The sequence below is a fragment of the Paenibacillus paludis genome (genome assembly GCF_042610515.1).
GTDB lineage: Bacteria > Bacillota > Bacilli > Paenibacillales > Paenibacillaceae > Paenibacillus_AQ.
Window position 1 is genome coordinate 633,324 of record NZ_JBGJZP010000001.1, and the last position, 115,343, is coordinate 748,666.

Genomic DNA, 115,343 nt, shown 5'->3' on the forward strand with positions numbered 1-115,343 from the left:
ATATTGACTGTATACATCTGCTTTGCCATGTCTGCGGATAATCTTGTCTGGACGATTTAAGATATCATAGGTGTAGTTTATGGTATACAGCTTGTGATTCTCAGTGTCTGCATCCAGTACACCATATGCTCTCGGGTCCACTTCCTGAATTTTATTTCCCAGCAGATCATAACTGTAAGTGGTAATTTGGCCTACCTTACCAGGAAATTGTACATTTTTGAGATTTTCCAAGTTTGGCAATTTCACGGCATCAACGATACTATTTTCGTCTAGCCAAGCTATTTTCTTGACTACACGATTCTGAGAGTCATATTCATACTGCTCCACATCGCTAAGATTAGAATCCCTTAATTTGTCCTTGAGAATCAAATTCCCATTTAAATCATATTGGTTAGTAGTACTTGATCCACTGTTGTCTGATACGTTCTTTAGTAAACTGTTATCATAGTAGCTATAAGTAGTTTCCTGCTTAACCGAGTCATCTCTGGAACCCGTTATGATTTTACTCAACAGATTTCCCATAGAATCATAGGTATAGCGCTCAACAGCATAAACAATATTTTTACTGTCATCAAGTTCAAGCGGCGTTTTTTTCTCAGTCATCCTGTTCAGTACATCGTAACTGAATAGGGTCAGACTCCCCCGCTTGTCTTTTACAGAAATTAGATTTCCATTAGGATCATATTTGTTCTCTATGGTGTTACCATATGGATCTTTTACCATTTTCTCTTTACCAAGTGCATTATATGCATATAAGGTTAAAGCACCAAGCGGGTTCGACTCTGTTAGCTTACGGCCCAGCTTATCATAGGTGAACTGAAACACACCGCCATCAGGATAAGTGATTTTGGCGGTGGTTCCATCCGGATTCACTACATAAGCGGTAATGTTGCCCCGTTCATCCGTTTGTTTTACCAACTGATTCAGTACATTATACTGATACAACTTAGCATTACCCGCTGCATTAGTTTCCTTCGTTAGATTACCCAGACCATCATATAAGTAGGACTTACCTTTGGAATTCTCTATGTTGCCGGTATATCTCAATCCATCTACCACTTTAGAGATTTGACCCATGGCATTATATTGAATACACTCCAACCCGGCGTCTTCTGGGGATAGCTTGGAAGTTCGACGGTTCATCGTATCATAGGTATAAGAGATGCCCTTCATTTTGGAACTCTGCTCCGCACTCTCTAGCTCACGTTTGTATTGATTAGGGGAAATTTCCTTAACCAAATTTCCTTTCTTATCATAAATATAGAGGCTAATCGCCCGATCATCTTCTCCAGAGGGACTATCTTTGCTTTGTAAGCGATTCAAAACATCATATGTGTATCGTGTGTCACTCCCTTTCGCATTTGTTTCCAATACTAAATTATTATTGTTGTCATACTGATAAGTTATTGTCCCTTGCATAGCATCAGTCTTTGAGAGAGGACGCTTGTCATAATCATAAACAACCAGTGTCTTATTACCTTTAGGATCCGTGACCGTTTCAACTTGATCATTCTTAGAATATGAATAGGTGGTTCTTGCTTGCAACCGGTCAACATATTCATTATCAAATACAGCACCCGCCAGATACCCTGAGCTAATATCAGAGGTCTTGATAAGCAATGCCGTGTTCATAAGTCTGGATCTGGAATCATACTCGTTCCGTGTGATATCGTAGTTACCGTCACTAACCTTTTGATAAGAAGTTATCACATTGCCCGCGCGATCATACTCTTGCTTGATCTCTTTGCCAAAAGGACCTGAAACTTGTACCAGTCGCCCGGCTTGGTCGTAACGCTGATCCACACGATCACCTGCACTAGACTCAGTTACAGCACCACCAGTTTTGCTGACTTTGTATAAGAAGGTTTCTTTGGCCACTATACTAGCCGTCTCATCGTATTCCACACGTGTTAGTTTATAAATGGAGTTGGAATCATCAGTACCAATATAGGTCTTTTCCGAGACTTGATTGCCTGCCCTATCATAGGAGTAATAAATCGAACTTCCGTCCTTGTTGATTCGTTCCAGCAACTCACCCTTAGAAGAATAGAGATAAGACTCACGGGTGCCGTCAGGGTATTCAATTAAATAAGGTTTATCAAAAATGTCATTGTATGTTTTAGTAACAGCCCCCGCTTGATCTCTGTTTAAAATCATCCATTTACCTGTAAGATCATACTCTGTTGAAGTTACAGTTCCATCAGGATAGGTGATTTGCTTCAATCGGCCGCCAAAATCATAGTCATACAAACTCTTATGTCCAAGTCCATCCGTTTCACTCAATACATTTCCTGAAGCATCGTAAGTAAGTCTCTTAGTGAAGTTACTGGTTCCAAGCTGCTGATTTTGGTACATGGTTTGCGCAGTAATCAGCTCAATTGGCTTATCAAGAACATTATACCGATACAACGTCCCTATAGATTTTTCAGGCTGAGCAACATTGTAACCTTTTCCGTCACTCTGCTTGACTACATTATTTCTGCCATCATATTCCCTATAATCAATGACCTCTCTCTGCGTTCCATTAAAAGCAATGGTCTTGATCAGACGGTTCAGACCATCATATTCTTTCTCAGTACCCGGTGCTTGCTCGAAGGGAGTGGTACTATATCTAGGATCCACAACTTTTAATACGTTCCCCATGCTATCGTATTGATAGCGTGTCTTATTCCCAAGTGGATCAACTACCTCTGTTTTGTAGCCTAAGCCATCATAAGAATAGGTCGTCGTGCGCTCCGTACCTGCAACGACTGTTGTCTCTGAAGTTAGGTTGCCTACTTTATCATATTGGAAGCGGCTTACCTTTTGGCCATGAGTATTGAATGGCTTATTAGATGAAACCACCAAATTCCTATAATTATATTCATTCGTCTCTGTATCATATCCGGAACCATTAAACTGCTGCTTCTTTAAGAGGTTCCCGACAAGATCATAATCATATCTGGTTTCATATGAACCTCTCTGAGCCAGTGAACCATCCGCCAATTTCTCCTTGGCTGAACCTGCTTCAACCGTTGTGCGTCCTGCAAAGTCATACTCAAAAGACCGCACAACCAGCTTTGTACCTGCAGAATCACCATATTCTGTAATTTTCACCTTGTTTCCATTAGCATCGTAGTCAAAATGTGTATGGGTGCTGGTTGCTGAGTCTAGCTTGGAATATTGATCCGTAACTCTGTTAAGAGAGTCATAGACATAGGATACATTGGAAGAATCCTGGTTCTTTCCATTCAGATGAGCACCTTTGGTAGTTTTGACTGGATTATGGGCAGTATCATAGTCATTGAGATTATAATAATAATCCGATGAACCAGATTGGTAGATTTTTTGAACAGTATTCCTTCCAATTTCATCATAAGTCAATTCCGTAATCTTTCCGTTCGGAGCCTTTTCAAGGACTGTCTGTCCCAATACGTTATATACGAACTCCGTAGTATTTCCCTCAGCATCCGTTTGACTGATCTTTTTACCTTGTAGATCATATGTGTATGAGGTTGTTTGTTTCCGTTCGTTCGTCTGGCTCAGGGTGTTACCAACATAATCATACGTAGTCGTAGAAGCGTAATAATTCTTACGATCTGACGTAATTTCTTTTTTAATCAATTGACTTAGAATATCGTAATGAAAACGCTGCGTGTATCCTTCCTCATTGGTGATAGTAAGCAATAATGGCGTCTTCGCATCAGCACCGATCTGATACTCAACTTTCATCGTCCCCTTAGCTGTCTTATCATTCTCATAGTACGACTTCTCAATAATACGCTGCTGACTATCATAACTAAAACGCGCACTATGACCATTGGCATCTATCTGTTTGGTTATATTGCCAAATGAGTCGTACTCCATACTTGTAAGTATTCTCCACATTCCTTTATCCCACACTTTGGAGAACAGCTGATTCCCTTGAATATCGTATTCATACAAAAACTTAAACTTGTTTCCATCTATTCTCTGAATTTTAAAGTTTGAGAAGGAACTGGTTTGGTATTGATATTCATTTAGTGTTTTATCCGGTTTTATTTCTTTAATCACTCGGTTTAAAACGTCATATTCATAGGAAGTTGTATTCCCTTTGGGATCAGTTTTGGTTAAGAGATTACCTGATTGGAAATCATAGGCGAAAGTCTGGGCATAAGTCCCTCCCTGATTCTTCTGGTATTCTTTAGTAAGGTAGGCTCCTTTGGTATTAAACCCATTCGAATCTATGCCGTATTCATAATAAGTTATGAAGTCCTGTTTGCTGTCATGGGCAGTTTTACGTGTAAGATTGCCATAATTGTCATACGCGTATTCCGTAATAATCCACGGATTGGCAGCATCGTTGTTGGATTTACTTTCTTTTGTGACATTGCCTTTGTCATCCAATGTGTAGTTAATTTGAGCCGTTGTATCCTGATTTAGCTTCCAGGTTTTCTGGGTTAGGATATGAAATTTATTAATATCATAGGTGTACAACACGGTATGCTCATTGTTTACCGGGTAGCCCTTGCTATCCCGCTCGGCAATCGGCCCCGTATAACTGGTCATATCGCCGTATTCATCATACCGGAAATTTTCTATTTTATGGACAGGTTCACCCGCAGCTTGTCCATTGGCAACCTGATACTGCAAGATTTCCTGTTTCTTGACCAGCTTCAGCTCATCATGCTCATTTGTGATGGTCTCTTTGTGATCTTTTCCTTCTTTTTCAGTTAAAATAAGCTCTTGATTACCATTATAGGTGAAACGTGTACTGCTGTTATTTGCGTCTTTGATTTGAGTGTAATATCTGTATGTATCCTTAAGGTAGGTTTTATCATCTTGCTTATAGTCGGGGTACCCATAGCCATCTGCTTCATTCGTATATGTATAAGTCTTCTTGCTATAGATATCGGTGATCAGCTTGTCCACAAAGCTTGTTTTAGAAGCATCGAACCCCTTCTTAACCAGATCATTACTCTCAAAAATTTTTCTGTACTGCATGCTGCCTTCATTCAGCCGTTTCTTGTATGTGTTATAAACATAGCTTTTGGCTTTATTAGTTTTGACCTCATCCACCAGTACAAGATTCTCATAACGGGTATAGGCTGAATAATTATCTTTATTAAAATATGTAAAACCCAGATCGGGTTGTTCATACCAAAACATATATTTAGGCTTTGTATCTGTGTCATATACTCTTTGCAGCCTTGTGCGCAATACATGTTTGGAATCACTGACCAGAGCCGCAGATTTGTCGTAGACAATACTTTTATCTCCCGGAAGATGGAGGACAACCTGGAATCTACCTTTTAGATCGCCAGAATCGGTGTTATTCGGACTTTGCGATGCTTTATAATAATTGTTAATTCCAACAGGAGAGTCATTACTAATGGGACCTACCGTATAATTAGGGTCCTCGAGATATTCGATTGTCGTTACACGACCCACTGAGTCTGTGATTTTGGAAATTAATTTTTTGGTAATGGAATCACCATCGATTTCATATTTCAAAGTATTGTATTCAAAATTGATAGTATTACCATACCGATCTACTATCCCCAAAATACGGCCATCTTCTGAAAAATATGTATTTTTCCCATCTTTACCAGTCATCTTATACTTTGAAGTCCCATCCGCTTGACCATTTTGATAAGTCGTTGCTTCCCGGACAACAACATCTTTTACAGTTTGACCCTCTGGTAAATAAACGTACGCCCCCTCCAGATTCGCAGACTTAAGCCGATACACATCTCCACTATCTGTATGCAAAAACTTATGACTAGAGCCATCTGAATTCACCTTAACCTCAATACTCGGGAACGAAAAACGCATACCAATCCCTAAGTTATACCTGTCTTCATAAAATGAAGAGGTTCTTGAATTGGAGAAAGATTTATCTACCCAAGCACCGTCAACATAATTCACTTCCATCTCTTGCACATTAGCTGCTTCATTTTTGTAGATGCGTTTGAATTCAAGATCTAATCCATTTCTCCCTGGCAGAACATAATCAGTCTGAGTTATAGTCAGCGAGCCACTCTGAGGGCTTATTTCATCTACAGTCTCATTCGTTCTCAAATATGCAGGTGAGAGCATTGTATTATATTTTTGTTTTGGCCCAACCAGATTATTCAGTTGTTCCTGCAAGGTTTCGGCACTAGCTATTGGTACAAAAAACATCATTAAGAAAAAAGAAACTAACGATATCCGAATAAATACTTTCACAAAGCTACCCCCATCTGCCGTTCAAATTATTCTCCGTACTTTTTCATATAGCTCTGAGCCATAATCAACTCTTCTGAAATACCTTGCTCCATTTTAGAAATTACAACTTTAGGGGACTCTCCAAGCTTTTGTGCTAAAACAAAGGCTTGGGTCACTTGCTGCTCGGAAAGTTTGCCATGCTGAATGTACTTATTCATTTCTTCTTCAGCTAACTGAACTCTGGGTAATGAGTTTCCACTATGTAAAACGCTCTCTTGCGCGAAGATGCTGCTCCATTGCCCGTTTTTCAGCTTTTCGCTTAACAAATCACCAAACGGCTTGCCCGTTACAAAGGATAGCCTATCAGCAATCATGATATCGTCTGGTGTAGCCCCTTGAATTTGCATTAAAATCTCAAGCTCATCAGAATTAAAAGATCTTGGAACAAAATCCGGGTGCTTATCATGATATTGTATAAAGAGATCTTCCCAACTTTCCCCGGAACCTTTGGCCTTAAGCATGTTATTCAAATCATCTATGGTTCCAAAATTTTGATATAAGAAGTCGTAGGCAATTGAAACATCAGCACGACTATAGCCGCTTGCAACCAACTGTTCGATTTGTTTCCGATATGCCTCCTGGACGTTGAACTCCTTAAGAAACTGTTCAAATGTGCTCCGGACTACTTCGGATTGCATGCCCGCATTACTCATTCCAACACTATCTTCAACCCCCTCCTTAGAAGGAGAGGCAACTTTTGCGTAGGCAAAAACCCCTGCCTGAAATACAAATACCAGAATTATTATAAGAGCTGTACCTTGAATGATTCGTCGTTTGTTCATTCTTCTTAACTCCTCTATCTGTAGTTAGGATTAATAGCCTGAATTTCTTGCCGTATAGCTTCACCTGGGTTTTGCGGTATTACGTCTTGCACAGTTGGCGGATTAATATCAGGAAGCGGGGAATCTTTTTTCTCGTCAGAAGGAGTTGCCGTTTCAGAGTTTCCCCCTCTGGCTTCACTGGTCACCTCTTCCTTGCCTTGCTGTAATTGGTCCAGCATTGCCTTCTCAAGAATTTCCATAGTTACGATTTCGTTCTCTTTTAATGTAATGGTTTTTTGTTCCTTTTTTTCCTGATACGATTTCTTATCCGTGATGTAATCCTGCAGATCCAGCTCAATTTGAAGGGAAAGTAAATACTCATTCATTACTGCTTCCATCGAACCAAAATCCTGCTGTAAGGTAAGAATTAACTTAACAGACTGTACCTCACTAAATTGATCATTAATTTTGACGAACGCTGATTGCAATTCCGCTTCAGCCAACTGGGTATTTCCCGCCAGTACTGTCGGGCTCTCAACTGTAGTAACAGTATTGTCTATCACTTCCTTCAACTGCTGCATGATTCTCTCGGTCAACAGTTTGGCCTCCATAATTTCATCATCCTGGAAGCCCTTCTGCCGAAGTTCATTAAGCACTTCCTCACCTAATCCGGCCTCATGAAGCAGATTTGAACGATTTATCTTATCTTCCTTATTGTTTGCCGGAGGCGGATTTTTTAATGTCTCAGTGATCTCTCTCCATGAAGAGCCTGAATTCTTCATCTCCATAATTTGATTTACAGCCACTCCGGTAAGATTAGAAAGATCCGCAGCGGTCTGTTCATCTTGTTGCTCAGAAGACATTTCTACAGCCGAATCTTGGTTCCACTTGGGGAAGGTAACAATGGCAGCTTCGGCCAGTAAGGCTACTACGATTGCAATGGATATATATTTATACTTGCGATTGTGAATCATCCTGATTCTCCTTCAAAATCTTTTAATCTGCCACAACTTTAATGTGTGTTTCACCCGTTATCTTCGATTTAAATGTCAGTGTAGTGACTTCTCCCGACCATGAGGTTCCCGGAACAATATTCTGATCTACAGAGAGAGTGATTTTTCCAGCCGTATATGTTGCAGTCAAATTTGAACCTGCAATTCTTCCATTGGAGAGATCTTTGGCTGGGGTAAAATCATATAAGTCTATTAACTCAAGTTCATTCGGATCATAAGTCACTACGAATTCCAGTTCACTGAAATCTTGTACATTTTGTGCTAGTAAAGTAAGGCTACTCTCCTCGTTCTTTTTCACTTTAAGAGTGTAATCCGGACTAGTAGTACTCTTCTGAAGCGAAGGGCTCCATGCAGTAACCCCTGTAGCATTCTTGGCCCTTACCCTATAATTATGAGCAGTTCCTGAGAGAAGTTTATCGTGCAGATAGGTTGTATTATTACTAACATCTATAGTTTTTCCATCGATTTCAAGCTGGTAACTATTAGCCCCCTCCATCTTCTGCCAATGCAATTCAATGGATGTGTCTTTAGCAAACCCATCTATCTTTGATGGGGAATCTGGCAGATCGGGAAGTGTAGATAGGGCTAACACTGCAACCCAGTCCCCACGTTCATTTCCCTGCTTCACTCGAATTTTATAAAGATGGTACTCTTCAGCATGAAGTCCGACATGGTTATAAATTGTATTTGAGGCGTTATCGAGCAATTTTCCATCCACTTCAATTTCATACCGCGCGTCCTGCGCAACCGTATCCCACGAGAGGGTAATCGATTTATTCGTTACTACAGCGACAATATTAGTTAAGGCTTCAGTATTAACTCCCGTCGGCATTGTAGTCATTGTTATAGGTTTGGACCATTCACTGTTCCCGCTAATATTCTTAGCCCTAATTCTATAGGTATGTAGGGAATTTGCCGTAAGCTGGTCATGCACAAATATATTCTCCACTACGTTGGTCACGACCCCATTATCAATCTCTATGTCATAACTATCTGTATGAGGAACGGTGTACCACGATGCTGTTATCTGACTCTCATCCGATGTCGTCATTATGTTTGTTGGAACATCAGGTATCTCAGGATGGGTGGTTACATCAAGAGGCGAGCTCCACGCGCTTTTTCCTCCAATATTGATAGCGCGAATTCTGTAGGTATGCCCGCTGAGTGCATCTAACCCATCATGGGTGTAACTGGTCAAATTTTTATTGTCCATAATTAGCCCATCCACTTCAATTTCATAACCACTGGCTCGCTCCATCTCATTCCATTTCACAGTTACAGTATGTATATCCTGCACTGCGGATATTTTAGTAGGTACCTCTGGTGGATTAGGCCATGTCTTCTGATGAACTGGAAGACTCCATTCACTTACGCCTCCTGAGTTTCCAGCTCTCACACGATAAGTATGCTCTGTCGATGGTTCCAAACCTTTATGTATAAAGGTATTACTGTTTCCATTGTTAATCACGATTCCATCCGCTTCCACCTCATAACGTACAGCCTTTGGAACCAAATCCCAGGTTAGCGTGATGAATTTTTGAGTTAGTGATGTAAGTAAACCAACGGGAACAGCAGGCGGTTCAGACAATGTCAGCTTGGTAAACGGTTGACTCCAACTACTTGTGCCCCCTGAATTAATGACCCTAACTCTATAAGCATGTTGAGTATTAGGTGACAATCCGTTTTGAGTATAGGTATTAGAAGTTCCATTATTAATAATCATGCCATCTGCCTCTACTTCATAACTTAACGCATGGGCTGACGGAGGCCAGACAATTTTAATCCATTGCTGTGAAGCTTCTGCGGTAATACCTTTAGGTGCTGCAGCTAATGTGGTCCCACTTACAGAAGCTCCAAAACCTGTCTCTATCCCTTCATTATTTCTCGACTTAGTTTTGAAGGAGTAGGTTGTGTTTTCGTTTAAACCATTAAGAATAACCGTCTTATTGGCTGGAGTAAACCATACAGGTGAAGAGGCAAGACCCCCGGATGAAGTAACATAAGAAGAACCCGTTTGAATTAAATATTGGGTCGGAGAAGAGTTCTGATCATGCAGCAACAATTTGAGAGAGGTTTCACCATTTGACTGAATGGACAATGACGGTACCTGAGCTTTCGTGTAGACATTTTGCCCATGAACCGCGATATTCCCCACTTTGTCTCTGGCTTCAAATTTGGTGTAGATTAAAGCATTGGAATTCAATCCTGAAGCTGAGAAACTGGGAGCCGTTGTCCATCCGCTGGACTGGTTCCCAATAGTATACCGGTATGGAGCGGCATCTAGCCCTGAAATGGAGTCTGTAGCTGTTCCCGATAATTGAACTTGTGAGTCTGAGGCTGTAATATTTACGTTCCCTACAGAAGGAGGTGATTTATCTACAAGGACAGTGATTGAATTCTGGGTATTGGCCTTTCCGTCACTGGCTGTAAATCGGATGGTATGACTTCCTTCGGATAGAGTAGATACATTCAAAGGACTAAAAGATACTGTTTGTGCAGTTGCTGTATTTGTTACCTTTTTGGTCTCCCTGGCTTCTGTCTCCGAATCTATAAAATACTTAAGTTCAAGCCGGTCCCCATTTGAATCTGTTGCATTAACCACAGGAATAAATAAAGAACTGCCACTAAGTTGTTGTCCATTAGGTGTTGGGATAGTTATCGAGGGGGTTGCATTGGATACTAAATCCTTACCTAGATATTCATAGACCTCATTCCTCCATCCGTTGTAAAATTGGTTGGGAACGTGATGAGAATCTCCCGCAACTACAAGCAGATTGATTTGGGTTGGGAGGTCACCGTCGAGTCTCCCTCCTTGTTCTGTTATGAAATCACCCGAGGTGGTGGTAAATGTGTTGATCGTATTTACCTGGTTCAGGTTTTCGACAAGTCTATGCGTGTGATAAGTTGAATCGGAACTTGTGTTTGAATTACTCATAGAAACATAGAGACTTAAGTATCTAGTCCGCTGGTAGCTATCCCAAAATGTTTGAGAGCCTGAGGTCAATACTGCCACATTATCCAATACTATCTCGTAGGAAATCTTTCTTGACGACAAATCAAAGCGTATATTTTTGAGCGTAAATCCTGGCATGTCCAAAGTTATTTCCGCAATATTCCCCATGCTAGGCTCCCAGTCAGCCGTTTTTCTGAAACCGTCAAAATGAATATCTGCAAAGTTAACAATATTAGATTCGCCTGCTGCCTTGACATGTGAATTTCCTGGGTATGATTGCAGAAAAATCATTATAAAAACACAGAAAACTGAAGTCCATTTTTTCAACATATATCTCATAAATTCTCTCCTACCGTTAAAAGGCTTAATATATCTGGGTTTGTGAATCTACTCTATGCTATATGTAACCTCGGTAAATTCATTAGTACGGGCAGAGAAAATACAAGTGTTTATAGCAGCTTTATCGCTGGTTTGAATGCTATAGACAATTTTCCCAGGTTCAAAACTAATCACATTTATTGTTGTTCCTTTAATTATTCCGGTCTTAAGGTCTGGATCGGGAGTTTCTGCACGAAGATCAAACACCTCAAGATCATTGGCATTGTAGGTTACTGTAACTTTCCGCTCCGTCTTACCATTCTTCTGCGGGATTACCATTACAAAATTAAACTGAGTATCTTTTTCCGGTTTAATCGTTAGTGCTGGGGTAGTGACTTTCTTTAATTTGTCTGACCATGCACTAATCCCCTCTGTGTTCTTAGCCCGGACTTGATAAACATGCATCGTATTTGGCTCTAACCCGCTGTGTTTATACTCCGTATTATGAAAGCCTGAAACTAACTGCCCATCTATTTCCAGATCGTAACCGGATACTCCATTCACTGAATCCCATGAAAGCTGGATCGAGTTAACAGTGACTGTAGCCCGCAGGTTCTTGGGCACTTCTGGTGCAGTAACACCTGTAACAATAGTAGTCCACTCACTCCAATCGCTCACAACCTGAGTGGTTTTTGCACGTATACGATATGTGTGCTTCGTATTTGACAGCAACCCTTTATGTGCGAATGTAACCTTGCTGCCATTATCAATAATTTCACCATCAGCTTCTACCTCATAGCCTGTTGCCCCGGTAACTGAATCCCAGGATAACAAAATCTGATTGCTCTGGCTTTCAACCTTAACATTTCCAGGAATACCGAGCACTGTTGATATTGTCAGAGGATTGCTCCATTCTCCCAGGGAGTCTCCATACTTGGCTCTGACTCGATATGTATGCCAAGAATAGGGTTCTAGTCCTGTATGCTTATAAGAAACTGAATCTCCATTATTCAGAATTTCGCCGTCAAGCAGGATATCATATCCGGTCGCACCCTCTACCTTATCCCAGGTAAGATCAATACTTGTGTTTCTAGGCACAGCCCGCAAGTTTAATGGCTTACCGAAGGTAGTCGTTGCTGACACTAACCCGCTCCATTCCCCTGCCCCTCCCGCATTTATTGCTCTGACCCGGTATTTGTGGGTAGAAAAAGGATGAAGATTTTTGTGTAGGTAAATGTTATCGTCACACGCATGAACACTTGTACCATCCACTTCAATCTCGTAACTCACAGCACCTATAACCAGGTCCCATGTTATTGTGATTTCAGCACTTGTTGTTGAAGCCCGCACATTATTAGGAACTCCCGCATGCGTCGAATAGACAATAGCTTTAGTCCAAGCCCCCAGCGCATTTTCATTTTTCGCCCGTACTTTATAGGTGTGTTCTGAATTCAGATTTAGTTGTGAATGAATAAATTTCGTATTCAATTCATTATCTAGAATGTCTCCATCCACTTCTATGTCATATCCGGCCGCCCCGGAAACTTTATCCCATGATACATAAATAGAGTTCCCCTGTACTTCTGCTGTAAGATTCTGAGGAACTTCAGGAGTAGTGTAAATTGTGATTTTATCGCTCCATTCACTGACTCCGTTGTCATTTTTGGCTCTCACACGGTAATCATGTTTACTGTTAGACTTCAGGCTGTTATGCAAATATGAATTATCTGTAATGTTGCTGCTTATTACTCCATCTAATTCCAAGTCATAGGCAACTGCTCCTGATACAGCATCCCAATGCAAATTAATTGACTCATCGTCCGCAATACCATGCAGCTTGGACGGTACCCCAACAACAGTAGATTTAGTGATAATTTCACTCCATCCCCCTGATCCACTGCTATTCACAGCTCGGATGCGGAAGATCTTAGGCATGTTGGGATTTAAATCATTTTCCTGATAAGTTGTAACGTTCCCTATGTTATTTATGCTGTTATTAACCTCAATTTCATAACTGGTCGCTCCAACAATTTGTTCCCAATCCAGAGTAATTGTATGACTTGTTGAAGTCATATGGATATTTCGAGGAATAGCCGGTAAGGTCCAATATGGCGCTGTCATTGACCACTCACCTTTAATGTCTCCGCTATTTGCCCGAATACGATAGAAATGTTCAGTTCCAGGATTAAGTTTGTCCTCTGAAAAATTAGATTCACCGGTTAATGCGGTAACATTCTTATCAAATTCAACCTCGTACCCATCCGCATTAAACAGGGGAGGCCATTTCAGAGTAATAGCTGTGTCTGTCGCGCTCGCAATTATGGAAGGTATAGCAAAAGGCCTTAAAGATATTGAAGGAACGACTTCCCGAATCTGTTGCTGACTTTCCCATAATAATTTTGCCTGAGGATTCCCCAGATCATTGGCATACTCCATCTTCAGATCATATTTTTTCCCGGCTTCAAGCTGAATATTTCCTTGTTCAACATGCTGTTTCGTTGTCCAAGCATCTATAAGGAGCTGATCATCGATCCAAAGTCTAACTCCACCGGTGGTAGTGACTGAAAAAGTGTATTGATCCGAGTAGTTAGGCTGAATCTGGCCTGTCCACCTCACCGAAAAATTCTGATCAGCTATTCCAGATACACCTAAGACTGGTTGCCCTGACAAAGCAATCGAATCATCAATCTTCACGATTCTTTTACCAGTAAAGTTATTACTGCTGAAATATTCCGCCTTAAGACCAGAAAGAACATATTTTAATAGCGTACGTCCTTCTATTTCGTTCCCTGTATGTATAATGGGTCTTTGATTGGATATAACATTGCCGCCTACTGCGAATACCCCTCCTGTATTAATGCTCAAATGATTATTTACACTGACATTGTCCCGAACGAAAAGGTCTCCTCTGGTTACATTTAGTTCAGCTTTTGAATTATTAGAAACAATCTCCCCTACAGACATTTCCTCATCTATATTCATAGTTACATAAGTGTTAATATTCATGTTGCCTTCAACTAGTATCCGTTTTGCTTCAAGACCCAGTGATCCATTGTTGTAGGTCAAAGAACCTGCCAGCAGCTCATTATCCACATGTACATTTGAATTATTGTTTAAATGAACAGTACCTTTTACCCATAGGTTTCCAAGGTTTGACTCCTTCTTAGGATTAATAACATTGATATTCAACTGTGCATTGGCATTTAACCCGCCTCGGAGAATTAAAGATCCATACACGGTTATATTTAGATTTTGGTTAGAGTTAATACCGTCTGCTATTAAAATAACAGGCTGTTCCTCGCTCCCAAAGGTAACACTTGATTCTAAATTCAGCTGTCCTGTAGTCACAATTGCGGGCTTCTTGCCTATTGAACGGATAGATTCCTGGATAGCCATAACATCAGCAGATCCTGTTGGGACTGCACTCTGAGTGTACTTTTGTATATCTTGTTCAATGGCTTCAGCTTGTTCTCTGATATGTTTGGAAATTTCCCCTTGCAGCCCGTTTATATGTATAAATGGAGGAGCGTTATGTACATTAGTTATGCTTCCGGACAGAAGAACCTTGTTTCCTTCAACTTTATTGGGTTCGAAGGGAAGACTGATTTGAGGCGGTACGAGCGTGGGTGTAAATATGTTCACCAATGAAATTTCTAAACGGTTCAAAGCAGTTTCAATTCCAGGCCCATTAATTTGACTTAATGTAAGTCTCCCATCTTCTACAGCAACCTTTTTCTTGATTGTTCTGTGCTGACCGGCTTCGAGCGATAATCCTTCCATAATCACCTTGCCTTCAACTGCGAGGGCATTGTTACTGCCGTAAACACTATCACCTACCGTTACTGAAACTTCATAGGTACCGTTATCTAGCCCGATTTCCCACTTCCCGTCAGGATGAATACGAGTCAAAGTATTTAAGCCGGAATTATCGTAGGTATTCCTTGAGACTGTAGTATCGGTATGGTCAATGTTCCAGCCATAAGAGTAATTATTTTTCGAACTAAAAACATCCCCAGAATCCGTGAGTCCCTTCTCTCGTACAGGAGCTTTTGGGGGCTGAAATTGAATCTGGATCGAATCTCCCTGGGCAGATATCTTCATCTCTGAGATTCCAAAAAAAGGCGCCACAAATTGAGTCAAAATAATAAAACATAATAATTTACTTACAAAACTCATCCTTCTAGTCATAAAGACCCTCCGCTCAAAAAATAAAATTCTGATATGTATAAAAATAGGCGCAAAAAAACCACTAAAAGAAGCGGCCCGGCTACCATTCATAGGACTAACTGATACTGTCCTGTGAATAAGGCCCGTGGCTTTGCGTCCCTGACTTTCGTACAGGTTTGCCTTTATAGTTCTAATGGTTAGTTCAAGAGAATCAAGATTTCTTTAACTATTCTTACAATGTGTATTCTGCATGGCAATAATAACCTATAATTGAATCAGTTAATATTGTTTTTTTTGTGAACATTAAATCATTCAAAATTGTTAAATTTTAATAGACGCCACTCTAGATAACGTAGAGCTTCCCTCCGCCAGCTCACCTCCGTGAAACTCCTTTCAATAAGTATTGATTTCGATGTGTTCTATAGAGATTCCAAACTATCCTAGGGGTAAAAAACCGCATCGTTAAGTAACCTTGCCATGGCGACGTAGCATTCAATATCCATTAACCTGAATTATTCACAGCTTAACCTATATTCCATGGAAACGGCAGTAGAATCAAGAGATTTGACGTTTGAAGAGTCTCACCCAATAGGTGAAAAAACAGATGGAAAAAGAGCCTGATCTTTGGTAATGTTAATGGCGTCGAAACCGCAACATTTCCCTTAGGAGGCTCTTCCATGACTAGTTTACAAGAATACAAGATGAATTCCAACCCCGTGATGAAAGTGAATTTTAAGGGCGGCGATCTCACATCCGATGCCGGGTTACTTTTATACAAGTCTTTCGATCACAAGCTGGGCTTGAGCCAAACGATCAAAGAGCAGCTTGTTGTCCATGACAACGTGGTCCACCGGGATCATCCCAACGCCGATGTGGTCATCCAAAAGCTTTATCAACACGTGAGCGGTTATCATCCTGATGACCATGCTGATGATTTGCATGCGGAGCCGCTGTTCACTTCCATCTTCGAAAAAGAACGGCTTGCTTCTCAGCCCACATTATCCCGTTTTCATGCCAAATCGGACACGGCTACCATCGAATCTCTCGAAATCATTACGGAAACCCTGCAGTCCCGAGTCTAACAAGGCTTTCATCCATTGTTTTGCTTTGACGGATTGACAGGCGATTGCCTGAAAGTACAGCTGCGTCCCGGTAATGTATATGTCTCGTGATGTGGTATCTTTTATGAAGCCGCTGTTTTACCGCTATGAAGCCTTAGCGCCAGGCGCTTTCATACACCTTCGGGAGGATAGTGGTTTTTCCGTCCCGGAATTGTATGAGCTAATTGAAGCCCAGAAGAAACACTACGTCATTCGCCTGAAAGCCAACGCCCGACTTCAAGCGCTGGCACAGGCCATCGCCAACGAAAAGCTGGATGGGACTTGCCTGGGTCAACGCCAAGTGGTTGTGGCCGAGGTCCTTTATCAAGCCAAAAGCTGGAGCCGGGAGCGTCGTGTCGTGATTCACATGGAAAAGCCAGCAGATGAGCTCTTGTTCCATTTCATCTACATCGTCACAAACCTGGAGTTAGAGCCGGAGGATATCCGGCGGGTGTACCGCAACCGCGGGCGGATGGAGAACTTTATTAAAGAAGCGAAGAACGGCTTTGCCTGCTCTAAAATGAGCAGCACGAACTTCCAAGCCAATGAGGTCAAACTGCAGATCTCGATGTTAGCATACAATTTCAATAACTGGTTTCGCCGTCTTTGTTTGCCGGAGAGCATGCAACCAAACCGGATGGAAACGGTTCGCAGCTGTCTGGTAAAAATAGCGGCCAGGCTAGTTCGTTCCGGAAGATATTGGATTTGGAAGCTGTGCAGCTCCTGTGTGTACAAGGACGCGTTCAAACAAACGCTAGAAAATATAGGTCGGATTCCACAGCTGGAATGAAGGTAGACAGAGCCTTTAAAAATCAAAAAAAGAGGCGCTAGACCCATTAGAGATTTCCTTGGCTTTTGAAAACCATAATTATGCATATTTATAATTATATAACAATTTATGCATGCGACCTTTCTTACGATCAATGAAAGGCTCAATTCGAATACATTACGTTTTAATTTATGCTTAATTATACATATTTACCAGTTTGGCTTTTGGGCTGTGAATATTTCAGGTTTACGTAATATTTGCCTGTGCCTGCCGGTTTCAGATAAGCCGCTTTCCAGGCATTCCATTTGGTTTTTACCGAGTTGTCCATACTTGTCTGTGTGACATGGTTAGGCTTGATTGTGCCGCTCGTATAAGTCGTATGCTGAGGGAAAGGTTTGTTTACAGCAGCAAATGCGGAACCAGCCGGCAGGATAAGTAGCGCCAGACAGAGTAACAAGAAGCTTTTCCAGCCAAGTTTATGCTTGCCTCGTCTTTTCATAAATGATTCACTCCTCAATAGTAGAATAAGAATCAATTGCGAAAATTAACCGGCGAAACCAGAGCTCCCCCCTCTCAAATGGATCAATGAAACTTTCCGGCAGCAGCAGTGAAAGTTAAAGCGTTTTAACTTTCACAACAAAAAAGATAATTCAGTTTCCTGAATTCGTCATGAAAGTAAGAACATCTTTAATATATTATCCCTGTTATTTTCTGTCAATCAGTATTGTGTCTTGGATACCGAAATCAAAAAGCTGCCCCCATCCGCAGATTGCCTGCAGGGGACAGCTCGTCCATCACATTCTATTTAAAAAGCCTCTTCTACTCGATATCCTGTTGCATATGCTCAGCGATCAGCTGCTGCTTGCGGTCCCACACCTGCTCGCTGAGATTCACGCGGTACACCTCAGGATTGAGTATGCGCAGATACTCAGGCCAGAACAGGTCGAGCTGCTCCTGATGGTAGCGGCGGATCTCATCCAGCTCCGGTAATTTATAAACCTGGAAACCATTGACGTAGATTGGCTCCAGCATCGGCAGCGCCTCGTAACGGTCCACATGCTTCTTCATATAGGGATGCAGCGGATTAAACAGCTTCAGCCGGGCACCGCTGCGCGGGCCAGTTTCTTCAGGGAAGCTGATATAATCGGCCAGCGCCTTACCATTGGTGCCGACAATCCGGAACACTTCCTTCTTGCCCGGCGTTGATACTTTTTCGGGGTTGGAGGAGATTTTGATCGTCGGTACCATTTCACCGGAAGGGGACTCAATCTCCACCAGCTTGTACACTCCGCCGAGAGAAGGCTGATCGGATGCCGTAATCAGCTGTGTTCCCACACCCCAGGTATCTATGGCAGCTCCCTGCGCCTTCAAGTTCATGATCGTGTTCTCATCGAGATCATTGGAAGCGACGATCTTGACATACTGCAGTCCGGCTTCATCGAGCATCTTGCGTGCCTGGCGTGACAAATAGGCCAAGTCTCCGCTGTCGAGCCGGATGCCGTTCATACGTTTACCCTCTGCCTCCAGCTTCTTCGCGGTGTTAATCGCATGCGGCACACCGCTGCGCAGCGTGTCAAATGTATCCACCAGCAGCGTAACGCCATCCGGCAGCACCTTGGCATAAGCATCAAACGCCTCCTGTTCGCTGGCGAAGCTCTGCACCCATGAATGGGCATGTGTGCCCTTCGTGGGTATGCCGAACATTTTGCCGGCCAGCATATTGGAGGTGGCATGGAAGCCGCCGATATAAGCCGCACGTGCTCCCCACACCGCTGCGTCGGCTTCCTGAGCACGCCGTGTGCCAAACTCAAGCAGAATATCATCCGGCGCCACCTGCTTGATACGGGAAGCTTTGGTGGCGATCAGCGTCTGATAGTTCATGAAGTTCAGGATGGCAGTCTCCACAAGCTGAGCCTCCATGATCGTTCCTTCCACACGGATCAGCGGCTCATCGGGAAAGACAAGCGCTCCTTCCTTCATGGAATGGATGCTGCCCTGAAAATGAAACTGCAGCAGCTCCTCCAGAAAAGCAGGTGCATAATTCTCCTCCTGCTCAGACAAGTAACGGATGTCTTCCTCAGTGAAACGCAGTTCACTGATGTACTGAGCGATCCGCTCCAGGCCCGCGAACACAGCGAAGCCGTTCCCGAAGGGAAGCTTGCGGAAATAGGCTTCGAATACAGCCTTGCGTTTATGGCTTCCATTCACCCAGTGGGCGTACATCATATTAATCTGATATTTGTCCGTATGTAGAGCAAGCTCTCTCCTCAAATCCTCATCTCCTAGTATCTTCACTGCTGCATCTGCAGGTGCTATAGTTTTCTCTATTTTGCGATAACTACTTTTGCTCCAAGGCTGCCCCGGAAATGGCCCAGCGCCCAGATATGCCCATCGGCATTAAAGCTCGCCACAGCGTCTTCGTGTATGATGATTTCAAAACCTTTGTTATATGCATCCACTGCAGTATGCAGCACACAAATATCTGTACATACCCCTATCAGATGAAGCTCGGCAATCCCGCGTTCACGCAGTTTCAGCTCCAAATCCGTGCCGCTAAAGGCGCTGTAACGGGTTTTGTCCATCCAATAGATGTCTTTCTGGTTCGCTTCATATACGTTATGCAGTTCCCCATACAGCTCACGCCCCCGGCTGCCGCGCAGATTATGCGGTGGAAACAGTTTGCTCTCCGGATGATAGGAATCATTGGCTTCATGTAAATCTACCGCCATCACCACGAAATCGCCACTCTTCACAAATTGCTCCGTCAACTGGTTCACTCTGGACGCAATGTCTATGCCGGGCTGTCCAACAGGCAGGCTGCCGTCAATAAAATCATTGGTGAAATCGATCACGATCAATGCCTTCATTTAGTGACCTCCTAAAAGTTTTGTGAGCATCTACTCCATTGAATAGCTTCGTACAAAACTGCTTCGAAAGCATACGCTAAGTCTGGTGAGCATCTACTCCATTGAATAACTTCATACAAAACCACTTCGAAAACATCCGCCTGGTTTTGTAAGTATCTGCTTTAAGTATAAATTGATAATAATGGCTCGTGGTCCGTAAACATATAGAGCTGGGCAGGGCGCTGGGAGTATTGGTTGGAGCTGAGCGGATTGCCTGCTTCATCGCTCACTTCCTTTAATATACCCTGCCGGCTGCGGGTTGACGTAATTTTGCGGATAAAGTTCGGTTCTTTAAATTCCGGCACTACGGTCTGAATGACCTGATACAACTCGCTCAGCGTAAAATGCCGCGGTAAAAACTGTCTGGCTATCGTCGTCTGCAGCATTTGCTGCTGAATCCGCAGATAGGCGTCGTTAATAATATCACGGTGGTCAAAAGCCAGCTCCAGCTCTTCGAGCGCTTCCTGCAGCGTAAACAGCCCTACCTCACCCGCGTCATCGGAGGCTTGTCTCTGCTCCAGCATCCACTCCTCCACCAGTGCGAAAAAGGCGTGGCTGATAATCCAGCCGCGCGGATCCCGGCCTGGTGTACTGTAGACACCAAGGTATTCCAAATGTCCGCCGTCCACACCGGTTTCTTCCTTCAGTTCACGTGTGGCTGCATCATATATAGATTCATCTTCCTGGCAGAAGCCACCCGGCAAGGCCCACATGCCCTCGCAAGGCCATTTCTTCCGACGGATCAGCATGACTTTCAGTTCGCGCAGCGGAAGCGTCTTCGTGACCGTCTTCCGTTCCCGTTTGGTCAGGGTAAACATGACAATATCGGCCGGAACTCCGTCCGGTGTACGGTACTTTTTGGCGTTATAGTTTTGTTCCGCGTTCTCGCTCACTCTAGATCATCCTTTGCTGCAGCTTTAATTTAACTGTTCGTATCTTTTAATGTACCAAACCTGAACTTCTAAAATCAATTAATTATGATGTCCTAGCTGAAAAAAGGGACGGATCTGCATCCGCCCCCCGAAATTTATTTAATCACCGCATGTGGACGGAGGCGCTTCAGTGCCGGCTTCCACATTGATTTTTTCCGACACGGTGTCTCGGATTACAGAAATAACGAGCTGCAGCAGATAGTTAATATCGCTCTGGCTCTGCTGAAATTCGTTCACGACCGGTATGCCGTCAATTTCATCCTGCAGCACTTCAATTTCACGCTCAATCTTGGCCACCATCTCTTTATTCTTGAAGCTCTCAAAGGCCACAATCTCCTTCTGCTTCTTCTTGATCGTGGCGATCAGTCCCTGCACCCGTTCATGATTCAGAATCTTTTGCTCGGCCTGCTGGAAATGCTGCACCTCTTCGCTGGTCGAAATGAGTGAAGCGAGCTCCTTGGCTTTGCCCATAATATCCTCGCGCACGATCAGATCGCGGGTATTGTAGGTCGGCATGCCGTATTCGTTCAAACGCGGTTCTTCCTGGCTCACTGACATCGCTCCATTCCTCTATAATTAGAGGACAGCCGCGGCTTCCGCCACGCAATCCCCTTTAATGTACCATGTTTTCGTATCGGTAATTCTGACTTGCACCAAACTGCCGATGAGATCCTTCGAACCTTCAAAATGCACCAGTTTGTTGGCGCTGGAACGGCCTGAAAGCACTTGAGCGTTATTCTTACTCTCCCCTTCCACCAGCACCTCGACCAGTTCACCGAGCATCCGGTCATTGCTGATCCGGCTCTGCTCTTTAATGAGGTCATTCAGCCGCTGCAGGCGCTCGCTCTTCACCTCAGCGGGTACATTATCCTCCATCGCAGCCGCAGGCGTACCCTCGCGCGGTGAATAAATGAAGGTATAAGCCATATCATATCCTACTTCACGCACCAGCGACAGTGTTTCTTCGAACTGTTCCTCGGTTTCACCGGGGAATCCCACGATGATATCCGTCGTCAGCACGGCAGCCGGCACACTGGCCTTAATCTTGCGGACAAGCTCCATGTACGCCTCACGTGTGTATTTGCGGCTCATCTTCTTCAGAACGGCAGTACTTCCGGACTGTACCGGCAGGTGAATATGCTCTGCGAGATTTCCGCCTTTTCCCAGTACTTCAATCAATCTATCGTCAAAATCGCGGGGATGCGAAGTCATGAAGCGGATGCGTGGAATGTCGATCTTGCGCATATCGTCCATGAGGTCCCCGAATGTATAATCCAAATCCGTAAAATCCTTGCCGTATGCATTCACATTCTGCCCCAGCAAAGTCACTTCCTTAAAGCCCTGACGGGCCAGCTCCCGAACCTCGGCGATGACATCCTCCGGACGGCGGCTGCGCTCCTTACCCCGCGTAAACGGTACGATGCAGTAGGTACAGAACTTATCACAGCCGTACATGATATTCACCCAGGCACGCATCCCCTCCCGTTTCTTCGGCAGGTTCTCGATGATGTCGCCTTCCTTGGACCAGACTTCAACTACAAGCTCCTTGCTATAAACCGCTTCCTTAACAAGCTGCGGCAACCGGTGGATATTGTGCGTGCCAAAGATCATGTCAACGAAGCCGTATTTGGACATGATGCGGTTAACCACACCTTCCTCCTGTGACATGCAGCCACAGACCCCAAGCAGCAGACCCGGCTTCTCGAGCTTCAGCGTCTTGAGATGGCCCAGTTCCCCGAACACCTTATCTTCAGCATTCTCGCGGATCGCACAAGTATTCAGCAGAATAATATCAGCCTCATTGCGGTCTTCGGCAGCGAGATAACCCATTTGCTCCAGCATGCCTTTCATCGTTTCCGTATCATGCTCGTTCATCTGGCAGCCGTAGGTGGCGATGAAATAATAATGCTGTTTGTGGCGGTTTATCTCCCGGAACTGCTCCATGGCCTGATTTGTATCAGTATCTTCAAAGTTTATAACTTCTATTTCCTGCTTGCCCCTGCGCTTGCCCTCTTTGTAGTCCGGGTTGGAATTGATCTGTACGGTACGTCCTTTGATTCTATACGTAGTTTTGCCTTCTTCTTCACTGATGACTTTGGCATCAGAAAAATCAAAATACTTCGAGTAATCTTTCGAACCACCCTTGCCGAATTTTAAGTCCGGTGAGTTATTCCCCATTGTCATTATTCCACGTCCTTTATATTGAAGCTTTGTAAAATAAACTCTAGAATTTTATTCTTGCTAATAAAAAATTATAGCATAAGGATAAAATGCAATCCAAGTTTTACAATTTTAAAAGGCAATCTGGTAGAATAAACTATATCCCCTGATACAATTAAAATTCTACATACTAATAAACCCTCCTACTTTAATAAGTAAGAAGGCTCGTCTAAAATTATTATTTTGTACATTTATTATCTGCGGATATACATCCGTAAATAGACCAAATCGAACTTGGAATCCTTGACGCAAATACAGTAAAACATCTTCATAGCTGCACATCATCTCCCCTGAAAAGTATTGCTTGTTCCAAGTTTAGCAAAGCACCGCTACACATACGTTACACATTTCTACAAAAAACCACATATTACGATAAAATATTATATATTTTTCAGATATAATCATTATATAATGCAACGTAGAGGGGTACAGTAATGGCTTATATTTCAAGACATGACATCGATATCCATTATGAATACGAGACGGCAAAAAACACCAGTGACCGCACAGAAACCTTGGTACTTATCCATGGTCTGGGGTTTGATCTGAGAAGCTGGGACTTTATGGTTCCATATATGACTGACAACTACCATATTGTAAGATATGATCTCCGGGGTCATGGATTAAGCGGAAGCTCAAAGACTACCCTTGATAAACTGGCCGCATTATTTGTCGAAAATTTGCGAATGCTGCTGGAAGATCTCCAGATTCAAACCTTCCATATCATCGCCCATGGGGCAGGGAGCATTATTGCCCTGTATTTTGCCAAAGCGTATCCGGATCGAGTAAGAAGCACTGTTCTTTTGTCGCTTCCCTTGTTCAATTCGTCGGGGACAGCCAATAAATATAAGGACTACCGCAAAAAGCTGATGACTTATCAATCCATGCTGGCGCTTGCAGACCACGTGATTCCTAACGCAACCCTTTATCCGCGCCATAGCGCAGAAACGGAAGCGCTGTACAGCGCTTTTGCCAAAGTCACCTTTGACGTTTATCTGGAACTGCTGGATTTCTTTGCTTATGCACATAACGAGATTATGGATCTGTTCAAACAGCATACTCATCCGACATTAATGTTGACTGGGGAACAGGACCCGATGTATCCTCCCTATCTGTCCAGCCTGATTGCATCCGCCAATCCGAATTGCCGGTTTATGACCTTATACAATGCATCCAACATGGTTTTTTATGATCAGCCGGAGGAAACCTTTAAACAAATTGAAGTCTTTCTGAAGAGTAAGTGGATAAACAGGGCTCCTTTGGACCCTTTGCTGTTGAATTTGCATTCCGAATTTCTGGACATGGTTAACAATAATCCGGCCGGTAACGCCCCATCCGTACAATTGAAGATCAATTTACTCAACAGATTTACGGTTGCCGTAGATGATATTCCGATTATTAGTGGCTGGGGAAGGAGAAGCGCCAAGGATTTGCTGATTTATTTGCTGCTGAATCCCGTCGTCACCAGAGACCGGCTCTGTGAAGAATTATGGCGGGATATGGATCTTGTCAAAGCCAGAGGTCAGCTTCGGGTATGCCTCACCCATCTGAAGCAGCTGCTGAACAATGAGGTCACGAAGCTGATCTACAGCGATAAACAGCAAATTTCCCTGCAGACTGCTGTGGACTCCGATGTGCTGACTCTGATGGCGGAGATTAACCGGACTAATGAGGAAACTAATCCTGAACTGAAGGAACCACTGATTCATTCTGTTTTTGCGCAGATCCAGCCTGACCTATTCAGAAATCTAAACCAGGAATGGAACCTGCACCTGAGAGTCAAGATGGAGATTCAACTGGTTACACTTGCCCATCAGCAATCAGATTATCTCGCGTCTCAAGGCAAGTTCACTGCGGCTATAGCGTTTTTAAAATATGTACTTTTATTTAATGCGGAAGAGTTCGATGCCTACGAGCAAATCGCTAACCTGTATGAACAGAACCATCAAAAGCATGAAGCGAAGAAATGGCGGCTCAAGGCGGAACAATTGCAGCACACCAAAAGTATGTAAATTGTTAAATCATCATTGCTTCGTTAAATAGACACAGGCATTGTTGCCTCCGTATCCATGACTTGTAATCAGTACTTCGGATGTGGCTTTCGGGAGAGTCTTTGTGATTAATGGAAGATGCTCATAGCCAAGTTGATCTGTCCGGATGGTTCCGGGAATAAAATGATGCTGAAAGCCGAGCAAGGAGGCAATAATCTGCGCCAGGCCGCTGACGCTGAACGGATGGCCGATCAGCCCTTTGATCGAGGTCAGCGGTACTTCATGCTGAAAGATATCCATGGAGACTATATCCTCGATTCTGTCATTAGCGTCGTAACCCAAGGCCTGGCTGTTAAAATAGTCAGGTCTTCTGTTGCCCAGCACATCATTTACCGCCCGCTTCATATTCCTTCCGGTTTTGTCCTGGCCATTCACCGATTCAGCGTCATTATTCGTAGACACGGCGTCTACATAGCCATAAATAGTTGCATTGCGGCTAAGCGCATGTTCCTCGGTTTCCAGAATCAGGCTGGCAGCCCCCTCCGACAGTATGAAGCCTTTGCTTTTTTTGTTGAACGGCGAGCCAGAGTTCCAGATTTCCTGATTGAATGGCAGCGCTCTTATTTTTCCGAACCCGTACACCGTCACTTTATTGTTGCTGCTGTCCGCTGCACCTACAATCGCCGTGTTTATCTTCCCACTTTGCAGGTACAGCATGGCGTCCTCCAGCGCTTCAAGTCCGGCAGTGCAGCCGGTCGTTACCGTCTTCGATATTCCTGTCAGATGAAAAAAGCTGGAGATGGAGGAAGCCAGACTGTGATAATGCACCAACCCGCAGCAGTAAACGGGCATTTCTCTGAACTTGCCGGCAGATGCGTAATGGACCATTTCCTCCAGCGGAGTTGTACCGCCCATGGTGGTTCCAAAGAACACCCCCGTCTTATTGCCAGGGTCCGTCAGATCTAGTCCAGCCATCGCTAGTGCTTCGGCGCTTGTACTAATGGCCAGCTTGGAGATTCTCGGCAGAACCCGGTACTGCTTATCCTCCAGCGTCCCCAAATCCCCAAGAACTTCACCAACCCATAAAGGCTCCTGATTCGGTGTAATATCATTTCTGGCCGTGAAATCATACTCGCCGCTGATCAAATGATCCAACAAATCGTTATTGTTCTCTCCGTTAGGAACCTTCACGCCAAAACCGGTAATTGCTATTCGCTTATTCATCGTTCCCCACCCTTTTCCTGATAATTAATAAAAAAAAACAAAGAGGACTTCTCCCACCTGTGCGTTTTGGATGCTCCGTCCAAAACTCTCCCATGCGGTTGAAGCCCTCTCTGCTCATGATTGCCTTCCTCCTAAAGTTAACCGGCTGCCGTTCAGTTCAGTGTCTTTGTGGACTCGGACGTAAACGGAATGATCTCATCCATTCTGCCGCTTTGCACTTTGGCCGGCCACTGCGGATCACTGATCAGCGCTCTGCCGACCGCTACCAGATCAAATTCCGCTTGTTCCAGCTTTTCCAGCAGGCGTTCGATGTTATCTTCCTCATTTTCCTCCTTCACCGCACTGGTGAACTCGCTGTTGAGACCTACAGAACCTACCGTGATGGTTGGTTTGCCGGTGATTTTCTTCGTCCAGCCGGCCAGATTCAGCTCGGAGCCTTCGAACTCCGGCAGCCAGAAGCGGCGTGTGGAGCAGTGGAAGATATCGACTCCGGCATTGCTGAGCGGTGTCAGGAAACGGGACAGCTCTTCCGGTGTTTGGGCAAGCTTGGCAGAGTAATCTCCGCTCTTCCATTGCGAGAAGCGCAGCACAATCGGGAAATCCGGTCCAACCGCACGGCGGCAGGCATCAATAACCTCGACCGCAAAGGTAGTCCGCGCTTCAAGATCACCGCCATATTGATCGGTGCGCTGATTGGTCTTCTCCCAGAAGAACTGGTCGATCAGATAACCATGTGCCCCATGCAGCTCAATGCCGTCAAAACCGATCCGCTTGGCGTCTACGGCCGCCTGGGCAAAAGCAGCGATGATACCGTCGATCTCCTGCTGCGTCATCGGCTCTGTAATCTGCTGGCCAGCCAAATTCAGCCCGGATGGACCAATCGGCAGCGCTTCGGCATTCGGCAGCTCGCCAATGTTGCGGGCCATGCCGACATGCCAGAGCTGCGGAATGATTTTGCCGCCGGCGGCGTGAACTTCTTCCACAACCTTAGCCCAGCCGGCCAAAGCAGCCTCCCCGTGAATATTCGGAATATTCGGATGGCTGACGGCTGACGGATGGTTGATCGCTGTGCCTTCGGTTACAATCAGGCCTACTCCACCCTCTGTCCGTTTGCGGTAATACTCGGCAACCGCTTCGGTTGCTACCCCGTTCGGTGAATATGCCCGGGTCATTGGCGCCATTACGATCCGGTTTTGAAGTGAAAGCGTTCCAACCTGAAAAGGTGTAAACAATTTATCGGTATTCATATACTACCTCCATTTAATAATATAATTACTTTAAGTAAGGATATTATGACGCTAGTTGAAGGCAATTGCAAATCCTGGCAGCAGATCTTCAGGACAGCCGCTGCTGCGCAAAAAACCGGACAAAGGCAGATAATCTGCCCATGTCCGGTTGCCCTTCGCTATGATGTGTATTTTATAACTCCAGGATGCCGGCTTTGGGTGTAACATGGAAAGCCGCCGCCAGATCCGCCAGCTGGCGGTCGGTAATCTTCTGTTTGATTTCTCTGCCACCGATCAGGTTATAGACAATCGCCGCCTTCTCAATCGTTTCCACCAGACCAAAGGTAGCATCCATCGTGCCGCCGGTCACAAAAATGCCATGCTGCGGCCAGATAACTACCCGGTACTCCTTCATTTTATCGGCTGTGGCGCGGCCGATTTCACTGCTGCCGGGAACGATCCAAGGAATAACCCCCACGCCGTCTGGGAAAACCACCAGACATTCGGTGCACATTTCCCATAAGGTTTTGGTGAATTTCAGCTCATCCAGATCATGCGTGAAGGTCATGGCAATGACATTGGTAGCGTGGGTATGCAGTACGATCCGGTGGTTGGGGTCCACCTTCAGGCGCTCAATATGGCTCATGAAATGGGAAGCCAGCTCGCTCGTCGGCACGGCGTTGTTGCGCAGACCCCAGAGCACTTCTACGCTCTCGCCGCTGTCCGTGACACGCAGCACCCCGAGATTGGCTTCCGGGTCTTTGATTACATTCCGGAAATATTTGCCGGAGCCGGTGACGATGAAATATTTGCCGGCCAGCTCAGTGACCGGGAAGGTCAGGTTAATCGTCCGCAACGGTTCCCGTACGTTAATGTATTTAGCAACCTCATCCTCTTCCAGCAAATAGCTGACGTTACCGCCGTTCAGCTCATCCCAGCCGAGCGACCACATGTGATGGGTAATCTCCGACATTTCCTGAATAAATGGCGCCTCGATGCCGGCAATGTATCCTTTGGACTTCATTACAGATGTACTCATATGTCTTCTCTCCTTTATATACACTGCTTAATATAGTCAAGTCTTGGTTAGCCGTTGCCTATCTTGCCGCCAGCACTTCCTGCTCGTAGCTCTTGACCTCAGCCAGCCATTGTTCACGAACCGGTGTATTCTGCGAAGCGCAGTAATAATCCCAAACCGCGCCAAATGGATAGGACTTAAATTCTTCGACAAGTGCGAGCCGGGAAGTGTAATCACCGGCCAGTTCAACAGCCTTCAGCTCCGCTACTGGTTCCAGCATCGCACGCAGCAAGGCTTTGATCGTGTTGCGTGTGCCGATGACCCATGCCGCAATATGATTGATACTGCCGTCGAAGAAATCCAGACCGATATTCGTGCGCGGCAGCAAATCTCCGCGGACCAGCTCCCGGGCAATCTCCAGCAGTTCATCATCCATGGTCACCACATGGTCACTGTCCCAGCGGACCGGTCTGCTGACATGCAGCAGCAGCTGCTCGCTGAACATCAGAATGGAGGACAGCTTATTGGAAATCACTTCAGTCGGATGGAAGTGACCGGCATCGAGGCAAATCGCTTTCCCCCGGGTCAGCCCGTAGCCCATATAAAATTCATGCGATCCGACTACATAGCTCTCCGAACCGATGCCGAACAGCTTGCTCTCCACGGCATCAATATTATACTGTGGATCAATCTCTTCGCTGAACACTTCATCCAGCGATTCTTTCAGCCGCATCCGCGGCGCCAGCCGGTCCACCGGGGTATCCTTATAACCGTCAGGCACCCAGAAGTTGGTGACGCAGGGTTGTCCAAGCTCACGCCCGAAATGTTCGGCGATCCGCCGGGAAGCCTTGCAATGCTTAATCCAGAAGCTGCGGATGGCTTCGTCTGCATGGCTCAAAGTGAACCCGTCTGCCGCATTCGGATGGGAGAAGCAGGTCGGATTAAAATCAAGTCCAAGCCCCTGCTCCTTGGCCCAGTCTACCCACGATGCAAAGTGGCGCGGTTCCAGTTCGTCCAGATCCACCTTTTCATCTGTGTCGGCATAAATCGCATGCAGGTTGACCTTATGCTTGCCCGGAATCAGCGATAAGGCCTTCTCCAAATCCTGACGCAGCTCCTCTGGTGTGCCGGCGCGGCCGGGATAACTTCCGGTTACGGCAATCCCGCCGCTAAGCTCCTTATCCTTAAACAGAAAACCTCTAACGTCATCTCCCTGCCAGCAGTGCAGTGAAATCTTGATCTGTGCCAGCTTCTCCAGTACTTCATCCACATTAATGCCATGAGCGGCGTACAGTTTCTTGGCTTCGTTATAGCTGTTCATGATGCTCTGATCCATGGCGCATCCTCCTAAAAGTTTTGTGAGCGATACTTCCGGGAATATTCTTCGAGCAAAACTTGCTCCGGAAGCATACGCTTAGTTTTGTGAGCATCTGCTCCATCGGTTTACTTCGGGCAAAACCCGCTTCGAAAGCGGAGCTTATGCGCCTTCACTTGTAGCCGTTTCCGCTGCATTCAGCTCCTCCCAGCGGACCAGCAGCTCGCCAAGCTGCGGCATAGGCCGGGGTAGATAGGATTTGATCTCAAACGATTGCCCGATCAGTGTTCTGGCCTCGTGAATGTCCGCGACCTTGCCCGACTGAATCAGCTGCACCGCAATATTCCCCAGTGCGGTGGCTTCAGTGGGTCCTGCAAGGACCTCCTTGCCGATTACGTCTGCGGTCAGCTGGCACAGCAGCTCGTTGTTTGCTCCACCGCCGACGATTTGCAGCACTTCGATGGCTGTGCCAGTAAGCGCTTCGAGTTCTTCCAGATAGCTGCGATAGGACAACGCCAGACTGTCAAAGATGCAGCGTGCCAGTTCACCCGGCGACTGCGGAACAGGCTGGCCGCTCTCGGCACAGAATAGGCGGATTTCTTCTATCATATTATCCGGATTCAAAAAACGCGGATCATTGCAGCCAATCAGGCTGCGGAAGCCTTCAGCGGCAGCGGCCTGTTCAGCCAGCTCAGCAAAGCTGTAGCGGCTGCCGTCCAGCCTGCGCACCTCCTGGATCAGCCACAGTCCCATAATGTTTTTGAGGAACCGGTAGGTGCCATAAGCACCCCATTCATTGGTATAGTTAGCTTCCCTTGCACTCCGGTTATTAATCGGCTGATCCAGTTGAGCGCCAAGCAGCGACCAGGTGCCGCTGCTGATATATGCTGACGATCGCCCGCTTTGCGCCGGGATGCCAAGGACGGCGGAAGCCGTATCATGGGTTGCCACGCAAATGAGCCGGCATTCCGGCAGATCATACTGCAGCATCAGTGAATCACTGATGCTGCCTAGATCTTCACCGGGCTCGGTCAGCCCGGCGAACTGCGCTCTTTCAAGCTGAAGCAACGCAAGCAGCTCAGGATCGAAATCACGGCTTGCGAGATTGAGCAGCTGAGTGGTCGAAGCATTGGTGACCTCGTTGATCTTCCGGCCGCACAATCTATAGTAGAGATAATCGGGCACCAGCAAAATCTGATCCGCCTTAGCCAGCTCCTCACGGTCATGGACATACAGCTGATATAACGTATTAAATGTTAACTGCTGAATCCCCGTCTTGGCATAAACAGCTTCCGGAGAAATGAGCTTCGCCACCTCTTCCATGACCCCATCCGTTCTGCGGTCCCGGTAAGCATATACCTCCTGGATTCGGTTTCCCTCAGCATCCAGCAGGACGTAATCTACCGCCCAAGTGTCAATCCCGAGGGTGCATTTCGTCACACCCCCTGCTTTTGCTTTTTGCAGCCCGGTAATGATTTGCTCCAGTAAATAATCCACATCCCAGAAGCAGGAATCGTCGCGCTCGGTGAATCCATTGCTGAAGCGGTGAATCTCCTCCAGGGTGAGACTCCCGTCCACGATGGTTCCGAGCACTAGCCGCCCGCTGGAGGCGCCGATATCGACGGCGATATGATTGTTCATAGGGAATCTCCTTATTAAAAGATGTTCTAGAGGATTTTGCGGAACAGGGCAATGACTTCTTCTTTGGTAGGAATGAATGGATTTCCTGGTGCACAGGCATCCTTCATCGCATTTTCAGCGAGCAGGTCAAGATCGACCTCATCTACACCCAGCTCGGATAATTTGGCCGGTATGCCGACTTCCTTGGACAGCGCCTTAATTGATTTGATTACGAAATCGGCGCATTCCTTGTCACTTTTACCGTTCACCTGCAGGCCGATCGCCTTGGCGATACTTCTGAATTTCTCCGGTACATATTTGGCGTTTTCTTCTTCTACATATGGCAGCAGCATCGCATTGCACACCCCATGCGGCAAATCATATACTCCGCCAAGCTGATGCGCCATGGCATGCACATATCCGAGTCCGGCATTGTTGAAAGCCAAGCCTCCAAGGAAAATTGCGTAAACCATCTGCTCACGCGCTTCAATATCATGGCCATCTTTCACCGTGCGGGCCAGATTGGCAAATATAAGCTCCACCGCAGCTAATGCCGTTGCATCGGTGACCGGATAAGCTCCGGGCGTCACTAATGCTTCAACGGCATGAGTCAGGGCATCCATTCCTGTTGCCGCAGTAAGCGCGGCCGGCTTGTCGACCATCAGCTCAGGGTCATTCACCGAGATGGTGGCAATGCTGTTCTTATCCACCATAACCATCTTCACCTTGCGTTTCTCATCCGTAATGACATAGTTGATCGTCACTTCGCTTGAAGTTCCGGCGGTAGTGTTCACCGCAATAATAGGCAGCGATTTATGCTGTGACTTGTGTACACCTTCGTACTCTACGATATGTCCGCCATTGGTAGCAACGATGCCGATGGCTTTGGCTGTATCCTGCGGCGAACCACCGCCGATGGACACCAGATAGTCGCATTCATGCTGCTTCAGAAAATCAACGCCGTCGTGGACATTTTTACAGGTCGGGTTAGGTTTGACTTCATCATATACGACATAATTAATTCCCGCTTCATCCAGAACAGCCAGCAGCTTACCGGCGATTCCGCTCTTGACCAGAAACTTATCGGTGACCACAAGCGCTTTCTGCAAATTCAGCTCTTGAATGTACGGCCCGATTTCCTTCAGACAGCCTTTTCCCATAATGTTGATAGAAGGAACATAATAAACATGAGTACTCATTGATTGACCAGCCTCCCAGGCAATTTATATACAGCGTTTACAAGTTAACAATCTATCCTCTGCAAGCTTGGTTTCATTCGGCTGTGGCACTTCAGGCTGGTCTCTGAAGATTCGCAGCGGACCGGCTCTGGCGCTCCTCTAAGAGGCATGCGCTTTCAAAGGAATAATGATATCCTCATCGTATCGCCTTGAATCTTTGTTGTCAACATTTAAAATAATAATTATGTTGTTTTTATTTGTTTATTGTTTGTTTCGCGAAGGTTATAATAGAATTAATGTTGTTTCTCCTTAGTTTATTGCAAAACACAGATCGTTAGGTCTATATTTATAAAATAGTTCTATATAGATTGAACTTGAGAAAATACACTTAGGGAAAAGTGGCGGAGGAGAATTTTGGAACTGTAGGAGCGATAGCGTCCGCCTGAAAGCTTTCCGCAGGAAAGCTCGCTTCGAAAGCATAGGCAAGGTTTGGATTTCTACCGCGCGGTCTATTTCAAGAAATCCAAGCCTAACAGCGGCTGGAAGTCCAATCATTCTCTGGAGTCACTGCCAACCCCAAAATAGAAAATCACAAGTTCAATCTATATAACTCCGGAAAGGTGATTATGATGCTCGCAGCTGAAAGACGCAAAAAAATAATAGATTTAGTGCATCAGGATAAAAGAGTTCTGGTCTCTGATTTAAGCCGCATGTTTGAAGTAACGGAAGAAACGATCCGCAGGGATCTGGAGAAGCTGGAAAAGGACGGCATTTTAAGCCGCACATACGGGGGGGCTATGCTGAATAGGCATACCAATGAGGATCTGCCGTTTGTCACCCGGGGTGCCATCAATACTGATATCAAACGCAACATCGCGCTTAAGGCGCTTGAGCTGATTAATGACGGTGACACGTTGATGGTCGATCCCAGCTCAACTTCCTTTGAATTTCTCAAGCTGCTGGGCAACAAAAACAATCTGACGGTCATTACGAATTCCATCAATATTTTGCATGAGTTCGCCAGCTCCGGTATGAATATTATTTCCTCCGGCGGATCCTTGCGCCACCGCTCACTCTCTCTTGTAGGCCCTGTCGCCCATGACACGATCCAGCGGTACAACGTAGATACTGCCGTGATCAGCTGCAAGGGAATTGATATGGAACGCGGTATCACCGATTCCAACGAACCGGAGTGCGAGCTTAAGAAATACATGCTGCGCCAGGCCGAAAAGGTTGTGCTGCTCGCCGACCATACCAAATTCGACAAAACTGCCTTTACACAGCTGGTCCAGCTTAACCGAATCGACGTGCTGATCACGGACCGCAAACCGTCAGAAGCCTGGCTCAAGCGGCTCGCGAAGGAGAATGTTGAGGTGCTGTACTGACCTCTGCGGAAGGGCCTGGTCACTTGTGGCAACAGGAAACGTATAAAAGCAATGGAAGGGCAAAAAGAGGCGATACGAGGATAATACTGGGGCAATTACAGAGCTGCAATAGGAGTGTTATAAAAAATAAAAGCGGCACTTCCCTCCTTTAAGGATGAGAAAGGCTGCTCTTATTGGGATAGTTCATGCTTAGAGTCGGTAGTCTGTACACGGTAGGGTTTAGACACGACAGAGCGGAGCTTCATTTGCCGCATGTACACACTCACGGTGCGTTCAGTAACGGTATAGCCCTCTTTGTGCAGCAGACGAGTGATCTTCGGACTTCCATAACGCTTTTTATGATCGGCAAAATGATACTGGATTCGCTCCATGATCGCTGCTTTGTGGAGTTTCTGTGTGCTGGTTTCTCCCGTCCGCCACTTGTAGTAACCGCTCCTTGAAACGTGTAGGGTGTCGCACATCTTCTCCAAGCGAAACTCGGAGCGATGGTCCTCCATAAACTGGAATCTTAGTTCCTTGGTTTGCTGAAGATGTGCACAGCTTTTTTTACAATCGCCAGTTCTTCTTCTGCATCGGCAAGTTTGAGTTCTTTCTCCTGGAGCTGACGGGTCGCCTCTTTCAACTGTGCTTCGAGTTCCCGTACCCGGTCCATACTCGCCGCCGGTTCATTCTTTAGCTCCCGATATTGACCCATCCACTGATGCAGCGTACTTTTCGGGATGTTAAGCTCTTCCGCTAAGTCACCTAAGGTCTTCGTCTGTTCTTGAATGAACTTCACGGTTTGCTTTTTGAATTCTTCGTTATACCGTTGTCGTTGTTCTCCCATGTGAACACACCTCCGTTGCTATCATTATCGGTCCGTCCGTTAATGGGTGTCCACTATTTATTCTAATTGCAGCGCAATATGTGCATGGCGGCGGTTCTATACAATATGCATCGGACTCCAGTGACGTTATTTCGGAAAATACCCTGTTTCCGGTCACAAAGCGGACTCCAGAGATGTTATTTTTCATTCCCAGCGCCATTTCGCCGTTTTTTCCGGGAATAACGGCTATACGGTCCGTAAGAAAGACATTACAGCCTATTATTATAGAATAGCGGCTTTACGGTCCGTTAGCCGGTCTGGTAACGCAGAATGCTAAATCGTTTGAGCTTAGACAACAGTTGCATGAGTTGCGTCAGTCGTATCAGTCGCATCAACTCACGTTAGTCACGCCTTTCACATCAGTCACACTTCTCACATCAGTCACATCAGTCACATTAGTCACATATTCGCAGCATCCATAACATCAGACAGCAGCCTCGCTTCACTATCTAATCTGCCTGATTACATTACCTCTCCCTTAGACAGCATGATGTTAAGAATTGTCGTATCCGTTGCGGCAAGGCCTTCCTGGACCAGCCTCTCCATGTTGCGGATCGTATCTTCCACCTCTTCAAAAATCACCCCATCCCTATCGGTGGGCGAAATATTGTTCATGGCCAGTGTAGCTGCCTGAATTGCTGCATTAGTAGCCGTGGAGATTTTCAGCGCGCAGGTGGATTTCGCACCGTCGCAGATCATGCCTGACAATGAGGCAATCGTATTCTGTATCCCGTGCTTAATCTGCTCCAGGCTCCCGCCCATCAGATAGATGATCCCGCTGTTGGCCCCTACTCCGCCTGCGATGCCCGATCCGCATAGCGGGGACAGACGCCCGATATAATGTTTGACATGGACGGTGATCAGGTTGCTGAGGGCCAGTGCCCGCGCCAGCGTCTCCTCGTCTTTGTTCATGAGCCGGGCGAGCTCAATCACCGGCAGTGTACACGCTATGCCCTGATTCCCGCTGCCTGCCGTTGTCATCACCGGCATTGCACTGCCGTCCATCCGCGCATCGGAGGCTGCAGCTGTAGCAGCGATAACCTTGTTGGCCACATCATTGCCAAACAGATTGACCGCCGATTGCTGCAACATTTTTTTACCAACCTGCAGCCCGTAATCTCCCCGCAATCCCTCATCGGAGATGGCCTTGTTCATTACCGCACCTTCTAAAAGAAACTGAAGGCTGGAGAAATCGACAGTCCGGACGAACTCAAAAATCCCGTCCAGGGAAACCGCATAAACCTCAGGGTCCAATTCCTCGGACCCCTCACAATCCGCCTTGTCTTTTGGCAGATCAAGTGCGATCCCATCCTTGGCCAGAAAGATCACATGCGTATGCTCTTTGGCAATAATCGCTGTAGCTGTGTGGCTCTCACTGTGTACCCGCGCCTCAATATACAGTTTCTCGGGCGTGTTTTTCAGCTCCACTTCAAGCAGCTTCCGGTCAATGATCTCGTTGGCTTTACTAAGCTCTGCCTGGGACAGCCCTGACAATATCTCGAGCTTCTTATGGGAACGGTGAATCACCGCCCCCAAGGCAGCAGCAATGGGCAGACCGTTTTGTCCGGTACCCGGGATACCTACCCCCATAGCATTTTTAATAATATTTCCGCTAAGAAACAGCTGAATCGACGTGATTTCTTCCTGAACCAGCTCCGCTGCTAAGGAGACTGCATAAGCGACAGCGATCGGCTCCGTACACCCCTCCGCCGGAACTACTTCCTTTTTCAAAACATCCAATAAATTAACCATGTTCGATATCACCATTTCCTCTTGTTGTCGGAGCATTTCTTATTATAGTACAGGAATATTGCCGAGAGATCGACCCTTCTTCTCTGGAAATTGTCCGTTCATGCCATTTCTCTGGCGGGTTTAACCTGTTTGGCATTACAAAAAAGCAGCAAGCCCCAATACCAAGATGGTATTAAGTCTTACTGCCTATTGTTATCCTATGTGTTTCCAGAACTTCTTATTTGCTCTCCACTGCATGGCCGCCGAATTCGTTGCGCAATGCGGCGACCACCTTGCCGGTGAACGTATCGGTTTCAAGCGACCGGTAGCGCATCAGCAGCGCCATGGCGATGACCGGTGTCGCAGCCTGCAGGTCAAACGCCGTTTCCAGCGTCCATTTGCCCTCACCCGAGGAGTGCATAATCCCTTTGATCTCATCCAGCTTGGCGTCTTTGGAGAAGGCGCGTTCTATCAGCTCCATCAGCCATGAGCGGATGACGGAACCGTTGTTCCACACGCGGGCTACTTCTTCAAAGTTGAAGTCATAACCGCTTTTCTCCAGCACCTCAAAACCTTCGCCGATCGCAGCCATCATGCCGTATTCAATCCCGTTGTGCACCATCTTCAGGAAGTGGCCGCTGCCGGACTTTCCGGCGTACAAAAACCCGTTCTCCACAGAGGTATCACGGAACAGCGGTTCGACCACTGCCCAGGCTTCCTCGTCTCCGCCAATCATATAGCAAGCGCCATTGCGGGCGCCTTCCATTCCTCCGGAGGTTCCTGCATCCAGGAAATAGACCCCCTCCTTGCTCAACGCCTCATGGCGGCGGATCGATTCCTTGTAATGTGAATTTCCTGCCTCGATAATGATATCGCCTTTAGACAGCAGCGGTGTAAGCTCAGCAATGACAGAATCGACAAACTGATGCGGAACCATAATCCAGGCAACCCGCGGGGTTTCCAGCTGATTAACAAGCTCGGCGAGACTTTTCGCCATAGCTGCACCTTTAGAACCCATCTCCTCTACAGCAGCGGCATTCACATCAAACGCTACAACTTCATGATCATGCTCCAGCAGGTTCTGGCCCAGATTGAAGCCCATTTTTCCTAAACCGACTAATCCTACTTTCATTAGATATCCCTCCGAAAATTATTAATTGGATCTTATAAAACCAAGTGCGCAAGTAGTTACAAAGGGCTTAATCAAGCACCCGGCCGGATGGCCACAGGATCGGTCTCATGAACATCATTCGGCTCATGCTGCTCCGCAGGGAGCTCATCATCCAACCACCAGTGGTCCTCTCCAAGCAGCTCATCGGCCGCATCCGGTCCGTAGGAACCCGCTGCATACGAATGAAGCGGCAGAGTGCCTTCCTCAGTGGCTTCAATAATCGGCTGCACCCACTGCCAGGACAGCTCGACTTCCTCCCAATGGGCAAAGAAAGTAGCATCTCCAAGCAAAGCATCGTAAATCAGGTTCTCGTAAGCTTCCGGCAGATCCGGATTACCGGATTCATGCTTAATGCTGACCGGCTCCAGCTGCCCGTGCTGGCGCGGATTTTTGGTGTTCAGCTGCAGTGAGATACCTTCGCCGGGACCGATTTCGATCACCAGCAGGTTAGGATCAAGATCCAGCTTCCCTCTGTTTTTGTTATGCAAATCATTAAACGGTTCTTTGAACTCTATAACGATTCTTGTTGATTTCTCTTTCATCCGTTTACCGGTACGGATATAAAACGGCACCTCACTCCATAATGGATCATCAATCCAAAGGCGGGCCGCGATATAAGTCTCATTCTGCGAAGAAGCTTCAATTCCCGGCTCGGAAGTATAGCCGGCTACCTTACTGCCCCGGATTTCACCGGCGGCATATTGTCCACGGACCACATGCCGGGCCACGTCTTCTTTCAGCAAGGGGCGCACCGAGCGGATCACATGCCGCTTCTTGCTGCGGACATCTTCCGGCGTACTGCCCTTGGGAAGCTGCATCGCCATCATCATCAGCAGCTGCAGCATATGGTTCTGGAACATATCGCGCAGAGCACCGGCTTTGTCATAATAACCTGCCCGTTCCTCTACCCCAACCGTCTCAGCGGCTGTAATCTGAACATTGGCGATATAGCGGTTCTGCCACAACGCTCTCAGCACCGGATTCGAATATTTCAGCACTTCAAGATTCTGGACCATCGGTTTACCCAGGAAGTGGTCGATCCGGAAGATTTCCTCTTCTGTAAAAGCTGCATTCAGGCTGTCATTCAGCTCCCGCGCCGATTTCAAATCTCTGCCGAACGGTTTCTCGATGATCAGGCGTTTCCAGCCTTTGGTGTCACCTAGTCCGCTTGTGTTAATGTTGCCGGCAATTGGCCCGAAAAATTCAGGACCTACAGACAAATAAAACATCCGGTTCTCCGGAATGTTCAGCAGTTCCTCACGGCGCTGCACATGCGCCAGCAATTTCTTATAATCCTCCGGACGTCCAACGTCCAGCACGCTATATTCAAAAGCCAGCAGGAAATCCTGCAGCTCCGCCGATTCTTCTACCTTCCGCCGGGAAAAGGTGCGCAGCGAATCCAGCACTTGCGCCTGGAAGGTTTCGTTACTGAGCTCTCTTCTGCCGAGACCAATGACCGAGAGAGGACCGGAAAGCTTGCCATCTGCGAACAAGTTATATAATGCAGGGTATATTTTACGTTTTGCCAAATCTCCTGTGGCGCCAAAAAGTACAAAGGTTGATGATTCCACTTTCATTCCTCCCGTTGTTGTCAAATGTTTATGAGGTTACTTATTATTACTCGCAAACTTTTATAACACCCATCATACGACTGCAAAAAGTATTCGTCAACCTCATTCTGACATTTACGAAAAGTACTTATTTTCACGAACTTTTTACTATGCTATAGTAAGGAGGATATTAATAATAACTTTAAGGGGTGGGAAAGGCTATGAAGCAGGATTTCAAACCGTTGCTCGCCAAGGTGGAACATGCCTATCATATCATCGGGAAGAAATGGGTTAATCTTATCATCCACGTTTTAATGGAGGGACCCAAGCGCTTCAGCGAGTTGCATGCCATCATCCCGGATTTAAGCAAACGAATGCTGAATGAACGCTTGAAGGAGCTTGAAGAGTGCGGGTTGCTAAATCGTGTGGTCATCCCGGACCGCCCCGTAAAAACGGAATATTCGTTAACGGAAAAAGGGCAGGAGCTTGGAGCAGCACTCTGCCATGTGGAGGTATGGGCGATGAAATGGTTATAGCTCCAGCCCCTTACCGTAAAAAAGAGGGAGTACCCAAGCCTTAACGGCTTCCGGTTCTCCCTCTTTTCGGGTTACTATTGTTTGCAAATGTCTGTTAATTGTTAATTACTGTTCAGATTGTACTCTGCCAGCACATCTTCCGCCGAAAGCATATTACTATAGACCTTCAGTTCGTCGATCAACCCTTTGAACGGTGGATTCCAGTAATTGATGCCCAAAGTGAATACGGCATTCATATTGGTAAACACATCCGGGAAGCCCGTGCCGGAGAATTTCTCCGATCCGTTGATGTACACTTTGACTTCACCTTCACGTACTGTAAAAGCGACATGTGTCCACTCATTCAGCGGGATTAGCAGACCGGTTAAAGCATCATACCAGGCCGTTCCTGACCATAGCAGCGTCTGGCCGCCGGCATTTTGCAGAACCAGGCTGATCCAGCTGTCCATGGTGCTTGCACCGAAAAAGGTGGTCGTGAAATCCGTCAGCTGCGCAGGATTTAACCACATGGAGACAGAGTAGGTGCTGCTGTTCAAAAGCCCGTCAGGCAGCCGGATACCGGAAGTACCATCGAAGACAGCCGCCTGTCCGGCAACACCTGTCCCATAGGTAATACTGCCGACCGTCGCACTGTCCACTTTGTCACCGGTTGCCTTGCCCGGCGCAGACAGCTGCAGCGAATCCTGTAAATTGCCGTCAAACGCATAATAAGCTATTTTCCCATCTGTAACCTTCACTTGATAGCTGGAAGTAACCGCGCTGCCATCTGTCGCCTTTGCAGTAATACTTGCATCCCCGACCTTCAGAGCCGTTACTACACCTGTCACAGCATCGACAACTGCGACCTCGGGAGTGCTTGAGCTCCACTCCAGCTGCTGGTTGCCGGCATTGGCAGGCAGTATGCTGACCACCGGGGTATAACTGTTGCCTACAGCTACTTGTTGGACTGCTGTACCGAAGGATATCGAGGTCACCTTCGTATCCGTTTCCGGCTCACCATTCACCAGCCAGCCCACGGCTTCCGGTGACAATGCTTTTTCATAGACCCGGAATTTGTCAACCAGGCCCTTGTACGGGATATCCCAATAGTTGACGCCGAGGGCAAACACGCCGGAATCATCTGTAAATACGTTGGTAAATCCGCTTTTCGTCGATTTCAGCACACCATTCACATACATTTTGACTGTGCCGGCATCGTAGGTAAAGGCCACATGTGACCATTCACCTGCCTTAATCTGCAGGCCCGTATCCGCATCCATCCAGGCCTCGCTGCCAAACCACAAGCGGGTTGTTGCGACACCGTTGCCGTATGGAAGCAGACTGATCCAGTTCGTATCGGACTTTGCTCCGAAGAACGCAGTCGTAAAGGCGGTCAATTCATCCGGATTCAGCCACATGCCCAAGGTATAGGAGCTTCCGGAAATCAGGCCGTTTGGCAAACGGATGCCGGAGCTGCCATCCAATTGCGCTGCCTGTCCGTCTTCACCGCTTACATAAGTGATCGTACCGCCGGTGTTGTTCACCCGGTTCCCCGTTTCCATCCCCGCTTCAAGCCGTCCGCCGCTTTCCTTGAGATTACCCTCAAAGTCATAGGCGCCAACTAAACCGTCCTCCAATTGACTGCCGCTAAGTGCTACAACACCTACTGTGAAGGTTTTGGTAGCGCTCGCCTTGCCAAGCCGAATCGTAGCCGTCAGTTCCACAGACGTGTCAATACTGCCAACCTCCGGCCGTGTTACCTTCCCGTCATTTCCAACAACGGCTTCATTGGACGAAGACCACGTTATCGCAATACCGCGTACGCCTTCGCTCGGCAGGGTTAGATCCTTATACACTTTACTTGTGTTGCCAAGTGTCAGGCTGCTTGTAGCATTGGCCACCAGCTGCTCATCGCTCAGTGTTTCAAGCGCGCTGCCCCAGACGGCAACACCTTGATCCGACATGGCAGTGAAGGTCATGACATGATCTTGGCGCGTGGAATCCCACAGCTTGACGAAGACACCTTTGTACAGCCGTTCAACGGCAGTGCCGTTCTGTGTCTCGTTGATGAGCAGATCGGCATAATAATCGTCTTTCAGTTTCCAGGTCCCGGTCACCGATCCTGCAATGGTTCCGTCTGCCAGGAGTTCAATATCGGCGCTTGATTTGATTTTGGCGCTGATATCCTTGCCATGGTTGATGAACTGATAGGCACCGGCGATGTCTTCCGCCGCTACTTTGCCGATAGTTTCGCCGGAGTAACGGTGCGGCGCGACCACCGGCCAGCCGTCCTCGTTCATGAACATCTGGTGTACGCGAAGCTCATGAGCTTCGCCCCGGTAAGGGAACCGGGTATGGAAGAAGTTGAACGTCTTCCCGCTGTCTTCATCGTAATATACCGAATTATGGCCGGATGAGACATAGCCATAGACCGGGAACTCCGGATCGCCGTTCACGTTCGTGAACAGGAAGTTGCCCAGCAGCTTGTTGCCGTATGCCGAGTGGTCACCATCCGTGGTGAGCACCGCATCCTGCCCTGCTGCATCCTTGTAAGGACCGCTTGGGCTGCTCGAACGGAACTGCCGCATACTGTAGCCGCCATCTGCCGCAAGACCGCCATAGGTTACATATAAATAGTAGTAGTCCGTATTTTTGTCGTACATTACATACGGGCCTTCACCGGATTTATAATTGCCTCCCGAGATTTTGGTTCCAAAATAGCGGTCGATGATTCTGCCGTCCGCTGTCGTCCCGTCTTCTCCGGGATACTTGGGTCCGCCGGTTGCAGGATCAACCTCCAGCACGAAAATCCCGCCCGACCATGATCCGTAGGTCATCCACAGCTTGCCGTCCTTGTCATAGAACAGCGTAGGGTCAATTGCGTTTGTATACATTTTATTGTTATACGTACCATCGGTATTAAACCAGGCCGGATTCATTGCCTCCAGTGTTCCATCATCAATCAACGCCTGAATGTTGGTATTCGTCCATTTTTTGTTGACATCACTGTTCGCATCATAAGCTTCGCCTGCCGTGAAGCCGGAATACAGCAAGGTTCTCCCGTAGGTGTAAGGTCCTTTAATATTTTGCGAAACGGCGTAGCCAATGGCTGAACGAATATAGGTGGAGGAAGTGGAATAATACATCATATAAGTGCCCTTGGTTCCATCCTCGTTAACATAGTCCTCATTCCAGAAAACATCCGGTGCCCAAACGGAGAAACCGCCTTTGCTGTCGGAATCGTTCTCCCCGGCCCAGGCGAAGGATTCCGCCAGATTCGCGGAAAGATCACCGTAGAGTGCATTATCCGGCGTTTTATAGCCGTTGGTGAAAGTGCTCCAATTCATCAAATCTCGCGACTTAGCCGCCTCAATATGCGAACCGAAGACATAATACGTATCGCCGTCCTTCACAACTGAGGGATCATGAACGGATACATTGCTGAACACCGGCGCGGTCGCTTCCGGCGAAACCACCGGTGTCACACTTGGTGTCACACTTGGCATCGGACTTGGTGTAGCTGTCGGTGATATCGGGGTCCCTCCCCCGCTGCCCGCAGTCGCTGTAGCAGTTGCCGTTGCCGCTGGTGTTTCCAGCTTGATCAGGGAGCTGTAGGCCGGGTCAAAAATCACCTTGCCGCTGCCTTGGACAGTAATCTGCTCCTTCACGCCGACCTTCAGATTTTTGATCTCCGTGCCCGCTTCCACACGCAGTCCCGTCTTACGGTTAAGCGTTATGTCCGTGATGCTGCCTCTGTTTAATACCAATGTCGGCTCGCCTAGTGCATTCACGACTACCGAGTCGAAGCTGCCGCTAAGCTGTACCACCGAATTTTTGGACAATGTCTGTTCCAGTGTAATTTTACTGAAGCCCGTCCCGGTTGCAGCTGCATCCTCCTCAAGCTTGACGCCAGACTGAACAATGACGTCCGTTACAGCACTGCTGCCTTTGGCTATGACGCGCAGCTTCCCGTTCTTTTTGTTCACCACCAGCCTGGAAGCCGTCGAATTGCTCATGACAACGCTGTTTTCACCACCGCCAGTGACAACTATTTTGCCTGCGACCTTTACGTTGTCGAGGGTAATGTCCCCTTCAGCAATTCCTTCGGTGAGATACAAGTTGCCCGCGATGCTGGCGTTCTTGAGCTCCACTCCGGCGGTGCTGACAATAACGTTCCGGGCAGTCAAATCGTTGTAGGTTCCGCTCTTGAGGATGATTTGCCCGGACAGTTTGCTGATTAACCGCAGTGCCTCAGCTCTCGTTACCGCTCGTTCCCCCTTAATGCTGCCATCCTCGTACCCGCTGAGGAAACCGTCTCCCAGCAAAGTAAGTACAGCTTCCCTGCTCCACTCCGGCAGCTCCACGGCATCCTTCGGCGCGGCAGCGGCGGCTGAAGCATCAAGCTGGAACAACCGGTACAGCATCACGGCCGCTTCCTGGCGGCTGACCGTTTGGGCGGGACGGAAGGTACCGTCGCCGTAACCCGACACAAAACCGGCTGATACCGCTTTCATAACATCGTTATAATAAACGCTTCCTTCCGCAACATCACTAAACCTGCTCTCACTCAGAGTCTGCAGATTAAATACTCTGCCTACAAGTGAAACCCACTCTGCACGGGTGATATTCTGCTCCGGTTTATAAACACCGTTCCCATAACCCGTGAGCAGACCATTATCTACCCATGTCTGAAAATCATCCTGTGCCCAGTGGCCTGTATAGTCAGGCACTGAGATTTTGGTGGTAAGCTGCCCCGCCTTGTCATTATCTTTCACAGTCCCGGAAGCCGCCATGATCGGCGAAGGTACAAGCAGCAGCAGCGCAAGAAACGAAGACGTTAGCTTGCCAGTCATCTTGTTCAAATGTGAGATCCTCCGATTCTAAAAAATAGTCATGCCTGGTCTTGCGATTACAATATCAAGAAATTAGCGGACTTCTTGCTGGTATGCGGCACCTCCCCTTTTATCACCTGCAAATAAAACGCTTTCATGTAGTCATTAAAAAAATGTTCTGCCGTAAGGTTTAGTTTATTTTAGATAAACAAAAACTAAAAGTTCATAATCCGGCTTGAACGGTTTTATTTTAACGGCACAATCGGCAATTAGTCAATTAGAATTTTATATTAAAATAAATCGTTTTATATTTATGTTGATTATAAACTTCAGCAAAATAAAAAATTGAAATGAAACGCTGTGATCCGCTTCAGGCTAGCAAATGTATGTATATCACTGCTACAGGAGTCGTTGACGAGGGAGTGCCTATGATACAATAAGGACACTAACGAAAGCCAAGGTCATCACGACGAATGTGTACAAGGTAAGCCCGGAGCAGAAAGAACAGCTTGATCTTCTGGCAGAGGAACGACTTCAAAAGGCATGTGAGGAGGCAATACCGAATATTCTCAAGCGGTACGAACAGCGGCAGGAAGAGATCCGGCAGTTAAAGGATTCATCGAAGAAATAAGCAAAAACCGATGACTATTATAGATCGAGTCGGCATTAAATGATAACGGAAACATTTATTTCGTTGCTATATCAAAGAAGCCTGCAGGCACAAATGCGCATGCAGGCTTCTTTGATAACTATCCAGTACAGAATCAAAAAAACGCGATGATTGCACTCACCTTGCTTACCGCAAGCAATGGAAGTCCTTGAGCTAATTCACTGCGGTGATCCGCAAGGCCATATACTGCTTATCGGGCAGCTCGATGCGGTAATCTCCTCTTACTAACTCCTGCACAGCAGTGATGGTCATATTCCACGTATCGATAATTTCAATCCGGTAATCATGATCGGGTGGCAAAATCAGCTTCTTAAAAGCCGGCCGCTGATTGCCGTGCCCATTTCCTCTTATTGCCTACGCCATTATCCTTCCAGAGCTTTATATTCAAAAAAGTCAAAATACGCCTTTTTACTCTGCTGGTCCAGGTCCTGGGCGCAGACTCCTGCATAGGAGCCGGTAAACCCAAGTTTGCCGCCGAATTCATCGGACAGTGTGCCGAAATCAAGCGGTGTGCACATCGCTGTCCAGACCTCTCCATCCGGGGAAGCGTAAAACACGATATCCCGCCCGTTGATCTCTGCCTTGAGAAAATAGCGCTCCCAATCCTTCACCGAGATTTGCATGGAGGAGATTTCATCGTATTTACCGGCTCTGCACAGCACAACGCCAAGGCTTACGCCACGGATCTCATCGGCAGTTACCCGCAAATAATAATAGTCACTGTCATCGTAATAAAGTACCAGTCCCGCCATTTCCATCATGCTAACAGGCTTGAACTCCATACAAGTGGACACCCTGCAGGCAAAATGCTGGATCGGGCGGGCGATCATACTCTGATTATGCAGGGAAGCCAGCGATTCTCTGCCAGTCAGACGCAGAAAACCCGGACGCTCCGTCAAGCTGACCCATGAAGGATCAAAAGGAATACGAAGTCCCTGATAGGGATATCCCAGCTCTTCGCTGTCGAACTCATCGTGTTCCGGCAACGCTTCAAAGGGATGCGGCGGCAGATCCGGCGCCTCTGTCACAAGAGCAGGCAGCTTCCCGCCATGCGCCAGCCGCAGCCAACCGTCTTCGGTCCATACACAGCGCTGGATCGCCGTCTCTCTGCCGAGCGGATTCATCGTCCCTGTCCCGGGAATCGGGCGTGTGCACAAATGGGCCATATACCATTCGCCATTCTGTGTTTCCACCAGTGACCCATGACCAGCCTGCTGGAAGGGATAGTTCAAGTCATGGGCGGTCGTCATTATCGGATAATCGGGATCTGTTTCATAAGGTCCGGTCAAGCTGCGGCTTCTCGCCATGGTGACCATATGGTTCACACCTGTGCCGCCTTCAGCAACAAGCAGATAGTAATAGCCATTGCGTTTGTACAATTGCGGACCTTCCGTAACTCCGGTCGGCGTCCCTTTATAGATTTCGTGCACCGGACCGGTCAGCTTGCCGGTTGAGAGATCATATTCCTGCATAATAATACCGGAGAAATTGCTGTGGCTCTTGCGGAAATCCCAGCGCATATTTAGCAGCCATTTCCGGCCGTCTGTATCATGGAACAGAAAGGGATCAAATCCGCTGCCGTTCAGCCGGACCGGCTCACTCCATGGCCCCCTAATATCGGGCGCAGTAATGAGGTAGTTATGCAGATCCTTATACACACTCTTGCGGGATTTCACATCCGTAAACAGTAAATAATACAACCCGTTATCAAATGAAAGCGCCGGTGCCCAAATGGAGCCGGAACTTACGTTGCCGCGCAGATCAACCTGCGAAGACTCCGTCAGTACACGGGTAAGCGAGTGCCAGTGAATCAGGTCGCGTGAATGGTGGATCTCGACACCCGGGAACCATTCAAAAGTAGATGTAGCAATATAATAATCATCCCCAACCCGTAAAAAAGACGGATCGGGATGAAAACCGGTCAATACCGGATTCACAATCGGTTGTGCCATAAATTCTAAACCTCCAGGGATGATTGGATTGTCTATTTAAATTTTGGATTTACAGTTAATATTCTAGCGCTTACAGCGGTTGAAAGTTATAATGAGTTATTATAAAATGTTTGTATTTTGTCATGATGGAGGAACTATGAAGCAGCTGTTCGAACCTGTTATTTTCACGGACCACAAGTCGCTCATCTGGGACTATCAGCTATACACTGATGACTATTACAAGGGCTACTACCACTGGCACCAGTGCTGCGAGATCATGTATATCCACAGCGGTCAGGGCAATGTTGTCGTCAATCAGCAAATGGATGATATCCGCTCCGGCATGCTGTTTTTTTTCCAGCCTTATCAGCTGCACCGGATTTATTCGGAGGTCTCTGCGGAATGCCCGTTCGTGCGCAGCATTTTCTATGTGGATCCGCACACCGCCGAGAATCTGCTGAAGAACTTCCCCAAGCGCAAAGCGCTCTTCTCTGCCTTATGGCAGGGTAAGAACACCTATTGCGGGTTTGATCTCGGCAGTCAGAATGAGGCCATACAATGGATTTATAACCAGTATGATCAGTGCCGGACCCATTCCCCGGTGGAAGATTCCGAGGATATTACAATGCTGCTTACGCAATTACTGAGCTGCCTGGGAACCGGCGGCAACATGTTGATCCAACCGGAGGAACGGCGGAATCTCCGCTATTCCGAGCAGATCATGAACTGGATCGAGGAGCATTACCATGAAGAGGTGAACCTCGAGCAGCTCGCAGCGGAGACCCATTTATCGAAGTCTTATGTCTCGCGGATTTTCCACCAGGAAACGGGAAGCCGCCTGGTCGACTACCTGACCGCCCGGCGGATCAAGCAAGCCTGCCGCCTGCTCAGCACAACGGATATGCCTGTGGAGCAGATCGGTATCACGGTGGGTTTCCCGAACGCCTCCTATTTCAACCAGCTGTTCAAAAGAGTCCTCGGCACCACTCCCCTAAAATACCGGAAGAGTAATTAACGGGAATCTTCACTTACAAAAACAATATTGCGCGCATATTCATTGATCAGCATTCTGTCTGTGCGCGCCTCTCCTATCACTTCACCATTGATCTGCAAATTGATAAAAGATACACCGTCTACGCCCCGTTTTCCATCGTATCCATAAATACGGGAAGGTTGGATGTCAGCTCCGTCATAACGGACATTGCGGAACGTAATATTTTCGATGCCCGAGCCCGGTTCCGGATTATAATCCTTGTTCATCACCACACGCAGATCCAGCAGCTGACCCTGCTCTATCCGTTCCACCCTGATATCGCTATACAGGATATTCCGCACCATATTGCGGTCCCCGGCATTAATCGCCAGTGCTCCCCAATAATTCTCCTGAGGTTCATGATGCTCCAGAATATCGATATTCTCGAACACAATGTTCTCGATCAAATCCCCGCTCCGTTGGTGATCTCCATGAGTGCCAATCATCAGCGGATGAGCCACATCGGCCCATAGAATGGAGTCCCGTACGCTAATGTTCCGGCTGTCTCCATAGAAATCCCATCTGGAGCCGTAAATGGCGATGCAGTCGTCGGAATTCCGCATGAAGACATCACGGATGTCAATATCGCTGCTCGCCATGATGTCGATTCCGTCGCTCCAGCCCCGTGTGCTGAATGACTTCAGGTTGTTGATCGAAATTTTAGCAGACTGCCCGATAAACACACTGTAATGCGGCGGATCAATGACTGTAATCCCTTCCACATTCACCCGTTGCGAGAAGACAATTCGCACACCGCGAAAAGCCGAAAACCGGTGGAAATCCGCCAAATAAATGACACCCCGCCCGTGGATGGTTACATCCTCTACTCCTTCACACACCAGTGAACCTACTAGGACTGACCCTCCGGCAAGATATACGGTCGTTCCTGAGGGCACTGGAAATGCCGTTTCTTCAATGTAATGGGTGCCTGGTGCAAAATAGAGTGTTTGCGGTACTCCGCCTTCGGCCTCTCTGGTCGTTTCGAGCAGGTTTAACAGATCGGGAGTCCGGTGAATGCCCGGCTGAATCAGGTGCACGCTGGCATACTCAGGCTGAGGCACATTTTTCTCCAGCTCATTCGCGAACAGATGCAGATTACGGAAACGGTCGCCGTTTATTTCCACCGAAAGCTTTTGCGGGCCGTTCAACAGGAAAGAGAGTTTGCGGCCATCCTGCTCAAATTTGATATTTCTTGCTGCCGGAGCAATGTTCACATGAGTAATTTCTGTATAGAGGCATGTAATTTCCACATCAGCCATACCTTGCAGATCAAAAAAAGCGAGCGATGCCGGTCGTACCTGATGCATGTCCACTTTGACCTCGTAAATCAAAAGCGGCTGCCATTCCCCTCCAACCGGACGAACCTTAACCCTGAAATCCTCCCTGAGCGGTATGTTATTGGGAGCGTTATAAATTTGCACTTGGTTCATTGACCTGAGTCCCCCCTGTAATTTTCCTATTCATATTATAAAGTTCAGGGGCCGCACAAAAGTTTGGCAACGTTATAAGGAAATGTTTATATTTTGTCGCGTTAGCAGTAGTTGTGGAATTCGCGAATGATCTTTATTCAGTTATTATCATGACAATATTTCGATATTTTTGAATATCAAATCGCAACTTTGACAATACGGATAGCGATATACTGGGGACACATCTAAAGCATTGGAGGATTCGCGATGAGTAAAACGTATTGGCAGGAAATCATGGACAGACTCGACACAAAGGTAACGCGCATGGTGGAGCAAATCGGCGGCAAATGTCCGCATTTCGCCGGAGCAGACGGCAAATTTGACGATATCGGCTCAGACTGGTGGACGACGGGCTTTTGGCCGGGCCTCCTGTGGATTATGCATGATATGACCGGAAAGGACCTGTACAAGGAGGCCGCCTGGCATTGGGATGGCACACTCGAGGAATGGTTTGTTAAACCGACCGTTGAATTGCATCATGATGTAGGTTTTCAATTTCTGCCGACAGCCGTAATTAAGAATACTTTGACCGGAGATGAGGATGGGCTGCGCAGAGGACTTGAAGCCGCCAATTTCCTCGCTGCACGCTACAATCCGGTGGGCAAATTTATCCGTGCGTGGAATGAGGATAAATACGGCTGGGTGATTATCGACTGCATGCTGAATATCTCTCTGCTGTTCTGGGCGAGCAAGGTCAGCGGCGATCCGCGGTACAAGCATATTGCTGTGAGCCATGCCGAAACGGCGATGAAATATGGCGTCAATGAAGACGGATCGACCAAACATATTCTCTCCTTCGACGCAGAGACCGGAGAATACATCGAGAACTTTGGCGGACAGGGTTATTCCGCCGAATCCTGCTGGAGCCGCGGGGCAGCCTGGGGACTTTATGGCTTCATCAACACTTACCGCCACAGCGGGGATGAGCGTTTCCTGGATACGGCCAAGCGGATTGCCCATTATTTTATCGCGGCATTGCCTGAGGATCAGGTGCCATATTGGGATTTCCGTCTGGAGGATGACAAGCGGATGTTCAGAGACAGCTCGGCTGCATCCATCGCTGCCTCCGGATTGCTGGAACTCGCTGAAGTTGTTCCGCCCGGCGAGAAGAGCCTTTACGCTAATGCTGCAGAACGGATCTTGCGCTCGCTGACAGAGAACTACGCCACCTGGGACCAGCCGGAGCATGAAGCCATTCTGCTGCACGGGACGGGCAGCGGAACCTCCTTCATCGACGTGTCACTGATTTACGGAGACTACTACTATGTGGAAGCTGTCTCGAAATTAAACGGATGGAAACATCGCATTTTCTAAGCTTGAGAATGAAGCATGTGACCATAGAAAACGCCTTGCGCTCCCTAAGAGGACAAGGCGTTTTGTATTGATACGTACAGTTTATTTATGCTGAGTATTCGCTTCATTGATCAGTTTTTCAGCTTCTATTGGAGTTAACTTTCCAGCTTTCACCTGTCTTTCGCAATAAAGCTTTATGGCAGCCAGCAATTCTTCTTTGGTGTCATAGGGCCCGATGTCTGATATATTTCCGTTGTCATCGGAAATTGTCATCCCGTGGGCTGAAGATACCTCTACTTCTCCAGGGTTATACGACAACATTACGTCATCTTTTCCGTCCACCGATTTTGAGACCTTCACACCCTTTTTTATCTCCTCCAATATCCCTTCATACATGGCGATGGTCTCATTAACCTTCTTGGGGGTCCATTCATACCAGCCGTCGGTCGGGTTCCAGCCTTTTCCGCCGATGATCGTTTGCAGCGATTTCTTTTCTTCCGCAAGCCATGTTTTATATTCTTCATAGGTCCACCATACAACTTTTGGCTTCGGATTCGCTTGTTCATATGCTTCTTCACTCATCCACGTTTTCCCGTCATCGTTGCTGATTTGAACTGCGCCAGTTTCATCGCTATAGGAATACACAGTATCAGACGACTGACCCATTGTGCCAGACTGGCCCTCGGAATTATCCGAATAAGCGAAGTCTTCATTGTCCGCAATACCGAGTTCCTTTCTTTTCTCAGCGAACTCCTTCTGCAAAGCTTTCTTCTCGGCAGTTGTCTTGCTGAACTCTTCCGGGCTCCGCTTTTCGATTCCAGCCAGTTTGCCATTCTTATAGACTGCATATACATCCACAGTTCCATCCATCATGGACTGGCCGACTCCGGCCTGTTCATCAAAGAAATCACGGACTTCTTCATTTTGATACATTAATTCGTGGCTTTTTGCATCGTAGACCAGACCGTAGGGTTCATAAACCGCCAGCGAATTCTCTTCAAAACCACTGCCAGAAACCGGCTTAGCAGCACTGGTTGCAAAAGCAGTGACTGTACCCGCAATCAGCAGCAATGCCGCTGCAGATCCAAAAACTGTCGTTTTTTTCATTTTCATAATCGCAATGATCCTCTCTTCAATTGAATTTTTACTGAAGCTGTTGAATAACAGAGTCACCTTGCTTTTCTTCTCCTCCATCCCAATCAGCGTCATAGCATAAGCCGCTTTTACAGGTTCCCCAAATATCCGCACGACGGTTTCATCACAGGAGAGTTCAATATCACGATTGACCAGGATATACATCACCCAGACCATTGGATTGAACCAGTGCAGGCACAGTGCAAATGTCAACACCAGCTTGGTCAATGCATCAAACCGCCGGATATGCACAAATTCATGGGTGAAAATATACCGCAGCCTCGTTTCATCAGTCCAATCCATATCTTTAGGCATGAGTATTACAGGGTGGAGAATGCCATAGGTCAACGGCGCTTTAATTTGATCCGATTGCCTGATTTGTACCTGCCGGTGCAGGGGATGTTCCTGCAGCCAACGGGCGGTGAAATCATTCCCGACCGGCAGAGAGGTTTGAAACTCCCTGCGGCATTTAATATAAGTCACGATAAAAAACAGAGCAAAGACACACATCCCTAGCAGCCCAATGATCGCAAGAGGTGAGATGGATGCTGTTGCTGATGTCGATCCCGATGACGCGACATTTCCTATTGACTCCGCTGTCCCTGAAAAATTCACGGTATGTAAGATTCTTGATGCTTCCGCAGGAGGCGGAGTTGAGGATGTTGTCCTAAATACCAGCTCCAGCTTCTCTAAACCTGTGTAGAAGCTGAAGGGAGACGGGATCGAGAACGGAATAAGCAAGCGGCAGAGCACCACGCCCCAAAGTACGAGAAACGTTTTCTTCGGGAGCTTATGCAAGGTTAGCGCACGAACAACCACGATCGCAATAATGAGTACAGCCGCGGTCAGGCTCATTTGAAAAATATCCATCAGCCAGCTCATTTCAATTGCTCCACGAGCTGCTTGAGTCTTGCGATCTCCTTAGCGGATAGATTCTTCGTGTTCAAAAGAGAAGCAAACAGCAGCTCGGTGGAGCCGTCAAAGACCTTGTTTATCAATTCAGCCGTTTCTTGTTCCTGTACCTGCTCTTTAGAGAGAATAGCCCGGCAGAGAAAATTAGGTTCAAGCCGTTCTATGGCACCCTTGTCGATACATTTCTTGATCACAGTGTAGGTGGTGTTCTTGTTCCAGCCCACCTGCTCACTCAGGACTTCAGCAAGCTGCTTGGCGGTTATAGTCCCTTCCTTCCATAAGACATCCATGACCTTGAGCTCAGAGTCAAAAAGTTTAATTTGAATATGGATCATCTCCTTTCAGACTATTGCAATAGTTTGTAAGTCCATACTACTACGATAGTCTGCACATTTCAAGACTACTGCAGTAGTTTTTGGAAATTTTATTTTTCTTACAGGAATTCCGTATCTCAAAATGACTAAAAAGCGGTCCCCGGTCATGAGCTAACCGGAGGAACCGCTTATTCTGGTATTCCCTATATCAAGTACTCGCCTTGCGCTTGTGCTGGAGCACTCTGCTTAGTGTTCATCCAGCCACAGGATAGCTGTTACCCCGCGAGGATAATATTTGCTGCCGGTAATTTCCCCGGAGATAATCTGGTCGCTCCAGCTCCAGATGGAAAGCTGCGGATGCGTGAGCCATTCCACATGCGCCCGGTCCGCTTCCCGGCCGGCTTCATTCCATTCCAGCCCGAGAATTTGTCTGGCGATAAATTGGCAGAGATACACTTTGCTCAGCCAGCTGTTGTTGCTGGTAGAGGAGATTTTCCAGCCGCCGTTCTCGAACAGGCAGACACCCTGCACAAGAACCGCCTCCAGATGCCGCTCCAATGCCGCGATATAAGCGCCGAACCGGCCTCCGCGTTCCAGTGCTTCCTTGCAGCCTGTGAAATACGGGAAGACCAGACCTTCAATAGCCGGGATGATCTTCGAATCATTCCCTTCCCCAATCACTGCCGGGATATAACCATCTTCTGTCACGCTGGCAACAATCGTTGCTGCGCAGCGTTCCGCTTGAGCTCCGGCTGTTTCTGACAGTACTGTGTTTCCATTCTCCCGGAAAATCTTCTCCATGGCCAGATAAGCCGCCCAGCACTTCCCGGCAAGATAGATGTTGTTTCGGGCCTGGCCAAGCGAAACATCCAGGCTGTCATAGGTGGTAATTTCGGCACCGCCCATTGTGCGCGAGCTGTCGAGGCCCATAACTCCGTTTCTCTGCTCCGGGTCCGGATGATCGCGGTTCAGCATACTTTGCAGGCAGCTCTCCAGCACGGTCAGATTCCGCTCCATCCAGGAAAGATCGCCTGTATGCTCCAGGTAAACGGCCGACGTAAGAACCCAGTTGACCAGCTGTTCATGAGTCATATGCGAGAAGCAGCCGTCAATGCCGTACATCTCATAGGCGGAATAACCGGGACGTGATACAGCATTTGCCACCCCCATATCATGGGTAAAGCTGAGGCCTCCAGGGTACTCCGTTTGGTCGCCAGGGAAGCGGACCGTATCGACGTAGCTGAATCTGTCTACGAACATATCCAGCTCGTTGCGCACCGTCCATGGATTCATCTTCAGTTCATAGAACAGCTGATCGACGGTAAGGTCGAAGGTGTTCATCATCCGGTATTCGCCTTCATTTACGATCCAGAACGGCTTGCCCTTGTAGTCCAGCAGCTGCGTCGAGCCGTAATAGCTGCGGATAGCGTGAGCCAGCATAAAGGTCTGATCCCTGCTAAGGCCTGTATTTTCCAGCAGGCTGTTCGCCTGCAGCGCCTGCTGCTTCAATTCATCAAAATGCGACAACGCATATTCCGCCACGGACTCCACATTGCTGAAATAGCGGTTGTAGTAATAGGAAGCATCCATACCGGAGGTAACGTAACCTGACCGGTGGAAGCTGACAGCGAAACGGTAGGTCTTCCGGACGCCAGGGGGAACATCCATAACAAGCGCTCCTACCCGGCCAAGGCCAAAGGTCCAATTCTCCTCCAGCTCCGACAGCAGAATATCCTCCAATTTAAAATGCATGGCCGACCTTGCCGTTCCCTGCTCTGCGGCAATCGCCACAAATCTTCCTTGCCCGACACCGGCAAGCTCTGCAGAGCAATCATCCAGTCTTCTCATCGCACTATAGGGATCGTTGCCCTGGAAGCCAAAGAATGCACGCCGCTCAATTTCACCGGCAGTGTTATCTACTTCAAATTCCACCAGCAGTGCCGGCAGCAAAATCCCCTTCAACTCTTCTTCCGAAGCCGTCTCCGGGTCCGGCACGGACCGCACCGGCGAATAAATGCGGAAGGTCAAATCACCGGCCTGCCAGCTGTCTGTAGTCAGCTTGAAATCCCGGACAATTTCTCCGTCTGCAAACGGAAAGAGGATCCGCGGCTTAGACGGTTTAGGATCCGGATTCTCGATATCGTAGCGCTTGCTCTCATCCTCTCCGTCATGCTCGTGAAACGGCAGCGTATCAAAGCCGCTGCCGTCCTTCCGCTGCAGTCCGATAAATATATTCTGTCTGGGCGGCTTCCCGGCTTCCAGATCAAAGCCGCCTCCAGCCCCCTTAAATCCTAATGTAAAGCTGGCAAAAGAGCCGATCGGTGAATGATGGGCGTTAAAAAACTGATTCTGCGGCATATCGTAAAAACACTCCCTCCAGGCTGATTCCCGGCGGCGGCCGGGCTCTATCTCTATGTTATCTATGCCGCCCTGGGTGCGACAGGGCCAAAGCCGCCTATTATTTGGGCAAATCAATCGCCTGGAGCAAGCTATGCTATAATAAACCCATATTCTATTCGAAAATGAGGATGGCAATGAAGTCAAATGATCCCGGCATTCAGCATTCCCTGGACGGCCGGATGTCACCGGACATCCAGGCAGCTTTTCATATTTTTGCCGCCCACTGGCGCAAAGTAAATACGCAGTGGCAGTATCCAGTACATACCCACCCAATGTTTGAAATCAATGTAGTTCTGCAGGGCAGGCAGCAAATGACGGTCGGCGGCCGCGCTTACGTTCAGGAAAGCGGAGATATTCTATTCATCCGCCCCGGTGTGCAGCATTCCAGCCTCGTCGCGGATTCCGGCAATGAAATGACATATTTCTGCCTGCATTTTGATATTGATGATCTGATTCTGCGGCGTTCCCTAATGACCATGGATACGGTAAGTCTCAGCGGGAGCAGCCCGGAGCTGCGGTCTATCCGTTCCGCGCTGGACATTATCATCAGCAGGGTGATTCTCTCCGAAGCCAGCGATTCACAGTTGAACCGGTTAATGATACTGAACGCCTCATTGCAGCTATTCACCGCACTCAGCGGCTGGGTCTTGGCCGAAATGCCTGTTGTTTCTGGAAGCGCACTTCCGGGAGTCACGGAGAATACCGTTGCCCTGGCGAATGCCATCGAAGGCCTGCTGCAGGAATCCGTCTTCACGGCAGAAGCTACAGGCAGCCGTGGCGACGGTATTGAAGGCATTGCAGCGCAGCTGGGTTATAGCCCGAATCACTGCAACCGGGCCTTCCGTCAGATCTACGGGATGTCTCCGAGACAATATCTCTCCGATCTGATTATCCGCCATGCCAAGCTGCTGCTGCTTGACAACAGCCTGTCCGTCGAAGCGATTGCCCATCGGCTCGGTTACCGCGACGTCTCCCATTTCAGCAAACAATTTAAGCGCTGGACCGGACTGCCTCCAATGGGCTACCGCAGGCTTACAGCTGATCCTGAGCTGTCAAACGATAAATTAAGCTAAACATCAGGGGAACCGGGAGGATCATATGAAGATATACAGCTTTGCCAAAGAGAGCGGTAAGTCCATTACGGCTTTCAATTCAAATTTTATAATGTCGCGTATTGTACAAACCGAACAGGCTGCCCATATCGGATGTATGCATCTACAAGAGAATGGCGTAATCGGTTATCACCAAGCCGTTGTGCCGCAGCTGCTGCTGATCATAGAAGGAGAAGGATATGTCCGGGGAGAAGCAGCAGAATATGTCCCGGTGCAGGCCTGGGATGCAGTATTCTGGGAGAAAGACGAATGGCATGAAACCAGAACAGATACCGGATTAACCGCGATTGTTATTGAAAGTGAGACGTTAAATCCGGAAGCATTTATGAAAATGCAGCAAGGCCGCCCCCTGTGATCTAGGGGCAGCCTCAACAATATATTATCTTAACCTTTGGTAGCACCTGCGGCGATACCTTTAACAAAATACTTTTGCAGCGATACAAAAACAATCAGCACAGGTACAACGGACATCGCTGTTCCGGCAAAAATCATATCCCAGCGGGAGGAAAATTCACCGATATAGCGGTAGATTTCCACGACCATCGTCTTGGCTTCGCCTGAAGGAAGCACGAGCATCGGCAGCAGGAAATCATTCCAGATCCCCAGACCGTTAAGCACAACCATGCTTGCCGTAACCGGTCCCATAAGCGGGAAGACAATTTTCCAGAAGATTCCGTAACGGGAGCAGCCGTCAATCTCTGCCGCTTCCTCAATTTCCTGCGGAATGCCTTTGACAAAGCTGGTGTAGAGCAGGCAGCCAAAGCCGACAGCCCCGGCAACATAGACCAGAATCGGACCGGCAAGACTTCCGTACAGTCCGAACATTCTCAGCTCTTTGAACAAAGGGATCATGTAAGCCTGAAACGGAATCATCATCCCGGCCAGGAAATACAGGAACATAAATTTAGTCCAGCGGACATTTCTGCGTTCGATGGCGTAACCCGCCATAGGAATGATCAAGACCTGAGCAACAATCGAAACCAGTGTTAGAATCAGACTGTTCAGGATCGCCCGGGGAAATTCGGTTTCTGTGAGCAGGTATTTAAAGCTGTCCAGATATAATCCCTTAGGGAACGCGATGGCGTCCCTCATAATTTCGGCGTTGCTTTTAAAGGCGGACATCAGGTTAAAGAAGATCGGGAAAAAGAAAATGATCGCCAGCAGCAGCGTTACAATAAACAGGGAAATCTCCCAGAGTCTTTTTTTCGTATGAATCGACATTTTACATCTGCACCTCACGTTTCCGGAGGAATTTAACCTGGATGACCGTAATAATCATAATGATCAGGAACAGCACCATTGCCAGCGCCGTACCAAAGCCCTGCCTTAGTTCGCCAAAGCCGACTTTATAAATAATATAGGTCAATGTCTCGGTATCAAAACCGGGGCCTCCATCGGTCATTACTGCAATCTGATCAAAAATCTTCAGCGCACTGATCATGGAGAGCACCATACATACGGTCATCGATCCAGCTAACAGCGGGAAGGTAATGTGGCGGAATTGCTGCCAGCCGTTCGCACCGTCAATGCTCGCCGCTTCATTCAGCTCAGCAGGAATGCCTTGCAGCCCCGCCAGATAGATGATCATGTAATACCCCGCACCTTTCCACACCGTGGACAAAATGATCGAAATCATCGCATACTTCGGATTCCCGAGCCAGTCTACCATCCAGCTTCCCAGCCCGACACTATCCAGAACCTGATTAAACACACCAAAGTTATAGTTCAAAATCATGGCCCAGACAAACCCCATTACAATCCCGCTGAGCAGAGTAGGGAAATAAAAAATACTTCTGAACAGATTGCGGAACCAGCGTACTTTATCTACAAGAATGGCCAAGGCAATAGCGGCGATATTCTCCAGCACTACCAGGCTGACCGTCATAAGCAAAGTATTCTTCAGCGCGTTGTGAACGCGGGGGCTATTCCAGATTTCCACGAAGTTAGCGAACCCGATATACCTCACATCTTCGCTGATGCCATCCCATGAGGTGAAGCTTAAATATATACTTCCTGCAGTAGGAACAATAACGAACAATGTATAAATCAAAAATGATGGCAAAATAAACATGAATGCATAGGACTGCCACTTCTTCTTTTTCTTCGGAACGGCTGCCGCCAGCGGCTTGTCTGCTCTCTCTATTGCTGTAGCCATAGTTACTCTCCCTCCCGGAGATCGCCGGTGAAGAGGAGTGGTTCACCTTGAACGGAGGCACTCCTCTTCCGGACGCTCTTTCTTTACTGTTGATTAGCCTTCACTTGCGCATCGTATTCGGTATCGGCTTGTTTCATATAACTAGCTACATCTTCATCATTCACAACCAAATCCTGCAGCAATTTATAGTACCAGTTGCGGAACTGCGGCGGAATCTGGTTATCCCCCCACCAGTTGTTGATTGCCAGGGATTTGGTAACGTTAGGATCAGCAATCAAATCCAGGGCTATCTTCATTTGCTCGCCCGTCTCGTAGGTTACCTTCTCTTTTGTGGATGGAATGGCATTAACGCTGGCCAGATACGGTGAATATTGTTCAGGTGCAAAGAAGTACCGGATAAAGTCTTTAATGGCTTGTGTTTTGTCGGCGTCTTTGGCGGCTTCAGCGGACAGAGACCAGCCGGCAGGTGACGGAAGGCCAATTACGTTCACTTTACCTTCGCGGTCAGGAATCGCATAGAACCCGAAATCGAAGTTTGGATCGGCCTCTTTAATTTGCGAGAACATCCATGTGCCGGAGTAGAGCTGAGCGGCTTTGCCGGAGACCAGGATAGATGCAGTCTGGTTGTCACCGGTGCTTAGCCAGCCCTTGTCGACGTAATTCTTGAACAGGTCTTTAAAATCCGTCATGGCCTGAACCACATTGGCATCCGTAAAGCTGACTGTTTTGGCCGTACGTTTGGAGTTCCAATCCGGGTCCTTTGAATACACATCGTCAATCAGGAATTTATTCACCCAGAAGCCCATGTGGAAAATATCCTTACCGCCAACCACCAGCGGGGTGATTCCGCCAGATTTCAGCTTCTCCTGGATCGCCAGGAACTCATCATAGGTTTTGGGGAGTTCAGTAATTCCGGCATCGGAATAAGCTTTTTTGCTGTAAATAATGCCTTGAGGCACGTTGACGGACAGCGGAGCGTTCCAGACCTTGCCTTCTACCTGCGGAGGATTATCGAATAAATCCAGCAGGTCGGTTGGCAGCTCAACAATTTTACCGGCATCGGCAAAAACCTCGGTATCACGCATTTCCACCAAATCCGGGAATTCGCCTACCGCATCTTTGGTTTTCAGCCAATCGAGATAAGCGGCGGATGTCGTTTCGCTGAGATCTTTAATCTTCACATTCGGATTAGCTGCCATAAAGGCTTTGACCGTATTGGCAATCGCCTGTTTCGTTGCAGGATCACCGGCGGCGTAACCGATGGTGAAACTAACCTCTTTCTTCGTATCCGCCGCTGCCGCGCTCGGAGCATTGGATGCCGCTGTCTTATCACCGGTATTGGCATCTCCGTTATTATTGTTGTTGCCGCAAGCCGACAGGATAGCCGTAGCAGCAAGCAGCGTCACAGACAGCTTTGTCATCGTTTTTGTAATCATCTGTAGAACAACCCCCTAAAATTTTGTTAGTATCACTACGGGAAAACACTTCGTACCTTAGTACAAAACGGAGTATGAATTTTGGAACACTGCTGTGGAACCGTAGGTTGGTGGCAGACTGGAAACTGGGGTTTGATGTGCGCATCATCTTTTCGAAAGCGTTTCCTTGCTACTAGCATAGCACCCGCCGATTCGGGTTAGAATGAAGTTTCTTAAGGCTCATGTGCGGTAAATTTAAGAGGAAAACCCAAGCAGAAGTAGTTGGGCATTCCCAAAAAGTACAAAAAAACGGAGGTCCGGGGACCTCCGTCTGTATAAAAAGGCTACTTTATCATCAAGTTTCTTCAAGAGACTTACCCTTACTAAGGCTAGTTTTCCTTTACCTGCCTGTCGTATTCTGCATCCACTAGCTTCATGTAATCTCTTACGCTACCACGCTTCACTACCATCTCCTGCAGCAGCTTGTAGTACCAGTTGCGGAACTGCTGAGGAATAAGATTGCTGCCCCACCAGTTGTTGATCTTCAGTGACTTGGTCACCTTCGGATCCTTGATCAGGTCCAGAGCTACCTTCATTTGTTCACTCGTATTATAGGTAATCTTGTCTGTGGTAGAGGGAATCACGTTCAGCCGGGCCAGGAAGCTGGAATATTGTTCCGGGGCAAAGAAAAACCTGATAAAGTCTTTAATTGCTTCTCTTTTGTCAGGGTCACCCGCGGCTTCCGCCGACAAGGACCAGCCTGAGGGAGACGGCAGTCCCACAACATTTATGTTGCCTTCACGGTCAGGCACAGCATAAAATCCGTATTCGAAGCTTGGATCGGCTTCCTCTATCTGCGAGAACATCCAGGTTCCCGAGAAAAGCTGCGCCGCCTTGCCGGATACGAGAATGGAAGCCGTCTGGTTATCTCCGGTGCTGAGCCAGTCTTTATTCACATAATTTGTGAACAGATCCTTAAAATCACTCATCGCCTGAATCACATTATCATCCGTGAAGCTGACGATTCCCGCAGTACGCTTGGAGTTCCAGTCCGGGTCCTTGGCGTACACCTCATCAATCAGAAATTTATTCACCCAGAAGCCCATGTGGAATATATCCTTACCGCCGACAACCAGGGGAGTAATGCCGCTCGATTTCAGCTTTTCCTGGATGTCCAGGAATTCATCGTAAGTTGTCGGCAGCTCGGTAATACCGGCAGCGGCATAGGCTTTTTTACTATAGATAATCCCTTCTGGCACGTTTATGAAAAGCGGTGCGTTCCAGACCTTGCCGTCTATCAGCGGCGGGTGATCGAACAGTTCCACTAAATCGGACGGCAGCGGGACAATTTTATCGGCAGCAGCAAAGGCTTCGGTATCGCGCATTTCAAGCAAATCCGGAAATTCCCCTACCGCATCCTTGATTTTCAGCCAATCCAGGTAAGCGTTTGAGGACATCTCAGCCACATCATTGATCATCACATCGGGATGGAGCTGCATGTAGCTTTTGATCGCTGCCGCAATGGCCTGTCTGGTTGCCGGGTCGCCGGCTGCATAAGCGATACTGAATTGAACCTTTTTCCCGCTGTCTGCTTCAACATCGTCAGCTGCTGTAACGTCAGCCCCATGATTCGCAGAATTACTGTTAGAGCCACGATCACTTTCACAAGCTGTTAGTATGCCGGTGGTCATTAGCAGCAGAAGAGACAGCAGGGTAAACACTTTTTTGCAGAACATAAGCAGTGACCTCCCGGGTATAATGTGGGATTATTCGCTAATCGGAAACAGCAGTGTAATGGAGGTTCCGATATGCTCACGGCTGCTGACGGACAACCCGTACGCCTCACCGAAGCTGGAACGGATCCGCTCATGCACATTTTTCAAGCCAACATTTTTGCTGGGGGCCTCGGCGTCATTCAATGATTGGGTAATACGCGCCAGTTCTTCCCTGTTCATGCCGATGCCATCATCGTACACGGTGACCGCAAGGACATTCTCCCGACGTTCCACCGTGATGCCTACCGTACCTTTCCCTTTAAGCCGCAGGCCATGCTGGACCGCATTCTCTACAATGGGCTGCAGCGAAAGTTTCAGTATCGGCCAATCCATCTGAATGTCAGCAGCGATGTCCAGATGAAGCTCATACCGGTTCTCAAAACGTACGGAAATAATATAAAAGTAATTCTGCAAATGCTCCAGCTCACTGCCAAGACTTACACGGTCTTCCCCGTAATCAATGACATATTTCAGCTGGTTGGAGAGGGCAAGAATCATATCGGCCACTTCTCCGGCTTCCTTGTCCACCGCATTCATACGGATAACTTCAAGCGTGTTATATAAATAATGAGGGCGGATTTGGCTTTTCAGCGCATTCAGCTCTGTTTGCTTCTGCTTGATCTGAGCCACGTACGCCTCATCAATATAGACCTGAAGCCGCTCCACCATCCGGTTGAATCCATGCGCCAGCCGGCCCATTTCATCATTGGTATTCACGCTGACCTGAATGTCCAGCTTGCCTGATTCCACCACCGTCATCTGTTTTATGAGCTCACGGATCGGAGCGGCAAGCCTGCGGGAAAACCAGACCCCCATAATAATCATTACAAAGGCACAGATCAGAATGGCGATGTATACGGTGGTTCTGGCAGACAGAAGCTGTTCGAACAAGCTGCCCCGGTGGATCTTGGCGATAAGCTTCCCCTGCAAAAAAGGGATATCCTCGCTGAGGATAATCATTTCATTGTTCTGCTTGTCTGGCTGTGCGATGATGCCTGAAGTCTCTTTTTGATTGCTGAAATAGATTCTGCCTTCACCGTCCAGCAAATACAGTTCATCCTTCTCCCCAAGATTCAGCTCTCTGAAGAACTGCTGGAACAAAGTGGTATCGATATCGAGAAAAAGCGTTCCTACAACCTTCGGTTCTTTGGTCACACGCCCTGAGGTATCAATCAGACTGCGCCCGACGGTGAACACCTGTCTTTGCGACTGAAAAAAATAATTATCTGTATGTGTGGGGAAGATTTCCACCTTCGAGGGGTTCTCTTCCATCTTCGCCAGCCATGCCGGGATTGGGACCGGTTCACCGGACAACGAGCGGTTCTCTTTCTCCTGGGAATAAATCTTGCCGTCAGACTGGCGGACAAATTGTACTCCTGTAATATAAGGATCGCTGAATAACAGCGTCTTCAGAAAGGAGTCGATCGGAATGGTGTTGATCTGCTCCCGCTCATTGACATTGGTTGCCTGGTTCTGTGTATAGCTCTCAATAAAACCTTCATAACGGCCGGTATACATCAGCTTGGAGGTTTCATTATATTGATTAAATGCGGTATTCAGATTGTAGCTCATATACAGAACCATCTGCTGCAAATTACTGGTAGTATAGCGCTCCACATAGCCGGAGAAGGTCTTCACGGAGAAGAAGCTGAGTGCAAGCAGCGGTATCAGCCCGACCAATAAAAAGGAAGCGGAAAATTTCACGAAAATGCTCTTGGATCTGCGTCCCCAGATCAGCACGAACACCCCTCTTTTCTCTAAGAAAAATGTCTGTTAATTTCTGAGCGAATGTTTATATTCCTGCGGCAGCTTGCCGTATTTCTTCTTGAACATATCACTGAAATGCCGGGCATTATTATAGCCCACCAGCTCGGAAATTTCATACACCATCAGGTCACTCTGCAGCAGTAGACGCAGCGCATGGCCCATTCTGACTTCTGTGAGATAGGATTTGAAATTTTGCCCGGTATGCTTTTTGAAGAAACTGCTGAAATAATACGGATTCATATAAACCAGTGACGCTGTTGACTCCAGAGTGATGTTCTCCGCATAATGCTCTTCCACATAAGCCTTCACCTGCATCAGCTGGGGCATCTCTTTCCCGCCAGCCTTACAGGCCAGCTGGTCATACATTTTATTGACGACATCCTCAAATGCCTGCTGCAGCTCAGCATAGGTTGGCGCATCGGTCAATTTCTCCAGCAGCGGCTTGTCGTCCTGAACCAGCAGCCCGGCGTCCACACCATAGTTGGCAAGCTCCTGCTCCAGCTGAATAATGGCATTGTAGATATGGGAAACCGCCTGATTCCGGCTGTCTCCCGACAGAAGCTGTACCGCTTCCTGCAGTTTCCCGGAGCTCGCAGCGAGCTGCTCCTTATCCAGCGATTTAAGCGCTTCCGAAAGTGAAGCTTGAAGGGAGATCAATTCGGATAATGGGAACGAGGTTTCCTGGCGCTCCGCAATATCCGGGATAACCCGGTTTAATCCGGCAAAATATCGGGCCTTGAGGCCTTTGAGCGCACTGCGGTAAGATTCCACCGCCTCTTCGATGCCACTCACGGACTTGCCGACACCGATAGACACCTGCAGCTTCAGAAAGCTGTTGATCTTGTGGTGAAGATCTTCCATCAACCGCTGCGGCTCCCCTTCATGCTCGTGTTGAAGCAGAATCCCGAAGCGTTCTCCTTTACGGAACACATAATCACTGCCCGCCTCTTCTACGGTTTCCTTAATAATGTTGGACAACGCGAATTCTACCAGCTTGCGTTCGCGTTCCTCCCAGCGGGTGGGCATCCCGCTGTATTCGTCAATCTCCACGACACATACGGTGGCATAACGGCTGATGGCTATATTGCCCATGCGGGCCAGTGCCGCCGCCGCTCCTTTGCTGCCGTCGGTAATCTGTTCGAGCAATTCTTCAATGGTCACGGAATGATTCTTCCGTTCATAGGATTTGAGCATTTCCTTGTTCCGCTCTTCTTCCGTTTCCTGGCGGATTACAGCGACGGCTCTGCTCACAACCTGCTCCAGCTGGCCGGTGTTCACCGGCTTCACCAGATAATCAAGAGCCCCGTACTGCAGGGCTTGCCGCGCATACGAAAACTCCTGATAGGCGCTGATAAACACCACCTTGATCGGAAGCCCGGACTCATGAATATCGCGTATAATATCAATTCCGGTAAATCCCGGCATGCTGATGTCGCTAATTACAAGATCGGGGTTGCAGGCAGCTATCATTGATTTCAGCTCAATGCCGTCACACGCTTCTCCGACAATATCCAGACCAAGCGCATCCCAGGAAATAAGCTTCTTGAGCCCGCGCAGGATTACCGGTTCATCATCCGCCAGCAGCACCCGAATATTTCTGTTCATCGCTTTCCCTCCGCTTGTATGTTCGTTCGTTAGTTCCCATCTTAGCAGACTAGCTTCCCCTATTATACAGTGTCATTATAACCAGATTGATCCACCTATACTTTACCACGGAAGGAAGGAATGCCGGGTGCCGCTTTTTTAACAAATAAGCGCAGTTTTTTAAGAAATATGTGTATGTGCACTTCAAAATCTGCCTATTGCAAATGCCTGTTCGAACATGGGATTATAGAGGAACCTTTATCATCTTAGTCACATATTCAAAAAGGGGCTCGGCGAGGCATCATCCTTCTGCCTTAAGCATCTATATGGAGAGCTTACGTGGTACAATACGGCTATAGAGTATACATATAAAGGGAACGGAGGTTGATCCTGCTGATCTATATTATTAAATTCGTCTACAGCTTCATTCTGCCGCCGGGTCTGTTTGTACTGTTGTTCGCCGCGGTAGCCGTGTGGTTATGGCGAAAAAACCGCCGCCCCGCCCTGGTGCTGCTGGGCATCACGCTGCTGCTCTATCTGTCCTTGACCAGCCTGGTTGCCGATCCGTTAATCGGCAGTCTGGAGCGGAAATATGACCAGCCAAACACCGTTGACGGCGATGTTATTGTGGTGCTGGGCGGCGGCGCTTCCTCCGGCAACCGGGATCTTGACGGTGAAGGCAACCTGCTGGGACCGGCGGCGAACCGGCTGCTGACCGCCGCGCGGCTGTACCGCGAGACCGGGCTGCCGATTCTATTCTCCGGCGGACAGGTCTATGCCGATAGCGGGAATGAAGCTGACATCGCCAAACGCCAGTTAATCGGGTTAGGAATCCCCGAGGCTGATGTACTGGCGGAGAACCAGTCGCTGAACACAGAGCAAAATGCTGTAAATACGGCTGCGCTGATGAAGGCTCACGGCTTTAGCCGTCCCGTGCTTGTAACCTCAGGCTTTCATATGCCACGTGCCATGCTGGAGTTTGAACATGCCGGGCTGTCTCCGCTGGCCTTTCCCACTGATTACATTGCCAGCCGGGAATCTTCCTTCTATCTCGGCAAGTTCTCCCCTTCCCCCGGCTCAGCGGAGAACACCGGAATCGCGCTGAAGGAATACTTGGGGATACTGGCAGCGCATTTTTAAGAGCAGACACAAAAAAGCAGCGGCCCAAGCTTCCCCGGGCCGCTGCTCTGCTTCATTCTATTTAATTAAATCGCCATACTTCGCATTGACCATTCCGGCGAGTTCATCCGGTGCAAGCTCAATCTGCATGCCGATCTTGCCGCCACTAACCGCTATGCTCTCCAGTTCCTCCGCACTTTGCTCGATATAAGTCGGATACAGCTTTTTCATCCCGACCGGCGAACAGCCGCCCCGGACATAACCGGTCCATTTCAGCAGATCCTTCAGCGGGAGCATTTCAATCTTCTTCTCACCCGCAGCTCTTGCGGCTTTCTTCAGATCGAGCTCTTCGGCAACCGGAATGACAAACACATACAGGTTTGCTCCGCTATGCGAGACCAGTGTCTTAAAGACGGTTTCCGGCGGTCTGCCAATCTTCTCCGCTACCGCAGTTCCGTGGATAGCCCCGTCCTCATTATCATAGGTATGTATTTCATAGCCAATTCCCTTGGCATCCAGCATCCGCATGGCATTCGTTTTGGTTATTTGCATCCTTCATCAGCCTTTCCGGCAGCCCCTCTTAGCTACCGAGTTTTTGCAGCGTAATTGCTTCTATTTATTATATCACGGACATTTACTTCATCAACTTCATCAACCTATTAACTTCATCAACTTCATCAATGACTTCGAACATTAACAACAACAATTGTCAAAAACACCAAAACAGATAAGGTCCAACCTGTAAAAATCATCCACCACCCAATCAAAACTGCTTAAACATTTGTAGCGGGAATACCTCCCGCTAATTATGTATATATCCTTCTTCTGAACAATGTAGCGGGAATCCGTACCGCTAATATTGATGAATATTCAAATTCTATTGTTATAAGATTTATTAGCAGGCAAAATTCCCGCTAGTCACTCAATTCAGATTGTTCGGTTTTACCTAGCGTTAACTTTTCCCGTTAAAAAGATCGGTATCGATACCCGAGCAGTATGTATGAAGCGATAAAGTCTGTGCCTGAAGGCCAATACGGGCTCTTCGAAAGCTATCTATTGTACAGATATACAAACCATAGACATCATAACTCAATGCTTAAATGTGTTATGAGACAGTAGTTTGATGTTATACAACCGCACATCGCATGCCTGCCTCCCAACCGCCTCCGTATAACAAAAAACCGCTGCCCAGCTACAAAGGGCTGTGCCAGCGGCTTCTACACTCTTTCCACTACATCGGTTGGATCAAGGCAACCACACTCATTCCACCACTCCAGCTGGATCACAGCATCCACGCTCATTCCACCACTCCAGCTGGATCACAGCATCCGCGCTCATTCCACCACATCGACTGGATCGGCAGCATCTATGCTCATTTCACCGCATTGATTCGATCAGCGGTTATAATACGATTTTATCCCTATGGCCTGTACCGGTGTACTTGCTCGTCATTCCGCCAGAACAGCACGAATCGTGATAACCCCTGCCGCCGGAACCTCCATGGCGTAAACCCCGTTGTTCCAAGCCATTGATTGTATCGAAACCACGTTTCCCTGACAATCCCGGACAATGACCTCCCGCCGACCGGATTCCCGGTCCAGTTCCACTACGATACGGGAGAGCAAGGTACCGTTTATAATCAAGACCAGATCTGGCAGGTCCCCGCTCAAGGGAATAACCGTATCCTGATAGGCAGCCATTGCCCACTTCTGAGGCGTGCGGGCAATGACCAGCGGATACAGCAGTTCGGGATGGTACGGTTCAAGAGATCCGTCTAGCAGCACATCCCGATGCTCGCGCCAGAAGGACAGCCAAAAGGCCAGCATCTCCAAATGCGGCTGCGGAAGCCGGTCCAGCCGGACAGAAATCTGCGGAACGGAAAACAGCACATTGATAAACTGCAGCGCGGCATTTGCCGCAGACTCCTGCGGATGCCACATCAGCATATCGGCATGAGCCGCAGTGCCGCCGCAGATCAGGCGGATATCCAGTGTTTTAATCCGGTTCTGCAGAGCATCATTCGGGCAATCGCCGGCACGGAACATATTGCCGTATTTGCGCATCAGCGGTCCGATATAATTTTGGCGGAATTCAATCATAATCTCCGGTTTCAGCTGCCTCAGGCGGGAGATCACGCCGCTGAGCAGCATATCAACGGCTTCCGGCACAGAATGGGTGTCCCGTCCGCCCCCGTTCTGCGCTTGAGCATCCAGGGTCTGTACCGCATAAAAGCTATCTACAAAGTCGAGCTTAAAGCCATCAAGATCCCAGTCCACCAGCGCCTGTTCATAGATGGAGGTCAGGTAAGCCCGCACTTCCGGATAGCGCGGATCGACAACTCCGGCGCCAAACCCATCGTCGTAATACAGCAGCTTGTCACCGAAGGTCTGCCAAGCCTCACTGTGCTTGCCGATGAATGGCACGGCATACCACAGCAAATATTTCAGTCCCAGCTCATGGACCACGGATACATGGGCTTTCATATCCGGTATTTTGCCGGAACTAATTCGCCAGTCTCCACAGTAGGCATAACCTCTTGCCTCATCCGCGGTCTGCCATCCGTCGTCTACGATAACCGCCTTGCAGCCCAGTTCTGCCGCAATTCTACACTCAGCTTCTATCTCTGCTGCCGTCAGCTGCTGATGAAAGCTGTACCAGGTAGAGTACATCGGCTCTTTGGCAACATCCGGCACCGATGACGGCTTGTTTCCTTGAAGGCTAGCCCACCACTCTGCCACCCCTGCCAGCGCTTCATAATAAGGGATGCTGCGGGAATCCAGACGCAGGACAGCCTCATAATCTGTAAACGGAGAGCATGGCTCCGTGAACAGCGTCACAGCGCAATGGAAGCTGGCCGTCTCCTCATGTAGACCCGCATGCAGCCGCAGCGGATGCAGGACATCTGAGCAGGCGAAGCTCAGGACATTGTTACTCCTGTTGCCGTACAGACATACAACTGGCGCAGAAGAGGTGGACCTCGAAGGGAAACCTTCGAGCCAGTCGGGAATCAGTTCTCTGCTGCGTCCGGCTGCCGGATGCCATAAGCCTTGAACATCCAGCGCGGGACAGCTCCAGCGCAGTGAAAGAGCAGCGGGAACTGCCGGAACGGGAGATTGCAGCGTTAGGCGGACATATTGCAGGCCGTCTTCCCCGCTCTCAAGAGCAAGCGAAGTATGGAAACCGTCAGCATAGCCATCCAGTGTAATTTCATAACAATCCGTGGTTATGATCTTCAATGAAATCCGAACTCCTTCATAGCGGATGAAGCCATCAGGAGGCTACATCCGGCAGGGAATGGTGATCTGTATACAGGTGCCGATTCCAGATCGGCTGGCGATGGCTACGCCATACCCGTTCCCTCCATGCAGCTTAATCCGGGAATCGACATTGCGGATGCCGTAGCCGATCCGGGGTCCTTCCGTTGCCAGAATCTGCTCTATGGTGTCAGCGTTCATGCCCACACCATTATCAATAATTTTGAATACAATGTCCGTTTCCCGCTTCTCCACGACAAGCCGGATTCCGATCGTACTTCCGAACCAGGCATGCTCTAGCGCATTCTCAAGCATCGGCTGCAAAATCAGCTTGACGGTCATATAATCCAGCGCCGCAGGATCAATATCGTAATAGACGGACAGCCGGTTTCCGTATTTGATGCACTGAATGGCAATATAGGCTTTGGCATGTTCAATTTCCTTGCCGACCGTAGTGAGAATTTCCCCGCGGTTCAAGGAGAGCCGGTAGAATTTCGCCAATTCCTGAACGAGAATATGCAGCTTCTGAATATCTCCGAATTGTGCCAGACGGTTGATCGAGGACAAGGTATTATATAGAAAATGGGGATTGATCTGCGCCTGGAGCGATTCCAGCTCCGCTTCTTTTTTCTGGAGACCGGCAACATAATTTTTGTGGATCAGCTCTTCGATATTGCTGCCCATCCGGTTAAACGCTGCAGCAATCTGTGCCAGTTCATCGTTGCCTTTATAATGGATTCTTTTCTGGAAGTCGCCATCGCGAAAAGCATTCAGTGAACCTACAATTTTTTGGATTCGCCGCGAAAAATAACTGGAAACACCAATACCCAGGAAAGCCAGCACAAAAGCGCTAATCAGGCAAACGATCAATGTCATCCTCCGCACGTTATTCGCACTTTCGTCGAACAGGCTGTTCGGAATGTAGGCCCGCAGCTCCCAGCCCAGGCCGTCCAGCGGTTCACTCAGCAGCAGCCGGTTTCCGGTCCGGGAACCCTTCAATCCCTCCGCTTCCGGGGCTGATTCCAGCACCACGTTTCCGCTGCCGTCCAGCACCTCAAGAGTCGTGTGCTCTCCAATCTTGTGGTAATCCACGGAGTCCAGCAGGTCGCTTATTTGGACGGTCACGCGAACCAGCCCGATGTTCTGCCTCCGATGGACATCGTCCAGCCGCTGCAGCAGCGAAATATTGCCATAGCTCTCATCGCGCAGAATCTGGCGCCAGAGCCTTTGGTCCGCCATGCTACCGGAGAACTCCAATCCACGGTACCAGTCTGTCTCCTGTATCCGTTTCAGATGATAAATCTCATAACGTTTAATCGAAAGCAGCGGATTCTGATCAATATCTGTGTAGTATAATTCCGGAAGGGTATCGTTCTGGAGGTAAAGGGACAAGCCGATATTGCTGGCTGTGTAATTCAGAAGATTTTCAAGCGCCGGCATCAGTGTCTTCGTCATCGTCTCATAGCTGTACCATCCCTGCTCGTAGCGGCGCAGAGCGCTCTGCAGACTGTAATTGTAATACAGCATTTTGGAAATCCGTTCAACATCATCCGTACGGTAACGAATATTGTCCCGTATTTGCTGCAGCGTGCCTTGTATATTTTCCCGTGTCTTCTCTCTAAGTGAGTTCACGGAATGCGCATAGGCGAACATCCCGACGGTAAGGACGGCAACCAGCAGACAGAGTACATAAGGTACAATCAGCTTATATCCAAAAGGCACATTCAGCATACGGCGCATGTTATAGATGCCTCCGGTAATCGCCCGGACTGACGCCATAATAATCCTTGAACTGCTTGCTGAAATGAGACAGATTCTTATATCCGACCTGGTGTGCAGCTTCATAGACCTTCAGCTTCGGATCACCGAGCAGCAGCTTGACGCGTTCCAGCCGCCTAATGGAGACATAATCGGAGAAATAAATGCCTGTCTCATCGTAGAAGATTTGACCCAGGTGATTGGGGGAGAACGAGAAGTGGATCGCCGCATCCCGCAGCATGACGTTATTTTCCAGCTCCACCTCAATGTAGGCTTTAATTTCCTCGATAAGCTTGTATTTCTTGCCCTGCCGTTTCCGCTGAAGCCGTTCAGAGAGCTCGAACATCCGGCGGCGGAGCCAGGATTTCATATCCTGGGTTGTCTCAAATTGATATAAAATGCTGAGATGTTTTCTGTCCAGCCCCAGCAGACTATAAAAGTCCTCGTTAATCGTATGCAAAAAAGCATCCAGTTTGGAGACAATGTGCAGAAACAGCTGGTAGATTTCCAGCTTGGTTTCCATTTTGCCGACCCATACGAACAGTTCCTCATTGCAATCGTCGACAGCGACCAGACGGTAAGAAGATACCGCCAGAAATAAAGACTGCAGAATATCATCCAGATCCTTCGCCGTGGCCGAGATCGGACCTTTGGCATCGGTATGGAGAATCAGCTTGCCCTTGCCCAGAAACAGCTTCAGTCCCAGCGCCTCTTTGGCCCGCCGGAAGGAGAGATGCAGCTTGGTAAGACTTGTCACAGGCGGACCAACCCCAATAGTCACTGTAAGCGGTGTCCCGCTGACCGCCATAGCAATCAGTCCCTGCAGCCGGCTGCTGTCCACCCGTTCTTCCACGATGAGGGCATACCGGAACCGGTCCAGCCGGCAGAACTGAATCCGTTCCTGAGCACAAAATTGCTCGACCGCTGTCTCCAGCCTTTTCTCCATCTCCGCCTTGGCTTCTTCCCCAAAGCCGTTTAGTTTCCATGATAAATCATCCGGTTCAAGCAGCGCGGTGTACAGCACGGTCCGATGCCAGGTAATCCCAACCTGCTGCAGCAAGGGCAGCATCTTGTCTGCATCCGCCATGCCGTCATCCAGCAGCTGCATGAACAGCTCCCGCTTCAATAGGGGCTCCGAATCTGAGAAGCAGCGCTGCAAATGGGATTGCGCCTGTTCCCGGTCCAGAATGCCCCGCACCTCTTCAAGCGTCCTGCGCATATCTGCATCATCTACAGGCTTCAGGACATAGCCGGAAGCACTCATCGAAATCGCTTGCTTGGCATACTGAAAATCCTCATGGCCGCTGACAAAAATGATCTTCGGCTTTGGGTTAAGCTCCAGGGCAAGTGCTCTGCGGGCCAGCTCCATCCCCGACATGATCGGCATTCTGATATCAGTGACGATAATATCCACGGTTTGTGACCTCAACACCTCCAGTGCTTCAAATCCGCTGCTTGCGGCTGCGCAAACGTCCATGCCCAGGCTCTCCCAGTTCATGAAGCGCTGCAGTCCTTCCAAATCCAGCAGTTCATCGTCAACCAGCAGCACCTTGTACATATCATCCCATCCTTCAAATCTGTATAGATGAGCTTAACCCATACTTCTGCCCGCAGTTCCTTATCCAGCCTTACATTTTTTAGCAAAAAGGGTATACTTGGTTACAGTATACCCCACAGGTACAGCAGACTCTAGCGTTATTTATTTCATCTTGCTGAGGTTGTTTTGCCATCTTTCCGTCTGGAATTTAAGCAGCTTGCCGTAGCCGGCACGTTTAGCATCCTCATTGGCTTTGCTTAAGAGGGAGCGCACTTCGTCATCGCTTTTGGCATACAGCGCTTTAGCAAAAACCTCCTGATAGATATCGTTGACAGCCGTCGCAATCGTTCCCTCTTCGGAATCCGGCAGCGGGTCCAGATTCGCAAACTCCGTAAAGTTCTTCGAAGTATTCCATGTGACTTTTTTCTGGGACAATGTCGTCCAATTTTGTTTCTCTTCCGGCAGCTGCGCATCCATCAAAGCCTTGGTCTGATCGATGAAGGTGGTGTTGCCCACCCAATTGAAACGGCCGATTCTTTCCTTGTCTTTATCAGCCTGTGGAGTGTTCAACCCGGCCTCATTCTGAATCGGCACCCCATCAGCATCCGATTCATCCCAGTACAGGCCCTGGCGTCCAAAATTCAGGATACGCTGTCCCTCTTCACCCGTTGCCCAGTCCAAATAGGAAAAGATCGCTTCCGGGTCCTTCGCTTTCTTCGTAATCACAAGCACATTCCAGCCGAGCGAGCTGTAATTGTTCGGAGTGATCTTCTTCGCGTCAAGCCCTGCCTTATGAATCGGCCAGATGATGTCGTACCCGGACTCCGGATCGAGGGTCCGCAGCGCGTTATTCGCATCCCGGCCCGGATTGACCACATCACCCTCCACGAATACAGCAACCCGGCCCGTCACAAGCTTCTCTGTCACTTGATTGCCCGTTTGTGTGAACGCATCCTGGGTGATCAGCTTCTCGCGGAACAGCTTGCTGGCGTACAGCATGTTCTCGGTGAATATCGGATCCTCAAAAATTGACTCCAGCGCATTTCCCACCGGATTCGCTTTAGGCAGATAAGGCTTATTCTCGGCAAAGCCGCCATACATCGTATCAATGCCCCGGCCCTTAGCCCCAATCTCCAGCGGGATCACATCACTGTATTTCTCCTTGACCTGCTTCAGGTAGGCATACAGGTCATCATAGGTTTCCAGCTTCGGGGAACCCAGCTCTTTATAAATCTTCCGGTTAATAATCCACCCGCCATTGCCATTGGGACTTGAGGTATACCAGTTCGGGAACTGGTAAAGCTTGCCGTCGTCGGAGCGGAGCATGCCCAGCGTGGCTTCACCGGCATTATTTTTCAGATTCGGATATTGATCAAGGTATTCATCCAGCGCCACAAGCATTCCTGCCTGCCGCAAACGCTCCACATTGGCACCACGGTCCATCATAATAACATCCGGCAGACTGCCCGAGGCAATCATCGTGCTGAATTTGGTTTCTGCGGCACCGCTGGACTGGATGGGTGTCATATTTACCTTAAGGGTATCTCTAATCCAGGCGGTTGTGGAATCCTTGCCCCACGGCTCTGTAGTGTCCCAATCGTAATTGCTGTAGTAACTGAAAGTGACCGGCTTTACGGTGCTTCCTACCGCTACGGCAGGCGTTGTCTCAGTAGCTTTGGCAGTTTCCGCAGCAACAGGTTCTTTTGTCGGTTCAACGGTGCTTTGAACGGTTGCATTGTTCCCTCCCCCACAACCCGACATCAGCAGCACCGAACACAACACAGCCGTCATTACCGGCAAGCTCTTGTTACGCTTCAAATGAGTAACCCCTCTCTAATGCTTACTATACGCACGCAAACTCTGAATCATAAGCAAACCATTCACTTCATATGAAGCCGCCTATTCCTTTAATGAACCGATCAGCACACCTTTGACAAAATATTTCTGCAGGAACGGATAGACCATAATAATCGGCAAGGTTGCCACCATGGTTGTGGCCATGATCAGTGATTTGGATGTGACCGATTTCATCAGCGCCAGCCGGTCCTGAGCCGCCGCATTGGCACCGATGGACTGCAGCTGATCTGTCACGATATTGGAATTCAAAATTTGCTTCAGCAGAGTCTGGATCGGAATGAGATTCGGATTATTGATATAAATACTGGCGGAGAACCAGTCATTCCAGTGCCATACCGCCGTAAACAGTGACAGAGTCGCCACAACAGGCCCGGAAATCGGTAAAATAATCCGGATCAGCACACCGATGTGATTGCAGCCGTCAATCCGTGCCGACTCGGCCAGACCTGCGGGCAGCCCCAGAAAAAACGTCCGGAAAATAATCATGTTATATACGCTGATTAATCCGGGAATCACCAGCACCCAGAAGGTGTCCATCATGCCAAACTCGCGCAGCAGCAAGTAAGTTGGAATCAGTCCGCCGCTGAAATACATTGTAATGACGCAGAACACCATGAAAAATTTCCGGCCCATCAGCTCCTGCCTGGATAACCCGTAAGCCAGAATGGCTGTGAACAGCACCGACAGAATCGTCCCGACTATTGTCCGCAGAACGGAGACCAGGAACGCCTGACTGATCCGGCTGTCATGGAACACCACTTCATAATTGTCGAGCGTCGGGCTGCGGGGCCAGAACGTAATGCCGCCAAACGCCGTATCCGCGCCCGTATTGAAGGAGATCACCAGTGAATTCCAGAAGGGATACAGGGTGACGAAACCCAGCAGGATCAGCAGGAAATAGATGATCACTTGCAGCACTTTATCTCCCCGCGACAGCTTCATCATAACCTGTTCCCCGCTTTCCGATAGACTGTACCGACACTAGACCAAGTTTCCAAAAAACCATTCGCCGTCCCTTTGCTTACCATAGGCTTGAGCCCATTTTCCTGGCCGCTTTGTTGGCAATAGCCAGCAAGCTGACGCTGACAACCGCTTTGAACAATCCTGCTGCCGCCGCATAAGAGAAACGGCTGTTCAGAATCCCCATGCGGTAGACATAGGTGTCGATGACATCCGAGACGTCCCGCAGGATCGGATTGGTAGCCAGAATCAGAATGTCCTCAAAACCGGCATTCAGAATGTTGCCCACTGCCAGAATCATAAAGATGATAATAACCGGCCGGATACAGGGCAGCGTGATCAGTTGAATCTGCTTGAAGCGGCCTGCCCCGTCAATGGAAGCGGCTTCATACAAATGCGGGTCAATGCCGGCAATGGCTGCCAGATAGACAATCGCCGCAAAACCGATTTCTTTCCACACCCCCGTTCCAACGAGTATGCCCCAGAAGTATTCCGGCACTGACAGAAAGCTGATCGGCTCTGAGGTAAGATCCAGGCTCATCAGCAGCATGTTTACGCTTCCATTATCCGTCGAAAGCATCGACCCTACGAACCCGCCGACTATGACCCAGGAGAGAAAATGCGGCAAATAGCTGACAGTCTGAATGATCCGCTTGAACGCCATCCTCCGCACCTCATTCAGCATCAGCGCCAGCAGGATAGGTGCCGGGAATCCGAAGCATAGCTTCAGCAGGCTGATGACAATCGTGTTGCGCATCACCGTCCAGAAGTCGGGCGAATTGAAGAATGCTTCAAAGTGCTTCAGCCCGACCCAAGGACTTTGAAAAAAACCGCCGAACAGCTGATAATCCTGAAAGGCCATCAACACCCCATACATCGGCAGATAGCTGAATACGAAGATAAAGATCATTGCCGGTACAACCATCAGCTGAAGATCCCACTGCCTGACCCATCTGGACCAGGAAGAAACAGAATTCCCTTTCTTGTAAGATAAGGCCCTTGGTTCGATTTCCACATTTGTCATCCTTCCTGTGTCTTTGCTTTACACCTTAATCTTATGTCGCACAGGAAGGACGTACCAGTACCGTGGTCAACGAAAAATGTGGTCTGGCAATGATGACAATCAGCAGCTTGTATGCGGACCAATCATCTATTCCTCTTCCTCCGGCAGCTTGATGGCCTTCACGTTGTCAATGTACAACGTACCACTGCCTTGGGTTCCGCTGCCCTGGGCCACATAGAAAGCAAATTCCTTGATAGAGCCCAGATCAATCACGCCGTTGCCGCTGGTGGCCCACCCCGGTTTGGCAAAACCGGTAAATGGAAGAGTGACCAGCACCGGTGCAGTACCCTGGATCTTGAAGCTGGTTTCCCACACTTCACCGTTCGTCTCATGGAACTGGACAGCCAGCTGACGGTTCGAGCCATCCGGCTGCAGCCAGAAGGATATCGCTTCCATCCCCGGCCATTCCTTGCCCATGCTGCGGTAGACCCCCGCGTAACCGGGATTCCCGATCGTATAATCCAGCTTCAGGCCGTAGGTGCCGCTGTTCGTATGGTAGGTGTCGAGTGTTACCGTCGCTGCGTTGCCTGAGACGTTGCGCTGCCATTTCGCACGCAGACTGCTGTTTGAACCGCCGTACTCCTCGAAATCATCAATCACATAGCTGTCCACCGGCGGAGGAACAAACGGACCGTTGCCTGTTTCGCCGTTGTTTAATGCGCGGGGATGGCTGTAAAGTGATTGAATGCCGCTGAGTGAATTTTTATCGGTCAAATATCCGGACCAGGTCATGAAATATACGTACCGCGGCTGTTTCTCCTGCAGCATCTCCATATCCGGCAGCTCCCCGTTCTCCCCGATCGCAATGGGTCTGCCGCCGCTCAGCTGCACCAGCTTGTTGTAATACGTATCACGGTAATCGTTGTTGTAAATATCCATCGCCAGCACATCCACCTCATCATGTCCGGGATAATAAGGGGCGGAATCATAGGCCCAGGAGCTTTCCGCATTCGGGCTCCACACCCAGATTAAATTGTCCAGTCCATGCAGATTAGTGAAACGGTCGTACATATTGTGCCACAGCTGCCGGAACAGCTCGGGACGCGCCCCCCACCAGAAGAATTCAGCGTTCATCTCGTGATAAGGCCGCCACAGCACCGGGATCCCTTCATCCCTAAGCTGCTGCAGATAACAGGCTACTTCGTCCATTTGTGCCGCCCACTGGTCATACAAGGCTGTACCGGGAGTTACGATATCCGTCATCTGGGCAACCGTAACATCGCCCGTGACACTTTCCCAGCCAGCCGTCGGCGCATCCATCGGCCTAGGCTCATGATAGGTCAGCGTCACCATGGCTCCCGATTCGCTTTTCACAATGGCCTCGTCGATCATCGCCTGGCGCAATGCGCTGAAGTCCCCGCCGGTGTAATAGGCGAAATCCGAGCCCCACAATGCCGGGTAATATCCGGTCAGCTCTGCTGCCGTGTCATACCACAGGCTGGGTTGTTCGTAATAATTGTGCTGCCCCGTATAAACGGCATTGCCCACCGTGGCGTACAGCCGGTCCAGCAGCTCCACTGCCTCTTCCGAAGCATTCGGATTCACCGGATACATCTTTTCTGTGGTCACCTGGAGCGCACTCGCAGCTGACACCGCAGTGCCTTCGCTGACCGCCTTCACCTCGATGTCATACAAACCTTCCGGCGACAAGCCCTCCAATTTGTATGCATACAGTGCTTGACCGGGAACATACGGCACCGTTACATTTTGCCACGCGGTATCGGCTGCTTTTTTATACGAAATCTTGTAAGACTTTACGCCAAAAGGACCTGAAGAAGCTTCCCATTCCAGATTGGCGGATACACCATCCTTACCGGTCACTGAGAATCCCGCGGGTGCCCCGGGTGCAAGCTCCAGCGGAAGCTGCGGAAGTTTGCTGACAACAACCTGATCAAGAAAGAGCTCCGCACCAGTAGTGTTACTCACCGCAAACCGCATGGACTGGGCTGCTGCGCCGGTGATTACCTGCTGCTCCAGCCGTTTCCAGCCTAAAGACGCCTCCGCTGGAAGCGGGTGCGTAATTGTGTCATTGTCCTGATAGACGGCAAGACTTACCGTAGCAGGCGGGACTGCCGCCTCCGCTGAAGATCTGCTCCAGTACGAAACCAGATAAGAGGTATCGCCTTCGGCGGCCATCTCAGCGGTCTTAATTCCTGATTGATTCAGGAGCTTTAGTGCGTACCCTCCCGAGTACGTGTCATAAGTTACCGTCTGCACGGTCCCCGTGGTTTCCCAAGGTTCTGTACTTCCGCTCTCGAAACCGCTATTAGAGACAAGGTTCGTCCCCGGAGTTGCTTCGAGTCCCATCACCGCATCTGAAATGTTGCCTGCCGCATCCTTGGAGCGCAGAATAATAGCGTACACTGAAAATGGATCCAGCTGACTTAGCGTATAAGTGTGCATTGTGACTGTCTCCTGATGGGGTACGGTCACTGTGCTCCAGTCCGGGGCGTCTGTTTTTTTGTACGACAGCTGGTAGGATGCTACGCCCATATCATCCGTCGATCCAGCCCAAGTCAGCTTTAACGCTTCCGGCTCATGCTCGGCCTGCCAGACACCGGGCGTTGTCGGCCGTTCGATATCCACATTTTCACGAATGACTGCATCGTCAATATAGTAATCCTTGCTGGTGCTGTTCCAGAACGATAGACGGACATGCTGATCCCCGGGAGCGGGGGTATACAGCAGCTGACGGTATTCCCAGCTCGTCGAACCCGAGAACTGAAGACTTTGTTTGCCCTGCTGCGTGCCGAATGAATCCATATCAATTACAGCATGGGTCACTCCTGCTCCGGCGAATTTGACCCATAAACCGACACGATAGGTTTTGCCTTGCTGCACCGCCACAGACGCCGAGGCTCCCCCGGTATTCCGTTTCACCTGAAGACTTTTATCCCCTCCATGCTTTTCACTGGCAGTCACTACAGGGCTACCCCACTTCTCCCACCCGACATCACCTGACTCAAAACCCGGATTACCGAGCAGATTCTCTCCTGCCGCACGCGATGGAGCAGGAAACACAGCGATCGATGCAATAAACAGAGCGACGGCCAGCCAACCATGGAACCATTTTTTGCCTGTTTGTGCAACCACTTTGTTCAGGCCTCCATTTGAAAAAGCCGGTTTATATTCGATGTTGGCATCGTCCGGCCCCTTCAATGTAAGCGTTACCATTTAACTGAACAAGAATCATTTGCAACGAAAAGTTTGTTTTAGCAACGACTAATTTGAAAAGTTCACCTACGCTGCTGTTTATCCCTGTCCGTAACTGCCGATGTACGAAAAGCACCGTTGCCGCAGGAGACAGCGAGTACCTGTCCACCTGCGCAATCGACAGCAATTCCCTTCCAGCGGGGGGCGCCAAGAGATTGATTCTCCCACTCCTCCCAGGACAAACCTCCATCCCGGCTGCAAACGACCCGGGCCTCCGTTCCGGTACGAACCATCGGCTCACACGCCAGAATCAGCAGGTCTTTGCCTGAGTTCCCCTTACCCACAGCAAGCGCCGACACATTGAACCTTTCTCCCTCCCCGGCCGGGTACAGCTTGCTCCAGCTTTGCCCGTTATCTTCGCTGCGCCATAACCCTTCCGAGATAAATCCCGCATACAGGGTGCCTGCATGGGTGGGCGAAAACGCCACTGCATTTAATACAGAGGACGGGCTGCTGTACTGGAAAGGAAGTCCCGCACCGATGGATTGCCAAGTGTCCCCGCTATCCTTCGAGCTCCAGATTCCCTCCGTCCATTCCCCAAGCATAAGATGTCCTGCCTGATGGTAATCCGTGTCCAGCAGTTGATTGGCTCCACAGGCATTTTTGACCTGATAGACAACTACCGGCAGCAGTTCGGCTTCAATCCACTTCTTCTGATGCGGCAAAGTTGCTAGATGCGCCGGAGGACGGAATGACGTCCGTTCCCAGGAATCTCCCCCATCTCTGGAGCGGTAGATTCCAGCTCCTAAGGCCATCTCACCGTCCACATAAGCATAGAAAGTTCCTGGGTTGCCCCTATCTTCCCGCAATGCCTGGACGAACAGCCCCCGACCAAGGGAAAGTACGGCTACCGCGCTGTCGCCTCCGTCACGGCTCCGTGCAATGCAGGCCGTTCGCCCATGCCCGACAAGACCGTACAGATAATGCTTGGAGTCTGTTCCGGACATGACGGCAGCAGTACTGCCTGAGTAGCCATCCAGACCCGGTAAATTGCGGAAGGTCTGCCCGCCATCCTCCGTGATCTTGGGCGGATGGTCTGCCATCGTGACGCAGAACTTCCCCGGCTGCACCGTGTCAGCGGTCACCGCTTCCATGCAGGTCGTTTCCAGCCCCCGGAAATGATTCGCCCGCCAGCTCTTCCCCCCATCCTCGCTGATTGCAACTCCATACCAGTTGCATAGATAGAGGCGGTCCTTGCTGAAGCGGTCTACGATGATTTTGGAGATCGCCCAGCCTGTTGCCGCCGCCCGGGATGCTCCGCTGAAATGATCCATATACGCCGGAAAGCCGCTGAGGTCTTCATCGGAATGAGGATGGAGCAGTTGCCAATGTCCACCCCCGTCAGAGGAAACATACAATGGAATCGGTGGACACTCCTTCATATGCGGCCGCAGATCCGGGGCCGTGTACCATCTTTCCGTACGAAGGCAGTCCTGCACAACGGTCCCGTATCTCTGTCTGCCGGGCAGCAGACCTTCTTCCGTGGAAGCCCAAGTCCTGCCGCCATCAGTGCTGCTCCGGATTCCGCCCCAGATCGTAGCCGCCAGCAGATGCTGGTTATCAAGGCTGTCGAATGACAGCTCGGCAAAGCTGGGCCCTTCCTGCAGCAGCTCCCAGGATTCTCCCAGATCAGAGCTGACATACAGCTTGCCTGACCTGCCCCGGGGCTGATCCTGAAGCAGCCCCAATACGCCGCCTTCGCCAACTTCAACATAATCCATGTTTAAATCGTCATCGCTTATTGTTCCGGCATACAAGACACCGGGAACAGACGGGTGAAACGCAACGCAGCCAAACCGTTCCTCTGGAAGCCCCGTGCGTCTCCAGGTCTCACCTTCATCCCGACTGATCCAGAAGCCGCCGGTATACCCTCCTGCGGCGATTATGTCCGGGTGGTGAGGGTCTGCCGCGATCACCTCACCGTACATCCTGGTGGGACCATTTCCATAGAATCCCATACCCGTGCAGACTTCCCGCCAGCTGTGCCCGCCATCAGCAGATTTGTGGACTGAACCATAAAACTTCCGGCTCCTGACCTCCCCGGAGCAGCGAAACAGCACCTCCGGGTGATGCGGACTGATCGCAAAGCTCTGCACCTGATGGTGATACGCCTTCGTCAGCCCGCCATTCAGCGTTTCCCAAGTCTCCCCGCCATCAGAGCTGCGGAAGACACCCGCCACATCGCAGCGGGCATACAGAATCCCGCTTATGGCCGGGTGCTGAATAAGCCCCGTGATATACCCGCCTCCACCCAGTGAAGCCGGAGTCCAGACATGCGCAGTATTTTCGATATTATTCATAATGCTTAATACCTCCTCTACATCTCTTCAAGCTTACACCCGGGCTTCAGTTACGGGCATCCCTGCGAACAACGAATTGTGCCGCTGGGCAAGGAAGATACTTTTATCAAAAAGTTATAAAACTACCCATTCACACAAACAGAAATGATAGTCATTGCATCTCTTATACTATCCAACCGGAAAGAGGTGTTAACTATGACGGAACGTGCAAGAATTCGCAGGGCCATTGCTGCACTGCGTACGCAAAGAGCCATTCTGCGCGAACAGCTGGAAGAAATTAATGAGAATTTACGCAGAGTGCCTAATCCCAGCCGGGCCAGACGGGAACTTTTGGCAGCGAGGGTAGCTATCAGAGAAGCATTGCGTTTAAATGCCATCGCCATTCGGCTTTTGCGCAGTGTGCTGTAACCGGATTATGCTGAAGCTAGTGCAGTAACAGGTATCCTGTGAAATAGTTTATCGAGCATCCTTTGGGATGCTCTTTTTTGTAGGCAGATCCTATATATCCGAAAAAAAAGAGCACCGGGGCTCTCCCCGAATGCTCTTTTCTCTGTTGCCAAGACGGCTTAAGCACGGCTTTCCTGCTCTTCCGGCTGTAGCCGGAGTGCCAGTTCTGGAAATCTATCTTCGCATGCTTTAATCTCTTGGATAATCCATTGCCATTATATCCATAAAAGGCACCTTGACCAGCTCTTCCTTACAGCTGAGATGCACCTTGCCCGTACGCGAGTCCATGCCGACAATCTGCCCCCGGACCTGATCTTCCTTGCCCCAAACCGTCAATAGCACTTCAGAGGCCTCTTGCATCGCTTCCGTCAGTTGATTGCCGATTTCCTCCAGCACAAATTCATCTCTTGTCGGCCGTTTGGCCACCTTCGCTTTTGCCACACTATTCCTCCGTTAAAATAAGACTGTTTCCATGTGTTATTCCATATAAAGTGAATGTCATTTTTACTCGCTTATGGATGTTATCGAGTTAATTATAGCAATTACTCTTAAGCGGTGAAAAGAGCGTAGTGATTATGTTCCTCCAACTGAACTTCAGCTGTTTTGCATAAGGAGCTATTCTAACAACTACTCTACGTAGCTTAACATTTCCTGCAGGTCTGAACAAGGTAATCGTGATTTGCTCCTTCTGCTGTAGAGAGTAGTTCAGGCCCTGATTAAACAGATTCAACGCCTGGGTATCCGCACTGGAATTGTACGATCCCTCCATTGCTGCTCGATTTTACTCTGCTGTGTGATTTTGCCAGATTGATCTTGTTACAGAATTTCAACTATTTGGCCGATGCTCATTTATTGTAAGGTTTTTCCCTTTTGTCCAATCCATATAATTAAATTTATTGCCAATTTTACCTTATAGTTGTATGTTTAGTGTTGTTATATATTTTCTATATTTTGGGAGGTGTACAATGAAAAGGATTTTATTGGTTTTACTTTTAATCGTATGTTTTGCATCAACTGCATCAGTAGCGTCTGCAGAAGATACTGGAGATGGATTCCGATCAGCAATTACGCAAAAAGATTTTCAAGAAACTGTCGTTGGTGGCCAGGCAAAACTAAAAATACCGAGTGCTTCAAATCTCAACCCAATAAAAGACAAAATACTTGCTGAATATTTCATTACAATTAATTCAAAAAACGGAGTTACCTTTGATGGAGGAGTGATCTACGATGGTGATGAATGGGAGTTAGTTATATTCGGGCATAGTGGATGGTGGCCAAAATCTCTACCTAATATCACCGGAAAAACGGTAGATCTCAAATTTGGAGGGGAAGTAGATAATAGAGGGGAATATATCGTAAAACTAACATTAACTGTGGATGGAACTAATTACAGTATTTCCCTCGACAAAAACTCAATAGCTGGTGATACGCCACTCGGATGGCTGGCAGAAAATCCATATTATGCTGGACTAAATACCGTTGGGTATGAATTAAACCTAGTTCCCAAAGCCGAATATGCCTCAACCTTTTATCATAAATTAACAAACACTAACAGTACCAAAAGAGCATATTTTTACGGCGCAGAATTTTCAATTGCTGTTCCAATTAAAAAAGCTGGCGGAACCTTAGATTTGAGTAAGTTTTCCTGGATTCATAAGAAGAATAGCGACGATGCTCAGTATACCCAACCACTAGTTGATCAAATAGTTTATGATACTTATAATCAAACATATTTATATACAACTATGGACTTCAATTATATCCCTTAATAGGTAAGTTGACCCGTCAGGTTAATGTCTGACGGGTTATTTTGTGTAGTCTCTAAATTTCCAATCGTCCTATCACAAAATTGGCGCCTGCAATCATAATCGATTCCGGGGTATACCCTGATGGTAGTACGAATGTGAATTACAAAACAAGTATGTTGGATACACTTCTTTATAACTCAACCCTGAGAAAATCAGGATTCCAAAAGACTTTCGGGTATACCTGCTCCCATCTGTTCCTGCTCGTTTCCGTGAAGGCCGGACTCATCCGCATGAATCCGGGAATCGACAAGCGCTCCTGCGGTTACAGCCGCCGGAAGAAAGCTTTACTTTCTGCCCCACATCTGATTTCCGAACTGCTGGACCGGGCCATCGCTTTCGGGGTTTCTGCGGCTTACGTACTCATAGGTAGCTGGTTCACCATGCCCCCCTAATCGGGCGGATTGCAGAGCGAGGTCTTCATGTCATTGGCATATGACGCTGACGGCACCGGAAATCATTAAAATCTACGCTCTTCGCTAAGGTCGCTCCTGCGATTTGCTCATTAGCCATACAACGATTGTCTTTTCCCGCTACATTCTGCTGTTCTTCCGCGAAGAGGAATACGCACATACACACAAGTACCCTGTTTGGAAATACTCTCGAATTTCAATCCGTATGTTGTACCATATGCAAGCTTTAACCTCTCATCAATGTTGCGGACGCCGTACCCTCCACCTTTTCGTTTTCTATTGTCCCCTTTGAAGATGGCACCCAGTTCTTCAGAATCCATACCAATACCATCGTCTAACAGCTGAATAATAAGATCTTCCTGCTCGGCCCAGGCTCTCACCCGTATAATCCCTGCTTCAGGCTCCTTTTCCATAATGCCGTGTAGAATTGCATTTTCCACAAGGGGCTGCAGAATAATCTTTGGCATTTCGCAGGTATACCATTCGCGGGTTACTTCAAGCTCAAGTCTGATCCCGCCTCCAAAACGTATATTCTGTATGCTTGTATAGGCTTCAATATGTTGAAGCTCGTCTGCCGATGCCGCTGAATTGGTTGCCTCTGGTTCTGACATTTCACTAGCCGAGTTATTAGTATTGTTGTTGTTGCCACCACATCCGGAAAGAGTGAGCACGAACATTAAAGCGATTACAAGAGAGAAAACTGTGTTTTTCTTTAACCTTTTCACTTTGAAACCTCCCTTTTATTCTTAATTCTCCTTACAATTTAATTCTAGTGATTCCTGCGTGGGGAGGGTACCAGTCAAAGTTACGATAGACTTAGAATTCCTAACGTTACACAGTCAGTTTGAATAGTAAACCTTTCTCTTCTACTTATTATTCCGCTTCAAGAATAAACCGGTTCCATTTCTGCTGCCATGCGATATCGTCCCAGAACGGATGATGCGGAGCACAGTTGGAGCATAACGTCATTCCCCAGAAGCCAAGTGACTTCCCTTTTCGCAGTGCATACTCGGCAATGAATTTCCCGACAGGACCTTCCTCGAAACCAGTATGCAGCGGCGTGTAGCCGACATAACCCTCACCGATAACGACTGGAATTCCTGAATGACGTACCCAGTCATGAATTTCCTCAAAGCGGAAATCGATCTTCTGCAGCATAGCCAGCTTGTGGGCACCGTAACGATCATATAAATAGAGGTCCCATTGATCAGGATCAGCCCAGTCATGCAAGTATATGAGTTTCATCCCGACCGGGTTGCCCTCCATCCTCCACTCCTGCCCTTCCGGCAGCGTCCACTCCTCAAATGGAGGCGCATCCTCTCTTAATAAAGACTGGACAAAGGTGTTAGGAAATGACATTCGCTCATCATTTAACCCTGCCGCATCCATGAGTTCATTCAATACGCCCTTTATATAGAGATGATAGTGAGCAACCTGCATATTGCGGGCAACATAAGCCTTCGGATAAGCTTCGTTTAGCGTGTAGCTGGCCGTCATCAGTATATCGGGATGCTGCTTCCGGAGATAATCAATCGCTTCCTCTATATAAGGCTGCATGGCTTCAACCTGCTTAGGCGTATCTGTTTCCCCGATACCCTGTTCAACGCCCACTGCGGTAAGCTGGCCGAATTCCACCTCATTATGAAGCTCGGCATAAACGATTTGACTGGCTAACCCTTCATGCTTAATATACCGGATGAGCTGATCCATAGACCTGGCAATTGACATAAAACGTTCCTTAGGAGCAATGGAGGCCAGTTCGTCGCGCAGAGCGGGATAGGCCAGGAAGCTGGGGCTTTGCTGATATTCCCATGAAGACAGCATAATATAACACCCATGCGCTTTGGCCTGTCTGAACAACTCCAGCAAATGGGCATGTCCGTCCAGCTCAGCTCCGCCGCGGCAGTTGTACCATCGAGTCCGCTGCCCCACTTCCCCCAGGCTCCCAAAATGTAGCGGCCCCGGCCGCTTGCCTTCCGCAGTGAACAATAAGAAAGGCATCGCACAGATCCGAATTGTATTGTATCCTCGATCCACCGCTTCCTTAAATCTTGCTGCAAGATCACTGTAAGGCTCTCCAGGCAAAGTCATCGTATACCAGGAGAAATCCCACATCGTGATGGTCAGTTTGCGCGGCAAATTGTTATGTACTGAATTCATTTTTATCACTCCTTAGCGTTTGATTACCGGGAGAACAAGCAAAGAAAGAATACTGTGACAAATGAGCAGCAGGATATTGCACTCGGGAGCGTAGTCACATTATAAGAGTATTGTTGCCCTAGCATACTACCCGGCGGATCTTCGCGATCACCGGGTAGTTTACTAGATTTATTTGTTCAATTCCTGTTCAAGTACACTGAATCCATTCGGACGATAGATGACAAGCACTTGTTCCAGCAGAGGATGTACTGATACAGTGATGTTCATTGTCAGAATATCTCCCGGTTGCATCTCAGGAATTACTTGCTGGACTACCCTTTCATCTGCCGAAGACACAGTTAAGTAGTAGTCTCGTACGGCATAGCTGGGAATATCATTCCGGCATTTCAGTGTTACCTCAAGCTCACCTTCGTGCCACACAGGTGCTCCCGCCAGCAAGAGCGGTGAAGAAATCTCACGCAAGGCTGCAAATGAAGGCTTCACCCGGTTATAGATATCCAGCGAACCATGTACCCGCTGTTTCAATTTCACTTCACCGTCTTCTCCCATTTGCGTACGGTAATCATTTAAACTGAAGAAGATTAACGCTGCGAACTGAGGATATTGACGGTAAATTTCTGTTTTCCCCAAAAGTATCTCGGTTCGTCTAGGATCTCCTCCCTCATAAATTGGCTCGCAGAGTCCGTACTCTGCCACAACAATGGGCTTATCCGGATAATCGGAAATAATCTTCTTAATCACCTCATGCTCGTCCAAATCACCATGCCATGTTCCGATATAATCATTCCACATTAATAAGTCCCCTGCTCCGGTAGCATCAGTGCCCGGCTGGAAGTGAATCGTGTTGCTTACATAGTTGACGAGCCGGCTTGAGTCCAGTTGCAGAATCTCCTGCTTCAGCTGCTCCATGTACCGAAGTGTGATCTCCGATTGGCCATTCAGTTCATTTCCCATACCCCAGGCAAATATACAAGGGTGGTGCGAATGATCCGCAATCATCTCCTTCGCTTGTGATAACGCTAGTGTAAAAGTGTTCTGATCCGGCTCATCAGGCTGCTGCCAATGCGGGATCTCTTCCTGCACCAGAATCCCGTTACGGTCACACCAATCCAACAGCTCGCTGCCTTGCTGCCAGTGGAAACGTGTGATCACACAGTTGGCTTCCTTTAGCCTCTCAAGCATTGCAATAAGGTCTTCCTGCTTCTCGGCCAATCCTGTCACCGGATTAGAACCTGGCATCCATTCTACTCCCATCAGGCGGACAGGCTCACGGTTTAACCAAAGCTCACGCCCCTTAACCAGGATCTCACGGAAACCAAAATTCACAGCCACCCGGTCTTTAATCTGCTCTTTCTCCCGAAGCGTGAGCTCAAGCCGATACAAATGCGGATGATCAAAGTGCCATAGATCCACCGGAGATAACTGAACATCAGTAAGCTGCCAGGTCATCGTTTGGGGAGGTAAAGGCCGTACCTCATACCAGATTCTCTCTCCATCTTTAAATATCCCGATCTCCACAGTCGCAGCAGCGGATGGTTCACACAGATATACTTCTGCATTTACCTTTCCAGTAGCCTTATTATCACCTTGTCCGAATTGGACTTCCGGGCTGACTTTTATGTGTTTAATTGCTGTTTGCCCGGTTACTATGAGCTTTACGGGCCGGATTATCCCGCCGTCATCCGCCCAATCAAAGCTATTCCCTCGAGGAAGCGCCTGATCACTATTCGAATTATTCACTTTTACCGTAATCCGGTTCTCCACGCCACACTGAATATTTGCTGTCAGGTCTATTTCAAATGCGGTATAACCCGAATTGAAGTGCGAACCGGATTGATGTCCATTAACCCAGATCACTGCATCGCGATATACAGCTTCAAAGTGTATACGGATCCGGCAGCTCTGCCATTCCTCCGGAATACTAAGGGTATACTCATACCACCCGGTTCCCCGGTAATCCTCCAGACCTTCCTGCACATTCCATGTGTGCGGAACGGTAACGTTCAAAGGAGCAGGCAAGCCTATGGCTTGCCACTCACCTTGTTCCCCCAAATTTGCAGCGTCCGGTTGAAATCTCCAGCCTTCGTCCATACTCACCACTTGACGCCCGTTAGTAAGCAAAATATTCAGTCCTCCTCCTTGTTCGAAATCTCCCTAATTCGCCGTACTGCTGCTTAATCGTCTATGAACCATCGCCCCTTGATGATTAGGTTCCAGTTCCAGAGCTAATTCAAGTTCGGTTCCTGCTTCTTCGTCGCGGCCTAGCCCCAGAAGTCCCAGTCCTCTCATGTACCGGCAATGGATGACATTGCGCCGGTTCAGGTCATCCTCGAATACTAGGAAGTCCGGCAAGGATACGGCAAAGTAATCGATTTTGATATCGTCAAAAATATGCTTCTCGGCATAATCAATCAGTTTATTGAATCGGCGCTTGGCTTCCTTCTCATTATGGAGCTTCAACCAGGCCAGCCCTTGATAGAAAATCAGCTCCGGCGGCTGGTCATTATAGAACATCGCATTTGTCGGCTCAGCCAGTCCCCGTGAAGCTATCGTGTAGCTGGCGACGGCTTCTTCTTCCTGCTGAAGACCTTCGTAGGCCATGCCGAGATAATAATAGATATTATTCTCCTGGGCTCCTTCCAGCTTACCTTCACCCAGATTTAGCGGATAGACCAGCGCTTGGTGTAAATACTGAGTTGCTGCTTCATAGTGCCCCTCTTGCAGCGCTTGCTTACCTAACTCGGTATGAGCAAACTTATATTGTCCGGTCACTTTCCCCTCTCCACCTTCCCACGGATGGAAATTACGCTGAGACAGGGCAGCAATAGCGTCTTGATAACGTCCAAGATTGTTCAGCAGGGTTACATATTCCACATACAGATCGTCCCGCTTCTCAACCAGCCCTCGCCGTTCTTCAAGGATATGAAGGCGCTCCTCCGTGGACCATGCCAGCTTCTTGCGCAATTGATCCAGTTCAAACAGGATACGCACATCCTCCGGTGCACAGGCAAACGCCTGCTCCAGCGAGGCTAACGCCGCTTGCGGATTGTTCTGCTTATTGTAATAGGCCAGACCCAAGTTGCGGTGTACCGTCGGATAATCGTTACGCAGCCTGCGTGACTGCTCCCAGCTTGCAATGGCCTCAACCGGCCGTTTCTTGTCATAATAGAGATTCCCGAGATAGTAATGGGCCTTATCGTCCTCCGGATTTGCATGAACTGCGCTTGTCAGCAGCTCAATTTCAAACAGGGTGTTCGGGAAGCAATACGCCGGATTAGCCAATTGTCCTTTGCGACGGGCGGCCTGAGCTTGTTCATGTTGTCCTGTATGCTCATATAATGTACCTAGGGCATAGTGCAGCATCGGATAGAAAGAATCTTCCTGACTCAATCTTTCCCCTACGGCAATGGCTTCTTCGTAAAGACCGCAGTTCATATAATCCGCGATGACATTAAGATAGTTGTGAGCGTCATTTCTCATCAGAAGCTGCAGTTCAGACAGAATGCCTTGCGCAGCGAGACTATCTCCCAAGCTTATATGGGCCAGCGCCAGCTCATTAAAAGCTCCGAAATCAGCGACATCCAATTCGAGCGTTTCAAGCGCATATCTCTTGGCATTATCAACTTGACCAAGCTTACGCAGCATAGCTGTTTTAAGATTCCGCGCTTTGTAATTACGTGAGTTGCGGATGAGCGAGCGCTCAACCTGCTCCAGTGCCTCGGCATACTGGCCTTTAAGGCTGGAAATTTGAGCAAGAGAGAAGTATCCTGCATCCTGCCAGGCTGCCGACCATACCGCTTTGTGAAAAGCAGTAAATGCTTCATCGAACCGCTTCTGCCCACGGAGCGCCACTCCCAACTGATAATATGCCTCGCTGTCATACGGGTTAGGATTACGCCAGGTCAGACGCTCGATCGCTTTGCGGAAATACTTCTCGCTATCGGTATATAATCCACGGCGAAGCAGCAAGGTTCCATAAGCTACATTAAGCCGGATATCGCCGTTGTCCCGCTTCAACCCTTCCAGATAGTAGGCTTCGGGCTCAAATGTAGCATGCCGGTATTGCTCCAGATGCAGGCCAGCCAGATATAGTTCCTCCGTCGAACGCAGCTCTTCAGGCGTTGCTAGTGGTTTAGCAGCTTCCGGAACCCTCTCAATATCCGGCCGTTTCGGTTGATAGGAGATCAGCAGTCTGCCTTCTGCATTCCGGACAGACAGCTTCAAATCAGACTCCTGCTCCCCGCTATTTAGCGTTACAACAGTCTGGTATACATCCACCGGGGACAAATCAACTGTGTCCTGCAGATACCTGCCTGCTGCTCCGCTTAACTCCACGACTGCATGTTCAAGTACATATGTCGCATACACCTTGATCACGGCCTGCCCTGCTTCAGCATCAACCTCCAGATTGATGGCTGCTTCAATTGATGCATTTTTGACGACACCAATGTTTTTGTAAGGCATGAAATACTGGGTGAATGTCTTCTCCTCATAGGGCTGCAGCCAGGTAAAGTCAGGCTGATTGTCTGTGTACACTCCAGTCATGAGTTCAATGTAAGGGCCATCTTCATCTGTCAATTGACGATCCCACGCCTGGCCGAACTCTCCGTTCCCCCAGGTCCATTGTTTCTTGCCGGGAGAGATATGATGATTCGCCACATGCAGCAAACCGGCTTCTACGCCGTGATCATATCCACCGACGAAATTATAATCGGATTTATAGGCCATATATGAGGTTGGAACCGGGAGGTTCTTGTAGCGGGAAATATCTACGCCTTCCGAATAATCCTGTTTGTAATAGGTTCCGGTAGCGATAGGAAAACGGGAAACATCGCGCTTACCATGGTCAAATACAGCAGTTACGTCCGGAGGAAACACGGATTGCGTATGGTCATTAACCGCTACCGCCGGATTTGCCCACCACAGGAAAGTCTGCGACTCAGGTGTCCGGTTGTACAATTGAGCGTTGATTTCCAAGTAAGCCTTGCCCGGATAGAGCTTGAATGCGGCAGTTACTTTCGTGCCGTACATCCGGTCAATCTCGCTCACCCATACTGTAGCGCTGCCATTGTCGGTTGCTTCGATTTTGTATTCGACCGGACCAAACGTATTCGGACGGTGATGCTGCGGCCAGTTAAATTCAATCCCTCCGGAGATCCAAGGGCCGGCAAGACCGACCAGCGCAGGTTTAATTACGCGGTTATAATAGACGAAATCGTAATTGTTCGTCTTGTCGAGCGCGCGATAGATTCTGCCCCCTATTTCTGGCATGATCTCAATACGGATATATTCATTCTCCAGAATAACCAACTTGTAGTTCTTATCATGCTTCACATCCGAGATGCTCTCGATCACCGGATGCGGATACACACGGCCGGAGCTTCCTTGGTAGACTCTTTTCTCAAGAAACATAGGATTAGGGTCTGCTTCACCCGCATCATATGTTGGAATCAACATACTTGTTTCCCATACTTTTACTTGGTCAGATCCAGTTGAAGCCGCCTGCCGTGTATGGTCCATAGCTTCATTCTTCATCTTTAAACTGCCTCCCTAGTCTTGATAGTTATACTTTATCTTCTGACAGGGAAGGTTCCAATTGACGAAATGCGGAAAGTGATGGATTATATTCTTATTCATATTTTTCATTTAAGAGGTGACAGGAATGAGTCCTGACCATATTCGCAAGCCTGAAGGGTTTGTCGAGGAGAAGTTATACGTGCTCCCGGAATACTGGATGAAGGAACTGGAACAGGAGGAACTGACTTCTTCTTTGTTTATTACAGACATTGGCTATTTCCCTAATGCTAAGTATCATTTCAGGGAACGCCTGGAGGGCAGTTCGTCGCATATATTCATCTTTTGCGAAGCAGGAGAGGGCTGGATTGAGCTGAACCATGGAGAACGGATGAACCTGCAGCAGGGAGACATGATGATTATTCCTCCCGAAATCGCACACCGTTATGGGGCAATGCAGGAGAGACCCTGGAGCATATACTGGTTTCATTTCAAAGGCAACCACGCGAATAGATTGGTGAAGCTGTTTGGATTGTCTAACGCTCCAACCTCTTTATCACCAAGCGGCAAAGCCCGTTTAATTGAATGGTTCGTACCTGCCTTTGAAATGCTGGCCGAGCGGACATATGCCTTGACTACCCATGTACATGTGGCCCAGACCACAAGACAGCTGATCTCTGGAATCGGCTTAAATGCAGGGAAATCGACACAGGGGAAGAAACGCGAATCTTATTTGGAGCAGGCGATTCAATACATGAATGGACATATGAGCAGCTCCATTTCTCTTATCGAACTGGCTAATCATGTCGGGGTATCCAAACAGCATCTGATCTATTTATTTAATTCCGAAACTGGAGTCTCCCCAATCGAATATTTCTTGCGGCTCAAAATTCAGCGAGCAGGTCATCTGCTTGATCTTACCGAGATGAGCATTAAGGAGATCAGCTCTGCAGTGGGCATTAGTGATCCCTACTATTTCTCCCGGCTCTTCAAGAAGATTTCGGGTTGCTCCCCCTCCAGTTACCGGAAAATCCCGAAAGGCTAAAATTCACATAACCTAATTGTCTACGTCCAAAAGTGAGCGCCGTGGTTCTGCAAGAAATATGTACTAATTCCGATTTTGTTGTCTGTATTTCACAGGAGTTATTCCGAAATGCGAACGAAACATGCGTGTAAGGTGGTCGCTGCTCTCATAGCCTACATCCTCTGAAATTTCACTGACTTGCCGTTTGGTATACAGTAAGAGCTCTGCTGCCTTCTCCAAACGAAGCTTACTGAGTGTATTTCCAATCGTATCACCAACCTGCTCTTTGAACAGATGGGACAAGCGTGAGCGGGACAGGCAACTAATTCTCGCCAGGTTTTCCAGTGTGGGCTTCTCACGGAAGGATTGCCGCAAATACTCCATAACCTCTATGATACGGGGATCCATCTGATGCTGCTCTTCCGAACAGTCGGCGCACAAGAGCAATAATGCCTGCTCCAGAGCATTCAGCGCAAGTCTTCGGCTGAGCTCCCTTCCGCTGTGTTCACCATAATGCAGCATCCGTCCCATGGCTTCCGGGAAAGCCTGATCCTTAGGGGAAGAATGAGCAGGCAGATGAACAAACCGGCCGGCTTGTCCCGGCAAGCGAAGCCAACTGCTCCATTCCGGATTGGGGATGAAATGCACCCAAGTGAAGGACCACTCTTCACTGCTGACTCCATAGTGATGAGGAATTCCCGGAAGCAGAATGACAACTTCACCTTCGTGACACTTCATAGTCTTCTGGTTGATTACAATTTCCCCGCTGCCGGAGTGGGTATACATCAGCAGCCAATCGATGCTCCCCGATGGCCTGTGAATATAATATGGACTTTGTTCCGTGTAATGTCCGGACACGAGAATCCCATAAGGGCGAAATTCTTCTATAGCATAATCCGTCGGTTTTTTAGCCATATCCGCACTTCCTCCTCATCAAATAATACGGTTAAATAAAGACATAACGAATTATAGTCCTCTTGTTCACACAAGAGAATATACCGAAAACCACCCATGACTTCAAGGAGGAAGAAACAGGTATGAACACTATCCGCCAAACCGTATCCTATACGCTTGATACCCCAGACAAGCAGATTACTCCCGGAAAATTGTCGAACCAAGGAGGCAGTAATCCGGCTGGGAAATCCTTCGGCTTCACGAATTATTACATGACGCAGAACGGACTTCCTTATATCCCAGTCGTCGGTGAATTCCATTTTTCCCGGTTCTCCTATCTACAATGGGAAGAAGAATTGCTGAAGATGAAAGCGGGTGGCGTACATATCGTTGCCACCTATGTATTCTGGAATTTCCATGAAGAGGAAGAGGGCAAGTTCAATTGGTCTGAGAACCGCAACCTTAGACATTTTGTAGATCTTTGCTCCAAAATTGATTTCCCGCTGATTCTAAGAATTGGTCCCTTCTGCCATGGTGAGGTGCGTAATGGAGGGATCCCTGACTGGGTATTTCATTCTCCTATCCAAATCCGTTCCAACGATCCTGCATATCTCGCATTAGCTACCCGTCTCTACCGGCAAATTGCCAGACAAATTAAAGGCCTTTATTTTCAAGAGGGCGGTCCTGTCATTGCCGTTCAACTCGATAATGAGTTCATGCACTGCGGAGCACCTTTTGACTCCTGGGGTTATAAGGGCGGCGTTTACCTGTCATCAGGTACTGGTGGCAGAGAGCATCTGAGCGAACTCAAACGGATTGCACTGGAAAGCGGAATTTCTCCGTTTCTATTCACCGTTACCGCCTGGGGCGGTGCAGCAGTTCCTGAGGAGGGTGCGCTTCCCATGCTTGCAGGTTACGCCTACACTCCATGGATTCCCAATCAGCCGCCAAGCAGAGAATTCATCTATCAGGATCTTCACCATACCCCAGTGGAATCTATGGATTTCGAAACGACGGATTACCCGGTTGCTTATTGTGAGATGGCGGGTGGGATGCAAGTAAGCTACACTGCGCGTCCTTATGTACCTGAGGCAAGCATTGAAGCGATGACTCTAGTGAAATTGGCCAGTGGCAGCAATATGCTGGGCTATTATATGTATCATGGCGGCTCTAATCCCGTCGGCAAACATTCCTATATGAATGAAACTTCACTGCCCAAGATCACTTATGACTATCAGTCTCCGCTTGGCGAATTCGGACGAGTAGGTAATTCATATCATCGTATCCGCACGCTCTCTCTCTTTCTTGAAGCCTTTGGAGAACTCCTTGCTCCTATGGGTACGGTTATTCCAGAAGGTCAAAATGAACTTCATCCGACAGATACCTCTTCTCTCCGCTGGTGTTTGCGGCAAAAAAACGGCTCTGGTTTTGTGTTCCTGAATAACTTTCAGGATCATGTAGAAATGCCTAATAGGGATCTGCGTATTGAGTTGCTTACCAAACAGGGACCCGTTAATTTCCCTCACAGCGGCACCTTCAATCTGGGAAATGGCCTGGGGGTAACCCTTCCCTTCAATCTCAACCTGGACGGGCTGCGGCTGGTCAGCGCTACAACCCAATTGCTTACCAGCCTGAAGGATGGAGTTCATACCACCATTGTTTTGTTTGCGCATGAAGGAATGAAAGCAGAGATCATTCTTCACGCTGAGGAGATTCTGAGCATCGATTCAGGCGAGGGATCTGCGGAGCTTAACGGAGATCGATGGATCATTGCCCCTGCGGTCGGTAAAAGCAATCAAGTAAATATCACCATGAAGGATGGAAGAACCTTTACACTCCTCACCTTAAACCGCAAGGAAGCCCTCGGCACCTATCGCTTCTCCCTCTGGGGACAAGAAAGGATAGTCATTGCAGGCAACGGAAACGAGGGGATGCATTTATTTACTCACTCGGGCCAATTGATATGCATTTCCCCGGATGTAGCAGAATTTACTGCCTCTATCTATCCGGCTCCGTATTTTCAGATGTCACTCAGTATTGGTTCAATTGACTCAGCAGAACAGGACGGTGTGTTCCTCACTTACTTTATCAGAGTTGAGGGTTACACACCTCAGATGGATGTGACTTTTACATCTGAACGGGCAGCACTGCTAAATATTGATTCAGAGTGGCCTGAGCAGGTAGACAATGTGTCGCTCCAAATTAGTTATGATGGAGACGTGGCGAACGCATTCCTGTCAAGTCGCATGCTTACCGATCATATTCATTATGGTCATCCGTGGAATATTGGACTTAAGGAATTCAAAGATGAGCTGGAGAAACAAGAACTGCATCTGGCCATTTTCCCGCTTCGCAAAGGTACTACGCACAGCTATGTGAATCAGGCATTTATTGAAGTATTTAATGGTGTTGAAATTGCGGAGTTCCATAGTATTCAGGCAATTCCTCATTATAAAACAGCTATGTTCCCGCAAGTATAATGATTTAAGTTTGTGCCGGACTGCAAGAACAGGGTATTCCAAGCTAGTGTTCTCAGCTTGAGAATACCCTCTTAATATTTCTGACATTTTGCCATTAAGATTAATCGTCGCCGAACGCCTCCCTATTACAACTGCATTCTTCAGCCGTATTAATGAATCGTGGAGCAGATAAGTCTAGCATTTCACTATCATTGGATAACTTTACGGATGGAAGAGAAAACTATGGTGCTTCCGTAGGAGCGACTGGCTCAAGCACAGATACAATATGCATGAGTTTACTACACCTGTAAAAATAGCATCACACCAATATCGGCGAAACCCCGTTCATACTTACGAATGATAATACTTGTCCACAAGCGCACTATACACCTCATATCTGTTCTCCCATACCCGTTTCCGGTTTCCGAATGGCTTACCGTCCAGCAGTGCTGCGATCACTTCCAGACAGACATGCCACCCCGAGAGATCTTTGGCTGTATGGTCCGTAATTTTGCCCATGGTTTCGATTAATTGCAGCCGGCAGCCTTCCCGCTCCGGAAGCAGCTCAAAACGAACCTTGTCCTCTCCCCAAATAAATTCCAATACGGAGTTCCGCTCAAAATCAGTAATTTCCAATTCCAAAAAGGTACCGTCCCGCATATCAAATTCGATGATCCCGCCGGTCCGTAAATCCTTTACCCTCAGCTCGGAGAACCATTCCTTCAGCAGTTCATTTTGAGTCAACATCGCCCAAACGGTATCCACAGAATGCTTATAATGGAATACAAAGGTGGCTGTGAAGCCTTCCGGGACCGCTACAATCTCAGCAATCATTAATAGTTCCCCTTTTCTGTGATTATTAGTATGCTTATCCTTTAAACTGTAAAGTATTTACAACCAGATCGCAAATGGAGTGATACTTATGAGAAAACTGCCTTTTATCTGCCTATTATTAGTCCTGCTGTCATTAAGCATTGCCGGTTGTGAACGCGATACCGGATATTCAATTCAAAAAGCGATTGATAAAGGCGATCCGATCTTTAAAGATTTGAATTACGATGGGCAAGTGATCAGGTATAGTGTGGACAACTCCAACGATGAATATGGGGGAGCCGGTAAAGGTATTAAAACGGATGTTTGCACAGAGATTACAAAGGAAGACAGCGGCAGCGGGGAGATTTTCTATTCGATCAGCGGATGCACAGCCGACAATCCGGAAATGAGCTATTTTCTGATCCGCAAAAAGAAGTAAAATGCAGCGTACAAGCAAACGGACAACCGCAAGGTTGCCCGTTCATTTAACCCGTATTTAGGATAGAAACTTATTAAACAACATAGTCTTCCAGTGAAATCCGGCTGCCGCCCAGACTGGCTTCAGGGCCCGCACCCACCCCAAGGGTGAGCTGTAGCTGATCGCCGCTTAAAGTCTGATATTGGACCGACAGGTCATTTCCGGTGCTGAACTCCGGCGCTTTATTCGTCATTGCCGTTGCAAAAGCAGGCAAGTCGCCAAATCCCAGCTCTGCTGCCTCTTTCACCGGAACAGCCTCCACGGCAACTCCTCCCGGCATTCCTGTAACCGTAACCTCCAGATAGTCCTGCCGTTCTTTCAACTCGTAGCCCTGGGACAAGTAAACAGCAAAGTAGACTTTACCAGCCCTCCCGAACAGCGCCTCCTGCGACTTGATCCACTCCCCTTTGGGCAGAACCCCTACGACAGAGTCATTCTCTCCTTCCGGAACGGGATACAAGGAAAGGACCGTACTCTTGTGAAACAGCACCTCCATATGCGGACTCTGATGGCGGGGATCGCCTTCCCGATAGCCTTGACCGGGATGGAAGAAATACAGCCGGTTGCTCCCTTCCTGTACGCCAATTGGCAGTGAGAAGGCCCAGCGCAGCTGTTCGTTGTCAAATTCCTCTACCCGCTCCCACATACCTCCAGCCGCATAATCCTCCGTGATATAAGCGTATGAATGCAGCAGCGGCTGAGGATCCGGGTCACTTGGCACAACCTTCCGGGTCAGCTTCTTGACTTCAACAGGCACGCTACGGTCCAAAGCAGCGGACCGTACCTGCTCCGGTGCTTCATAGAATAGTAATCCGGCATATTCAGTTCGCGGCATCTCCGCAGGCAATTTGAAGTCTCCAAACTGCACATAATCATGCAGCACATTGCCGTCTGCCGGAACATCATGCGGCCAGCCCCGGGAATGTGCGCCTACCCAGGCGCCCTGAAGGTAGAAGTGCCCCCGTTCCTTCCACAGATAATCCAGCATTTCTGCCAGCATGTCTTTGATCTTAGGGTCCTCTTCCAGCTCCCAGGCACAGGTAAATGCCTGCACCCAATGCCAGAACCACGGCAGGCTGCCATACTCCGGCATGCCATTCCCGCGGATATAGACCAGTGTATTCTGCAGGCTGAGCAGTCCGTCCTCGCGTAATTCCTCATCATCAAACAGCTTGCCGAAGATCAGCTTCGCTGCGGTATATTTAGCTTCATGATGCCCGAAGGTCACCACCGGTTTGCGGTAAAATCCGCTGCGGTAGATATGGCCGATGCCCGTATGAAAAGCAATTCGGAGTCCTGCACTGAACTCGCTGGAATAATGCTTGCAGAACCAAGCCATCAGGCTGCCCATTATTTCCACCGGAAGCTCATGCGGCGAGGCCTCCCGCGGCAGCGGGTTCAGGCCAAGCGGCCAGTGTCCGTATAGCGCAGTCCCGGGCTGTCTGTTCTGCAGCAGAACGGTTTCCAGCAGCACGGCTTCCGCCTTCTGCTTTGCTGCTACACGGTCAAAGGGCAGCTCGCGAGACGGGTCTACGGCAGCTGCGAACAGGTAAGAGGCATAATAAAAATTATTACGCACATCATCGTGGAACCAAAGACCGCTCTCCAGCAGCGGACGGCTCTCCGCTTCCCGCGCTACATTATATATAATTTCATCCTGACGAATTTTATAAGGACTCTGATTGACATCCACCATTACCGGTTTCACCCTCCATATTTTAAGTTTCTTTTTATCGATCTCTGCCCACTCTCAGGAATCACGACTTCAACAACATCCCCTTCACTCTCCCTGGACCTTGTATTTTAGTCTATTGTGCACGCTTTCGGTTCATATGGCAATCTTTAAAAGCGATAAATAAACTAAAATAAACGTACTAAAAAAGATTATCACTTGCCAAATGAACGTAAATGGATTAAATTGTACCTATACGAACGAAAATACGTTTTTGAAGGAGATTGAATATCCAATGGAAAGACGTTTCGCCTCACATCCCAACGAAGTTAAGCAGTTTGATACTGAGCGCCTGCGCAAAGAGTTCCACATTCCCGTTATTTTTGCTCCGAATGAACTGAAGCTTGTGCTTACCCATGAAGACCGCATGATCGTCGGCGGTGCCAATCCCGTAACCGAAGATGTTGTGCTTACCACGGATCTGAAGGAACTGGGAGTCACTTACTTCCTGGAACGCCGTGAACTGGGTATCATCAATGTCGGCGGCAAAGGTTCAGTTGTTATAGACGGAACAGAATATGAAATAGATTTCAAAGAATGCCTGTATGTCGGCCAAGGTTCCAAAGATGTGGTGTTCAAAAGCGCAGACAGCGCCAAACCGGCGAAATTCTACCTGAACTCCGCTCCGGCTCACCAGTCCTATCCTACAACCAAAACTACACTCGCCGAATCCGAATCCGGAGCAATGGGTGGTCTGGAGAACTCCAACGAGCGTACGATTCACCGCTTCATTCATACCAATGGCGTACAAAGTGCACAGCTGGTCATGGGTATGACACAGCTCAAACCGGGCAGCATGTGGAATACAATGCCTTCCCATACTCATCCGCGCCGGATGGAAGCCTACTTCTATTTCGATCTTCCGGATGACTCTATCGTGTTCCACCTTATGGGCGAACCTACCGAAACCCGCCATATCGTGATGCACAATGAACAGGCCGTCATTTCCCCAAGCTGGTCAATCCACAGCGGTGTAGGCACGCATAACTATACCTTCATCTGGAGCATGGCCGGTGATAACAAACGTTATGATGATATGGACCCCGTAGGTATGAAAGAATTACAATAGAAAGAAATCAACTACGGAAAGATGAGGCAGGCGGATGAACCCGATACGGCGACACGAGATGATTATGGAAGTTATGCTGAACCAGAAGGACGTAACGGTAAACGAATTGAGCGACAAGCTCCAGGTGACGGGAAAAACAATCCGCGAGGACTTAAGCAAGCTGGAGGAACAGGGATTGATCGTGCGTGTGCACGGCGGTGCTGTATTGGCCCAAAGTGATCAGTTCGGCATTCTGCCTTCCAAGAACCCGCTGGATAAATATTCCGACGAGAAAACGGAGATTGCGCTGCGTGCGCTTGCCCATATCGAAGAGGATGACATCATTGCGCTGGACGGCGGGAGCACCACGCTTGAAATTGCCCGGAGGCTGGACAATATGCCTCTGACGGTCGTCACCAACGATGTGTACATCATCAGCGAACTGGTTCCCAAAGACAACATACGTCTGGTTGTTCCCGGAGGCTACCGCGTCCGCAACATGCTCGCAGGTCCCGAAGCTGTCTCATACGTGCAAAAGCTAAATATACAAAAAGCATTTCTGTCGGCTACAGCCGTGCATATCGAGCATGGGCTGTCTATTTACACCGGTGATTTAATAGATTTCAAACAGGCCTTGGTCTCCACGGCCCGCAAAGTATTCGCCGCCTGCGATCATCATAAATTCGGGCATACCGCTTTGCGCACCTTCGCTTCACTGCAGGAAGTGGATGTGCTGCTTACGGACAGCGGTCTTGCACCCGAAACGGTGGAACAGTTCCGCAGTGCGGGCGTCAATATTGAATGCGGATAATTAATTGCACTTTTTTAAAAAACTTAAGTACAAATTCCACAATCCCCACTCAAAGGAGAGAATATTAATATGTCATCATTATTCAGTCTGGCTGGTAAAACAGCCATCGTAACGGGCGCTGCCCAAGGTCTTGGACAAGGTATTGCCCTTGCTTTTGCGGAAGCTGGCGCAGACGTTGTTTCTGCCTCCCTGAACACAAGTGCGGAAACCGTTGAAGCCGCCAAAGCTTTCGGTGTGAAAGCTATCGGCATCGAAGCTGACCTGAGTGACCACACTACCCTGCAGGGCATGTTCGACAAAGCGCTAGAATTGACCGGCCACGTTGACATCCTGGTCAACTGCGCTGGCATGATCCGCCGTACTCCGGCCAAAGACCATAGCGAAAAAGACTGGTTCGATGTCATCAACCTGAACCAGAATACTGTATTCCTGCTGTCGCAAATTGCCGGCCGCCACTTCCTGGAAAGAGGGTCCGGTAAAATTATCAACATTTGCTCCATGCTTTCCTACCAGGGCGGGATCAATGTTCCGGGTTATACTGCAAGCAAACATGCGGTTGCCGGTCTGACCAAAGCATTCGCCAACGAATGGGCCGGTTCCGGTCTGAACATCAACGCGATTGCTCCAGGTTATATGGCCACAGAGAATACCGCTCCGATCCGCGCGGATCAAAGCCGTTCCGACTCGATTCTGGACCGCATTCCTGCCGGACGCTGGGGAACTGCAGAAGATGTTAAGGGACCTGCCGTATTCCTGGCTTCCGCTGCTTCTGACTACCTGAACGGTCATATTCTGGCTGTAGATGGCGGATGGCTGGCCAGATAAGTATTTTACTGACCCTAATAATAGAAACAGCAGCAGTCAGGGACGAGAAAATAAAATCCCAGGCTGCTGCTTTTTTTTGACAATCGTTATCTGATAACCTCATTATACCCTATTCACTGTTAGTTCAAGAATGGCTGTGCTCCATCCGACTTCTATATAAGTTCAAGATTCGGACTTGCTCCTCACTTAGCTCTTTAGCATTCCAATACATATGCATTAAATTATATTCAAACAATTCTTTTAATTTCATGAATAGCGGTAGTTTCGTAAGCATCTCGGAAGAGAGCTCATTCTCCTCTTTATATCCATCTACTAACGCCCTGGTAATGGATCTTTCATAATCTCTGAGGTTCTCTCCCCCTGAGAAGGAGAACTCCAGTGCAGAATAGATAGGAACGGCTAAATCGTATACATAATAATGTTTTTCACAATCTTGAAAATCAATCATCGTTAGCTTGGAGTCACTGTCTACAAGGATATTTTCCAGCCACAGGTCTCCGTGTATTAAGCCATAATTTGAAGACTCCTGCGGCAGTTCCTTAATTTTGTTTACTACATCGTGTGCAAATTCCCGTATGGTTTTCTCTTCTGCAGGAATGTATTTAAGAAAATCGTATTCTTTAGACTCATACCAATGATTGATATGTGCAGTAGTCTCAGAATTCATATATCCTTTACTGACCCGATGCATTCTGCCTATTTGTTGTCCAAGATCTTTAAATACCGTTTTGTTCCATTTTGAACGTGGCAGATGAATTCCTGATGCAGCCTGAAATACAACGACCCGTTTCTCTTCCTCTAACTTTATTTTCCCAATGAATGAATTATTAATAGTGGCTATAACCCGGGGAACCCCTATACCTTGGTTAAAAAGATAATTCATCCAATTCACTTCATCTAATTGTTCTTGATAGGACTTATAATTCGTTATTCGAACAAAAAAAACACCTTTTTGAGATTGGCAGCGGTACATTTCATTTGTTACGGCTTTAACATCATAAAAATTAATAGGATATGTATTATTTAGAAATTGCAATATTCTTTCTTCCATAGCGTTGTTTACCTCAACTTTCTAAATGCAGCTTCAACATTCAACAAGATTATAACAAGCAGACTCCCTATATGGCAGGTAAAGTTTCTTTATAAATTATTGTGCGTTAATTTCAAGCTGAATCATCAATCTAAGCACGTACGAAAAAACACCCCGGCATCACAGGCAAGTGAGCTTGCACAGGTTACCGGAGCGTGGGGATTGATGCAGTATGAATCTTATTACACTGCCGGCGTTACGATTGGCAAGGTGACAATGAATGTTGTTCCCCTGCCAGGTTCGCTTTCTAACCGGATGTCACCATGATGAAGCGATACGATCTGTTTAACGATGGCAAGCCCCATACCGCTGCCCTCATACTTACGGCTGTGGGAACGATCAGCCTTAAAAAATCGCTCAAATATACGCTTCTGGTCTTCGGGGGAAATACCAATGCCAGTGTCGGATATTGTGACTGTCACGTTTTTGTTATCCTGTGTAATGCTGACGGTAATAACGCCGCCATCCTGGGAAAATTTAATGCTATTGCCGAGAATGTTGGTCCATACCTGATTTAGCTGGTCATGATCTCCCGTTAGCATAACTGCCTTCAGTTCGAGCTCGAAAGTGATGTTGCGAGCCGACCATTGCGGCTGAATCGCGACAATGACCCGCCTAATCTGTTCATCAAGACTGAGCGTTGACAGAGTCAATTGCTGTGACTGCGATTCAAGCAAACTCAGCTTTAGCAGGCTAGCGCTCATCTTGGACATCCGATTCGCTTCATTGATGATAATGTCGAGATAACGTATCCGATTATGAACCTCGATATTTTCTTGTTTGAGCGCCATTGCATAACCGGATATCGAGGTGAGCGGTGACTGGATTTCGTGTGACACGTTTGATACGAATTCCCTGCGCAGCTGCTCCAGCTGCTGCAGGTCGTGCGTCATTTCTTCAAAGCTGCGAGCCAGAGTACCTAGCTCATCCTTTTGCTTAATATTCAGCTTCACACTGAAATCTCCATCTGCGATACGCTTAGTCGCTATGGTCAGCTTTTTGATCGGACTGACTAGGAACCTGGCAGCAACCAGAATCAATAGGCTTCCTGCGATCAACGAATAAGTTATAAAAGTCAAAATCCACTTTCGGTTGAAAGCGGCAGAAGGCGGGCCGATTGATTCTAAAAATATCGCTTTCGTACCCGTTTCAGTTGTCAAAGGCAGCCCTAAGAGAACAGTAGCATAACCACTGGGATTTACATGAACTATCTCTCCATCTATTACTTTTTTCAGTTGTTCCATACTCACAGTGACAGGTTTGTCTCCGTTAAGCGATCCATAAGACTTGAACTTACCCGTTTCTTCGTAAATTCGAATATAAAAAGATTTGAGCTGATACATTCCACTTACGAACTCGTCCGCTTCAGTCAATGGAAGGGTTTCGTAAAGCCGGGTGACATCCTGGCCAAAGTGAAGTAAAGGCATTAGCATGTTTTCGTTCAATTTATCTTTATATACCCAAACAGCCACATACAGGGCAAGGACTGTGCCCCCGATGACGGAGACTAGAAATGTCAGGACGATACGTGTATATAAGGATCTGATCATTCGTTAACCTCAAGCCGGTAGCCAAGTCCGCGCACCGTCTCGATACGAAAATGTGGTGTAGTCGCGAACCGTTCGCGCAGCCGTTTAATATGTACGTCGACCGTTCGGTCATCTCCAGCGTAATCGATCCCCCAAATTTGATCAATCAGCTGCTCACGTGTATACACTTGCCCCGGTGTTCCAGCAAGCTTATACAACAGCTCGAATTCCTTGAGCGGCAACGTGAGCGACTCCGTCCCTCTCATCACCTTATAGGTTTGCCGGTCAAGGATGACGTTGCCGAACTGGATCGGTTGCGTAGAGCCAATCCGGTATCGTTTCAGCAATGCCCTGACACGAGCTGTCAACTCTAACGGATCGAATGGTTTCGTCAAATAATCGTCCGTCCCAAGTTCGAACCCTTTCACTTTCTCCCAGGTTTCACCTCTCGCAGTCAACATAAGTAATGGAAGGTCAGGATTGGCTCTTCTGAGCTCCTTGCATAACGTCCATCCATCCATAATTGGCATCATTATATCGAGCACGACAAGATCAACATGCGTTGAGGCGTAGACGTTCAGTGCTTCTTTGCCGTCCACGGCTTCAACTGTCTCAAATCCGTCGTTGCGCAGAAACAAGCAAACAAGTTCGCGAATGTTCGCATCGTCGTCAGCAACCAGTATAGTAGGCATTCGTTCCCTCTTTTCCTGTTGTAGATCCTAGCATTATACTATGAATCAACCCAAAATAAACGTTCAACTAAAGGAACCGTCTGTTAAATGCATGTTGTGTCGTCAGTTGCAACTAAGCATAACCGGGTGACTGGACAACATCCTAGCTGAGCGGATTAATCCGCCAATAACACAAACTCCTCGGGATGGGAACGAATATATTTCGCAATAATGGAGTGGGTCATCGGGGCAACCTGCTCAAATCGGTCAAACAGGGATTTTATCATTTGCATCAGTTCGTCATCCCGCTCCAGATCCATAAGCGTTGCATCTCCCCAGTTGACCTTTAACCTGCTGTTTCTCGCTTCAAGCTGCCCCCTAGTTTCCTCCAGCAGCGCTACTATTCCCGACTCGTCAAAAAACCGCACCCCCTCCATCATCCGGTCCCAATACCCCGGAATACTCAGCATGTAGGAGATCCAGGCATAATACTCAGCCGCCGATTTATAACTGTGACCATACATAACCCGGAACATGCAGAGCGCCTGTTGTCCCCCTGTCAGCTGCGAGATCACCTCCGCCTTAACCGCCGGCGATTTACCGCGTATCTGCATAAAAGTCGGCTCCATACACGCACTCCCAAGTTTTTCATCACCTAAGCTATAAAAGGATTCCCGCTTCATAGTCACTAAACTCATTACATTCCTCTTTTCTCATTTAATAAATCCACCAGCGAATAACTATCATACACTCCACAAGTCCGGCTTTTCATTATTTTATTTTACTGCCGATAGCTGCCAGTTCAACTTTGATTTTCTCTGCCGCTTGATTATCCTGTGCATTAAGCGGATTAAGCACAAGTTTATCCGAGATTATTACCAAACCTCTATGATAATACGTTTTCTTGCTAAATACATCCATTATCACTCTCAGGGGGACAAACGTCCGTCCGTTTTTTGTCACGATCGTTGTATTTTTTGCTGAGGAACGGCCATTGACTGAAATGGTGGAATCCGCTTCATTAATTAAGATCTTCTGATCTCTATATTGAATCGAGACCTCATGCTTCTTGGAATCAAAATGTACTGCGGCACCGAACTGATCTGATATAAAACGCAGTGGAACCATTGTTGTCTCTTTGCGCAGATATGGGGTGATCTTTGAATTCGTTTCATCTATCATTGTCTGCTTTCCTTTGGCAAGCACGTTGCTCTGGCCGATAGACAGAACGATGGCGTCTCTCTTAATATCATCTACCAAGGAATTGATTGCTGCCTGCTGCTGGCCACCGCCTTGACAAAGGTCATCCTTGTACAGCTCCATATACTCAATAATAATGTCGATGGCTTCTGGTCGAATGTCCTGTTTCAGACTTTTATCGGCAAGGACCGCCTCCGTATTCTTCCAGCTGCACATTAAGTTCTCTTGGGACACGGCAAGCGCATGGATCAGGGATACCGTCATACTGTCCGGTGACGCCTTCTTGGCCTCAGTGATCCAATACAAATCAGGATCAAAATAATGATCGAGTACCTTCATATAGCCAAAGACAAAAATCTCCTGCGGTGTCAACTTCGCTTTATCCAGCGAATCTGATTTCTTTCCATAAACAGATTGTGAATACTCCTCTGTCAGATCTCTATCCTCCCATCCTTGAACTGAATACAGCGCATTTATTACTGCCGCTTTTTGATCCAGCGGTGTGGTTGCTGATGATAAAAAATCGTTAACTTTCACGCCTAATCCGTTCTTCAAGGCCTCAGTAACCATATCTACATCAAGATAAGCCTCATAAATAGCCGTCGAGGTTATGGGCGAGTCTGCATGCACGGTCTCCTGCTTATTACCAAAAAAATAACCAAAAAAAACTATTGAAGTTACCAGAAACAATTTGCCTATCCTTGAATGTAACAGGCTATTCATAAACATTCCTCCTTGGGATGATGGGATATTCTAGCTCATTCATATCGTATTCTATGTGGACAAGCCGTTGCCTGTGCGGCAAATGCTATGATATATTTAGCCGACGAAGTAGGATCGGCATCACCAGATGTTAACATTAATAAAGGAGCCTTCGCATGAATGACGAACTACTGACCACTTTTGATGACAATGGCAATATTACCGGGACCGCGCCCCGTGATGAAGTTCACCGGTTGGGACTCTGGCACGAAACCTTCCACTGCTGGTTCGTCAGCAAGGAACAGGATATGCTCCATATTTATCTTCAGCTGCGCAGCGAACACAAGAAAGATTATGCCGGTCTGCTGGATATCACGGCCGCCGGGCATTTATTATCTGATGAGGTTCCGGAGGATGGCGTCCGTGAGGTGCAGGAGGAGCTTGGAATCCGCGTTGCTTTTGAGCAGCTGATCCCCCTTGGGATCATCCCTTACAGCATGGACAAAGAGGGCTTTCTCGACAGAGAGCGGGCGCATGTCTTTTTATACACGAACGCCTCCCCTTTAAGCGACTTTAAGCTGCAACAGGAAGAGGTTGCGGGAATTGTAACAGCCGATTTCGCCGGCTTTCGAAGTTTGTGGCTGGGAGACAGCGCTACACTGCAAATCCAAGGATTTAGTGTGGAAAGCAGCGGTAAGCGGATTCCAATCAGCCAGACTGTGGACAGGAGCCACTTTGTGCCGCATGAGATCAACTATTATCGGCGCATCATTGAGGGCATTGAGGCAGCCTTTGGCTGATTAGCATTCTTCAATCATTACCTATTTTAACCATTTTCTTATGCGCATAGCAAGATTCTACCCTGCACCCGCAGGCTGCTTCCGTTTCCACAATGAAAAGGCAGGACCCTGATGACCGGGTCCTGCCTTTTGTAATTCTATCTATTTCTGTGCTACTTTCCGTTTCAGCATTACTAGCCCGTTCACAGGAAGTGCAACAACTTCCGGAGCTGGCTCGCCTGATTCCAGATCTGTATAAACCAGACCATCCAGTGTCACTGAAGCTTCAGTACCGCTAAAGTTCTGCAGGAAAATATAGTCTTGTTCACCGTCTGTACGAAGCTGCGCCGTTACACCTGCTGGCAGTTCACTTTCCAGCACGCGGCCAATTCCCGCCTTGGCGGTAATTGCAGCATACAGCTCTACGTAAAACGCTGCGTCTTTGACGCGGGTAGCCAAATGGTACGCTCTGCCTGCTCCGAGCTTGTTGAGTGTCAATGCCGGCTGCCCGGCGTAGAAATCGCTGCGGTAATGGCCTAGCGCCTCCGCCCCCTCCAGATGGATCAGCTCGGCAATTTCATGGGCATCGTAATCGCCCGAGAGCTTCAAGGCGTTGCCTGCCTGCAATACTAGACCATTCACATCCCGGCTGTGCAAGCCTTCCGTTTCTTCAGCCCAAATACCGAGCGTTCTGCGCAGCGGTCCCGGAAACCCGCCGAGGTGACACAAATCTGTTTCGCCTACCACTCCAGACCAGTAGGTTGCCAGGAAGGTTCCTCCCTGCTCCACATATTTCTCGATTCTTTGACCATTCTCTTCACTGATCAGGTACAGCATCGGAGCGATGACCAGCTTGTAGCGTGTGAGGTCATCTCCTGAACCAATCACGTCAACTGGGATGCCCAGCTCCCAGAGGGCACGGTAATGCTGCAGCACGGTCTCTTCGTATTTCAGACCGGAATTGCGGATCCCTTGGGCATCCTTAATTGCCCAGCGGTTATCCCAATCGAACAGGATCGCCGTCTCCGCCGGTGTGACGGTGCCCACTACTTCGGTTAATCCCGCCAGTGTTTTACCAACCTCGGCGACATCCCTGAACACACGGGTTTCTGCATGGCCGCTGTGATCGAGCACAGCACCGTGGAACTTCTCGCTGGAGCCGCGGCTCTTGCGCCACTGGAAGTACTGCACAGAATCAGAGCCATGAGCGACCGCCTGCAGTGATGACAGCTTATGCATGCCCGGCCGTTTCAGCTTGCTGACTGACTGCCAGTTCGTGAGCGAAGGCGTACTCTCCATCAGCAGGAACGGCTTATGCTTGAAGCTGCGGAACATATCATGGTTCAGAGCTGTCCAGGCCGCCAGCCGGACATCATCATCGTCCTCGGTGTAATGCCATTCCGGGTATGCATCCCAGGAGACGACATCCAGAATTTTGGCCAGCTCACGGTAATCAATACCGTCGATCATATGCATATTGGTGGTCACGGGCAGATCCGGGTTGAAATCCCGTACGGCTGCAATTTCATGCCGGCAGAAATCAATCGTCCGCTCACTGACAAACCGCCGCCAGTCCAGGTTCAGGCCATGGACCTGTGTCTCCCCATGCGGTGCCGGTGAATCAATCTGCTCCCACGAGGTGTAGGTATGGCTCCAGAAAGCGGCCCACCAGGCATGGTTCAGTTCGTCGAGGCTGCCCTTATATTTGGCCTTCAGCCATTCCCGAAAGGCGTTCTGGCACAAATCGCAATGGCACTCGCCGCCGAACTCATTCGAAATATGCCAGCCGATGACCGCCGGATGATGAGCATACCGTTCAGCCAGCTTGGCATTCAGCGTTGCTGTTTTGTCCCGGTAGACCGGGGAGGTGTAGCAATGGTTGTGCCTGAATCCATGCAGATTGCGCACACGGTTTCGTTCCACCCGCAGCACCTCAGGGTACTTCTCGGACATCCAGGCTGGCCGTGCTCCGCTTGGAGTAGCCAGGAAAGCATATATTCCGTTCTCCGCAAAAGAGTCCAGCACATGATCCAGCCAATCGAATGTAAATACGCCCTCTTCAGGCTCCAGTGACACCCATGAAAAAATACCGACAGACATCACATTGCAGCCCGCCAGCTTCATCAGCCGGATATCCTCACGGAGAATTTCAGGATATCTCAGCCATTGCTCGGGATTATAGTCGGCCCCATGCAACATCACGGGAGCCTTGCTGCTGACCGCAGGGAGTTTTTTGCTCATCATCGTATATTCATCCTCTCATTTTAGATCCGTGTCAGAATGAGACTTTTCTCTGATTCAAGTCATTCTGTGTCTCTGTCTTTTTCACGGACAAACATTTATACTATTTATAATATAGGATAACCGCAGATTCACAGTAGGATTATACTCGCGATTACATAGCACAAAATGAATATGAGGTGAACAGTTTTGCTACCTTTTTCTTTGGTTGAAATGCCGCGTAACCTGGAGGACTTTCCCCTGTACCCTTATTCTGTCGGCAGACACATTCAGTACCATCATGTCCGCCCGTCTGGATTCCCTGTCCATCAGCTCTTCCTGATCCGCAGCGGAAAGGGGATATTCCGCGATCTCACGGACGGAACAGAAACGGTGCTGGCACCCGGAATGGCTTTCGTTTTCCCGCCTGACCGCGGACATGAATATTACCCGCTGTCTCATGAGCCGTGGCATGTAGCTTTTACCGGCATTTATGGCAGCCAGACAGGGCCAATGCTTCACAGCCTCGGCTTGTTGCCGCCCTCCGCCTATCATCCTGTGCGCTTCGAGGAATGCTGGGAAGCCATCGGCGGAATCTGGCAGACCGTAAATGGAGGGAATGCCAGCCGCCAGGAGGAACAGGCCACGCAGGAACTGTCCGTCAGCCTCTACCGGCTGATCCTTATGATGCGCCGGGGCGAGCCTTCTGCCGGTACAGCCAGCCGCCTGGAAAATGAGCATGTCCGCAACGAAGCACTACAAAAAGCGGTGAGACTAATCAATGAGCATTTCACCGAACCGTTGCTGGTTGCTAATCTGGCTGCCGCCGTCGGCTATTCCGTGCAGCACTTCCAGCGACTGTTCTTGCAAGAGTATGGCGTAACCCCGCATAAATACCTCCAGAACCTGAGGCTGGAGCGGGGTCTACAATTGATGACTGAAAGTCCCGGCATCCCTGTGCAGGATATCGCTTTGAATCTTGGGATGGAAACAAACTATTTCATCCGGGTATTCCGCAAGACTTACGGCTGCACGCCGGGTGTAATGAGGGAGTCACTGCAGCGAAGCCAGAGTCAAGCAGCGAACCGGCAGAAGCAATAAGTGCTTTTGCCTCAGGAACTGGGCTCTATTTTTAAAATAACAGGTAAGATAATATAAAATAGCTCGTTGGAGCTGCCCCCTTTTTATGTTATATTTGCTAGATCCAAATTTTAGGATGTAGAAGTCAACTAAGGGGGATGCAATTTGTTTTACCACAATCTCAGAAGAATGGGTCTCATTTTTGGAGTCCTGATTCTCTTGTCGAGCTGTTCCACAAAGGAACCAGTGAACTTAACAAAGGAAGAAAATAGCAATAAGGCTGTAAGCCCGGCAAATCCGGTCAGGGAATACATCATAAATGACAGTAACAAGGTATTGCTGAATGCTGACAACGTTAGTAACATGGATGGTCATATCTTGGAACTGGCGCGTAATGAGATTTATGCCCGGCATGGTTATATATTCAAACGCAAGGATTTGGCCGGCTACTTTTCTTCAAAGAAATGGTACAAAAAGAACCAAAACTATAAGGATGCTTTCACGGACATAGAAAAGAAAAATATCGAATTATTACATACCTATGAAGCAAAGTACGCAGCCTATCAGTTAACAGCAACACATACGGATGATTATCGTGTCAAAAATTACGAGGGCTCCAATACCTTTAAACAGCAACATATGGTTATTGACCTTAATGGAGATGGAATTAGTGATAATGTTGAGCTAAAGATCCCTACAACGAAAGGCGATACAACATGGACGCTTAAAGTAAATGGAACATCTCTTCAATTTGACGGTGAAGACATGTTTCCTTATTTTGAAATTGTCGATCTTAATATTAATGATCCTTACTTTGAAATCGCTTTTCAATTTGATAGTCAGTATGATTTTTTTAGAGAGACTTATTTTTATTACTATAACGGTCAAAAAATCAGATCCGTTGGTACCGTTCCCGATTTTGCCGCACATTCTTCTATGATTGACGGGCTTGGCACTGTTAAAGGGATTGATCGAGCGAAGGAGCTGCAGACATGGTATCGTGAACTCGTATTCCGGTTAGATGCAGAGCATCAGCTCCGTGAAGAAGAACAAGATTTCTACTCTATGTCTCCCCCTACTGTGTTAACCGCCAAAAAAGAACTAAAATTGCAAAAACTAAGAAACTCAGATGAAGAATTTCTTCAAATCAACCCTGGTGATCAGGTGAGTTTCTTAGGAGAAGACAACCGGGGTTATATTAAGTTTGAGCTCTCCACAGGATTAACCGGTTGGTTTCAGGCAGGGGATATGTATGATTTCACTGATTATTTCGAAGGGCTGATATTATATGATTGAAGCAGCTTGAACTAACAAAGAACTCTCTCTCAATAAAACAGCGGCAGTCCAGGACGCTTCTTTACCGTCCATGAACTGCCGCTGTTTGTATATATGGGGTCAATGAAAGAGCGTGAAGCTCTGCCAAAGTAGCACAACTCCTCCTCCATAACCTGCCACGTTAAGCCCGCTATACCGTCGCAAACTGGCTGTTGTACAACCGGGCATAGTGTCCCCCGCTTTCCAGGAGTCCCTCATGTGTGCCGCTCTCGACGATGTCTCCGTCCTTCATATAGAGAATGAGATCGGACTCGCGGATCGTGGACAGCCGGTGGGCAATAACGAAGCTGGTGCGCCCTGAGATCATGGCGAGAAAAGCCTTCTGAATCCGAATCTCCGTCAATGTATCAATGCTGCTGGTTGCTTCGTCCAAGATGAGCATCGGCGGATCCACGAGCATAACGCGGGCGATGGTGAGCAGCTGCTTCTGGCCCTGGGACAGATTGTCTCCAGAACCGCTGATCTTCGTAGCGTACCCTTCCGGCAGCCGTTTGATGAAGCTGTGCGCATTCGCTGCTTTGGCTGCTGCTATGACCTCTTCCTCTGTCGCATCCGGTTTGCCATAAGCAATATTATCGCGGATGGAGCCTCCGAACAGCCATGTATCCTGCAGCACCATTCCGAAATTACGCCGCAGACTGTCCCTGGTGATCTTATTAATGTCTATTCCGTCAATTTGGATTGTCCCGCTGTCTACGTCATAGAAACGCATAAGCAGGTTGACCAGCGTCGTCTTCCCTGCCCCAGTCTGTCCTACAATCGCTACACGGGTACCCGGCTTCACTTCCAGGCTGAAATTCTTGATTAGCGGACGCCCGGGATCATATGCAAAACTTACTTTATCGAAGGTGATTGTGCCCTGGCTGGTGTCCATGACGTGAGCCCCTGCAGCATCTGGCGTTTCCGCCGGGAGGTCGAGAATGGCAAAAATCCGCTGTGCCGAAGCCGTCGCCGACTGCAGCTGGGTGATGACACCGGTAATCTCATTGAACGGCTTTGCGAACAGGTTCGAATAAATCAGGAAACTGGACAAATCCCCGACCGAAAAATGCCCACCAATTACAAGCGCGCTGCCGATCATCGCAATGACCGAGAAGGTAATATTATTGACCAGCCGTGTTGTCGGATTAGCCAATGAACCGTAAAACTGGGATTTGACACCTGTCTGGTACAGCTCATTATTACGGTCCGAGAAACGGGCGAATGAACGGTCCTCGTAGTGGTATGCCTGCACCACCTTTTGTCCGCCGATAATTTCTTCCACATATCCGTTTAATCCGCCGAGAATCTTCGCCTGCTCACGG

General features: G+C 48.3%; 81 protein-coding genes and 1 riboswitch (2 of these 82 cut by a window edge). Of the genes, 22 read left to right on the forward strand and 59 right to left on the reverse strand.

All coding sequences use genetic code 11. The features are described from left to right. The 5 genes in view from ACAN56_RS02810 to ACAN56_RS02830 are tightly spaced (at most 48 nt apart) and all read right to left on the reverse strand, a layout consistent with a single transcriptional unit that may run on beyond the window. Nucleotides 1-6,186, reverse strand: the 5' portion of a protein-coding gene (locus tag ACAN56_RS02810; RefSeq protein ID WP_379140257.1) for a TreTu family toxin. Its footprint begins 3,477 nt before the window's first position; the window shows 6,186 of its 9,663 coding nt (coding positions 1-6,186); it begins with the start codon at nt 6,184-6,186; its stop codon lies beyond the left edge, outside the window. Between the two features lie 26 nt (nt 6,187-6,212). Continuing rightward, a complete protein-coding gene (locus ACAN56_RS02815; protein ID WP_379140259.1) occupies nt 6,213-7,007 on the reverse strand; it encodes a hypothetical protein in 795 nt (264 codons plus the stop codon). Between the two features lie 14 nt (nt 7,008-7,021). Beyond that, nucleotides 7,022-7,960, reverse strand: a complete 939-nt coding sequence (locus ACAN56_RS02820) for a hypothetical protein (protein ID WP_379140261.1) — start codon at nt 7,958-7,960, stop codon at nt 7,022-7,024. Nucleotides 7,961-7,982: 22 nt separating this feature from the next. Further along, entirely contained in the window at nt 7,983-11,291 is a 3,309-nt protein-coding gene (locus ACAN56_RS02825) for a fibronectin type III domain-containing protein (RefSeq protein WP_379140263.1), read from the reverse strand. Nucleotides 11,292-11,339: 48 nt separating this feature from the next. Beyond that, complete coding sequence (locus tag ACAN56_RS02830; RefSeq protein WP_379140265.1) at nt 11,340-15,458, reverse strand: fibronectin type III domain-containing protein; 4,119 nt, start codon at nt 15,456-15,458, stop codon at nt 11,340-11,342. A gap of 66 nt (nt 15,459-15,524) precedes the next feature. Further along, a riboswitch (cyclic di-GMP riboswitch) is annotated at nt 15,525-15,628 on the reverse strand. Nucleotides 15,629-16,114: 486 nt separating this feature from the next. Here ACAN56_RS02830 and ACAN56_RS02835 point away from each other — a divergent pair. Further along, nucleotides 16,115-16,519 (forward strand): transposase, encoded by a 405-nt coding sequence (locus ACAN56_RS02835; RefSeq protein ID WP_379140267.1) that lies wholly within the window; start codon nt 16,115-16,117, stop codon nt 16,517-16,519. Between the two features lie 79 nt (nt 16,520-16,598). Further along, complete coding sequence (locus ACAN56_RS02840) at nt 16,599-17,327, forward strand: IS1380 family transposase (RefSeq protein ID WP_379140432.1); 729 nt, start codon at nt 16,599-16,601, stop codon at nt 17,325-17,327. Between the two features lie 178 nt (nt 17,328-17,505). Here ACAN56_RS02840 and ACAN56_RS02845 read toward each other — a convergent pair whose 3' ends face one another. From ACAN56_RS02845 to miaB, 6 genes are all read right to left on the reverse strand, one after another. After that, nucleotides 17,506-17,805: a hypothetical protein gene (locus ACAN56_RS02845; RefSeq protein ID WP_379140269.1), complete on the reverse strand. Its 300-nt coding sequence runs from the start codon at nt 17,803-17,805 to the stop codon at nt 17,506-17,508. Nucleotides 17,806-18,125: 320 nt separating this feature from the next. Next, on the reverse strand, nt 18,126-19,577 hold the full coding sequence (locus tag ACAN56_RS02850; protein ID WP_379140271.1) for a nicotinate phosphoribosyltransferase: 1,452 nt from the start codon (nt 19,575-19,577) through the stop codon (nt 18,126-18,128). Between the two features lie 53 nt (nt 19,578-19,630). Beyond that, nucleotides 19,631-20,173 carry a cysteine hydrolase family protein gene (locus ACAN56_RS02855; protein WP_379140273.1) on the reverse strand — a complete coding sequence of 181 codons (543 nt, stop codon included), beginning with the start codon at nt 20,171-20,173 and terminating at the stop codon, nt 19,631-19,633. A 161-nt stretch (nt 20,174-20,334) separates the two neighbouring features. Then, nucleotides 20,335-21,105 carry an NUDIX domain-containing protein gene (locus ACAN56_RS02860; protein ID WP_038593164.1) on the reverse strand — a complete coding sequence of 257 codons (771 nt, stop codon included), beginning with the start codon at nt 21,103-21,105 and terminating at the stop codon, nt 20,335-20,337. A gap of 138 nt (nt 21,106-21,243) precedes the next feature. Beyond that, a complete protein-coding gene (locus ACAN56_RS02865) occupies nt 21,244-21,660 on the reverse strand; it encodes a YlbF/YmcA family competence regulator (RefSeq protein WP_341380381.1) in 417 nt (138 codons plus the stop codon). Between the two features lie 60 nt (nt 21,661-21,720). After that, nucleotides 21,721-23,328 carry a tRNA (N6-isopentenyl adenosine(37)-C2)-methylthiotransferase MiaB gene (gene miaB / locus ACAN56_RS02870; RefSeq protein WP_038593167.1) on the reverse strand — a complete coding sequence of 536 codons (1,608 nt, stop codon included), beginning with the start codon at nt 23,326-23,328 and terminating at the stop codon, nt 21,721-21,723. A 470-nt stretch (nt 23,329-23,798) separates the two neighbouring features. On the opposite strand from miaB, the gene ACAN56_RS02875 reads away from it, so the two are divergent. After that, entirely contained in the window at nt 23,799-25,376 is a 1,578-nt protein-coding gene (locus ACAN56_RS02875; protein WP_379140277.1) for an alpha/beta hydrolase, read from the forward strand. Nucleotides 25,377-25,388: 12 nt separating this feature from the next. Here the strand turns inward: ACAN56_RS02875 and ACAN56_RS02880 are convergent, their stop codons facing one another. From ACAN56_RS02880 to ACAN56_RS02905, 6 genes are all read right to left on the reverse strand, one after another. After that, nucleotides 25,389-26,579: a beta-ketoacyl synthase N-terminal-like domain-containing protein gene (locus ACAN56_RS02880; protein WP_379140279.1), complete on the reverse strand. Its 1,191-nt coding sequence runs from the start codon at nt 26,577-26,579 to the stop codon at nt 25,389-25,391. 152 nt (nt 26,580-26,731) lie between these two features. Next, nucleotides 26,732-27,826: an NADH:flavin oxidoreductase gene (locus tag ACAN56_RS02885; RefSeq protein WP_038593172.1), complete on the reverse strand. Its 1,095-nt coding sequence runs from the start codon at nt 27,824-27,826 to the stop codon at nt 26,732-26,734. Between the two features lie 172 nt (nt 27,827-27,998). Next, nucleotides 27,999-28,844, reverse strand: coding sequence for a rhamnulose-1-phosphate aldolase (rhaD, locus tag ACAN56_RS02890; protein ID WP_038593177.1), 846 nt, complete (start codon nt 28,842-28,844; stop codon nt 27,999-28,001). Nucleotides 28,845-28,902: 58 nt separating this feature from the next. Beyond that, nucleotides 28,903-30,159, reverse strand: coding sequence for an L-rhamnose isomerase (rhaA, locus tag ACAN56_RS02895; RefSeq protein ID WP_038593179.1), 1,257 nt, complete (start codon nt 30,157-30,159; stop codon nt 28,903-28,905). Between the two features lie 141 nt (nt 30,160-30,300). Then, nucleotides 30,301-31,779, reverse strand: a complete 1,479-nt coding sequence (gene rhaB, locus ACAN56_RS02900) for a rhamnulokinase (RefSeq protein ID WP_038593182.1) — start codon at nt 31,777-31,779, stop codon at nt 30,301-30,303. A 26-nt stretch (nt 31,780-31,805) separates the two neighbouring features. After that, complete coding sequence (locus ACAN56_RS02905) at nt 31,806-32,957, reverse strand: iron-containing alcohol dehydrogenase (RefSeq protein WP_379140284.1); 1,152 nt, start codon at nt 32,955-32,957, stop codon at nt 31,806-31,808. A gap of 608 nt (nt 32,958-33,565) precedes the next feature. Here ACAN56_RS02905 and ACAN56_RS02910 point away from each other — a divergent pair. Further along, complete coding sequence (locus tag ACAN56_RS02910; protein WP_076109577.1) at nt 33,566-34,321, forward strand: DeoR/GlpR family DNA-binding transcription regulator; 756 nt, start codon at nt 33,566-33,568, stop codon at nt 34,319-34,321. Between the two features lie 170 nt (nt 34,322-34,491). Here ACAN56_RS02910 and ACAN56_RS02915 read toward each other — a convergent pair whose 3' ends face one another. From ACAN56_RS02915 to zwf, 5 genes are all read right to left on the reverse strand, one after another. Further along, the gene (locus ACAN56_RS02915) at nt 34,492-34,818 is read right to left on the reverse strand and encodes an IS3 family transposase (protein WP_379140286.1); all 327 of its coding nucleotides are present in this window, start codon (nt 34,816-34,818) and stop codon (nt 34,492-34,494) included. An 11-nt stretch (nt 34,819-34,829) separates the two neighbouring features. Further along, nucleotides 34,830-35,147, reverse strand: a complete 318-nt coding sequence (locus ACAN56_RS02920) for a transposase (RefSeq protein WP_379140288.1) — start codon at nt 35,145-35,147, stop codon at nt 34,830-34,832. A 501-nt stretch (nt 35,148-35,648) separates the two neighbouring features. After that, nucleotides 35,649-36,938, reverse strand: a complete 1,290-nt coding sequence (locus ACAN56_RS02925; protein WP_076109444.1) for an L-cysteine desulfidase family protein — start codon at nt 36,936-36,938, stop codon at nt 35,649-35,651. A gap of 217 nt (nt 36,939-37,155) precedes the next feature. After that, nucleotides 37,156-38,049: a phosphogluconate dehydrogenase (NAD(+)-dependent, decarboxylating) gene (gene gnd / locus ACAN56_RS02930; RefSeq protein WP_379140290.1), complete on the reverse strand. Its 894-nt coding sequence runs from the start codon at nt 38,047-38,049 to the stop codon at nt 37,156-37,158. A 71-nt stretch (nt 38,050-38,120) separates the two neighbouring features. Then, nucleotides 38,121-39,659, reverse strand: coding sequence for a glucose-6-phosphate dehydrogenase (zwf, locus tag ACAN56_RS02935; RefSeq protein ID WP_379140292.1), 1,539 nt, complete (start codon nt 39,657-39,659; stop codon nt 38,121-38,123). Between the two features lie 200 nt (nt 39,660-39,859). Between zwf and ACAN56_RS02940 the strand changes: the two genes are divergently transcribed. After that, a complete protein-coding gene (locus ACAN56_RS02940; protein WP_038593196.1) occupies nt 39,860-40,174 on the forward strand; it encodes a winged helix-turn-helix transcriptional regulator in 315 nt (104 codons plus the stop codon). 101 nt (nt 40,175-40,275) lie between these two features. Here ACAN56_RS02940 and ACAN56_RS02945 read toward each other — a convergent pair whose 3' ends face one another. The 3 genes from ACAN56_RS02945 to ACAN56_RS02955 form a co-directional block, all read right to left on the reverse strand. Beyond that, nucleotides 40,276-45,006: a LamG-like jellyroll fold domain-containing protein gene (locus ACAN56_RS02945; RefSeq protein WP_379140435.1), complete on the reverse strand. Its 4,731-nt coding sequence runs from the start codon at nt 45,004-45,006 to the stop codon at nt 40,276-40,278. 802 nt (nt 45,007-45,808) lie between these two features. After that, complete coding sequence (locus ACAN56_RS02950; RefSeq protein WP_269322570.1) at nt 45,809-46,006, reverse strand: DUF5605 domain-containing protein; 198 nt, start codon at nt 46,004-46,006, stop codon at nt 45,809-45,811. A gap of 11 nt (nt 46,007-46,017) precedes the next feature. Then, entirely contained in the window at nt 46,018-47,607 is a 1,590-nt protein-coding gene (locus ACAN56_RS02955) for a glycoside hydrolase family 43 protein (RefSeq protein WP_038593203.1), read from the reverse strand. A gap of 136 nt (nt 47,608-47,743) precedes the next feature. Here ACAN56_RS02955 and ACAN56_RS02960 point away from each other — a divergent pair, with 136 nt between their 5' ends. Continuing rightward, complete coding sequence (locus ACAN56_RS02960; RefSeq protein ID WP_379140296.1) at nt 47,744-48,601, forward strand: helix-turn-helix domain-containing protein; 858 nt, start codon at nt 47,744-47,746, stop codon at nt 48,599-48,601. On the opposite strand, the gene ACAN56_RS02965 is transcribed toward ACAN56_RS02960, so the two are convergent. Beyond that, complete coding sequence (locus ACAN56_RS02965) at nt 48,598-50,049, reverse strand: glycosyl hydrolase family 28 protein (protein WP_379140298.1); 1,452 nt, start codon at nt 50,047-50,049, stop codon at nt 48,598-48,600. The genes ACAN56_RS02960 and ACAN56_RS02965 overlap by 4 nt on opposite strands. A gap of 246 nt (nt 50,050-50,295) precedes the next feature. On the opposite strand from ACAN56_RS02965, the gene ACAN56_RS02970 reads away from it, so the two are divergent. Then, complete coding sequence (locus ACAN56_RS02970) at nt 50,296-51,402, forward strand: glycoside hydrolase family 88 protein (RefSeq protein WP_379140300.1); 1,107 nt, start codon at nt 50,296-50,298, stop codon at nt 51,400-51,402. Between the two features lie 81 nt (nt 51,403-51,483). On the opposite strand, the gene ACAN56_RS02975 is transcribed toward ACAN56_RS02970, so the two are convergent. From ACAN56_RS02975 to ACAN56_RS02985, 3 genes are all read right to left on the reverse strand, one after another. Next, nucleotides 51,484-53,397, reverse strand: a complete 1,914-nt coding sequence (locus ACAN56_RS02975; protein WP_379140302.1) for a M56 family metallopeptidase — start codon at nt 53,395-53,397, stop codon at nt 51,484-51,486. Continuing rightward, complete coding sequence (locus tag ACAN56_RS02980; RefSeq protein ID WP_489685685.1) at nt 53,394-53,762, reverse strand: BlaI/MecI/CopY family transcriptional regulator; 369 nt, start codon at nt 53,760-53,762, stop codon at nt 53,394-53,396. Before ACAN56_RS02980 ends, ACAN56_RS02975 begins: the two co-directional genes overlap by 4 nt. 225 nt (nt 53,763-53,987) lie before the next feature. After that, a complete protein-coding gene (locus ACAN56_RS02985; RefSeq protein WP_379140305.1) occupies nt 53,988-56,099 on the reverse strand; it encodes a glycoside hydrolase family 52 protein in 2,112 nt (703 codons plus the stop codon). A gap of 176 nt (nt 56,100-56,275) precedes the next feature. On the opposite strand from ACAN56_RS02985, the gene ACAN56_RS02990 reads away from it, so the two are divergent. Beyond that, nucleotides 56,276-57,214 carry a helix-turn-helix domain-containing protein gene (locus ACAN56_RS02990; RefSeq protein ID WP_379140307.1) on the forward strand — a complete coding sequence of 313 codons (939 nt, stop codon included), beginning with the start codon at nt 56,276-56,278 and terminating at the stop codon, nt 57,212-57,214. 25 nt (nt 57,215-57,239) lie between these two features. Then, nucleotides 57,240-57,608 (forward strand): cupin, encoded by a 369-nt coding sequence (locus ACAN56_RS02995; RefSeq protein ID WP_341093896.1) that lies wholly within the window; start codon nt 57,240-57,242, stop codon nt 57,606-57,608. Between the two features lie 29 nt (nt 57,609-57,637). Here ACAN56_RS02995 and ACAN56_RS03000 read toward each other — a convergent pair whose 3' ends face one another. The 6 genes from ACAN56_RS03000 to ACAN56_RS03025 form a co-directional block, all read right to left on the reverse strand. Next, nucleotides 57,638-58,474 carry a carbohydrate ABC transporter permease gene (locus tag ACAN56_RS03000; RefSeq protein ID WP_379140310.1) on the reverse strand — a complete coding sequence of 279 codons (837 nt, stop codon included), beginning with the start codon at nt 58,472-58,474 and terminating at the stop codon, nt 57,638-57,640. A 1-nt stretch (nt 58,475) separates the two neighbouring features. After that, entirely contained in the window at nt 58,476-59,408 is a 933-nt protein-coding gene (locus tag ACAN56_RS03005; protein ID WP_379140313.1) for a carbohydrate ABC transporter permease, read from the reverse strand. Between the two features lie 83 nt (nt 59,409-59,491). Continuing rightward, the gene (locus tag ACAN56_RS03010) at nt 59,492-60,844 is read right to left on the reverse strand and encodes an ABC transporter substrate-binding protein (RefSeq protein WP_379140315.1); all 1,353 of its coding nucleotides are present in this window, start codon (nt 60,842-60,844) and stop codon (nt 59,492-59,494) included. Between the two features lie 368 nt (nt 60,845-61,212). Beyond that, entirely contained in the window at nt 61,213-62,559 is a 1,347-nt protein-coding gene (locus tag ACAN56_RS03015) for an ABC transporter substrate-binding protein (protein WP_379140318.1), read from the reverse strand. Nucleotides 62,560-62,589: 30 nt separating this feature from the next. Then, nucleotides 62,590-64,338 (reverse strand): cache domain-containing sensor histidine kinase, encoded by a 1,749-nt coding sequence (locus tag ACAN56_RS03020; RefSeq protein ID WP_379140320.1) that lies wholly within the window; start codon nt 64,336-64,338, stop codon nt 62,590-62,592. Between the two features lie 33 nt (nt 64,339-64,371). Then, nucleotides 64,372-65,970, reverse strand: coding sequence for a response regulator (locus ACAN56_RS03025; protein WP_379140322.1), 1,599 nt, complete (start codon nt 65,968-65,970; stop codon nt 64,372-64,374). A gap of 372 nt (nt 65,971-66,342) precedes the next feature. Between ACAN56_RS03025 and ACAN56_RS03030 the strand changes: the two genes are divergently transcribed. Further along, a complete protein-coding gene (locus tag ACAN56_RS03030) occupies nt 66,343-67,089 on the forward strand; it encodes a YdcF family protein (protein WP_379140439.1) in 747 nt (248 codons plus the stop codon). 57 nt (nt 67,090-67,146) lie between these two features. Here ACAN56_RS03030 and ybaK read toward each other — a convergent pair whose 3' ends face one another. The 9 genes from ybaK to ACAN56_RS03075 all read right to left on the reverse strand — a co-directional run bounded on the left by ybaK (nt 67,147) and on the right by ACAN56_RS03075 (nt 83,010). Then, the gene (ybaK, locus tag ACAN56_RS03035) at nt 67,147-67,620 is read right to left on the reverse strand and encodes a Cys-tRNA(Pro) deacylase (protein WP_038593236.1); all 474 of its coding nucleotides are present in this window, start codon (nt 67,618-67,620) and stop codon (nt 67,147-67,149) included. An 896-nt stretch (nt 67,621-68,516) separates the two neighbouring features. Beyond that, nucleotides 68,517-70,304 (reverse strand): glycoside hydrolase family 36 protein, encoded by a 1,788-nt coding sequence (locus ACAN56_RS03040; protein ID WP_379140324.1) that lies wholly within the window; start codon nt 70,302-70,304, stop codon nt 68,517-68,519. A 42-nt stretch (nt 70,305-70,346) separates the two neighbouring features. Next, a complete protein-coding gene (locus tag ACAN56_RS03045; RefSeq protein ID WP_197073603.1) occupies nt 70,347-72,101 on the reverse strand; it encodes a sensor histidine kinase in 1,755 nt (584 codons plus the stop codon). Continuing rightward, the gene (locus ACAN56_RS03050; RefSeq protein ID WP_379140328.1) at nt 72,064-73,638 is read right to left on the reverse strand and encodes a response regulator; all 1,575 of its coding nucleotides are present in this window, start codon (nt 73,636-73,638) and stop codon (nt 72,064-72,066) included. The genes ACAN56_RS03045 and ACAN56_RS03050 overlap by 38 nt, the downstream gene beginning before the upstream one ends. Before the next feature lie 141 nt (nt 73,639-73,779). Beyond that, on the reverse strand, nt 73,780-75,408 hold the full coding sequence (locus ACAN56_RS03055; protein WP_379140441.1) for an extracellular solute-binding protein: 1,629 nt from the start codon (nt 75,406-75,408) through the stop codon (nt 73,780-73,782). A gap of 108 nt (nt 75,409-75,516) precedes the next feature. Then, entirely contained in the window at nt 75,517-76,419 is a 903-nt protein-coding gene (locus ACAN56_RS03060) for a carbohydrate ABC transporter permease (protein WP_076109425.1), read from the reverse strand. A gap of 76 nt (nt 76,420-76,495) precedes the next feature. Further along, on the reverse strand, nt 76,496-77,359 hold the full coding sequence (locus ACAN56_RS03065; protein WP_379140443.1) for an ABC transporter permease: 864 nt from the start codon (nt 77,357-77,359) through the stop codon (nt 76,496-76,498). A gap of 225 nt (nt 77,360-77,584) precedes the next feature. Then, nucleotides 77,585-80,590, reverse strand: coding sequence for a glycosyl hydrolase (locus ACAN56_RS03070; protein WP_379140332.1), 3,006 nt, complete (start codon nt 80,588-80,590; stop codon nt 77,585-77,587). Between the two features lie 143 nt (nt 80,591-80,733). Continuing rightward, nucleotides 80,734-83,010 carry a WD40/YVTN/BNR-like repeat-containing protein gene (locus ACAN56_RS03075; protein ID WP_379140335.1) on the reverse strand — a complete coding sequence of 759 codons (2,277 nt, stop codon included), beginning with the start codon at nt 83,008-83,010 and terminating at the stop codon, nt 80,734-80,736. A gap of 195 nt (nt 83,011-83,205) precedes the next feature. On the opposite strand from ACAN56_RS03075, the gene ACAN56_RS03080 reads away from it, so the two are divergent. Then, complete coding sequence (locus ACAN56_RS03080; protein ID WP_038593256.1) at nt 83,206-83,418, forward strand: hypothetical protein; 213 nt, start codon at nt 83,206-83,208, stop codon at nt 83,416-83,418. 228 nt (nt 83,419-83,646) lie between these two features. Here ACAN56_RS03080 and ACAN56_RS03085 read toward each other — a convergent pair whose 3' ends face one another. Beyond that, entirely contained in the window at nt 83,647-83,898 is a 252-nt protein-coding gene (locus ACAN56_RS03085; RefSeq protein WP_038593259.1) for a YolD-like family protein, read from the reverse strand. A 524-nt stretch (nt 83,899-84,422) separates the two neighbouring features. Here ACAN56_RS03085 and ACAN56_RS03090 point away from each other — a divergent pair. Beyond that, nucleotides 84,423-85,226, forward strand: a complete 804-nt coding sequence (locus ACAN56_RS03090) for a hypothetical protein (protein ID WP_379140339.1) — start codon at nt 84,423-84,425, stop codon at nt 85,224-85,226. Between the two features lie 134 nt (nt 85,227-85,360). After that, on the forward strand, nt 85,361-85,657 hold the full coding sequence (locus ACAN56_RS03095; RefSeq protein WP_379140341.1) for a hypothetical protein: 297 nt from the start codon (nt 85,361-85,363) through the stop codon (nt 85,655-85,657). 110 nt (nt 85,658-85,767) lie between these two features. Here the strand turns inward: ACAN56_RS03095 and ACAN56_RS03100 are convergent, their stop codons facing one another. From ACAN56_RS03100 to ACAN56_RS03115, 4 genes are all read right to left on the reverse strand, one after another. Next, nucleotides 85,768-86,400, reverse strand: a complete 633-nt coding sequence (locus tag ACAN56_RS03100) for a sensor histidine kinase (RefSeq protein ID WP_379140344.1) — start codon at nt 86,398-86,400, stop codon at nt 85,768-85,770. 148 nt (nt 86,401-86,548) lie between these two features. Further along, nucleotides 86,549-87,835: a cellulase-like family protein gene (locus ACAN56_RS03105; RefSeq protein WP_076109418.1), complete on the reverse strand. Its 1,287-nt coding sequence runs from the start codon at nt 87,833-87,835 to the stop codon at nt 86,549-86,551. A gap of 168 nt (nt 87,836-88,003) precedes the next feature. Then, a complete protein-coding gene (locus ACAN56_RS03110; RefSeq protein ID WP_379140347.1) occupies nt 88,004-89,956 on the reverse strand; it encodes a glycoside hydrolase family 2 protein in 1,953 nt (650 codons plus the stop codon). 33 nt (nt 89,957-89,989) lie between these two features. Then, nucleotides 89,990-93,370 carry a tetratricopeptide repeat protein gene (locus ACAN56_RS03115; protein ID WP_379140349.1) on the reverse strand — a complete coding sequence of 1,127 codons (3,381 nt, stop codon included), beginning with the start codon at nt 93,368-93,370 and terminating at the stop codon, nt 89,990-89,992. A 127-nt stretch (nt 93,371-93,497) separates the two neighbouring features. Here ACAN56_RS03115 and ACAN56_RS03120 point away from each other — a divergent pair, with 127 nt between their 5' ends. After that, entirely contained in the window at nt 93,498-94,394 is an 897-nt protein-coding gene (locus tag ACAN56_RS03120) for an AraC family transcriptional regulator (RefSeq protein ID WP_379140351.1), read from the forward strand. Between the two features lie 63 nt (nt 94,395-94,457). Here the strand turns inward: ACAN56_RS03120 and ACAN56_RS03125 are convergent, their stop codons facing one another. Continuing rightward, complete coding sequence (locus ACAN56_RS03125; RefSeq protein WP_379140353.1) at nt 94,458-95,288, reverse strand: helix-turn-helix domain-containing protein; 831 nt, start codon at nt 95,286-95,288, stop codon at nt 94,458-94,460. A gap of 122 nt (nt 95,289-95,410) precedes the next feature. On the opposite strand from ACAN56_RS03125, the gene ACAN56_RS03130 reads away from it, so the two are divergent. Further along, on the forward strand, nt 95,411-97,747 hold the full coding sequence (locus ACAN56_RS03130; RefSeq protein WP_379140355.1) for a beta-galactosidase: 2,337 nt from the start codon (nt 95,411-95,413) through the stop codon (nt 97,745-97,747). A 330-nt stretch (nt 97,748-98,077) separates the two neighbouring features. Here ACAN56_RS03130 and ACAN56_RS03135 read toward each other — a convergent pair whose 3' ends face one another. Continuing rightward, a complete protein-coding gene (locus ACAN56_RS03135; protein ID WP_379140357.1) occupies nt 98,078-98,560 on the reverse strand; it encodes an SRPBCC family protein in 483 nt (160 codons plus the stop codon). 88 nt (nt 98,561-98,648) lie between these two features. Here ACAN56_RS03135 and ACAN56_RS03140 point away from each other — a divergent pair, with 88 nt between their 5' ends. Then, nucleotides 98,649-98,978, forward strand: coding sequence for a DUF4362 domain-containing protein (locus ACAN56_RS03140; RefSeq protein WP_038593264.1), 330 nt, complete (start codon nt 98,649-98,651; stop codon nt 98,976-98,978). Nucleotides 98,979-99,051: 73 nt separating this feature from the next. Here the strand turns inward: ACAN56_RS03140 and ACAN56_RS03145 are convergent, their stop codons facing one another. Continuing rightward, nucleotides 99,052-100,725 (reverse strand): hypothetical protein, encoded by a 1,674-nt coding sequence (locus ACAN56_RS03145; protein ID WP_379140360.1) that lies wholly within the window; start codon nt 100,723-100,725, stop codon nt 99,052-99,054. A 259-nt stretch (nt 100,726-100,984) separates the two neighbouring features. Between ACAN56_RS03145 and kduI the strand changes: the two genes are divergently transcribed. The 3 genes from kduI to kduD all read left to right on the forward strand — a co-directional run bounded on the left by kduI (nt 100,985) and on the right by kduD (nt 103,433). Continuing rightward, complete coding sequence (kduI, locus tag ACAN56_RS03150; protein ID WP_379140362.1) at nt 100,985-101,818, forward strand: 5-dehydro-4-deoxy-D-glucuronate isomerase; 834 nt, start codon at nt 100,985-100,987, stop codon at nt 101,816-101,818. Nucleotides 101,819-101,852: 34 nt separating this feature from the next. Beyond that, nucleotides 101,853-102,608 carry a DeoR/GlpR family DNA-binding transcription regulator gene (locus tag ACAN56_RS03155; RefSeq protein WP_038593273.1) on the forward strand — a complete coding sequence of 252 codons (756 nt, stop codon included), beginning with the start codon at nt 101,853-101,855 and terminating at the stop codon, nt 102,606-102,608. A gap of 69 nt (nt 102,609-102,677) precedes the next feature. Next, nucleotides 102,678-103,433 carry a 2-dehydro-3-deoxy-D-gluconate 5-dehydrogenase KduD gene (kduD, locus tag ACAN56_RS03160; protein ID WP_342435824.1) on the forward strand — a complete coding sequence of 252 codons (756 nt, stop codon included), beginning with the start codon at nt 102,678-102,680 and terminating at the stop codon, nt 103,431-103,433. A gap of 124 nt (nt 103,434-103,557) precedes the next feature. On the opposite strand, the gene ACAN56_RS03165 is transcribed toward kduD, so the two are convergent. From ACAN56_RS03165 to ACAN56_RS03185, 5 genes are all read right to left on the reverse strand, one after another. Next, nucleotides 103,558-104,484, reverse strand: coding sequence for a phosphotransferase enzyme family protein (locus tag ACAN56_RS03165; RefSeq protein WP_379140364.1), 927 nt, complete (start codon nt 104,482-104,484; stop codon nt 103,558-103,560). 221 nt (nt 104,485-104,705) lie between these two features. Continuing rightward, on the reverse strand, nt 104,706-106,073 hold the full coding sequence (locus ACAN56_RS03170) for a sensor histidine kinase (protein WP_038593279.1): 1,368 nt from the start codon (nt 106,071-106,073) through the stop codon (nt 104,706-104,708). After that, nucleotides 106,070-106,744 (reverse strand): response regulator transcription factor, encoded by a 675-nt coding sequence (locus ACAN56_RS03175; RefSeq protein WP_038593282.1) that lies wholly within the window; start codon nt 106,742-106,744, stop codon nt 106,070-106,072. The genes ACAN56_RS03170 and ACAN56_RS03175 overlap by 4 nt, the downstream gene beginning before the upstream one ends. A gap of 155 nt (nt 106,745-106,899) precedes the next feature. Beyond that, entirely contained in the window at nt 106,900-107,352 is a 453-nt protein-coding gene (locus ACAN56_RS03180) for a hypothetical protein (RefSeq protein ID WP_038593284.1), read from the reverse strand. A gap of 142 nt (nt 107,353-107,494) precedes the next feature. Then, a complete protein-coding gene (locus ACAN56_RS03185; protein ID WP_038593286.1) occupies nt 107,495-108,646 on the reverse strand; it encodes a stalk domain-containing protein in 1,152 nt (383 codons plus the stop codon). A gap of 155 nt (nt 108,647-108,801) precedes the next feature. Between ACAN56_RS03185 and ACAN56_RS03190 the strand changes: the two genes are divergently transcribed. After that, on the forward strand, nt 108,802-109,425 hold the full coding sequence (locus tag ACAN56_RS03190) for an NUDIX hydrolase (RefSeq protein ID WP_379140369.1): 624 nt from the start codon (nt 108,802-108,804) through the stop codon (nt 109,423-109,425). 141 nt (nt 109,426-109,566) lie between these two features. Here the strand turns inward: ACAN56_RS03190 and ACAN56_RS03195 are convergent, their stop codons facing one another. Next, nucleotides 109,567-111,645 (reverse strand): beta-galactosidase, encoded by a 2,079-nt coding sequence (locus ACAN56_RS03195; protein ID WP_038600078.1) that lies wholly within the window; start codon nt 111,643-111,645, stop codon nt 109,567-109,569. Nucleotides 111,646-111,834: 189 nt separating this feature from the next. Between ACAN56_RS03195 and ACAN56_RS03200 the strand changes: the two genes are divergently transcribed. After that, complete coding sequence (locus tag ACAN56_RS03200; protein ID WP_379140371.1) at nt 111,835-112,725, forward strand: helix-turn-helix domain-containing protein; 891 nt, start codon at nt 111,835-111,837, stop codon at nt 112,723-112,725. Between the two features lie 144 nt (nt 112,726-112,869). Beyond that, on the forward strand, nt 112,870-114,000 hold the full coding sequence (locus tag ACAN56_RS03205; RefSeq protein ID WP_379140374.1) for a YARHG domain-containing protein: 1,131 nt from the start codon (nt 112,870-112,872) through the stop codon (nt 113,998-114,000). 169 nt (nt 114,001-114,169) lie between these two features. Here the strand turns inward: ACAN56_RS03205 and ACAN56_RS03210 are convergent, their stop codons facing one another. Continuing rightward, nucleotides 114,170-115,343, reverse strand: partial view of an ABC transporter ATP-binding protein gene (locus ACAN56_RS03210; RefSeq protein ID WP_379140375.1) — the 3' portion only. The gene runs 566 nt beyond the window's last position; only the last 1,174 of its 1,740 coding nucleotides appear in the window; its start codon lies off the right edge, out of view; it ends in the stop codon at nt 114,170-114,172.

What these genes read in the sequence shown, in the direction of transcription:
- ACAN56_RS02815 (WP_379140259.1), bottom strand. Translation starts at nt 7,007, where the DNA reads ATGAACAAACGACGAATCATTCAAGGTACAGCTCTTATAATAATTCTG.
- ACAN56_RS02820 (WP_379140261.1), bottom strand. Translation starts at nt 7,960, where the DNA reads ATGATTCACAATCGCAAGTATAAATATATATCCATTGCAATCGTAGTA.
- ACAN56_RS02825 (WP_379140263.1), bottom strand. Translation starts at nt 11,291, where the DNA reads ATGAGATATATGTTGAAAAAATGGACTTCAGTTTTCTGTGTTTTTATA.
- ACAN56_RS02830 (WP_379140265.1), bottom strand. Translation starts at nt 15,458, where the DNA reads ATGACTAGAAGGATGAGTTTTGTAAGTAAATTATTATGTTTTATTATT.
- ACAN56_RS02835 (WP_379140267.1), top strand. Translation starts at nt 16,115, where the DNA reads ATGACTAGTTTACAAGAATACAAGATGAATTCCAACCCCGTGATGAAA.
- ACAN56_RS02840 (WP_379140432.1), top strand. Translation starts at nt 16,599, where the DNA reads ATGTCTCGTGATGTGGTATCTTTTATGAAGCCGCTGTTTTACCGCTAT.
- ACAN56_RS02845 (WP_379140269.1), bottom strand. Translation starts at nt 17,805, where the DNA reads ATGAAAAGACGAGGCAAGCATAAACTTGGCTGGAAAAGCTTCTTGTTA.
- ACAN56_RS02855 (WP_379140273.1), bottom strand. Translation starts at nt 20,173, where the DNA reads ATGAAGGCATTGATCGTGATCGATTTCACCAATGATTTTATTGACGGC.
- ACAN56_RS02865 (WP_341380381.1), bottom strand. Translation starts at nt 21,660, where the DNA reads ATGCCGACCTACAATACCCGCGATCTGATCGTGCGCGAGGATATTATG.
- miaB (WP_038593167.1), bottom strand. Translation starts at nt 23,328, where the DNA reads ATGACAATGGGGAATAACTCACCGGACTTAAAATTCGGCAAGGGTGGT.
- ACAN56_RS02875 (WP_379140277.1), top strand. Translation starts at nt 23,799, where the DNA reads ATGGCTTATATTTCAAGACATGACATCGATATCCATTATGAATACGAG.
- ACAN56_RS02880 (WP_379140279.1), bottom strand. Translation starts at nt 26,579, where the DNA reads ATGAATAAGCGAATAGCAATTACCGGTTTTGGCGTGAAGGTTCCTAAC.
- ACAN56_RS02885 (WP_038593172.1), bottom strand. Translation starts at nt 27,826, where the DNA reads ATGAATACCGATAAATTGTTTACACCTTTTCAGGTTGGAACGCTTTCA.
- rhaD (WP_038593177.1), bottom strand. Translation starts at nt 28,844, where the DNA reads ATGAGTACATCTGTAATGAAGTCCAAAGGATACATTGCCGGCATCGAG.
- rhaA (WP_038593179.1), bottom strand. Translation starts at nt 30,159, where the DNA reads ATGGATCAGAGCATCATGAACAGCTATAACGAAGCCAAGAAACTGTAC.
- rhaB (WP_038593182.1), bottom strand. Translation starts at nt 31,779, where the DNA reads ATGAACAATCATATCGCCGTCGATATCGGCGCCTCCAGCGGGCGGCTA.
- ACAN56_RS02905 (WP_379140284.1), bottom strand. Translation starts at nt 32,957, where the DNA reads ATGAGTACTCATGTTTATTATGTTCCTTCTATCAACATTATGGGAAAA.
- ACAN56_RS02910 (WP_076109577.1), top strand. Translation starts at nt 33,566, where the DNA reads ATGCTCGCAGCTGAAAGACGCAAAAAAATAATAGATTTAGTGCATCAG.
- ACAN56_RS02915 (WP_379140286.1), bottom strand. Translation starts at nt 34,818, where the DNA reads ATGGAGGACCATCGCTCCGAGTTTCGCTTGGAGAAGATGTGCGACACC.
- ACAN56_RS02920 (WP_379140288.1), bottom strand. Translation starts at nt 35,147, where the DNA reads ATGGGAGAACAACGACAACGGTATAACGAAGAATTCAAAAAGCAAACC.
- ACAN56_RS02925 (WP_076109444.1), bottom strand. Translation starts at nt 36,938, where the DNA reads ATGGTTAATTTATTGGATGTTTTGAAAAAGGAAGTAGTTCCGGCGGAG.
- gnd (WP_379140290.1), bottom strand. Translation starts at nt 38,049, where the DNA reads ATGAAAGTAGGATTAGTCGGTTTAGGAAAAATGGGCTTCAATCTGGGC.
- ACAN56_RS02940 (WP_038593196.1), top strand. Translation starts at nt 39,860, where the DNA reads ATGAAGCAGGATTTCAAACCGTTGCTCGCCAAGGTGGAACATGCCTAT.
- ACAN56_RS02945 (WP_379140435.1), bottom strand. Translation starts at nt 45,006, where the DNA reads ATGACTGGCAAGCTAACGTCTTCGTTTCTTGCGCTGCTGCTGCTTGTA.
- ACAN56_RS02955 (WP_038593203.1), bottom strand. Translation starts at nt 47,607, where the DNA reads ATGGCACAACCGATTGTGAATCCGGTATTGACCGGTTTTCATCCCGAT.
- ACAN56_RS02960 (WP_379140296.1), top strand. Translation starts at nt 47,744, where the DNA reads ATGAAGCAGCTGTTCGAACCTGTTATTTTCACGGACCACAAGTCGCTC.
- ACAN56_RS02965 (WP_379140298.1), bottom strand. Translation starts at nt 50,049, where the DNA reads ATGAACCAAGTGCAAATTTATAACGCTCCCAATAACATACCGCTCAGG.
- ACAN56_RS02970 (WP_379140300.1), top strand. Translation starts at nt 50,296, where the DNA reads ATGAGTAAAACGTATTGGCAGGAAATCATGGACAGACTCGACACAAAG.
- ACAN56_RS02975 (WP_379140302.1), bottom strand. Translation starts at nt 53,397, where the DNA reads ATGAGCTGGCTGATGGATATTTTTCAAATGAGCCTGACCGCGGCTGTA.
- ACAN56_RS02980 (WP_489685685.1), bottom strand. Translation starts at nt 53,762, where the DNA reads ATGATCCATATTCAAATTAAACTTTTTGACTCTGAGCTCAAGGTCATG.
- ACAN56_RS02985 (WP_379140305.1), bottom strand. Translation starts at nt 56,099, where the DNA reads ATGCCGCAGAATCAGTTTTTTAACGCCCATCATTCACCGATCGGCTCT.
- ACAN56_RS02990 (WP_379140307.1), top strand. Translation starts at nt 56,276, where the DNA reads ATGAAGTCAAATGATCCCGGCATTCAGCATTCCCTGGACGGCCGGATG.
- ACAN56_RS02995 (WP_341093896.1), top strand. Translation starts at nt 57,240, where the DNA reads ATGAAGATATACAGCTTTGCCAAAGAGAGCGGTAAGTCCATTACGGCT.
- ACAN56_RS03000 (WP_379140310.1), bottom strand. Translation starts at nt 58,474, where the DNA reads ATGTCGATTCATACGAAAAAAAGACTCTGGGAGATTTCCCTGTTTATT.
- ACAN56_RS03005 (WP_379140313.1), bottom strand. Translation starts at nt 59,408, where the DNA reads ATGGCTACAGCAATAGAGAGAGCAGACAAGCCGCTGGCGGCAGCCGTT.
- ACAN56_RS03010 (WP_379140315.1), bottom strand. Translation starts at nt 60,844, where the DNA reads ATGATTACAAAAACGATGACAAAGCTGTCTGTGACGCTGCTTGCTGCT.
- ACAN56_RS03015 (WP_379140318.1), bottom strand. Translation starts at nt 62,559, where the DNA reads ATGTTCTGCAAAAAAGTGTTTACCCTGCTGTCTCTTCTGCTGCTAATG.
- ACAN56_RS03025 (WP_379140322.1), bottom strand. Translation starts at nt 65,970, where the DNA reads ATGAACAGAAATATTCGGGTGCTGCTGGCGGATGATGAACCGGTAATC.
- ybaK (WP_038593236.1), bottom strand. Translation starts at nt 67,620, where the DNA reads ATGCAAATAACCAAAACGAATGCCATGCGGATGCTGGATGCCAAGGGA.
- ACAN56_RS03045 (WP_197073603.1), bottom strand. Translation starts at nt 72,101, where the DNA reads ATGGCGTCAGTCCGGGCGATTACCGGAGGCATCTATAACATGCGCCGT.
- ACAN56_RS03050 (WP_379140328.1), bottom strand. Translation starts at nt 73,638, where the DNA reads ATGTACAAGGTGCTGCTGGTTGACGATGAACTGCTGGATTTGGAAGGA.
- ACAN56_RS03055 (WP_379140441.1), bottom strand. Translation starts at nt 75,408, where the DNA reads ATGACGGCTGTGTTGTGTTCGGTGCTGCTGATGTCGGGTTGTGGGGGA.
- ACAN56_RS03060 (WP_076109425.1), bottom strand. Translation starts at nt 76,419, where the DNA reads ATGATGAAGCTGTCGCGGGGAGATAAAGTGCTGCAAGTGATCATCTAT.
- ACAN56_RS03065 (WP_379140443.1), bottom strand. Translation starts at nt 77,359, where the DNA reads ATGGTTGTACCGGCAATGATCTTTATCTTCGTATTCAGCTATCTGCCG.
- ACAN56_RS03075 (WP_379140335.1), bottom strand. Translation starts at nt 83,010, where the DNA reads ATGAATAATATCGAAAATACTGCGCATGTCTGGACTCCGGCTTCACTG.
- ACAN56_RS03080 (WP_038593256.1), top strand. Translation starts at nt 83,206, where the DNA reads ATGACGGAACGTGCAAGAATTCGCAGGGCCATTGCTGCACTGCGTACG.
- ACAN56_RS03090 (WP_379140339.1), top strand. Translation starts at nt 84,423, where the DNA reads ATGAAAAGGATTTTATTGGTTTTACTTTTAATCGTATGTTTTGCATCA.
- ACAN56_RS03105 (WP_076109418.1), bottom strand. Translation starts at nt 87,835, where the DNA reads ATGAATTCAGTACATAACAATTTGCCGCGCAAACTGACCATCACGATG.
- ACAN56_RS03115 (WP_379140349.1), bottom strand. Translation starts at nt 93,370, where the DNA reads ATGAAGAATGAAGCTATGGACCATACACGGCAGGCGGCTTCAACTGGA.
- ACAN56_RS03120 (WP_379140351.1), top strand. Translation starts at nt 93,498, where the DNA reads ATGAGTCCTGACCATATTCGCAAGCCTGAAGGGTTTGTCGAGGAGAAG.
- ACAN56_RS03125 (WP_379140353.1), bottom strand. Translation starts at nt 95,288, where the DNA reads ATGGCTAAAAAACCGACGGATTATGCTATAGAAGAATTTCGCCCTTAT.
- ACAN56_RS03130 (WP_379140355.1), top strand. Translation starts at nt 95,411, where the DNA reads ATGAACACTATCCGCCAAACCGTATCCTATACGCTTGATACCCCAGAC.
- ACAN56_RS03135 (WP_379140357.1), bottom strand. Translation starts at nt 98,560, where the DNA reads ATGATTGCTGAGATTGTAGCGGTCCCGGAAGGCTTCACAGCCACCTTT.
- ACAN56_RS03140 (WP_038593264.1), top strand. Translation starts at nt 98,649, where the DNA reads ATGAGAAAACTGCCTTTTATCTGCCTATTATTAGTCCTGCTGTCATTA.
- kduI (WP_379140362.1), top strand. Translation starts at nt 100,985, where the DNA reads ATGGAAAGACGTTTCGCCTCACATCCCAACGAAGTTAAGCAGTTTGAT.
- ACAN56_RS03155 (WP_038593273.1), top strand. Translation starts at nt 101,853, where the DNA reads ATGAACCCGATACGGCGACACGAGATGATTATGGAAGTTATGCTGAAC.
- kduD (WP_342435824.1), top strand. Translation starts at nt 102,678, where the DNA reads ATGTCATCATTATTCAGTCTGGCTGGTAAAACAGCCATCGTAACGGGC.
- ACAN56_RS03165 (WP_379140364.1), bottom strand. Translation starts at nt 104,484, where the DNA reads ATGGAAGAAAGAATATTGCAATTTCTAAATAATACATATCCTATTAAT.
- ACAN56_RS03170 (WP_038593279.1), bottom strand. Translation starts at nt 106,073, where the DNA reads ATGATCAGATCCTTATATACACGTATCGTCCTGACATTTCTAGTCTCC.
- ACAN56_RS03175 (WP_038593282.1), bottom strand. Translation starts at nt 106,744, where the DNA reads ATGCCTACTATACTGGTTGCTGACGACGATGCGAACATTCGCGAACTT.
- ACAN56_RS03180 (WP_038593284.1), bottom strand. Translation starts at nt 107,352, where the DNA reads ATGGAGCCGACTTTTATGCAGATACGCGGTAAATCGCCGGCGGTTAAG.
- ACAN56_RS03185 (WP_038593286.1), bottom strand. Translation starts at nt 108,646, where the DNA reads ATGAATAGCCTGTTACATTCAAGGATAGGCAAATTGTTTCTGGTAACT.
- ACAN56_RS03190 (WP_379140369.1), top strand. Translation starts at nt 108,802, where the DNA reads ATGAATGACGAACTACTGACCACTTTTGATGACAATGGCAATATTACC.
- ACAN56_RS03195 (WP_038600078.1), bottom strand. Translation starts at nt 111,645, where the DNA reads ATGAGCAAAAAACTCCCTGCGGTCAGCAGCAAGGCTCCCGTGATGTTG.